Genomic DNA, 115343 nt, shown 5'->3' with positions numbered 1-115343 from the left:
GCCGACATCGACCGCATATCACGCGAGGTCCCGCAACTGTGTAAAGTAGCGCCCAATACTCAGAAGTACCACATTGAAGATGTCCATCGCGCGGGCGGCATTATGGGCATTCTCGGCGAGCTGGATCGCGCTGGCGTTCTCGATACCTCGGTGCCCACGGTGCACAGCGACACCATGAAAGAAGCACTCGATACCTGGGACATCATGCGCGAGCCCAGCCCTGAAGTGGTCGAGTTCTTTAAGGCCGGTCCCGGCGGCGTTCCAACGCAGGTGGCCTTTAGTCAGGCGGCGCGCTGGCCCAGCCTTGATGGCGATCGTGAAACCGGCTGTATTCGCCATATCGACCACGCCTTTTCCACCGAAGGCGGACTCGCGGTGCTCTACGGCAACATCGCCGAAGATGGCTGCGTCGTAAAGACCGCGGGTGTGGACGATTCAATACTCGTGTTTGAAGGGCCGGCCCATGTCGTCGAGAGCCAGGAATCGGCCGTAAAGAATATTCTTGAGGGCAAGGTAAAGGCCGGCGACGTGGTCATCATTCGCTATGAAGGACCGCGAGGCGGCCCGGGTATGCAAGAGATGCTCTACCCCACTAGCTACCTTAAATCTAAGGGCCTGGGGAAGGCCTGCGCCCTGTTAACCGACGGCCGCTTCTCCGGCGGCACCTCAGGATTATCCATCGGCCACGCCTCTCCCGAAGCCGCCGCTGGCGGTGCTATTGCCCTGGTAGAGACCGGCGATATCATCCGCATCGACATCCCCAATCGCTCCATCAATGTGCAATTGAGCAACAAAGAACTGCAAGAGCGGCGCGAGAAAATGCAGGCCAGAGAAAACCCATGGAAACCCGTCGAAGTCCGGCCGCGCCGGGTCAGCGCGTCGCTTAAGGCTTACGCCAAGCTCGCCACCAGTGCAGACAAAGGCGCAGTCAGAGACTTAAGCCAGCTGGATTAAACCGCCAAGTGGCCAAGCTCATACGACTTGGCCGCGCTCCATAAGCAAGCACTCACAAAAAAACCGGCATTTGCCGGTTTTTTTGTGAGTTTCGAAAAAGGTCAGATTAGCCGTCTTTCAGGGCGTCCTGCCGCTTCTTCTCATTCTCGGTGTAGCTGATCCACTGCGAGGCAAATTTCTGGCTGCGTTTGTCCCGCGAGGCTTTCTTAAAGGCGTCTATCGCCTCATCGAAATTGCCACGCGCCAGCTCTGCCTGACCGATGGTCAGGTGCACTGAATCCGGACGGCTCAAGCCGCCTTTTTGCAGCGCATTGCTGGCAGCGGTGACCGCTGCATCATATTCGTCACGAGCGAACAACAAGCGCGCGAGGTTAAAGTAGAGATCACCGTCTTCAGACTTGGCAGCAGCGCGCTTCATCTCAACCAAGGCCTTGTCGGTCTCTTGCGCCAAACGCCACGAGTTGGCCAACAATTCAAGGTTCTGAGCCGTGGGCTTGACGATTTTGTCCTCGTTCACACCTTTATCCAAAACCTTGGCCGCCTTGTAAGGCGCCTCGTTTTCGATAAAGTGACCTGCCAAACTCTTGAGCTCGTTTTCCTTCTTCAGACCACCCATAACGTACATGGAGTCCAGAGTACGGTAGTAGTCCTCCAGGCGGCCCAGCTCGTAGTAAAGACTCGCCATCTGACCCCAGTAGTTCATTTTGGGGTAGTGACGTACGAGCGCCTGAACCACACTGAGCGTCGAGTTGTAATCTTCTTTAAAGAAGTAGAGCGCGCGCAAGAAACCCAGCCAATCCTCTTTAGGGATTTTGCCTTCCGCTTCATTCAAGCGAATGGCTTCGAGCATATTGGCCAGCGCTTTCTCGTTATCGTCGGCACCGTAATACACCTGAGCAATCTGAGAATACTGGTTAGATGAAATCAGCGTCGTCATCTTCGCCCAGCGCTCCAGAAACTGAACCGCTTTCTTCTCTTGCTCTTCTTGCGCATAAAGCTGCGCCAGAATATAGGTGTACTGGGCTTCCATACCCACAGGCAAATTGGGACTTTGCTTCAGAATATTCTCAAACGTTTCAATCGTTTTGGGAATGTTTTCTTCTTCAAAGTAAATCTGCCCGTACAGTTGGTAGAGCATGACCTTCTCGTAAGGGTTCAGCTCTTCCATGTCTTTGGAAAGCTCGTCCGCCAGTTGCTTAGCGCGCTGGGGGTTGGGCTTGGCACCTTCAGCCAGGGCCTCTTCGGTAGGCTCAAGTGTTTCAGAGACTTCCTGAAAATCCTTGATAAAGCTCTGTGACAGGCCTGGCAAGCGGCGCGGATCCGGTTTTTGCGCTGCCGGCTGCAGAGGCTTAGCACTGGACGGCTTAACGTCCAGCGCCAGAACATCCAGAGACAGCATAGGCACTACCGCAAACAAGGCAACAGTGACGGCTTTATGCAAGGTGGCTGAAACGGTCGATGTTAACTTCTTCATGCTCATCACCTTTTATTGCGCCAGTTCAAATACAAAGCGGTTGCGAACGCCCGGCACTTCAATGGGCGTGCCATCAACGACACGGGGCTTGTACTTAAACTTCTCAGCCGCACGTATGGCTGCACTGTTAAACATGGTGGTCGGATCACCGTCTTTGGTAATAGCCTCAATCACTTCAACATCTTTGGTCGAACCATTGATGGTTACTGTGAACTCAACCGTTACAAAGCCCTCGATACCACGCTGAGCGGCACGACGCGGATACTGCGGGGCGACCTTAACGATAGGCAGATATTCGCCGTCGCCGCCGATACCCGAGGTGCTGATCTGAATATCACTACCCAGGCTTGGCGCCTGCATGTTCAGACCTTCGGGGTTGACATCCGGCGCTTCAAAATCCGGCTCCGGAATATCCGGCGGTGGCACATCCGGGGTTTCAGGTTTATCCGGCTTGGCTGTCTCGTAGCGGGTCTCGATCTCCATTTCTGGCATGTGAATATCGTCAATACGGACGATTTCTTCCTGCTGATCGGCTTCCAGGTCGGAGTTAATCAACGTCTGCATCAGCAACAGAAGACCGAAGGTGGTAGCCACCGCCAACACGACAGCAATTAGTACTCTTGCAAGTTTCATAGCGGCCTAATTCTTAACTGTTGAAACAGCAACGTTACTCACACTCAATTGACGAGCGGTATCGGCCACTTCAGCTAACAGTTTTACGTTAGCTTCCGCATCCGCCTGAATAACAACAGTGCCGTTTGGATTTTCAGCAAGCAGACGCTCTATCTGCGCCCGCACCCCACGGGGATCCACCTGATTCTTGTCGATCCAGATTTCATCGTTATCGGTGATTGCAATCAAAATACTGGCGTTTTTCTTTTCGTCAGCAGTGGTTGCTTCCGGCCGAGTCACTTCTACCCCGGTCTCTTTAATGAACGTGGCAGTCACAATGAAGAAGATCAACATGATGAATACCACATCGAGCATGGGAGTCAGGTCGATTGCCCCGGTCTGATCGTCTTCAGATTCGTTTCTACTGCTCATGGCAATTCTCTTATTACTGGTTGGTACGTCGTGCCAGCCTTAGTGATCCATCGTCAAGTGGTCGGCAAACAACTGATTCTCGCGACTGGCCGTACGGGTCAGATACGTATTCGCAAATACACCAGACAGTGCCGCAACCATGCCCGCCATTGTCGGGATTGTCGCTTTGGAGACACCGCCAGCCATTTGCTTGGCATCACCACCGCCTGTCATCGCCAGCACGTTAAACACTTCAATCATACCGGTAACGGTACCCAGCAGGCCGAGCAGCGGACACAAGCTCACCATAGTGGCGATCATGTCCATATTGGTGTTGACCTTCTGCTCAACCCGGGAAATCAGTGCGTGACGAACTTGGTGTGCATTCCAGGACTTGCGCTCAGCGCGCGACTCCCAGGCGTCCAAGGCCTCTTGTACATCGCCTTTCAGACCGCCTTTGAAATACCACACCCGCTCGAAAATCAGGGTCCACATGACAAAGGTTAGGACGGCAATCCATACAAGTACGGTACCGCCCTGATCCAAAAAGGCTTTAATGGCTGCGATTGCTTCCATTAATGCCAGCATGCTCTATCTCCTACTTACGCTCGGCGTTCTCGGCAATAATGCCCGCCGCCTGTTCTTCGAGGATGTGGATAACGCGCTTGGCACGACCATTAACAATGGTGTGCAGCAACACGGTTGGGATAGCCACAACCAGACCCAGTACGGTGGTAATCAAGGCTGAGGAGATACCGCTCGCCATATTTTTCGGGTCACCCGCACCAAAGATGGTAATCGCCTGGAAGGTCAGAATCATACCGACCACGGTACCCAACAGACCCATCAGCGGCGCGACAGCGGCAATAATCTTCAGGATCGCCAAGCCACTTTCAATGGCGGGACGCTCTTTCAGCACGGCCTCTTCAAGCTTGAGCTCCAGAGTTTCACCATCGACGTTCGGGTTGTCTTCAGCCACTTTCAGCACGCGACCCAGAGGGTTGTTGGTGTTGGCCTTTTCAGACTTCAGCTGGCTGTTCACCTTGGCGTTGACCATAGTCAGGTAAATGATGCGCCACAGGCCAATGATCAGACCGATGATACCAACCACAGTAATGGCGTAACCTACACCACCACCTTGGTGCCAGCGCTCTTCCCAGGTGGGGCTGTCGATCAGCGCGCTCAGCAGAGTGCCGCCAGTAGGGCCAGTGGGGTCAAGACCGATACCCACAAGACCACCAGAGGCGCCTTGCAGCTCTTCTGCAGAGCTCAGGAAGGCGTCGGGCTGACGAGTCAGCTCTTCCATCTTGTAGCCATCGGGGATGTAGTTCAGGTACTTGCCGTCGGAAACCAGGTTATAGGAACCGATACGAACCACTTCCTGGTCCACTTTGTCGCCGTTGGGCTTGATCACGGTACCGTTGAACTTCACCACTTTACCGCTCTCAACCATCTGGCGCTGCTGCTCGTACCACAGGCGCTCGATTTCTTCGATAGAAGGCAGACGGGTGTTGCTGTTCATCTTGTCGATCAAACCGGTCAGGAACTCACCGCGATTCGGGTACTGAGCAGAGATCAAGGAAGTGCTCAGGGTGGCGCGCAGGTCGCCAGCGGTAGAGGTCAGGTGACCGAAAAGTTCACGCAGAGAACCGAGACGCTCGTTGAACTGCTTGCGCTTGGCTTCAACTTCCAGTTCCTGGTCAGCGTGAGTCTGCTCCAGACGCTCAGAGCGGCGCTCTTCAGAGGCCAGAGTGTCCTGAGCCTGCTTCAGCAGAGAAGACTGATTGTTTTTTTCACGCATGAATTGCTGCTCGCGCTTTTTGTGCTCGGCAGTTTCTTGGATGCGTGACTCTTTAACCATGTTCAGCAGCTCGTCAAGGCTGGCGGCCTTGTCGTCTTGCGCCATGGCAATATTGGTGGTCATCAGGCCGGCAGCCACTGCTACCAGGCAGCTTTTAGCAAACTTCATTTTCATTGCGCTGCCTCCGGTGCTTGGACAGGTACGAACATAATGTCTTTAGAGGCCTGGTTGCGCGCGATGCGCAGGCCTTTGAGGATATGGTTGCGATAGGAATCGTCGAGCTCGACCCATGCCGCCTGCTCCGGATCCCAGGCACCCGACTGCTCAGTGTCAGTCGTTTGATACATCAGAGAAACACGACCAATGCGCAGAATGTTCACTTCACGATCCTGACCGCCGATGTTCAGAGTGTCGCGATAGGCTTCGATAAAGCGGCCGTACTCACTCTCGATTTTGTAGGCTTCAAGAACCTGACGGAACTTCTCCGCTACAGAGATATCGGCACGCTCCTGGTTGTTACGCAGCATAGCGATACGGTCCAGACGCTCTTCCAGCTTGAAAGGCTTGTCCAGCTCCACAAACTGCTCCAGCGCATCCAGCATACGCAGTACCAGCGGCTGAATGCGACGCTCGATAACCGTTACGTTTTCAATGGATTCGTCGAGATCTTTGATCACCGCCAGCTGGTTGGCAATTTGCTTTTCCAGTTGGCTGTTGTACAGACGCATGTCTTCAATTTGCTTATTGACCTGCTTGAACTGGGCCAGAAGGTCTTCAGTTTCCTGAGCCAGACGATCAATCCGCTGCTGAGAATCCTGAGCCAAGGTAGTTTTGGCCTGGCTTACCTGGAGAATCTGGTCCAGGGTTTGATCTGCCATGGCAGCGCTTCCCATGAGCGCGCCGGCAGAAAGCACAGTGGTCAGAGCCACGGCTTTCATTCGCTGCTTTTTCATATTTCCCCCAACTCGGGTGCTTCAATCAGGTTTGTGCGACAGACAGCTGCCACAGACGCATATCCACTGAGCCTCTTTCGAGGCAGCTAAGAACGCAGCATTGTAATAAGAGGGTTCCTCCACATTCAATGCTTTATCCAAAAGCCATTGTGCCTGTGTATTTCGGTATCATGAAGGTAACACTTTGCCGCACCATCACAGTTAGCCGGTAACACAAGATCAAATATTAACCCACACAAGGTAGCTAAATCCGCCAATCTTATACAAAATCATTATTAAGATTTGGCGTCAGTAACACGCTCCAGTATCAAAAACCGGTGAGACAGTGGAGCCTCCGCATCACCTTGCTGCCGGGATATTTCCCGCCATTCGCTTTCGGGCAGCTCGGGAAAAAAGGCATCAGCCCCCTCTACTGCCACATCAATTTCAGTTTTATAGATTTTGTCCGCCAGCCCCAGGGCGGCGCGATAGATCTGCTCACCGCCGGCAATCATCACCTCGTCCGGCCGCTGCTCACGGGCGATGTCAATGGCCTGCTCCAGGCTCGACGCCTGGATAACGCCCTCGGGCGCCTGCCAGTCACCGCTCCGGCTCACCACAAGATTGAGCCTGCCCGGCAGGGGGCGGCCAATCGACTCATAGGTTTTGCGGCCCATGATAATGGGCTTACCCAGCGTGGTGCACTTAAAGTATTGTAAATCGGCAGGCAAGTGCCAGGGCATCGCATTGCCCTTACCAATGGCGTTGTCGTAGCCGCAACCGACTATCAACGCCACTTTCACGTCAGCGGGTTGCGTCATGGATAATGTCATACCGAAATAGGCGCGGTAATGCGCGGGTGTGGGTCATAGCCGTCAAACGTAAAGTCTTCGAGCTGGTAATCGAAGATGGACTCTGGCCGCCGGGCAATGCACAACTGCGGCAGAGGGCGGGGCTCGCGCGCCAACTGCGCATAGACGATGTCGTCCGTCAGATGATCATGATAGAGGTGGCAATCGCCAAAGGTATGGACGAAATCACCAACGTCGAGATCACACTGCTGGGCGATCATGTGTGTCAGCAGAGCGTAACTGGCGATATTGAACGGCACCCCCAGAAACAAATCGGCGCTGCGCTGGTAGAGCTGGCAGGAAAGCTTGCCATCGACCACATAAAACTGAAAGAGGGTATGACAAGCCGCCAGTGCCATACGCCCAGCAGCGACATTTTTCTGCGGGCTTACAGATTCGTCGGGTAAATCGGCCGGATTCCAGGCGCTGACAATCAGACGACGTGAGTTTGGCTTGGTCTTGATCTGCTCTATGACCTGGGATATTTGATCGATCGTTGATCCATCGGGACAAGCCCAGCTGCGCCACTGTTTCCCGTATACCGGCCCTAGCTCACCGTCCTCGGTCGCCCACTCGTTCCAGATCCGACAACCGCGTTCCTGTAACCACTGCACATCTGTGCGCCCCTGTAAGAACCACAGCAGCTCGACGATAACGCTCTTGAGGTGTACGGTTTTGGTGGTAACCAGAGGAAAGCCCGCCTGCAAATCAAAACGCAGCTGACGACCGAATACCGAGCGGGTGCCCGTACCCGTGCGATCACCCCGATCACTGCCGTTTTCCAACACATCGCGCATCAGGTCGAGATACTGTCTCATTATTTTTTCGGCTCCGCGATTGGCGCTGGCTTGGCCAGAGAGCGCGTGGCGTAGGCATAGGCCAAGAGCCCCACACCCAGTGCAAGCATGGGTAAACTCAACAGCTGGCCGCGCGTGACCCAACCGAACAGATCAAACTGAATATGCTGGTCCGGCTCACGTGCGAACTCGGCAAGAATGCGAAAACAAGCGTAACCAATTAAAAACACACCGCTCACAGCGCCCACCGGCCGGGGCTTGCGGGAAAACAAAAAGAGAATGACAAAAAGGGCCACACCCTCAAGAGCAAACTGGTACAACTGCGATGGATGGCGGGGCAGCAGCTCGGGGTCCTTGGGAAACACCATCGCCCAGGGCAGGTCCGTCGGCCGACCCCAGAGCTCCTGACCAATAAAATTGCCCAGTCGGCCAAACGCCAGCCCCAGTGGAACCATGGGCGCAACAAAGTCGGTGAGGGTCAAATAGGGTAAACGTATGCGATGCGCGTAAAACAGCATGGCCAGCAGCACACCGACCAACCCCCCATGGAAAGACATGCCGCCCTCCCAAAGGCGAAAGAGCCAGAGCGGGTCGCGCATCCAGGTATCAAAATTGTAAAAAACCACGTAGCCAAAACGGCCACCGAGCACCACACCGAAAGCGCCATAGGTAATCAGGTTTTCCACCTGAGCACGGCTGACCGGAGATCCCGGCTGCTTCGCCCGGTGCATCGCCACCAGCCAGGCTGAGGCGAAGGCAAAAAGATACGTAATACCGTACCAGTGAATATCCAGCGGACCAATGGACAGGGCGACAGGGTCTATGTTCGGGTGGGTAATCATAACGAGTGGGGCGCCAGATCAAAAAGTGCGGGCAATCATAACATCGGCATCTTACCGGCGAAACCGCAAGCGGGCTTACAGGTTCGGCTGGCATTGATCCCGACACGGCCAAGGGCCGCCACAAACACCGGCAATCACAAAGAGCTAATCGCCCTCCTCCAGGGGCCGCACTACCCGGGTGACGCCCGCCTCACGCAGGGTCTGATCGATCCGAGAGCGCACCTCGCCAGCATCAGACAGGCGCATCACATCGTCTAGCAAGGCTTCGGCCTGTTCGAGATTGACCGCTCGGATCACCGACTTAACCTTGGGCAGGTTGGTGGCGTTCATAGACAGCACATCATAGCCCATGGCCATCAAAATCACTGCGGCGCCCGGATCACCGGCAAGCTCGCCACAGATGCCAACGCTGACGCCCTGGGTGTGACCGTCCAGCACCACCTGCTGCAAGGCGCGCAGCACCGCCGGGTGGAAAGCTTGGTAGAGATCCGCCACCCGGGCATTGTTGCGGTCCACCGCCAGCAGATACTGGGTCAGGTCATTACTGCCCACCGACAGGAAATCGACCCGAGCTGCCAGTTCGCGCGCCTGATAGACGGCCGCAGGCACCTCGATCATAACGCCAATCGGCGGCAACTTGACCGCGAACCCCTCTTCCAGCAATTCGTGGTAGGCGCGGTAGATCAGGGCCTTGGCCTCTTCGAGCTCATGCACCGCACTGATCATGGGCAGGAGAATTCGCAGGTTATCCAGCCCGCTGCTGGCTTTCATCATGGCCCGGATTTGCGCCAGGAAGATCTCCGGATGGTCCAGGGTCACGCGAATGCCCCGCCAACCAAGAAAAGGGTTGTCCTCGTGAATCGGGAAGTAAGGCAAGGCCTTGTCCCCACCGATATCCAATGTCCGCATGGTCACGGTGTGGGGTGCAAACGCCTCGAGCTGCTCGCGGTAAATGGTGCGCTGCTCCTCCTCTGAGGGAAAGCGGTCGCGCAATAAAAAAGGCACCTCGGTGCGATACAAGCCGACACCTTCAGCGCCGCGCTCGAGCGAGCGCACTACATCGGTCATCAGCCCGGTATTAACCCAGAGCGGCAAGCGGTACTTATCAAGCGTTTCACAGGGCAGATCTTTAAGCGCCTCAAGCCCCTTGACCAGCTCTTCCTCTTCTTGCGCTATGGCCCGATAGTGCTTGAGCATTTGGGGGCCAGGGTCACTGTAAACCGCCCCCTTGTAACCATCGACGATCACTGGGCGGCCGTCCATGCGCGTGTAGGGCAAATCCACCGCACCCATCACCGTCGGAATTCCCATGGCACGAGCCAAAATGGCAACGTGGGAGTTACCCGAGCCCTGCACTGACACCAGACCCACCAGCTTGTCTTCGGGCACTTCACCCAGCATCGAGGCCGTCAAGTCATCGCCGATAAGAATGGTCTGGTCCGGGTAGATCTTACAGTGCTGGTTGGACTCCTGCAGATAGGCGAGAACCCGCCGGCCGAGGTCGCGCACATCGGTGGCCCGCTCGCGCAGATAGGCATCACTCATGCTGGCAAAAGTATTCTCATGCTCGAGAATAACCTCGCTCCAGGCGTAGGGCGCACAGGTGCCCTCTTTGATCTTGGCGATAACTTCACCGCCCAGCGAGGCATCGTCGAGCATCGCGAGGTAGGCATCAAAGAGCGCCCGCTCTTCGCGATTGAGCCGCTCTTCCAGCTGCTCACCCAGACCCTTGATATCCTGACGCACCGCCATCAGGCAGCGCTGAAAAAATGCGATCTCGGCCTCAATGTCATCGCAGCGCTGGTAGGGTACAGATTTAAGATCGGCCAAGGGCGCCACCACCACCGCCTCACCGATCGCAATGCCCGCAGCGCCGGAAACACCGGCAAACTTGGCCTGGGCTGCGGCCTTACCCACCGCCACCATGGTGCCGGTGGCCTCGGCGTGCGCGATGACGCCGGCCAATTGAGCCGACATGGTGACCAGGAAGGCCTCGTCACCTTCATCAAAGCGGCGCCGCTCGATTTGCTGAACCACCAGCACACCGAGGACCTGTCGGTGGTGGATAATGGGTACCCCGAGAAAGGAGCTGAAGCGCTCTTCGCCCGTTTCGGGAAAGTACTGGTAGCTGGGGTGGGACTCGGCGTCCTCGAGGTTGACCGGTTCCTCGCGCGCCACTACCCGTCCGACAAGACCCTCGTTGCGCGCCAGACGAACCTGCCCGACGGCCTCAGTCTTGAGACCGTCGGTTGCCATGAGCACATAATCACCCGCCGGGTCGCGCAGATACACTGAGCACACCTGAGTGTGCATGGCCTGTTTGACGCGCGTGACGATAATGCCCAGCGCCTTATGCAGGTCGCGAGCGGCATTAACTTCCTGAACGATACTGCGCAGCGAGTTAAGCATAGAGGCCATTTGAAATCGTCATTCCCCAAGGGCGGCCAGGCCGCCGTGTCTGTGATTCAGCATCGTACACCCAGCGCTTGTCAACTGCTTCCGGTACGCTCCAGCCGGCTGTGAATCGGAGCCAGCTCCTTCAGGGCCCGGCGATAGACGTCCCGCTTAAAAGCCACCACCTTACCCAGTGGATACCAATAGCTGACCCAGCGCCAATCATCAAATTCTGCCCGGCCACCGTTGTCGAGCGTGACGCTGGCATCCTCACCGCGCAGGCGCAGCAAAAACCACTTTTGCTTCTGGCCAATACACAAAGGCTGAGTGTTTTGCCGGATCAGCCGGTGCGGCAAACGGTAGCGCAGCCAGCCGCGAGTGCAGGCCAGAATATCCACATCCTGCTCGATCAGGCCAACCTCTTCACCGAGCTCGCGATAGAGCGCCTGTTCGGGGCTTTCATGCGGGTTAATCCCCCCCTGAGGAAACTGCCAGGCATCCTGTCCACCTACGCGCCGCGCCCAGAGCAGCTGCCCCCGGTCATTGCTGAGAATTATCCCTACATTCGGGCGAAACCCGTCGGCATCAATCACATCATTTACCCGTTACTCGTTCTGTAAAGCTCCCCATTCGCCGGGGGAGAGTGAAACTCCCCGCATTGTTCCACAAATACCGTCAACTCAGCAATTAAGCGCGGAGCCCGGCTTTGAAATAAACGGCCCGTCTCACACAGTGCGGGCTCGGCGACTGGCGATGCGGCCTTGCGGGCGCTATGCTACGCCATTTTGAGCGGAGACTGAGCGTGGCACTGGCGATTTTTGACCTGGACAACACCCTGATTGCCGGAGACAGCGATCACCGCTGGGGCGAATTTTTAATCGAGCAAAAGCTGGTGGATGAAGCGCAGTACCGCCGACAAAACGACGCCTTTTATCAGGACTACCAGCGCGCCGAACTCGACATCGACGCCTACCTCCGCTTTGTCCTCGCGCCACTGGCGCAGCGCTCAGTCGAAGACTGGGCGCGCATCCATCAGGACTTTATGGCCACCGCCATTGAACCCATGCTCCTGCCAGCAGCCCAGCAGCTGCTGGCCGAGCACCGACAGCGGGGCGATTACCTACTGATTATTACCGCCACCAACGGTTTTATCACCCGCCCCATTGCCCAGAAGCTTGGGGTGGACGACATACTGGCGACCGACCCAGAACAGGTGGATGGGCGTTACACCGGCAACTATCTCGGCACGCCCTGCTTTGCCGCGGGCAAAATCACACACCTGAACCAATGGCTCAAAAACCAGCCGCACAGCCTTGCAGGCAGCTACTTTTACAGCGACTCTATCAACGACTTACCTCTGCTGGAAACCGTCAGCCACCCGGTGGCCGTCAACCCTGACGCGCAACTCGCCGCCATTGCCCGCGAACGCAACTGGCCCACCCTTGATTTGAGGCAAGCCCAGTGATCAGACCGCTGGCTCTTATCTTACTGTTTGCACTGAGCGCGGCCTGCGAACGCTCACCCGCGCCTGGACATGAGTCCGCACAAAGCGCGCCAGCGAGTGAGCCAACGGTGCCAGCGCTTTCGCCGGAGCAAGCCAGCCAATTCTCGCTGACGCTCTGGCAGCGAGCCGGCGACAGCCTGGTTGAGTTCACCCAAGCCTGCAACATTGCCCACGCTTCCAACCTAGCGTTTCTCGAAGCCCCCACAGATACACACCTGCAGGCAGCGCAAGAGCGCTGGCAATCACTGCACGAGCAGTGGCTAGGCACTGCACCGGTCACGGCTCTCGCCGATACCAGCCCGGACTTATTTGCCGAGCTTAGCGACACCCTGGCCGCCATCGACGCTTATCCCATAGCCGCAGGTTACCTGGATGCGGTGCAAGGCTATCCGTTCAGCGGCATCGTGAACGACATTACCCTGGACATAAACCGCACCAATCTGCGAGAGCAGCATGGCCTGACCTCATCCTACGAAGCGTCACTGGGGCTGCATGTACTGGAGTTTTTGCTCTTTGGCGAGCAGGGCGAGCGGCAGGCCGGCGACTACACAAAAGCCACCTCAGGCACCGACTCACTCGATGCCCATGATCGACCGGAGAACCGACGCCGGGAGCTGCTCAGGCTGGTGTCTCGACTGCTCTGTGACGATGCAAGCGAGCTCGCGCAGCGCTGGCAATCCCCCGGCAGCGAAAGCGCGAGGATCTATAACAGACTGCCGCCAGACAGCCGGCTGCAGCTGTGGCGCCGGGCACTGGTGCACGCGTTCGCCAGCACTGAGGTTTCGGCCTCACACTGCGAGTTCGCCAGCAACTGCCCGACAAACCCATTGCTGGCCGAGGGAGTGAGGCGTTTTATTCAAGGCTCAAACAATGGCGCGGCGATACCGCTGATCGGCGACATCAACCGGCTCAGCGAGCAGTTGCATACACTTGCGCAACTCCCGCTAACAGAGCCTACAGACGCGGAGCAAACCGAACAGGCGCTACTGGAGGCCATCATCGACACACTCAGCGCGGATCCGCAAACACCCGGGCAAACACCGCTTTCAGATAGTTCGTCTCGACAATCGCCGGATGAACCGGGTGATCCGGCCCCTGACCCAGCCGCTGAATAATCCGGGCATAGCGACCCGCCTTCCAGGCACTGGCGCGCACAATGTCCACCAGGGTGTCCTCAGCCAGGTGCATGGAACAGGAGGCGGACACCAACAGGCCGCCGTCCGATAATAATTGCAACCCGAGCTCATTGATGTGGCGATAGGCCGCCTCTCCGGCCTTTTGATCCTTACGCCGCTTGATAAACGCCGGAGGGTCTAGCACCACCACATCGAAGCTGGCGCCCTCGGCGATCAACGCCTTTAGCACCTCAATCGCCTTGCCGCAGCGCGCCTGCACTCTCTCAGATACGCCATTGAGCGCAGCGTTTTGCAACACTTGCGCTACCGCCTTTTGCGAAGCATCGACACACAGCACCTGCGACGCACCGGCGGTGGCAGCCTCAACACCCCACCCACCGATGTAGGAAAACACATCCAGTACACGCGCCCCCGCCGACCAGCGACGCAACTGCTCGCGCCCGACACGGTGATCAAAGAACCAGCCGGTTTTCTGCCCGTCGTGCACCGGCACACGAAAGCGAGTCTGATTTTCCACCAGCTCTACCAATTCCGGCACCTCGCCGTAAGCCACTTGCGTGTAGCGCTCCAACCCCTCCAGCTCGCGCGCACTGTGATCGTTGGCCAGCAAAATCCCCTTAGGGCTGAGCAATTCCACCAGCACCGGCACCAGCAGATCGCGCAGCGCCTCCATGCCGGCCGTAGCGATTTGCACCACGAGATAGTCAGCGAATCGATCGACCACCAGGCCGGGCAATAAGTCGCTGTCGCCAAACACCAGCCGGTAGTAGGGATCGGGGAAGGCCTTGTCTCGCAACTGCAATGCGCGCCGCAAACGCTCGCGCAACAGTTCTTCATCCATGGGCTGGTCGGTGCGGCTGACAAGCCGGGCGCAAATCAGATTGGCCGGGTTCACCATAGCCACACCGATCAATTGCTCCTTGGCGGTGACCACGCGCACCTGGGTACCCGGCTCCAGCGATTTTAGCGGCGAGCGTTTGGTATCCACTTCATTGCTGTAAATCCACAGATGGCCGCGCTTTAAACGCCGATCCATCTGGCTGTTGAGGTAAAGGGTTGGCAAGCTCATGGTGGTCTCCGCAATGTGGCTGGCTGCGGAGTATAGCCGATGCTCACTGGGGCAGGTTATTCAGCGGCAGTGTATTGCGCTCGGCAAACGCTCGCAGGTCCGCTTCTGAAGCGCCCTCACGGCACTCCCCCCGCAGCCACTGCACGTAGTTACTCAGACGAAAATCCAGCTCGAGATAGCCCTCGCGGCAAAAACCGGTTGCCGCCACGACATAAGCCGTGCGCTCTTGCAGGCGCCGGTAATCACGCTTACCGGGCGCCCGTGAGGGACGCGCCTGCGGATTCACGTTACGATCCATCGTCGGAGAAAGACCGACGCGATACACAAACTGTTTGCTAGTATTGGGCAGGATTCGGATGGTGAGCTGCTCTGGGGCATTGCCGTAGGAGGGCGTACTGGAACAACCGGCGAGCAGGGCCGCCCCCAGGAGCACTGGCAAACTGTTTGTTATCAATACCCGTGCTGTTTTAACCAGCTTCATTGCGCGCCCCCGGACTTCTGTCTGAGCTAGTCTAGCGGCGCACCCCGATTAAGGCAAAACCACTTGCCGGACATTGGATGGGGGCGACTCGCCACTCTCATTGATAGCTATGACCCGATAGTAGTATGGCTGCCCGGGCACCAGTTCAGCGTCATCGGCAAAAATAGCCTGCTCTAGCGGTCGGTACGCCTGCAGACCATCGGACACCTTATCACCGGCCACCTGCCAGGGGCCGGACGCCGAAGTAGCCCGCTCAATCCGGTAAAAGCGCCCCACGGGCGAACCCATAAAATTGATGCGTTCTCGCGGATCGACGATCGCACGCAAGATCGGCGCCTCTGGCACGGGCAGAGGCGGGACAGACTCGAGTCCGGCCATTTGCGCCTGCGCCCGGCGCACCAAATTCACAACCGCCATTTCCTCGTTGGACTCCCCCTCGGGAAAGCCCGGCAAGCGGTAACTGTAGTGGCCGGTGTATTCTTTATGCCAGTAGAACCCTCCGTTGTGTCGATGCCCACGAAAGCCCCAAATAAAGGCACCTGCCGCCCGAGCGCCCTTGTGCTCGGTGTGCACCGCTGCTTGCATGATGCGGTCCAGCCCTTCGGCGTCGCGCAGGCCAAACTCACCGATCAAATACACTTTTTTTCCGTCTATGGCCTTAAGATCAGCCAACACCTGCTCAGGGTTATTGTTGCCGTTCGTGGTATAAAAGTGATTGGAAATAATATCCACATTGGGGTCGGCGAGCGAGAAGGCATTGACCGTCAGGTAGGTGCCATCAATCACCAGGTGGTTCTGATCCAGCGACTTGATCAGGGCGGCGGTTTTCTTTACGAACGGCTCGGTAGAGTCTTTGAGCTCATTGCCCGTCTCCCAGGCCAGTATGGCTTTTTCATCTTTGTACCGGCGGCCGGTGAGCGTGTTGGTGCGGTTAATCACCTGGCGAATAATATCTTGGTAGGCGGCATAGGTACGGCTGCCGGTAGCGTAAAAATCATCCGCCGTTTCATTGTAAAACGCCGCCAACTGCTCGCGCCCGCCCCACCACTTCCAGTGATCCACAAACGGCAAAATCAAGCGCAGGCCATGTTTTTCAGCCAGTGAAATCATGCGGTCGTAATGCACCATGGCCGCCTCATTGAGTCTAGGCATGCCACCGGGGGCGGTCGGACCGAGAACGTGCGTCTCGCGAGCGCAAGCCCGATCGTAGGGGGTTTCAATCGACAACACATAGACGCGCATCGCCTTGTGCCCAGTTCTCACCAGCGCCTTGATCCAGTTTTCCTGCTCATCAGCCGTGGGCCAGCGAAAGTACTGCCCCCACCCCCTTGGGTCCGCCTCGCACACGCCGCGGGCGTCATCTTCAATGCGATGCAACTCGGGGGCGTGAATACCGGCAAAGCGGAAAGGTTGATCGCCGTCCATCAGGCGGTGCTCATCGCGGGTGATAAACGTATCAAAAGCCTGCGCCATGGCGCTGCTCATCCATAGGATAGCGGCGACAATTAACCGAGAGCGGCTCATGGGGTCTCCTGGAGTGTCTTTCTTATGTTGGCGCAAGCTTAGCATCTTGACGGCAAGATGTAACCCGTTACAATCTGCCGTATGCTCCTTCCACTTGCAACTCAACACCCCCTTAGGACTAGTCGGCCATGCTGACGCGGTTGCGTCCCGCCCGCTTGGACTCGTAGAGCGCCTGGTCAACCCGGTCCACCAGCTGCCCGAGACCTTCACCGGAGCGGTAGAGCGCCACGCCCGAGCTCACCGTGAGCAGCTGGGTATCGCGACCGAAGCGAAAGACATGGGACTCGAAAGCGCTGCGAATGGTCTCGGCAATGCGTTCGGCCCGGGCGAGATCACAGTCTTCGAGCAGCAAGAGAAACTCCTCACCGCCCCAACGGCAAAGAGTATCTGTCTCGCGCACATGAGCGATCACCAGCTCAGCAAAGGTACGAATCACCTCATCGCCACACTGATGACCGTAGGTGTCATTGACGCTCTTGAAGCGATCCAGATCCATGCTGATCAGCGCCAGCGGCTGACCCTTACGCTGGGCGGTTTTTACGGCCCGCGAGAAGATCAAATCAAACACCTGCCGGCTGGCCGCCCCAGTGAGCTTGTCCTTGGTGGCCATTTGCTCCAGCCGCCGCTGGTAGCCACGCAAGGTGAAATAGGCGATCGACAACACCAGCAGTGTAATGGCCAGCGACAGCAACAGGTTAAACCACAGCGCCCGCTCAATTTGCTGCTGGGCGGGGTCGTCCGTTTGCTCAACAATCAAATACCAATCAAACTCGGGCACCAGGCGACTGTTGATGTAGACCTTGTGCCCATCACCTCGATGATATGAGACTGTGGCACTGGGGCTGGTGAGCAAACGCGTATAGAGTCCATTCATCCCAGGCTTGTCGCCCAGCCAGTCTGCCCCACTGTAACCTGCGCCGTGCAGAGCGACCCGCCCCTCACGGTCGACAAAGTAAATGGTGCGGCCGTAGCGACGCTGATAGCTTTCGATGAGCTGCATCACCGAGTCCACCGACAGTCCGACCCCGGTCACGCCGATAAACTGCCCCTGATCATCCAGAACGCGATAATTGACAAAAATACTCAGGCGGGAGCGATCGACCGTGTCCTGATCGACGTTGATTTCATAATCACCGTTGAGCGCCTTGGCCCGGAAGTACCAGTCATCTTTCGGGTCCTGCGCCGAGACCTGCTTAATGATACCGCTGGTGTGGTAGTAATTGAGGGTCCGATCCGAAATGAAAAACGCCGTGATGGTGTCGTACTTATCCTGAATGCGCGCCAGGTAGTCGGTGATTTTTTCCAGCTCCTGCTCGCCGTCTTCTACCCAACCTGTCACAAAGGTATCGTGCGCCATCAGGGAGGAGATCAACAGAGGTTGGAGCAGGTCGCGCTGGATTTCCGAGTAAATATTGTCGCTGGTCAGTGGCAGAGCCTGCTCTTCGAGCTGGGTGGTCACCGAATCCCTGGCCACCAAATAGCTCACAAGGCTGGTGGCGACAAAACCCACCAGCAAGAGAAGGCTCAGAGATAGGACGAAGACGGACTTTCGTTGCAGCATGAAACAATAGCTCGATTGTGGCGCACAAAACGTCCTAGTTTAGCATAGCCCCATGCCGCAAAAGACCTTATTTCACCCAAACCTGCTTGGCGTTGACAAACTCTTTAATGCCGTGGGGGCCCAATTCGCGACCATAGCCGGAGCGCTTGACACCCCCACTGGGCAGACGCGGATCGGTTTTGACAATGCCGTTAATGGCCACCTGCCCGGCCTCAATGGTACCGGCCCATTGCTCTGCACTGTCGGTATCCGCTGTCCAGATAGCGGCGCCTAAGCCATAGGGCGTCTGATTTGCCAGCTTCAGGGCTTCATCGATATCGGCCACCGGCGTAACCGCCATCACCGGCCCAAACGTCTCTTCACGGAAGGCCGTCATCTGCTCCCCCACATCCACCAGTAAGGTGGCGGGATAAAAGAAACCCTCACCGGCGGGCAGTTCACCGCCGAGCAGACAGCGCGCGCCAGCGGCAATGGTTTCGCTGACCTGGCGGTGTAAGTTTTCGCGCAGATCATCGCGGGCGATGGGGCCGACATCCGTCTCGGGCAAGTTTGGGTCACCCAGCTGCAGCCGCGCGAGACGCTCTTTCAGCATGGCCACAAACTCGCCGTAAATGGGCTTTTCCACCAGTATCCGCTTGGCGGCAATGCAAGATTGCCCCGCGTTGATAATACGCGATAGCACAGCGATATCGGCAGCTTTTTCAAGATCGGCATCGGCGAGCACGATGCAAGGATCAGAACCGCCAAGTTCTAGGACACTGGGCTTAATCTCACTGCCGGCCACCGCTGCCACTTTGGCACCGGCAACGGCCGAGCCGGTAAAGGAAACGGCAGCAATACGTGGGTCGCGAATGGCGCCTTCCACTTGGGGCGTGGCCACGGGCAGGTTCACCATTATGTGCTCCGGCGCTCCCGCGGCGGCAAAGGCGTCGGCAATTGCCTGGGCGCTGGCCGGGACATTGGGGTCGTGCTTCATAACGCAGGTATTGCCCGCCATCAAAGCCGGTGCCAAATAGCGAAAGGCCAACCATAGCGGGGCATTCCACGGCAGTATGCCCAGTAAGGTGCCCAGTGGCTGGTAGCGCACATAACTGTGCCCGGCATCGGAGGCCAAGGTCTCAGACTGTAAAAACGTCTCGGCATTGTCGGCATAAAATTCGGCGCACAGCGCGGCTTTTTCGACTTCGGGCCCACCCTCTTTAATCGGCTTGCCCATTTCATCGGCCATCAACTTGGCAATCGCTGTTTTCTGCTCGCGCAACTTACCGGCCACGGCTTTCAGGACAGCGGCCCGTTCGGCAAAGGTGCGATCGCGCCAGCTCGCAAAGGCGCTGTGACACTCACCGATACGGTCGACCATCTGTGTGTCGTTGAGCGCGGGATAATCGGCAATTTTTTGGCCCGTGAAAGGGTTGGTCGCTTGCAGCATAACGTCTCCTAGGAGTTCTTGCGTGACTCATCGCCAGTGTCTTTGGACTCATCGTCCACTTTCGGCTCGGCTTTTTTCTGGCGATTTTTGTGCGTACTGATTTGCGTGATAGCGGCGCCCTGATCGGACTTGACGGTGAAGTCCCGATCCAGTGTGAAAAAGGACTCGCAGCCTTCAGAGGTGATGTAAATGGTGTCGGATATTCCGCAGGTTTTGTCGCCGTCCACACCCCACATCCAGGGGATGATGTGAAAAGTCATACCTTCTTTCAGGACGGCCGACTCGCCCTGTTTCAAGCTCACGATATAACCTTCATCCCAGCTGGGTGGAAAGGCGATACCAATGGAGTAACCCGAACGGGTAATGAGCCGGGCCCCGACGTCGTTGTCGGAAATAATATTGCGTACAAGATTGTCCGCATCCGAAACGGTCATTCCAGGTTGCACGTACTCGTGCACGGCCTGCAGCGCGTGCTTCATTTTTTCCTGTGCTTTGTACATTGACTCCGACAACTCACCGAGCATCACCGTGCGCATCATTGCGGTGTGGTAGCGGCGATAGCAGCCGCCCACCTCGAGAAACACATGCTCACCCGGCTGGACGACGCGTCCCTCCCAAGTGGCATGGCCGATCATGGAACGAGGACCGGAAGTCACATAAGGCATAACGGCCGGCGGCTCACCCCCAGCGCGAAACATGCCGGCACTGATCGCGGCGCCAATGTCGTTTTCGCTGGCGCCGGCCTCGCAAGCGGCAATCCCCGCCTGCATACCGGCCTCGGTGGCGGCCGCGGCGCGGCGCATGAGCTCGATCTCCACCGGCGATTTGCACACCCTTCCCTCTTCAACAATACCAAAGCAATCGAGCAGCTTGCCGTCGGTCAAAGTCGTGTGGATACAATCCTGCTGGTAGGCGGGAAAGAAATAGCTGTTGCGCTCGTAGCCGATGCGCTTATCGGCCAGCCCGAATGAACGCAGGGCGTCCACCAACATTTGAATCGCATCGCCTGTGTCCGGGTAGGGACGCGTTCGCTCAACCCAGGTTCGGGCGATGATGTTGGACTCCTCCATGGCGCGGGTGATCATAAAGGGTTCGTCATCGAGCGGAACGACCAGAGCCTGAAAGAAGGAGTAACCAGTGGTCTGGTAGTCCGTCAAGTACATAATGTTTTCCGGGTCGGTAATGACCACGGCATCGAGGTGACGCTGTTCAATGCGCGTACGAAGCTCTGCCAGGCGGCGCTCGTATTCCTCAAACGGAAAGGTCATATCATCGCGCTGTCTCATGCCGCAGCCTCCATGACGTTTTGCACGTGGGCAATCAGAGTATCCAGCCCCTGCTTCAAATCATCGTCGGGAATAGTTAACGGCGGAATCAATTTGACCACTTTACCGCCGGTCCCGCAGGCCGACACTAAGAGGCCGTCGTTAAAGCAACCGCTGACGATTTGTTTGGCGCGCGCACCGTCGCCCACATCAATGCCATAAACCATACCGCGCCCGCGCACCTGAACGCCCGCGTAAGTTTCTTCCAGATGGGCAATGGTATCGTGCATAAGCTTTCCCTTGGTTTTAACTTCACCCATGAGCTCATCGTCTTCGAAATAACCGATTGCTTCCGCACCGGCGACAAAGCTCAGTCCTTGGCCGCGGAAGGTGCCCGTGTGCTCGCCCGGGTTCCAGTGTTTATCAATGTCGGGTTTGACCAGATTCATGGCCATGGGCGTGCCCCAGCCACCAATCCCTTTCGCCAGGCAGACAATGTCGGGATCTAGGTCCATACCATCGAAACTAAAGTAAGAGCCAGTGCGCCCGCAGCCCACCTGAATATCATCAATAATTAACAGCGAGCCCACGTCTTTGGCCAGTGCGGCCAGGCTCTGCAACCAGGCTTCACTTGCTACGTTCACGCCGCCTTCAGCCTGAATGGTCTCGACCAAAAATGCGGCGGGCGGCAAAATGCCACTGGAGCTGTCGCTGTAGAGCGCGCGCATTTGCTCAATCGTTCCCTGACCACAGCCGAGCTCGCATCCCGCACAGGTTTTCTCACAGCCAAACGGATAGTGAGATACATGCTCAAGCGGCACACCGGCGGCGCCGCGAAACGCCTGGTTTGCCGTGCAGGCCAAAGCCCCAAGTGTCATGCCGTGAAAGCCGTGGGTAAAAGCGACGATCTCGCGGCGCCCAGTAGCACGACGAGCGATTTTTAACGCGGCCTCTACCGAGTTGGTACCGGTAGGCCCCATAAACTGCATTTTGTGCGGCATGCCGCGGGGCTCAAGGATGACCTTGGTGAATTTTTCCATAAAACGGCGCTTGGCCGTGCTATGCATATCCAAACTGTGCGTGACACCGTCCGCTTCAATGTAGTCAATCACCGCTCGCTTCATGCGCTCGTTGTTGTGGCCGAAATTCAACACACCGGCGCCAGCGAAAAAATCAATATACTCACGCCCCTGATCGTCCACCTGCCTGGCATTACTCGCGGTATCGAACACCACAGGGTAAACACGGCAGTAACCGCGGATTTCTGACTCACGCTGTTCAAATATGCTCATAACTTTCTCCTAGATTACACTAGCGGCAGGGTGTCCACTAAGGTAGAGGCGCCTGAACCAACTGGCTATAAAGTCGGGTGACAGGCTCCAGTAAACGGTCGTTAAAGTCGTAATAGGGGCTATGACAGGGGTGGCGATGCGCTTCTCCATCGTCCGCCCCGATAAGGGCAAAGGCGCCGGGAATTTCGCGCAGGTAATAGCTAAAATCTTCCGACGCCATAATCGGCACAGCGGTGGAATGGTCCAGTGAATCGCTTCCATACAATTCGCCCCACGCCTCGCGCACCGATTGTGCCGCAGATGGGTGATTGATGGTCGGGTGATAACGCGGGGTGATGGTGACGCTTGCCTCGACGCCGTAAGCGGCGGCAACCTGTTGCGCGATGTCTTCAATGAGCGCGTTGACCCGTTCACGCGCGCTCTGATCAGACACGCGGATGCTGCCACCAATCACGGCCTTTTCCGGAATCACCGTCGGCGCGCTGGGCGCGTCGATGGAGGTTACGCTCACCACCGTGGCCTGCTGTGGAGCCAGACGGCGGCTGACAATTTGTTGCAGGGCCTGCACCAGCGCACTGGCCGCAAGTACAGGGTCGCGGCACAGTTCAGGCTGACTGGCGTGGCCGCCCACGCCGGTCAGAGCAACCTCGAAGGTGCCATTGCCGCACATGACGATGCCATCGGGACACACCAGCTTGCCAAACTCGATAGCCGGCCAGTTATGCCAACCATAAATGCGTTCGACGCCCTCGAGGGCGCCATCGTTGATCATCTCGCGGGCACCGTGTCCGCCCTCTTCGGCCGGCTGAAAAATCAAGGTGACGGGTCCCTTTAGATGAGCCTCATTACGCTTCAGCCAGGCAGCGGTGGTCAGCAAGGTCGCTGTATGGCCATCGTGGCCACAGGCGTGCATACAGCCTGCGCGATTTGATTGCCAGGTCAGCTCGGTGCGCTCATGAATCGGCAGTGCATCAATATCCCCGCGCAGCGCAGTGTGCCAGCCCTGCGCGTCCGCTCGCAGTGTCGCCACAGTGCCAGTTGCAGCGCAGGCGCGCCAGGGTATATCCAAGCGCGTCAGCCGATCACGTATGCGCGCCGCCGTATCCGTCTCCTGCCAGCCAAGCTCGGGCTCGCTGTGAAGTTGACGCCGAAGCTGCTGCGCCTCATTCATCAGCTGTTGCCAGTATTGCGTCATAAATCTCCCGTGGTTAACCGGTGATGAATCGCTAACACTTTGTCATACTAGACACTACGCAAGGGTTGTTCCAATGGATGAAAAGCGCGTTATTTAGCAAAAAAGCCACTAATACAGGGCACGAAGCAAGGCAGAATGGAAAATGCGCCCCGAAAGGGCGCAAGGAATTGTAAATTTCACACGTTATTGGCCGCGATGAGCCGGGGGGGCGAGCAATAAGGATTGACAATAGCGCTTGCGAGTCAAACCACTGCGGCGAAGATTAAGGCGTCGCAACGAGAGCGCTACTCACCGGGCCAATCAGGAGGGCCAGCGAACGACCGGCAGCGTCTCGAACCCGGGGCGTGCAAACAGGTAGCCCTGAAAACGCTCAACACCACAACCCAGAAGAAACGCCAACTCCTCCGTGGTCTCCACCCCTTCGGCCAAAGGCGTGATACCCAGGTCGAGACACATGGCGACTGTGTGCCGAACGATCGTTGCTTTTACCGGATTGCGGTCTATCTGGCTAATCAGCTGCCGATCCAGCTTGAGTAAGTCCGGCTGGAAGCTCGACAACAGGTTTAACCCAGCGTAACCCGCGCCAAAATCGTCCAACGCCGTCTTAAACCCGGAGCGCTGGTAGTACTCGACTATCGTATGCAGATGTTCACTGTCGCGAACTCGCTCGACCTCGGTAATTTCGAAGACAATGCGCTCAATCGGAAAATCATACTGGCGGGCGGCCTCAAGGGTTGTTCGAATACACAGCTCGGGGCGGTAGACCGCGTTGGGCAAGAAGTTAATGCTCAAGTAGCCCTCAAGACCCAGACGAGCCGCGAGCTCGATGGCCTTGACGCGGCAGGTTTGGTCAAAACGGTACAAGTTGCTGTCGTTTACTTGCGCCATAACCGCAGCGGCGCCCTCCCCGGCCAGGCCGCGGCATAGCGCCTCGTAGCCAATCACCTCCCGACGCGCCACATCCACAATCGGCTGGAACGCCATGGAGAAGTCAAACCCGAGGGCATCACCATGGACACAGGCCCGGCAGGCCAGGGGCTGATAATCGGATGGACTGGGCGCTTGCATCATGCCAGGGACTCCTTAAGTTGAAATTTCCGCCACAGATGCGATCATAGCTGACTTAGGCGCAAATCCCAAAATGACCGCCTTTAACGTATGATAGCGCCCAAACCGTGCCGCTGCTGGCACAGGTGTGGCTGGAGTTTCACGCGACTATGTCCATTCATCCCCGCCCCAAAACCCACCTTTGGGTCTGGTTCCTGTGGCTGGCACTGTTCTACGCCACCTGGTTTTGGCTCATTCAGGCCGAAGGGGCCTGGGAGGCCGCCAAAGACCACTGGCCAATAGCCCTCGCCATGGCCGCCGGCAGCTACGCCGCTGGCTCCACCCCAATGGGCGGCGGCACCGTGGGGTTCCCTGTACTGGTGTTGTTCTTTGACTTGCCGGCAAGCCTTGGCCGCGATTTCAGCTTCGCCGTGCAATCCATTGGCATGGTAAGCGCCAGCATTTTTATTTTTGCCCGGCGTCAGCCTCTGGCCTGGTCACTGCTCAAAGGGGCAACGGTCGGGGCCTTACTTGGTACACCGCTGGGCATTTTCTTCCTCGCCCCACTGTTTACAGATTTGTGGATCAAAGTCGCCTTCGCAGTGATTTGGGGCAGTTTTGGCCTTTTACACCTGTACCGTATTGGCGAGATTGCCGGGCATACCGGCATGACCGACTTTGATGAACACTGGGATCACAAAGTCGGTTTTGCCCTGGGCCTGGGCGCGAGCGCCCTCGCCGTGTCGGTGACGGGCGTAGGCATCGACATGGTCATTTACGCCGCCTTGGTGCTGCTGTGCCGTGCCGACCTGAAAATCGCGATCCCCACCTCGGTGGTCATCATGGCCTTTAACTCGGTTTACGGGGTCGGCCTAAAGAGCCTGAGCAACAGTTGGCAGCCTGGCGTCTACGAAAATTGGCTAGCCGCAGCACCCGTGGTCGCCCTGGGCGCACCTCTGGGCGTGTTTATCGTCGAGCTGATAGGCCGCAAACCTACACTGCTGGTGGTTGCTACCCTCTGCGTTGGCCAGTTTGTCTGGACCTGCTTTGCCGAGAAAGAGTCGCTCGGGCTCTGGGGCATTGTCGCCGCCATGGTTGCAGTGATTGTGTGCCTAGGGGGGTTTGAAAAGCTACGCTCCTGGGGCAATGTCCTGGTTGCCGAGGCTCAAGCAAAAGCGGACTCCGGACGGGATCTCCGCCCGGAGCAGGGAGATTAAAAGCGGCTGGTACTGACAACCACTTTGTCGCCGCTGTCAGGATCTACAGCCAACAGCTGCTGGTAATAGTCCTCACCGCCCACAGTGTAGAGTACGCCGCTGGTGGGGTGGTACACCATGTCCTTGGACTGCTCCCCTTGGGGATCAACGTCTTCCACTAAGATGGCACGCTCTCCGGACGCAATGTCGACCTCCGTGACATTGTCAGCCGCAGTTGTTAGAACAAATGCGCGTAAACTAGAGTCGTCCACTATCAAGCTTTCGGAGGACTCTAAGGGCACTGGACCGAAGGATATATCTTCCCCCTCAGAAATAAGATTTGAGAAAGCGGGAGATTGGGTTAGGTCGAGCCCAAGCATATCGACCGCTCCGGTCGAGCTCTGCATTACCAACAGTTGCTGACTGCTCTCGCTCCAAGCGACCTGTACTGGGGCATTTAGGGCCTCAAGCGATGTATTGATATCAGCTAACACCTGGGTCTCCCCGGATACAGGATTGACCTTTAAAACTTGAGCACCATATTCATCAGCCACATAGAGAGTTTCACTATTGCGCAGAAAGAGACCTTGAGGAGCAAGAAGCTCAAACCCCTCAGGCCCCGAAAGCTCTAGTTGTGCCCGCACACCTGAGGTCGCATTGACAGTGTGCAAACTACCGATCGCCTGTAAATAGCTTTCTCCGGTCTCTGAATCTTCAACTTCCTCCTCGCGCCAAGCGCTTAGATAAAATTGATTGGAATTGGGGTCGTAAACCATATCTGTGTAGTTTGAAGCAGACTGACCCTGCTCCGGGTCGGAGAAATTTGTAATGTTCGATGTTCTGTGACCAGTGGTCAAATCAATCGCCAAGAGCTTGCGGTCACTCTCCTGAGTGCCTTCAGCCAAGACCCACGCCTGATCTCCGGCAGGAGACAACACCATGGCGGTAGATTGAATCCAAAGCTCTCCTGACCCGGTACGCAGATTCTCACCGAGGCGAAGCTCGGACTCGGCGTAGCCGACACGCCCCTGATTGTCGTAGGCCGCGATCTCTACTGTGGCACTGGCTACGCCTTCTGGCAGAAGCACGCCTGAGGCCCGCCAGTGGCCATCCTCTGTAATGGTAGCCGTCACAGGTGCCACTCCCGCGTCGACAACTACACGGTCAAGCTCGGCGCTTTCGGCAAGATTAACACTCCCGAAAACGTCGATATCTGAGCCATTAAATACACCCTTCACTGGCGGGAAATCCAATGACACAATGGGAGCATCTGAACTGGCCACTACAATCGTAATGGCATCAGAAGCCGATGCGCCTTCACCGTCTTCAACTCTAAGTGAAAAGCGCAAACGCTCTTGCTGTTCAAGTGCCGGCAAAGTAAAACTCGCCGTATTACTGGTGGCGTTGCTCAGCTCGACGGCCATACCATCCACTTGCTGCCACTGATAGCTGACGATCTCGCCATCCGGGTCATAAGCCGTCGCACTTAATGTCACTGTGCTCTGGTCAGCGACGGTGCGGAAATTGCCCACTTCCACCACCGGCGGCTGGTTCACTCGAGACACAGTGACCATAACGGTATCCGAACTCGCAGCGCCATCATCGTCCATAGCAGTCAGTCGAAATTGCATAGCCGCGGTGGCATCAACACCGGTATTAGGCGCTTGAAAAGAATAAACCCCCTCATCGATATCCACGGGATTAAGCGGCGTTCTAGGGCCGGATACCTGCTCCCAAATGAGGGATACCACTTCACCGTCGTCGTCCTGCGCTTGAGCGGTGAGGGTCACGGCCTCTCCGGCGGCGACCGACATATCAACTCCGGCATCCACCAGAGGCGCTGTATTTCCACCGCCGGCACTGCTGGAAGATTCCGAGCTGCTTTGCGATGATTCAGAAGAAACACTCGATTGCGAACTCGATGTCACCACCGAGGATGAACTCCCGCCGCTGTCAGAACCTCCGCCACACGCCCCCAACAAAGCGGCTGCCATGAGCGCACTGACCAAACGTGTCTTGCGGGAAATGCCATCCGTAAAATTATTCATATGCCTTCACCATAATTTGCCGACTGTTGCGCAGGCTAGAGCAGGTTTCATACCAAAAGAAAAACTCTTTTGAAATCAATCAACTAAACGTAAAGTCGAGTAGCGTGAAGCATGTAAAAATCCATTCCTAGTAAAGTCTTTGCAAATATGACAACGGCAACGTCAAGAAAAAGTCCGCAGGATTTATCAAGCAGTGAAAAGATACAGTGACGATCAGACAGCGCTTTGCGCGAAGAGAAGGGAGAGTAAAATGAGAAAGCCGGTAACCCTCGAGCAATACCGCGAGCGCGTTGTTCGCGTGTTGGATTATCTCTGGCACCACCTCGGTGAGGATCTCGATGCTGAGAAACTGGCCGAGATCGCCCACTTTTCTCCCTTTCACTTCCAGAGAATTTATCGGGAGCTGATGCGCGAGAGCCTGCACCAGAGCCTCAAACGTCTGCGCCTGCACCAAGCGGCCTGTCTGCTCAGCCGGAGTTCACACCCAGTGGCAACCATTGCCCAGGAAGTCGGTTACGCGAGTGCGCAAGCGCTGACCCGCGCCTTTACCACCACCTATGGCGAGCCACCCAGCCGATTTAGACAGCGTCGACTGCCAGCGGGAGACTGGACTTCGACAACCCCCACTCAATTCAAGGACTACCCTATGAACTACAACGTTGAAATCAGCCAAGTCACTCCGGTATCGCTTGCCGGTTTACCGCATCAAGGCGATTATTTGGATATTGGTCAAACCTTTGAAAAGCTATTCGCCCTGGCCTCAAGCCACAGCCTGCTTGGACCGGACACACGTAGCATTGGTATCTACTACGATGACCCAGGCTCTGAAGACAAAAGCCAATTGCGGGCTCTGGCCGGCATCAGCACCACCGGAGACGACCTGCCCACCGGTTTCACCTGCGCCGCGGTAGGCGGTGGGGAATGCGCAGTGCTAACTTTTACTGGTCCCTACTCCGATCTTGAGCAGGTTTATGAATGGCTCTATGGCTCCTGGCTGCCCCATTCCGGTCGGGAGGCCCGCAATGAACCCCCCTTTGAAGAGTATCTGAACGATCCGCGCGACACGCCACCCCCGCAGCTGGTGACTAAAATTTATCTGCCCCTGCAGTAGCCTCTAGAGTGCCCGGCTGAACTCTGGCTCAGCCGGGCTAAATCGGCTACTCTCAGGCCTCACCCACTTCAGAGGAACGATAATGAAAAGACCACTCTGGGCAGCGGCCGCTTTGCTGTTTTGCTCAAGCGCCGCCTCTTCAGCAACGATCACCTGGCCTAACGGTCAGAAGGCCGCCGTCAGTCTCTCCTACGACGACGCGCTCAACAGCCAACTGGACAATGCCATACCGGCTCTGGAACAACACAACCTGAGAGGCTCTTTCTATCTGACGCTCGCCTCCGACGTCGTTAGCGCACGCCTGGGCGAATGGCGCACCGCAGCGGCCAATGGCCATGAACTTGGCAACCACACGCTCTATCACCCCTGTAGCAAATCACAGCCGGGCACTGACTGGGTGCTCCCCTTTAATGATATGGACAAACGCACCCGGGCCCAAATGCGCGCAGAAGTCATGCTGGCCAACGGTTATTTGCTGGCCATCGACGGCCAGCAAGAGCGTACTTTCACACCGCCTTGCGGACATACCGAAACCAGTGACGGAAATTATCTCCCGGACGTACGCGATTTGTTTATTTCCATTAAAGGTGCAGAGACAAGCCTGCCAAAGGGATTTTCTTCCCTGGCACTGCCAGACGGGCAAAGCGGCAAAGAGTTGATTGACTTTGTAAAACGTGAGGCAAAAGATGGAGGGCTAATTCAAATTATTTTTCACGGAATCGGTGGCGATCATCTCGCGGTTTCCAGTGAAGCCCACGCCGAGCTGCTCACGTTTCTCGATGCCAACCGCGATATTTACTGGACAGACACCTACAGGACCATCATGCGCCACGTCAATGCGCAGCAGCCCGCAGACAAATAAAAAAAGCCCAGACATTGGTCTGGGCTTTTCCTTCGTAACCGGCAACTGTGCAAGCTTAAGCGCGCTCGGCGGCCTCAGCGTTGCTGGCATCACCGTTCTTCCAACGCACCATCTTGTGACCTTTCAGCGCATAGAACAAGATAAACAAGTAAGCTGGCACCGCCACCAGGAACGCCAGCTGGCCATCTCCGGTATCGGCAAAGTGACCGTAAATAGGCGGCAGTACCGCACCACCGGCAATACCCATGATCAACAGAGCCGCACCTTTTGAGGTATAGCGCCCCAGGCCGTTCAGCGCTAGCGGCCAGATCGTCGGCCAGCACATAGCATTAGCCAGCCCCATCAAGGCTACGCAATAAACCGCCGGCGGAATATCGGCAAAAGTCGCCGTCTGACCCGGAGCCACATTCAGTTCAAGCGGCATCACAATCACCAGCAGCGAGAAAATAATCCCCAGCACCGCCGACAACATCAAAGCGGCCTGCTGGCTGATAAATCTCGGAATTGTCAGCATACCGGTAATGTAGCCAATCACCATGAATACCATGGTCAGCGACGTCAGGGATGAGTTAATAGAGTTCGGCAAGCCAGCTTGCTTACCCAAAAGTCCGATCGCATCGCCCGCAATCACCTCGACGCCCACGTAGAAAAACAAGGCCAGGGCACCGAAAACCAACGACGGAAACTGGAAAACACCGCTCATACTGATGCTGTCGTTTTCCTGCCCCTCGAGTACTTCGTCTTCAATATCGGGGATGGGCGCAAAGAACATTGCGAGCCCCAGGACTACCAGACTAATAGCCATGCCAATGTAGGGGCCGACCAACTGCTGAGACAACTCATCAAGCTTGGCATCGCGTGCCGACTCACTCAAAACGGCAAGTTCTGCCTCTGATACACCATCAATGCCGGAAAGTACTAAGATGGAAAACACAATAGGCGCGACAATGCCCGCGCCCTTATTGAGCGTACCCATGACGCTGATGCGCACCGCTGCAGATTCTGCTGGCCCCAACTTCACGACATAAGGGTTGGAGGCCGTCTGTAAAATGGTCAAGCCCGAGCCTATAACAAATTGAGCCAGCAGGAAAATCGAAAACTCGCGCGCATAGGCCGCTGGAATCACAATCAGAGCACCTACGGCCGCAATAAACAGACCGAGGGACATACCATTTTTATAGCCGGTACGCTCGATGATCGTCGCCATAGGTAGCGCCATCACCACATAGGCGATATAGAAAGCCGAGGCCACCAACATAGCCTGAAACGCGGAAAGGTCGCACAGGGTCTGCAAGAAGGGCACAAGCGCCCCGTTCAGCCAAGTGATAAACCCGAAAATAAAGAACAGGCCAGCCACGATGGCCATAGGCACAGCCACACTTCCGCTAAACTGCGATGATTTTTGCTCAGTCATATCGATTTACCCAATTCCAGCCATACCCGCTAATGCAGGCATTTCAGCGTCGTTATTCTTTGAGGTTATAGATGCCCTTGCACTCTGAAGTCTTCGCCTTCGTACAGCAAGTATACCCGTATCGGCGACAGTACCCCGCAAAGACAACGTTGTCAAACATTAATAGCACCGATACCTTGCGCCCGAGAGTCTAGTCGAAGAGCGGGTTGGGTTGGCCTCCTGCCGCTCAAATATCACACAAATGTGGCATATTGCGCCATTCGCTTATATGATAGATAAAAAAGCGATAACAAACTGGCCTATAGTGAGGAATATGCCAAATACGCCCTCTTACACCAGCTGGCTTCAACTGCTGCGCCACCTTTTGCCAGACACGCAAAAGGCGGTTTTGTTTCAGCTCGAGCAAGGCCATCTCAAGATCCTCGCAAGCTGGCCCGAGGGCCAAGTACCAGAGCGGGAGTTAGTGCAGGCGGGGCAAAAGGCCAAGGCGAGTGGCAGATTGAGCCTCAGTCAACACGGCCGGGATGTCGCCCTAGCGCACCCGTTGTTCAGCGGCGAGCGGTTGTGGGGCGTGACAGTGATCACCGCCACTGTACAGAACCGCGCGCGTTTGACGCGCAGCCTCGCAAAGATCAAGTGGGCGGAAAAGTGGCTGCCTCTTTGCACCGTCGAGCAAACTCCGGCCACGGAGCCATTACTGTATGAGCTTCTGCGAGCGCGCGACCTGGATGAGGCCGCCAACCTGCTCGTCAACCGACTCTGCCACCAGCTCGGCGCCGATCGGGTAGCTCTGGCCAGTTACGGGGCAAAGAAAACCCGTATCTTGGCGATATCCAACACCGCCGAGATCAATCGTCACACCGATGATTACCGCAGGCTAACTCGCGCCATGGAAGAGAGCTGCCTGAATCGCGCTAACAGCAATATTAGCGCCCCCGATATAGACAAACCAGAGCTGGACGCTCACCGCCAGCTACTACGCGAAACCGGATATAAGCGGGTGGAGTCGCTGCTGCTGCGCAGCGGCGAGCACACTCAGGGCGTCATCACTCTGATGTTCCAAGACAGACACACGGAGGGAGAAAGTGCGCAGCGCCAACTCGAATCGCTGCTGCCCGCCCTCGCTCAGTGGCTGGCCCTGCGCACCGGTGGCGGGAACGCCGGATGGGTAAAGCAGGCTTTAAGGCAGAACCGCCGCGGTCTGCTCTGGGCTGCCGGAGGCGCCTTGCTGACGCTGGCCCTGATCCTGAGCTTGCCCTTTGAGTACCGCATTGCCGGCCAAGCCGAGCTTGAGGGCAGCCGCAAGGTCAGCATCACCGCCGCCCTGGACGGCTATCTGGAGTCCATAAGTGCTCGCCCCGGAGATACGGTGCAAGAGGGCCAGATTCTGGCGCGCCTAAAACAGAACGACCTGCAACTCGAGCGCCGCCAACAGGTAAGTGAACTGCAGCAGTATCGACAGGAATACAACAACGCCCTGGCCAACGGTGAACGCGCCGAAGCCGCAATCAAATCCACCCAAATCGAGCAGGCACAGGCCCGCCTGGCCCTGCTCGATGAAACTCTGGAGCGCACAGAGCTGAGCTCTCCCATTTCCGGCCTGCTCGTGTCAGACGACATCAGCCAATCCCTTGGCCGGCCGGTCAATCGCGGCGACATTTTGTTTGAAGTTGCGAGCACAGATGGCTTTCGGGTGGTGATTTACGTCGACGAGCGTGACATCGCAAAAGTCGCACTCGAGCAAGAGGGGTCTGTTGCGCTGGTCAGCCTCCCGGAGCAGCGCTTTGGATTCACCGTGGAGCGCATTACTCCGGTCAGCAGCGTCAGAGCCGGACGCAATTATTTTCGCGTTGAAGCTCAGCTCAGAGCGCCCAGCGACCTGTTAAGACCCGGCATGACAGGAACCGCAAAAATCAGAGCGGGTAAACGCTCGCTCGCCTGGATTTGGCTTCATGACATCATCGATTGGCTTCGGCTCGCGCTCTGGTGGTAAGCCGTGTGGGATAAACTCCGTTCACTGCGCCCATCGCTGGTCCGTCATATCGAGATCCAGCCGCGCCTTTACCAAGGGCAACAAGCCTATGTCTTGCACGACAAAGCCAAAGCGCGATTCCATAAGCTCGACCCCGCCGCCTATGAAATGCTCGAGGCCATGGACGGGCACAAAACTCTCGCGCAACTGCTCGCCGTTGCCCGTCACCGGCTCGAGGCTCAAGGCCACCAGCCGCTGCCCGAACAAGCCGATGCCCTGGCTCTGCTGCAATATCTCTATGTGGCGGATTTGTTGATTTGCGACCTACCTGCCGACGTCAATGCACTGTTCCAACGGCGCACTGACTCGCGCAAACGCCGCTGGCTTCAACGTCTCGCCAACCCCATTACCTGGCGCATATCCTTCGGCAGCCCGGACCCATGGCTGAGCAGGCTTCAATGGCTGGCCCGAATTCTCGCGAGCCGGACCATGGGCTTGCTCTGGCTGGGGATTGTCGGCTGGGCACTGATACAGGCGTTTGTGCACTGGGAAGAGCTCAGCAGCACCAGCCTTGAAGTGCTGCTGAGCCCAAGCAACCTGTTGCTACTCTGGCTGACCTACCCCGCGTTAAAAATCGTGCACGAACTGGGGCACGGCCTGTTCACAAAAGTGTGGGGCGGTGAGATCTACGACTGCGGTGTGGTATTTATTCTTGGCGTTCCCCTACCCTACATGGACGCTACCGCCGCTTCTGGTTTTGCACAGAAGCACCGCCGCCTTATGGTGGGTGCGGCTGGCATGGCGGTTGAGCTGTTCCTCGCCGCCGTAGCGCTGCTTTTGTGGCTGGCGGTTGAGCCCGGACTGATCCAGAAACTGCTCTATAACGTCGTGCTCCTGGGCAGTATTTCCACGCTTTTGTTCAACGGCAATCCGCTGCTCAAGTTCGATGGTTACCACTTACTCTGCGACGCTCTCGAAACGCCCAATCTAGCCGCCCGGGCAAAGTCGCAGCTGGCGTATCTGTTGAACCGCTACGGCTTAGGTCTGGCAAGCACCAGGGCGGTGGCTCACAACCGCAGAGGAGCCCTGGCGCTGACGCTCTACGGTCTTTTGGCGCTCGGCTACCGCTGGCTTATTTTCGCCGTTATTTTCTATCTTATTGCCGGCTATTCATTGGCGCTCGCGCTCGTTCTGGCAGTGTGGATGCTGTTCTTTCAACTGCTGCTGCCGGCGAGTAAAAGTCTGCGCCAAAGCTTCTCGCAGCTCAAAGGCCAGCGAAGCCGCGCGATCAGCTTTCTGATCGCGGCGCCTGCGATGTTGCTTGTTGTGCTGTTTGTGCTGCCGCTGCCTCTGGCCACAGAGGCGAATGGCGTTGTCTGGCTGCCGGAGGATAGCCGGGCCTTGGCAACAGCGCCGGGATTTGTTGAGACCTTAGAGGCCACTCACGGCCAAACCGCAGCAGTCGGACAGCCGCTCGCCGTTTTGCGCAATGAAGAGTTAAAGCATGAGCGGCAAATAGCGGCGCTCGATCTTGAGAAATTCAAGCTCCAGTATCAGCAAAGCTGGGCCCAAAATCGCTCAGAAGCGGGCATTGTGTCTGAGCAAATCCGCGCGCTGCAAAGCGAGCTCGAGCACTTAGATCGCCAGCTCACCTCTTTGACCCTTACCAGCCCGAGTGCTGGCAGAGTGTATTTTGCCGACCACCATGAGCTTGTCGGTCAGTACCTGCGCGAGGGCGACATCCTGGCGTATGTGGTACCGGCTAAAGCGCGAAAGATTCGGGTTGCACTGACTCAACAGCAAATTGGTTTGGTGCGTGAAGCCACCCGCGACATCGAAATCAAATTGGCAGGCGTATTGTCGCAGACGTACCACGGCCGAATATCGAGCGAGGTTCCCGGGGGCACATTCACTCTGCCCAGCGCCGTACTGGGCAGTCTTGGCGGCGGCAACCTTGCCGTTAGCCTGAAAGACGAGTCGGGCACCACCACAGAACAAATGGTGTTCCTTGTGGACGTGATCCTCGATGAGCCTCTCACTGATCAACACTACGGTCAGAGGGCCTATTTGCAGTTCCATCACGCACCCGAACCTCTGGCCTTTCGCTGGTGGCGGGCCCTGCGTCAACTGTTCATCAGCCAGCTGGACCACTAATGCCAAAAAACACTCCGCAGGACCTATGCTAAGATCAAGGAAATAAATAAATGAAAAACAGGCAGCCATGAGAACAGTTTCTATTTTTCGATGCTTACCGCTGTGCCTCGCACTGACCGCACTGCCCGCCCTGAGCGAGCCACTCAACCTCAACTGTCGCATTGAGCCCTTTGTCGAGGTGGACATCAGCAGCGCTGTAGAAGGGGTGTTGAGCGATGTGCTGGTGGAGAAAAATTCTCAGGTAAACGCCGGCGATGTAATTGCCCGGCTCGAGTCCGGCTTGGAGGCCGCGACCGTGCAACTACGCAAGCTCCAGGCCGAGCTCACCAGTGACATTACCGCACAACAGCTGGCGCTGGAGTTTGCCGAGCGCAGCCTCGACCGGGTCACCGATCTGCAGAAAAAGAACGCCGCCTCGGCCGCCGAACTCGACAAAGTGACCACCGAATACGCCCTGGCCCGGCAGCGCCTTGAGCAGGCAAAAGATCGCCAGCGCCAAGCGCAACTGGAGCACGAGCGCGCCGAGCAGAACCTGGCCCGCTATACGATCACCAGTTCCACGGCCGGCGTTGTTGTGGAACGATTCAAAGAGCCCGGTGAGCACATCGACAGCGAGCCTGTGGTCAGGGTGGCGCAGCTGGACCCCCTGCGGGTTAAAGCCTATGCCCCTGCCTCGCTCTACGGGAAGATTGTCCCGGGGACGCGCGCCGCGCTCACCCCGGAGCTGGCCCAGCGCAGCCAGAGTGTAGCGCTGGAGGTCGATAGGGTTGACCGTACCATCGACGGGCCCAGTAACACCTTTGGTATTGAGCTGATCTTCCCCAACCCGGAGCAGTCAGTGCCCAGCGGCTTGCGCTGCACCCTGAAGTTTTCGGGTATTGAAGCGCCCTAAGGTTATAAGTAGCGATTTTTTGCGATAAATTGTTCTGTCAGCACATCACCCGGCAGCGCCGTTTGGCGCTAGAATCTACACTGGAAGTAGGATGTCAACACACTAAATGCAGTGACAGGGAAAGGCCATTCAACCGGGGACACCCCATTCAGGAGCCACCCATGCCACTAAAGGCGCCAGGTCACAGGAGGCGACCGTTAATCGAGCCTCTTGAACCGCGCTTGCTGTTCTCTGCAACAGCGGATGGCCTATTGCTGGACGACACCTACTCAGAAGACTGGTTGCTGCTCGACAGCGCCCACCAGACGGACTTGCTGCAGGTTTACCACAGCGCCGACCCAGACAATGATGATGCCGCCCGCCAGTCAAGGCTCGAGACGCGACAGTTAATCATCATCGACACCCGGGTTGACGATTACCAACAACTGGCCGACTCACTGGCACAAGACGCCAGTCATAACCAGACAGATATTGTCTTTATCGACGGCGACTCCAGCGGCATTGAGCAGATCAGTACCCTACTTGAGACCTACCGCAATCTGGATAGTCTGCATATTCTCACTCACAGCAACGCGGGCAGCCTGCAGCTGGGTAACACTCAGCTCAATGACGCCACCATTGAGACCTACAGCCAACCGCTCGCCGAATGGCGTAACAGCTTAAGCGAAAGCGCCGACATACTCCTTTACGGATGCCACCTCGCCGCCAACCCACAGGGCCACAGCCTACTGACCAGGATAGGCGATCTAACAGGTGCCGACGTCGCCGCCAGCACTGATGCGACCGGCCACAGCGAGCTGGGCGGTGACTGGGAGCTGGAATTTCACACCGGGCAAGTCGAGTCAAACAGCCTGGGCAGCAGCCTCGCCCTGAGTCACTGGAAAAGCCTGCTGATTGATACCAATCATGTGTTCGTCGACAGCGGCAATCAGTTTCTGAATGTTTCGGCCAGCAATAACGTCGGCCAGGTGTACGTCTACGACAGCCCCGGCAGTACCTACGCCGTCAACGAAGTCTCGCTGCAACTGGCCCGTTATCAAAGTGCAGAGCCGCAGACAGTGACCGTACAAATCAGTGACGCCTGGGATGGCGCCGCTCTCGCCAGCGCCAGTATCGAGTCGGCACAGATCAGCGACACAGGATTTGAATGGCACACCTTCAGTTTTGCCGAGATCAACCTCAACGATGGTCAGGCCTACTACATTCGTGTCAGCACCGATGCCAACGACGGTGAAATCCTGGTGGGTTCGCACAACAGCAACCGCTACAACGGTGCAGCCTATATCGATGGCGGTGCCATTAATACCGATGGCTGGGACTTGGCGTTCAAAGTCAGCGAAGACGACGGTGTGAACCTTGGCCCCGTGCTGAATAACCCCACCACCGACCAGACCATTGCCGAGGATGCGCCTTTCAGCTACACCCTGCCGGCCAACATGTTTTCCGACCCGGACAACAATGACACTCTGCGCTACCGCGCTCAGCTCGCCGGCGGCGGCTCACTCGACTGGCTGGTCTTCAACGATCAGACCCTGACATTCAGTGGCACACCGCGCGCCGACGATATCGGCACCATGAATGTCGAAGTCATCGCCATCGACAATCACGGTGCGAGCAGCACCGACACCTTTACCCTGACCATCGTCAACACCAACGACGATCCTTTTGTGCGCTTCCCACTGCGAGATCAAATTGCAACGGAAAACAACGCCACCAGCTTTACCATTCCCGCCGACTATTTCGGCGACGAAGACGCCGGCGATGTACTCAGTTATTCCGCCGCCCTGGTTGGCGGCGGCGCACTGCCAAGCTGGCTGAACTTCGACAGCACAACCCGAACCTTTAGCGGCACTCCGGGCAATGGCGATATAGGCGCTGTTGATATTGAGGTTTTCGCCGACGACGGCAATGGCGGTACACCGGCCAGTGACAGCTTCACCCTGACCGTTGCAGGACAGCCGGCGGACGACGATGAAATTTTTGAAAGCTCGGGCGCAGCCGCCGACAGCACCGGCATTGCCGCCGGGCAGGACGCCTATCAAAGCTTTGCCGAAAACGATGGCAGCGGCACCTATGTGGTCGACAACATATCCGTACTGCTGCGCGCCAACCCCGGCGCCATCGATACATCGACACAAACTGTCACGCTCGAGTTGTTAAGCGGTTACGGCGGCAGTGTGCTCGCCTCCAACACCTTATCCTCCGATGTGCTGACCGATACGCTGTCTTGGCAATCGTTCGACATGGGCAACACGGAGCTGAATGTCGGCCAAGAGTATTTTATTCGCGTGGCCGCCAGCGGCAGCAATGCCGACCCACTGGTCTTTGTCGGCATACACAACACCGATGTCTACGCAGGCTATCAATACTACAATCACAACGGCATCGGCGATCCAGGGCGCGACCTCGCCTTTCAAGTCGCCGGCACCAACACTACGCCCCTCATCAGCAACGCCATCCCAGACCAAAGCGGCGCCGAGGACGTGTTCTTTGATTTTACCTTCGCCGCCAACACCTTTACCGATGCCGATGGCGATTCCCTGGCTTATTCGGCGTTACTGTCGGGCGGTGACCCTCTGCCCCCTTGGTTGACCTTCGATGCGGCCAACCGACGTTTTTATGGCACACCGGGTGAGAGCGATTCCATTACCTGGACCATTGATGTTTTTGCCAATGATGGCCATGGTGGCATCGCCAAAGAATCCTTCGAACTCGTCATCGCCAATACCAACGATGATCCGATTGTCGAGTATCCAATACCCGACCAAACCACAAACGACAATGAGCCCTACAGCTACACATTCCCCCCCAATACCTTTGGCGACTCCGATCTGGACCTTCTGAGTTACAGCGCCCAGCTCGCTGGCGGCGCGGCACTGCCCGACTGGCTCAGCTTTGACGCGGCCTCGCGTACTTTCAGCGGCACCCCCACCGGAGCCGATGCGGGAACACTGGTGATCGAGGTCATCGCCAGTGACGGTAACGGCGGCAGCCCCGCAGTCGATACTTTCCTGCTGGAAGTCATCGATACCAATGATGACCCTCAGCTCGTGCAGCCGATTGCCGACCAAGTCGCGACGGAAGACACGCCCTACAGCTTTCAGTTTTCCACCGCCACCTTTCGCGACGACGATGCTGACTCACTGGCCTACACTGCTCAGCTCGTTGGCGGCGGCGCACTGCCGAGCTGGCTCAACTTTAATAGCGCCACCCGCACCTTTAGCGGCACCCCAACCAATGACGACGTTGGCAGTATCACCATAGAGCTCATTGCCAGCGACGGTAAAGGCGGCGCGGCAGCCATGGATAGCTTCGTCCTCACGGTCATCAACACCAACGACGCCCCAGTCGCCGTCGAGACCATCGCCGATCAACAGGCCACCGAAGACACTCCCTTTAGTTTTCAGTTTGCCAACACGGTTTTCAGTGACGACGATGGCGATGCCCTCAGCTACACAGCGCGTCTGAGCGGCGGCGCGGCGCTGCCGGCCTGGCTCAGCTTCGACAGCGCCACCCGCACCTTCAGCGGCACGCCCGCCAATGCCGATACCGGCACCCTCAGCATTGAAGTGGTCGCCAGCGATGGCAATGGCGGCAGCGCCACCAGCAATGTGTTTTCCTTAGAGGTCGTCAACATAAATGATGACCCACAAGTGGCCAACCCCATTGCCAACCAGACAGCGACAGAAGATACCGCTTTTAACTTTCAGTTTGCCGCCAACACGTTTGCCGATGACGACGGCGATGCCCTGAGCTACAGCGCGCAGCTCGCTGGCGGCGGCGCACTGCCAGCCTGGTTGAGTTTTGATGTCACAACGCGCAGCTTTACCGGCACACCGGGCAATGCCGATGTGGGCACGCTTAGCATTGAGCTGTTCGCAGACGACGGCAACGGCGGCATACCAGCGGTGCAAGTCTTCGACATTGTGGTACTCAACACCAACGACAGCCCGCAGCTTGTCAACCCGCTCGCCGATCAGCTCGCCACCGAGGGTGAGCTCTTTTCCTTTCAGGTACCGGTCAACACGTTTGCCGACGGCGACGGCGACCTTCTGAGCTACTCCGCCACACTCACCAGCGGCACAGCGCTGCCGAGCTGGCTCAATTTTGATACCGCCACCAGAACGTTCAGCGGCACGCCGGGTAACAACGACACACAGCCGCTGGACATTCGCGTACTGGCAGACGATGGCAATGGCGGCGCACCGGCCAGTGCCGATTTCACTGTCGCGGTGGCGGCGGTTAATGACGCGCCGCGCCTGAACCTGCCGCTGAGCGATCAAGCCGGCAGCGAAAACCTGCCGCTGCAATTTCGATTGCCGGCCAATACCTTTATCGACCCCGATGGCGACCCGCTGCAATTGTCCGCCCGTCTGCTCGGCGGCAGTGCTTTGCCCGACTGGCTGAGCTTCGATGCCGGCACCGGCGAGTTTGTTAGCCAGTCGCCGCAAGCTGGTCGCTTTATCCTTGAAATCCGAGCAGAAGACCCGGACGGCGCCAGCGCCAGCGACACTTTTGAACTGGTCATCGCCGAGGCGGAGGCCGAACTGCGCTTAAACCAGCCCGTTCCCGACCAGCGAACGGACTCGGGTGTTTCCTATCGCTATACCCTGGCTGCGGATACCTTTAGTTTTCCGCAGGGCAGCACACCCCAATACACACTGCAAACCCAAGGCGGAGCCCTACCCGCATGGCTTAACTTTGATCCACAAACCCTTACCCTTTCAGGCGTTGCCACAGACGCTGACATAGGCACACTGAGCCTGACACTCACCGCCACGCTGGGCGACGAAAGTGTCAGCGACACCTTTGTGCTCACAGTACTGGACAGTAACCAACCACCAGAGCTGGTGAATCCTCTTGCCGACCAGATGGCTCAGGTGAGCGAGCCCTTTTCTCTCACGCTGCCGGACGATGTGTTTGCCGATGCCGACGGCGATCCGCTGACACTGGTGATGCTCCGGGCCGATGGCTCGGCGCTCCCGCCCTGGTTGAACTTTGATGTCGTCAACGGCCTGTTGAGCGGTACACCGGGCCCTGGTGACAGCGGCGAATTGGCGCTGACACTGCGCGCCAGCGATGGCAGCAGCTCACCGCCAGCCGAGGATTTCTTTACCCTAACCATACGCCCAGCCCCGCCGGCCTCCGTAGTGCTCGACGACATTAATGTGCTTGAAGATGCGGAGAACACCACCGTGGCGCTCTGGTCCGAGCTTGCCGATGCGCTGGGTACAGACGCTGTGAGCGTGTCCGTCGCGGGTAACAGCAATAGCGAGCTGTTTTCCAGCGTCACTCTCAACCCGCAAAACGGTACGCTGGTACTCGATTACGCCGCCAACGCCAATGGCCAGAGCCTGATCACCTTGCAGGCGAGCACGGCTGAGGGCGCCCAACTTGAGGCCAGGTTGCGCGTGTTTGTCGCCGCCGTAAATGACCCGCCCGTGGTCACCGACATGAGCCTCAATGACGTTGTGATGGACGCACAATCGGGGACGATTCCCGCCGGTTTTTGGGGCGGTTTTTTCGATGTCGAACAGGGCTACGAGCTCAACTACGCGGTCACCGCCAACAGTAACCCGCAGGTCGCGCAAGTGGTGGGGCTGGACAGTGCAACCGGTTCACTGCTGATCAATGCCAGTGGCTCCGCCGGCGGCGTCACGGTAATCACGCTGCGGGCTACCGATGATCAGGGCGCCTGGGTCGAGCGCTCCTTGATTATCCAGGTGCAGGAGACTGGCGATGAGACAAACCCACCCACCGATAACCCTCTCACGCCGGGCGGCGGTGGTTCGGGCCCGGAGGATCCGTCCACACCCGACGTGGACATCGAGGTGATGCCTCCGCCGCCCATCGACACTGGCAGCCGGCCGGAGCCGGAAACCGCCGTGCCGGAAAACGAGCTGATTCTCGATCCGGCCAGTTTATTGCCACCGAACCTCCCCGCCGAGCTGCCCGAGGCGGATTCAATGTTCGAGTACCAAGAGCCGGACGACGACCCCGAATCCTCGCAAAGCAATACTGACGCTGAGCCCGATGAGTTGCAGGCTGCACAACTGCAGACACAATCGCCACTGATCGGTTTGATGGATGAGATGAACCTGCACCTTGCTCCCAGTGATATCGCCGAGTTCAACCAGTCTCTGGACGAAAGCCGCCAGCAAATGGAGCAAGCCTATACCGAGCAAAAACAGCGCGAGCAAATGATGGCCGCGGTTTCCCTGTCACTGGGCACCGGGTTACTGCTCTGGGCGCTCAGAGCCAGCAGCCTGTTACTGGCTCTGATGTCCATGTTGCCGCTGTGGCGCGGACTGGACCCTCTCCCCATACTGGAAGACGTCAACCGGAAAAAACGCGAGCTGGAAAAGCAGCGCAAGGACAAACGCCGGGAGGACAAAAGCCGCAGCGAAGTAGGCTATCTGTTCGACAATGCGGGTAAACACACCGCGGAGAAACACTCGTGATGCTAAAGATAACGCCAGCCGTGCGTCTCAGCCTGGGGCTGTTATTGCTCACCGTGTCCATACTCTTGATCGCGCAAGTGCTCGGCTTGACCCCTGACCTGCGCAAAAGTCAGCTTGAGGCGCGCCAGAACCTCGCAGAGACCCTCGCCTTTCAGACGCTTCTCGCCTACTCGCGCAAAGACGAGGTTCTGGTCAAGCAGCTGCTGGAAAACGCCGTCGAGCGCAACGACAATATTCTCTCGGCAGCGGTGCGCTCCACCGGCGGAGAGCTCGCCGTCTATACGCCGCGCCACGGCGAGCTGTGGCCCGCCGCCACCGACGAACACTCCACTGAACGCTACGCGCGCATTCCCCTGTTTATGGCCGGACAACAACTCGGTCACTTGGAACTGGCCTTCGAGCCACTGAACCGACAGGACACCAGCTACTTCGGCCTGCCTCGCCAACTCCTTTTAGCGGTTTTTATTCTGATTGTCGGTTTTATCAGCTACCGCTTGCTGATCGGCCGCACTCTGCGCTACCTCGACCCGAGCTCGGTGGTTCCCGAACGGGTGCGCAATGCGCTCAATGTTTTGGCCGAGGGCGTACTCATTCTCGACAAGCGCGAACAGGTGGTGCTGGCCAACAAAGTTATCGCCGAATACCTGCAGATGAGTGAAAAGTCACTGCTCGGTCGTAAAGCCAGCAGCCTCGGATGGCAAACGCACGAAAACAGCGAACTGCCTTGGCTGCGCACCCTGAACGCCGGCGATCGCGTTACCGGCGCGCGCCTGCTGCTTGGCAACGACAAAAAGCACCCGTTAGTGTTTCGCGTCAACTCCGTACCCATTACCGATGCCAAAGGCAAAGCGCAGGGCATTATTGCCAGCTTTAGCGACGTCTCCGAACTGGAAGAAAAAACCCGCAAGCTCGAGCACCTCGCCTCCCACGATCCGTTGACCGGTTGCCTGAACCGACGCGCTCTGCGCCAGGCCCTCAATCAAGCGTTTATCGATGCGCAAAACCACAGAGGTGAATTGTGCTGCATCATGCTCGACATTGATCACTTCAAGCGCATCAATGACACTCACGGCCACAGCGTCGGCGATGAAGTGATCAAGACCGTGGCGCAAACCGTCAAACACATTGTGCGCGAAGGCGACTCGGTCGCCCGTTTTGGCGGTGAAGAGTTCTGCATTATTCTGCCCGGCAGTAACCTAGAGCAGGCCAGCCAGATTGCCGAGCGCTGCCGCACAGAGATACAGGCGCGCGACTGCGACGGCGTGCAAGTGACCTCAAGTTTCGGTATCAGCTCAGTGCGCTCCGGTATTCACACCCCCAACGAACTGATACAACGTGCGGACGAGGCCCTTTACCAATCCAAAGAAAACGGTCGCAATCGCGTGACCCTCTGGCAAGCTCAGCAGTAAGCATAGAAAACCTTCACACCAGCAGCCTAGGCGAATCAAAAGACCAAAAAGCCCGATCCGAAGACCGAGCCTTTTAATTTGTATGGTGCCCAGAGGCGGAAAGCGCGGCAGGAGGCCGCGATTCACAGCTTTGCTGCCCGAAGGGCGAGGGCCAGGGACAAGGTGAATGCTGAAAGCAGAGAAGGCAGCCTGGGCTGAGGCCCGAGTGAAGAATCCAACTCGCTCAACCGCGAGTTGGCCCCTTCGGGTTTCGCTACGCTCATTGCTGAATGCGGCGCATTCGGTCAAACCACCATAAAAAGCTGGTTCGATTTCGCCCGCACCGAGCCAGTAAAAACAAAAAAGGCCCGATCCGAAGACCGAGCCTTTTAATTTGTATGGTGCCCAGAGGCGGAAAGTGCGGCAGGAGGCCGCGATTCACAGCTATGCTGCCCGAAGGGCGAGGGCCAGGGATGGCCCGAGTGAATCGAACCACCATAAAGAGCTGGTTCGATTTCGTCCGCACCAAGCCAGTAAAAACAAAAAAGGCCCGATCCGAAGACCGAGCCTTTTAATTTGTATGGTGCCCAGAGGCGGAATCGAACCACCGACACGAGGATTTTCAATCCACTGCTCTACCGACTGAGCTATCTGGGCCTTGTTATACGGGGAGTCCCCGGTCACAAGAGGCGCGTATTAAACCGTTTGCGACTTTTGGAGTCAAGGGCCTGGGGCAAAATTATTTACTCTGGGGCGGAGGGACATAGCCCTCGGCGGCATCGTAGTCCTCACCGGAAAGAAATTTGGTCATTTGTTCACCAAGGTAAACGCGGGTACCGGTCTCCATCAGGTTTAACTGCTTCTCGTTGATCAGCATGGTCTGGTGCGCCAGCCATTCCTGCCAGGCCTTGGCGCTGACATTTTGATAGATGTCCTGTCCCTTGGCGCCGGGGTACGGGGGCTGATCCAGCCCGGGCAGTTCCTGCTTGTACTTGCGGCAAAATACCGTGCGACTCATAGCGACTCCTGCAATGCTTTAGTGGGCTAAGGACGGCCGTTAGCCCCCAGAGGCCCAAGTTCAGCCAGCTTGTCCAACAACTTTTTAACCGGTGCTGCCAGGCCCACAGACTCGGGTTGGTGCACGTTATACCAAAGTGTTTGCTGCGCTTCCATCACTGTGTCGGGTGAGCGCCCGAGCTGAATCAGCACCGGCGTAATATCCAGATGATAGTGGCTAAAGGTGTGGCGGTAACTATCCCAAGTCTCCAGCTGCGCGGGCTCACCGTAACGCTCGCGGCAGTGGCTGGCAAGGTCATCGTCCAGCGGCAGCTCGGGAAAACTCCAAAGCCCGCCCCAAATGCCCGTGGCCGGGCGCTGTTCCAGCAACAGCTCGCCCGCGGGCGAGCGCAGCATGAGCAAATAGGTAGTCTTGACCGGCTTGTCCTTTTTTGGCTTTTTGCCGGGATAGCGCCCCTGGGTGCCCGTGGCTCGGGCAACACAGCCATCACCTACCGGGCATAACTCGCAGGCCGGGCGGCTTCGGGTACAGAGCATGGACCCAAGATCCATCATGGCCTGGGTGTAATCGTGGCAGCGGCGCTTGGGCGTGTTCTCACGCGCCTTGGTCCAGAGAGCCTGTAGGGTGGCGCTCTGCCCCGGCCAGCCGTCGATGGCATGGTAACGGGCAAGCACCCGTTTGACGTTGCCGTCGAGTATGGCGGCGTGTTTTCGGTAGGCAATACTGACGATGGCCCCGGCCGTGGACTCGCCGATGCCCGGCAGTGCAGCCAGCGCCTCTACGGTGTCGGGGAAAGTGCCGCCGTACTCAGCCACCACCTGCTGGGCGCACTTGTGCAGATTGCGGGCGCGAGCGTAATAGCCCAGGCCGGTCCACAGGTGCAGCACGTCATCCAGCGGCGCCGCGGCCAGGGCCTCCACCGTGGCAAAGTGCCAGGTAAAGCGCTCAAAGTAGGGGATAACGGTGGTCACCTGAGTCTGCTGCAGCATGATCTCCGACAACCAAACCCGGTAGGGGGTTATGTTTTTCTGCCAGGGCAGGTGTTTGCGTCCGTGCTGGTCAAACCACTCCAGCACGGACGCGGCAAACGCATCGCTCATTCTTTGTCTTTTTTCAGAAACCGGTTCAGCAGACCTTCTACAGCCTTGCTGGTGTCGTCTTGTCCCGTGCTTTCGCCGTCTTTGTTCTCACCGTTTTTGTTGTCGCCACCGAGTTTGCGCACCAGCTCCTTTTGCACCCGATACTTGGCGTAGTCGGCGGTGAGCGACTCTAACGCCTTGCTGTCCAGGCCGCAATCTTTCAGCGGCTGCAGGTTTTCCAGCGATCCCTTACAGCGCAAAAGCGACAAGCTGCGGTTGAGCCAGTAGTTGCTCTTGACGGTGCAGCCCTGCTCGCTGGTGGCCTTCTCCAGCAATGTCAGTGGCAGGCGAAAATCGTAGGTTTGCCCGGCGAGATCCAGGTTACCCTGAGTGGCCAGCAGCAATTGCTCTACGCCCGCCGAGAAATTATCCACCGTCACCTTCTGGTCGCGAATATTAACGCGGCCCTCCAGCGCGCGCAGGGGCGTGAACTCGGGCCACTCGCGCTCCTCTGAGGTTTTGCCGTCTTCGCTCTGCGCCTCGTCCCGCACCAGCGATACCATTTTGCAAAAGTACTTTTCCACATTGATCGGCGCGAAGGTCACCTCAGCGCCACTAAAGCGCGCTTCGGCCACCAGTTTTTCAAACAGCTCGGATGCCAGCACACCGCTGGTTGTGCCCGTCGCGTCAAGGTTGAGCGCACCGGTGAGTTGGACCTTTTCATTCATTTCCAGATCCGCCAGCAGCGGCTGCAAGCGCACCCCGGCCATATCCGCGTTAAACGCCGCCTTGGCTTTATTGCCCCTGGCATCAAAGGTCGCATCCGCTTGCAAGTGCCCCTGATAGGTATCCAGGCTGGCCTCGCTCAGCTGCACCAGGCCATCTTTGGCGCTCAACCGCAGCCTGAGGTTTTCAAAGGTAAGCTTGTTGACGATGGCCTTGGCCAAGTCCAGGCTCACTTGGGCGTTGAGCGCGCGAATCGGCTCCAGGGGTATAGGCGCTTCGGGCGGTGTCTCGGCAGCGGGCGCCTTGCCTTTGGGCGCGCTGGAAGAGGAGCCGGCCTCAGCGTCCGGCGCGGGCGGCGGCAGATAGTGGTCAACATTGATGCTATTGCCAGCCAGAGTCACCAGCAGTGCCTGTTTACTGATATCGGTCACGGCCAGCTCGCCGGAAAAGGTGGTGTCGTCCAGCGTCATTTCCAGCGGCGCCAATGTCAGCGCATTCTTACTGCCGACGACATCGGTACTAAACGACAGGCGCGTCAGCGCGTCTTCCCGGGCCGTTTCCGGCACGGCCTGCCCGAGGCTCGCCAAAAGAGCCTTGAGGTTCACCGGCTCCACCGCCAACTGGCCGGTATACCGGAGCTGCTCCTGTAAGCCTTCTACCGTCAGAGCGAACTCCGTTGCCACTCTGGCCTGACTGGCGCCGTCACCAAGGGTCAGCGCCAATTGTCCACCGGCAAGCACAAAACGGTTGATGGCGGCGTCCACCTGCATTTGCGCCTCCAGATGCACTTCGGCCACAAGGGGCTTGGCAAAGGCAGCGGGGTCGTTCACCTCGGCGCTGGCATCCAGGCTCAGATCAAAGGGTCGATCTTCCAGGTTAAAGCCATTCAGCACCAGCGAAGCCAGCCGGGCCTTGGTGTGGGAGCCTTTCGCTTCATCCTTAAAGCTCACCTCGGTATCGGCAATGCTGATGCGCTCTACCGCCAGCTTCAGTGCCTGGCCGGATTCACCCTCCGGCTTTGGTTCGTCGGAACTAGACGCTTCTTCGCCAGAAGGTAGGGCGGTAGCGCGGTCCGCCCCAGCGGCCTTCGCCCGGGCCAGATCCTCGGGGGAGGCTTCAGCGTTAGCGCGAGTCAGATTTTCCCAGTTGCCACGACCCTGGGCGTCACTGACCAGATCCACCCGCGCGCCTTCCACCAGCAAGTGCTCGACCACCAGCTCGCCGTCAAACAGGGGGCGAGTGGCAACCAGCAAGCTGGCACTGGCCAGGCTCGCCAGAGGCTCATTGGGTGTCTGCGCGCTGGCTAGCGCAATATCATTGATCTCGATACCCACACTCGGCCAGAACTGCCAGGACAGGTCGCCGCGAATCTCCAGGTGCACACCCTGCTCGCTCGCGAGCGCCTCGATACGGGGTTTGAACACATTGGGGTCCAGCCAGAGGAAGACCACTGCAACGGCCAGCACAACCAGCAACACCAAACCCAGCAGAACTTTTAACACCAGTTTCACTGAAAAGACTCCGTGTCAGAACAATTGGTAAGGAGCATAGCACCTTTCGACCGCGTATTTACCGCAAATTTCCTCAAGATTGCGGGGTAGTTATCCCCCCGCCGCTCGCGCTAAAATAGCGCCCTTTGCACGACTCACCAGCCAGATACGGGACAACCCATGGGACACAGAACCGCCCTCTACCAGAGCCACATCGACGCCGGCGGCAAGATGGTGGACTTTGGCGGCTGGGACATGCCGATCAATTACGGCTCGCAAATTGAAGAACACCATCAGGTGCGCCGCCACGCCGGCCTCTTTGACGTCTCGCACATGACCGTGGTGGACGTCACTGGCGCCGATGCACGCCAGTATCTGCGCCGGCTGCTGGCCAACGACGTCGCCAGGCTGGATGACAAGCCCGGCAAGGCCCTCTACAGCGCCATGCTCAACGAGGCCGGCGGCGTTATCGACGACCTGATCGTCTATCATCTGCAGGGCTGGTACCGCGTGATCGTCAACTGCGCCACTCGCGACAAAGACCTCGCCTGGATGAGCCAGCAGGCCAGTGGCCTTGATGTACACATCAACGAGCGCACCGAACTGAGTATGATGGCCGTGCAGGGCCCCAAGGCCCTTGAGATCGTCAAACAATGTGTCAGCGCCGGGCGCGCGGAGCTGATCGACCAGCTCAGTGTATTCACAGGCAAAGATGAGGGCGGCTGGTTCTTTGCACGAACCGGCTACACTGGCGAGGATGGCCTGGAAATCCTGCTGCCCGAGGCCGATGCACCCAGCGTTTGGCAAGCGCTGATCGACGCCGGGGTCGTCCCCTGCGGACTGGGCGCGCGCGACACGCTGCGCCTTGAGGCCGGCATGAACCTCTACGGCCACGAAATGGACGACGCCACCTCCCCGCTGGCCGCCAACATGGGCTGGACCATCGCCTGGGAACCCACCGAGCGGGACTTTATCGGCCGCGGTGCTCTGGAAGCGCAGCGCCGCGAGGGCGCCAGCGACACTCTGGTAGGCCTGGTGCTGACGGGCCGCGGCGTCTTGCGGGCTGGCCAGAGCGTCAGAGTGCCCGGTAGCGAGCGCACCGGCGTAATCACCAGTGGTACCTTTTCGCCCACTCTGGGCTACTCTATTGCCATGGCCCGCGTGCCGGCCGGCGCCAGCGGCGAGGCCAGCGTGGATGTGCGCGGTAAAGCTCTGGCCGTTAGCATCGTCAAACCCAATTTTGTCCGCCACGGACAAGCTCTCGTTTAACAGTCACAGGACACCACCATGAGCGACATTCGCAACGAACTGAAATACCTGCCGAGCCACGAGTGGGCTCGTGTAGAAGAGGACGGCACCGTCACCATCGGCATTACCGACCACGCCCAGGAGAGTCTGGGTGATGTGGTCTACGTAGAAACCCCCGAGCTCGGCGCCACGGTGAACGCTGGAGAGGAAGCCGGTGTAGTGGAATCCGTAAAAGCGGCCTCGGACATTTACTCGCCCATCTCTGGCGAAGTCATCGCCGTTAACGAATCGCTGGAAGACGCCCCCGAACAGGTCAACGAGTCGCCCTACGACGACGGCTGGTTCTACAAGGTCAAGCCCAGCGATCTTTCCGAGCTGGAAGACGCACTGGACGCCGCCGGCTACCAGGCCGCCATAGAAGCAGACGAGTAAGCGCGTGAAAAACGCACTGCGACACCTCTGCCGCCCATTGCTCGCCCCCCTGGAGGCGGGCAATGAGCCCTACCACTACAAGCCCCTGAGCCGCAAAGTTCTGCTGTTTTTCGGCGCTGTATTTACCTTTCTCGGTCTGCTCGCCGCCTGGCTCATCCCCGCCGACGCCGACCCCGGTTACTACTTTCCCGTTGTGGTATTCACCCTTGCAGGTCTCTATGGGCTGATTGTCGGAGCCTTGGGGGAAGATCGCGCTGTGGCGAAGATCTGGGGGAATAAGTAGGAAGGCAACATTCAATCGTGCTCAAGCTGTTAACCTTCTTACTTTTATCAAGGCAAAAGTGCGTTCCTATCGAATAGATTGAATTCCGAATAGATTGAATTCTTTTAGCTGAGGTTTAACTGCACCTGTCAAGACTGAAACCCTGACTTACTTTAAGAAGCGAACAAAGCGGGAGTGGCCCATGGAGAACATCGTAAAAGATATCTTTAACCGCTACCCCGTCCATGTGCTCCCGCTAATGCTATCCCTAAGAGCTCTGATTTTAGAGAGTGCAGAGATCCTACAGCTGGAGCCAGTAGAGGAGAGCATTAAATGGGGCGAGCCGAGCTACAGCGTTAAAACGGGCAGCCCTATACGCATGGATTGGAAGGCGGCGACGCCGGAGCACTATTACCTGTTCTTTCACTGCCAGAGCAAACTGGTAGACTGCTTTCGCGAGCTTTACGCAGATCAACTGACCTTTCAGAAAAACCGGGCCATCGTGCTTGCCCTAGCCGAACCCCTGCCGCGCGGCCCGCTGCAACACTGCATTGAGCTGGCGCTGACCTACCACCGGGTTAAACACCTGCCGCTGCTAGGCGCACAAAAGCGAATTTTCTGAAGTATAAGACCGGCCCCGGACTGCGAGAAATAAAAAATGTATACCATTGATAGTGCAAGACGAGAGGCTCGATGACCACTAAACGGCTGCGCCGAATGTTCGCAATGATCCTTATTACCTGCGCGGGGCTAGCGGCGTGCCTCGGCGCGGCGCTCTATTTATTGACACCGGTGATCACCACGCCATCGTTTACGGTTCACAATGACACGCCCCACCCCGCTGCCGTGACCGCAACTTGGCGCGACCGGCAAAAAAGCCTCGGCACTTTGCCGCCTTCCGCCTCAGTCACCTTTACCGTCAACGACGAAGCCGCCATGCAGTTTGAAGCCACCCTCGCCGATGGCACACGCATTGACAGTGAGACACCCGTTTACTTTACCGCTGGCACCCGAGTTGAGGCGAGAATTACCCCCGAGCGGATTGAGCTCACCGCCGAGTTGATCGGTTATTAGCGTTTAAAGCGCTTTACGTTTTTTCAGTGAGGGCCACGCCTTACAGGTACCGACAAGATAGCAAAGGCTATACACCAGGCAAATGCTAGAGGAGACCACCATAAACGTCATGGTGTGCCCAAGCTCCTGAAAGTAGGGCGAGTCAAAATAGAGCACGGCGGGAATGCCAAAAAGAGCGCGGGCGAGAAAAACCGCGGTAATCACCACCAACGCCGCGCGCAGGAATGGCAGCCGCGGCATCGCACCCGCACCGGATAATCCATAACACCCCCAGCTGGCCAGTATCAGCGCGATGGTGCCAGTGACCATTGCCGGGTAGGCGCTGCCGCTTTCGGCCATTTGCGCCATCTGTTCGCCCGCGCCAAAAAAGCGGTACCAATCGGCGCCACCAACAATAATGGCCAGATGCATGAGTGCGGCGCCCAGCGCCAGAAGCCCACCGACCAAGAGCCAAAGATTCCTGTCTTGCATAGTTTTCTTTCCTGTTTCCTTGGCAGAGAGAACGGCGTGCCTACCTGCCCTCATCTCGCCCTAAAAAAGCCGGGTTAACCGTGTTGTATTTGCGCCTTAACGGCTTGCTGCACAAGCTCGGCAGCCTTACTCGCACCGAAACGCTGATCAAGCAAATGATAACTGCTCACGCCATAGCCGAGCGATACCACCAGCTGCGCCATATCCAGCGGCTTGATGTGCAGCGCCAGCGTTTTGGCCTGTACGGCACTCACGATCCAACGGTGCAATGCCTCCACCAACGCCTGTTCGCTGGCGCGCAGTATGGCCGCGATTTGTTGGTCGCGGCAAGCCTCGGCGAAGATTTCAGTAGCGAGAATATTCTCTGGCTCTTTGCAGGCGTCTTTTGCCAACTGCCCGGCAAAGCGCACCAGCGCCTTTGCCGGGTCTTTTGCGCTGGCCAGTTTTTCCAGCGCCCGATCCACGTGCTTTTGCTCACTGGCGACGAGAGCGCTAATGATATCGCTTTTTCCGGGAAAATACCGGTAGACCGCACCGGGGCTCAGACCGGCCTCTGTGCAGATGGCCTTCATGCCCGTGCTGTGAAAGCCAGTGCGAACAAAGCAGCGATAGGCCGCGGCCAGAATTTGCTCGCGCCGCCGGGCCGCAAGTTTGTCGTCGGGTGTTCGCATAACCTACCATTATGTGAATGATCGTTCTTTTTATCTTGACACATTTGACAGAGTGCGACAAGAATAAAAGAACGATCATTCGCTTTATGGAGAAAGCCCCATGCCCCCCCAACCGCAACGCCGAGGTCGACAGTGTGCGCACCTGTGCTTTGATCGGCATATGTCTGGTCAATGTGCCCTTTATCGCCTATCCCATGGAGGCGATAGTGAGCCCTGCCTCAGTGGAGAGCCAATGGGTAACGTTTTTTCTCGCCGGCTTTTTGCATATGAAGTTTTTTCTACTGTTTTCTTTTCTGTTTGGCTGGGGGATGGGGATTTCCTCTCTCGCGCACGACAAAGCCAGGGCGCCCAGATACTTTTCCCGCCTCGCAGTGCTGGCGCTGCTGGGAGTTGCGCACGGCCTGCTCGTTTTTACCGGCGACATTCTGCTGCTTTACGCCGCCCTAGGCGTACTGCTCTGGCCGCTGCGCCGCGCCAGCAGTGTTACTCTGCTTAGCGTGTCCACTGGTTTGCTGTGCCTGGCGGTCATAACGCTCTTCGCCTTCGCACTGCTGGCCTCAAGTCCGGACGCTATGCCAGTAGACTACTTGACCGATGCCCGGCTCGGCGGCAGTTTTGCACAAACCCTCGCCTACCGACTGGCGTACTGGCCCGGCACCTTGGCGGGGCTGGTACTCTTGCAAGGGCCAATGGCACTGGCGGCGTTTAGCGCAGGCCTCGCCGCCGCTAAAACACGTTTCTTTGAGCCAGGCAGCGAGGCGTTTGCCGCTCTTGGCCGGCACCTACCCAGGCTTGCCTGCCTGGCCGTTGCGACTAACCTTCTCTACGGCTTGACCACCAGCGGCTTATGGTACGGGGAGCTAGCGGAATTGCTGGGGTTTTTATCCATGGCGTTTGGGGCGCCGGCGCTCACCGCTGTATACCTATGGATCATTGTTCATGTGGTGAGGCGTTGGCCCATGCCGTTGTGGCTGGTTCGCGCGGGGCGCAACAGTCTATCGAGCTACGTGTTACAGGGTGTGATAGCGGGGTGGGTATTTGGCGGTTACGGCCTGGGACTGTTTGATCAACTCAGCCATGGGCAAACGCTGGCGGCTTCCTGCCTGGTCGCGCTGGCAAGCTTACTGGCCGTTAGCCTATGGGCACAACGGTTTGGCCGCGGACCACTGGAGCCGGCTTTGCGTATCGTCAAATAAGTTCGCGCCTGCACAAATAAAAACGGGGGCGATCATCGCCCCCGTTGTTAACAACCGTATTCGGTGTTACTCAAAGCTTTGGTCAATCTGGTAAACGGCGGTGGTACCGCTGACCTCGTTACCCACGACCAGCAGAGCCTCGTCGGTGGGCGAGTCTTCGGCAGAGATAAACACCAGCCCTTCTGGCCCCAGGTCACCAATGGTATCGAGAATGCTCTCGGCATCTTCCGTGGCCCAGTCTTCACGTGCGTTGAAGTAGTCCATAAACACTGGCGCTTCGGGGTCGGTGATATCGTAAATCATGATGCCGCCCATACGCTCAAGGCCGACGAACGCAAAGGTCTTCTCTCCGATCTGGCCAATGGTCACACCCTCGGGCTCTGGGCCTTTGGCGTCACTGCGGCTGTCCATGGAGTCGCCTTCGTCGTGGGCGCTATTAAAGTAGTCTTTGCACGGAATATCGCGCGCGCTACCCAGCATGCACTCATCACTGGCCAAGTGCTGCTCGATGGCATCGCCCGAGTCCCAAATCAAAGAGCCACTCTCATCCCAGATTGAGAATGAACGGGCACCATAGCTGTAGAGGTTGTCGTACATCAGGCGGTCACCGGAGGCGGACTCGCTACCGGCGGCGTCAAACATTACCGGCGTGCCGTCGGCGTTTTGGCGATAGCCCATGGTCCAGGTAATGTTCAAGCGGCCAAGCACTTCGTCGTCGCGACAGTCGCCAGCATCTCCGGCACTGGCGCCGCAGTAGGCAAAGGTCTCTGGGTTGAGCAGTCCGCCAGCGGCCAGTTCACGCAGTTGCGGCGGCAGGTCGTCATTGGCACGACGGTCAAAACCATCTGAGTGCACCAGATGCTTGACGCGGAACTCTTCAACAAAGCCCTGGCTGGCATCACCGGCCCAATAAGCATCGTTGTCTTCACCCCAGGCGCGGGCGTCGCCTTCGTTGGCTGTTACCAGGTAAGTCATACCGTCAACGTCGTAGGCGGCCATGGCATCGGGCAGGTAGAGACCGCGAACACCGGCAAAGTTGGCGATGTTGATTTCGCCGTCTTCATCGCTGGTATCCAGCCCATTGCCGGAGCCGAAGTTGTTGGCCTCAACGCTGTGATCCTTGAAGCCCAGGGGCACAATTTCCTCAACCGTAGCCGAGGCGATATCGATGCGGGCAAAAGCGTTGTTTTCCTGCAGTATCGCCCAGGCAGTGGCACTGTCGGCCGATACGGCGATGTACTCGGGCTCAAGATCCTGAGCGACACTGGCGCCCGGGCCGTAAATGCGCACACCATTGGCTTTAAGCGTCGCAGCATCGCCGTTAAATGCGGTGAAATCGGCAATGGTCGCCACCGGGTTAGCCATGTCGGCCAGGTTAATCACGGCAATGGAGCCTTCCGGGTCAACGCTGTAGTCGTCGCTCGGCTCGCCCTCGTTGGCCGCCAGCACATAGGCGCCATCCGGGGTAAAGGTCAGCATATCGGGCTGGGCGCCCACGCCGACACTGGAAATCATGCTCAGGTCATCGGCGTTGTAAAAGGCCACTGCACCATTGTCGGTTTTGAGGTCTGCCTCAATGGCCAGGGCAACCACACCGTCGTGCACGGCCACCGAGTTCACTTCACCGCCGGCGAGCACGTTGCCACCATCAATGGTGTCAATCAGCGAGGGGTTGGCCGGATCGGCGAGATCGAGTACATCCACCATGCCCTTTTCCGCGTTGACAATAAACACTCGCTGGCTGGCGGCATCGTAAGCCGGAATTTCTGCCGCCGACTCGTCAAACTGGCCGGTGCTGTAGCGACCCACGAAACTCAGGGCGATGGAGGAAGGGGTTTCCACCACCGGGGTTTCACCACCATTGTCGCCGTCGTTATTGTCGTTTTCGTCATCATCGCTGCCACAACCAACCAGCGCCAGAGCACTGCAAGCGGCCAGGATATAGGGAAAGCTCTTTCTCATAGGTCTGCTCCTGTAGGTCTTGTAATCGGGGCATGAGCCTAGCGAGCAATTGTTACAGGTTTGTGTTGCCGCGTGATGCCGACACAATCGCTGCAATATGGTGCATTCATTGCGCAAATTTCGCTCTTTGCACAATTATTGTCGCACCCGGGTGCAAAAGATTGAAAAGCCCGGCGCCTTTCGGTACCTTGCGCGTTTTATCTCCAACCGGCCGCGACCTCCCTCCGGGCGGCCCGCACGAGGCACATTCAGATGGCACAGTACGTTTACACCATGAACCGCGTGGGCAAGGTCGTTCCGCCCAAGCGCGAGATCCTCAAGGACATTTCCCTGTCCTTTTTTCCGGGTGCCAAGATCGGCGTACTCGGCCTGAACGGCTCGGGCAAATCCACCCTCTTGCGCATCATGGCCGGCGTTGACACCGAGTACAACGGCGAAGCGCGCCCCATGCCCGATATCAAGATCGGCTATCTGCCCCAAGAGCCCGAACTGGACCCGAACAAGGACGTGCGTGGCAACGTCGAAGACGGTGTGCGTGAAGCCGTGGATGCCCTGGCCGCGCTGGAGCAGGTCTACGCCGATTACGCCGAGCCGGACGCTGACTTTGACGAGCTGGCGAAAAAGCAGGCGCGCTGCGAAGACATCATTCAGGCCTGGGATGCCCACAACCTCAATAACACCCTGGAGGTCGCCGCCGACGCCCTGCGTCTGCCGCCCTGGGATGCGGATGTGACCAAACTCTCCGGTGGTGAGCGCCGCCGCGTTGCCCTGTGCCGCCTGCTGCTGTCGCGCCCCGATATGTTGCTGCTGGACGAACCCACCAACCACCTGGACGCCGAAAGTGTTCACTGGCTTGAGCAATTTCTGCAAAGCTTTAACGGTACCGTTGTCGCCATTACCCACGACCGCTACTTCCTGGACAACGCCGCCGGCTGGATTCTGGAGCTGGACCGTGGCCACGGTATTCCCTATGAGGGCAACTACTCCACCTGGCTCGAGCAAAAAGAAGCCCGCCTTGCCCAGGAAGAGCGCACAGAAGCGGCGCGCCAGAAAGCCCTGAAAGCCGAGCTGGACTGGGTACGCCAGAATCCCAAAGGCCGCCAAGCCAAGAGCAAGGCGCGCCTGGCGCGCTTTGACGAGCTGCAGAGCCAGGAATTCCAGACCCGCAACGAGACCAATGAAATCTACATTCCGCCTGGCGAGCGCTTGGGCGACAAAGTGATTGAGCTGGAAAACGTCTCCAAAGGCTACGGTGACCGCCTGCTGATCGACAACCTCACCATGAGCATTCCCAAGGGCGCCGTGGTCGGTATCGTCGGCGGCAACGGGGCAGGTAAATCCACCCTCTTTCGTATGATTGCCGGCACCGAACAGCCCGACAGCGGTACAGTGACGCTCGGCGAGACCGTACAGGTCGCCTACGTGGAACAGAGCCGCGAGAACCTGGACGACAAGAAAACCGTCTGGGAGGCCATTTCCGAAGGCCAGGACATTCTTCGCATAGGCTCCTACGAAGTCAGCTCGCGCTCCTACGTGGGCCGCTTTAACTTCAAAGGCTCGGATCAGCAAAAACGCGTCGGCGAACTCTCCGGTGGTGAACGCGGCCGTCTGCACCTGGCCAACACCCTCAAGCAAGGCGCCAACGTGCTGCTGCTGGACGAACCGTCCAACGATCTGGACGTAGAAACCCTGCGCGCCCTGGAAGACGCCATTCTCGCCTTCCCGGGCTGCGTGCTGGTGATCTCGCACGACCGCTGGTTCCTCGACCGGATTGCCACCCACATCCTCGCCTACGAGGGCGAATCGGAAGTGGTGTTTTTTGAAGGCAACTACACTGAGTACCATGAAGACTTTATCAAGCGCAAAGGTCAGGACGCTCAACCCAAGCGGGTGAAATACAAGCCGCTAAAAAACACCTGATAACGAAAAAGCGCGCCACACGGTGCGCTTTTTTTTCGGGCCGGTAGACACCTTAATGACAGAACCACTAAAAGCCCATGCACTCGCCTACTTTGGCCGGCTCGCCCCCTTAAGCGACCAAGCACTGGAGCGGGTCTGGTCTCATTTTTCAGGCCGGCGCTTTGCCTCGGGCGAGACCATTTTTTCCCAAGGCGAAAAGCCGCTCAGTGTGCACTTTGTTTTGCAGGGCGTCGGCCGCTACTTCTACCTCGACACCGATGGCAAGGAGCGCAACAAATCTCTGGTGGGGCCGGGCGGTGCTTTTGCCAGCATGTCTTCTCACATATTCGGTGAACCCAGCCTCTACGGCGCCGAGGCCATTACCCCGTGCGAGACGCTCACCATTGATTACGACCGCTTGGTCGGGCTCTCGGAGTGTTACCTCGAGTGGAACCGCATCGTGCGCCGCCTGCTTGAGCACCTGGCCGTGAAAAAAGAGCGCCGCGAAGCCAGCCTGCTGCTCGACAACGCCACCCAGCGCTACCAGCGTTTTGTGCAAGATTACGGTGAGATCGCCGAGCAGATTCCCCTCAAACATATCGCCATGTACATCGGCGTGACCGACGTGTCTCTCTCACGCATCCGCCGTGAGCTTAAAATGTCCCAGGGAAATTCATCTAAGGCGCCTTAACATAGGTTAAGGTAGGCGCTAGATCATTGCCCTAGGCTGCGAAGACATTGTCCAATGCTCTGGGGCCCCCTATGAAAAAGCTGCTTCCTCCACACCTGTTTGTTCTGTTTGCGCTGACCATGGCCGGCCTTTGCTGGGCGCTTGGCTCACCCCATACCCTCGCCAAGCCTTACACACTCGCCGCTGTGGTGTTACTGATCGGCGGACTCGGCCTGGCGTTTTGGGCCAAGCGCCTGTTTAAACAGCACCAAACCACGGCGTTTACCTTCGATGCGCCCGGCACACTGGTTACCGAGGGACCGTTTCGCCTAAGCCGCAACCCAATGTACCTGGGGCTGGCTCTGGCACTTTTCGGCGTTGCGATATTACTGGGGCTGGCGCCTAGCTCCATGGCGCTGGCGCTGTTGTTTGTTATTATTCTGGACCGCTGGTATATCTCTTACGAAGAGCGCGCCATGCACGCGCGCTTCGGCGAAAGCTACACACTTTACTGCGCTCAGGTCAGACGATGGCTCTAACGGATTCAATAGATCAATGGGACGGCAAGTCAGCCAAGGATATCACCGCTGTTTACAACCGCTATTACCGAGAGCCTGACTTTGCCCCACACTGCATAAAGTTACTCGCAGAGCCGCACCGGCAAAAAGCCGCTAGCTGGCTGCTGAAACATCACCTGGAAACCGGCCACTCGCTCAGCACCGCGCAACTGAATCAGGTGTGCAAGGCACTGGACGCGCTGCACGATTGGGAATCCCAGCTGCATCTGCTGCAATTGCTGGCCGGTCAGCGCTTTAGCGCCCCTCAGCGCCAGGCACTGGAGCCCTTTGTACGTCAATGCCTGACCGCCACCCATAAATTTGTCCGCGCCTGGGCCTACAACCTTCTGCACGAGCTGGCGCAGCAATTCCCGGACTTGGCAAAAGACGCCCGGGATATAATTGCCGCCACCGAGCGCGATGAGGCGCCATCGGTCAAGGCGCGCCTGCGCCAGCTGCAACGGTAACTCGCCCCGGGAAAAGGGGCTATGATACAAGGCAAACCGGCACAACTCAGGGACACCATGATTCAGGTAACGACTGGACGCCTTATCCTCACCGTATCGCTAGCAGCAGTGGCCTGCAGCGCCTTGGGCGAAACACCCAAGCCCGTCTGCCAACGCGCCCTTGAGCGCCCCTGTGTTGCTCTGGTGCTCGGTGGTGGTGGCGCCCGGGGCGGCGCTCACATTGGTGTTATCCGCGCACTGGAGGAGCGGCAGATTCCCGTGGATGTTGTGGTAGGCACCAGCATCGGTTCGTTTGTCGGCGCCCTCTACGCCAGCGGCAAAAGCGCCGCTGACATCGAGCAGCTGTTCGCCGAGGCCGACTGGGACATAGGCTATCAGGACGACCTGCCACGCAGCCAAACGCCCAACCGCCGCAAGCGGCAAATGGACGACTTTCCCATCCAGCTAAACCTTGGCTTTGACGGCACCAGCGTCAAGCTCCCGCAGGGCTTTCTCCAGGGCCAGGGCATGAAAAACCTGATTGATCAGTTGCTCGGCACCCACGTGCTCTTTGACAGCTTTGACGATTTGCCCATCGCCTTTCGCGCCGTAGCGGCGGACATCGAAACCGGCGAGCAGGTGGTTCTGGACAAGGGCGACCTGAGTACCGCCTTGCAAATCTCCATGTCGCTGCCGGGCATAGTCCGCCCGATTGAACGCGATGGCCGGCTGCTGGTGGACGGCGGCATTGCCAACAACCTGCCCGTCAGTGTCGCGCGCGAACTGGGAGCCAACATTATCATTGCCGTGGACATAGGCTCGCCGGCCATGACCCGCGACCAGCTCAGCTCGGGCGTCAGCATCCTGCGTCAACTCACCAGCTTTCTTACCGAGAAAAACGTCACTCAGCAAAAAGCACTGCTCTCAGAGCAGGACATCTACCTCAAGCCCGAGCTCGGCGAGATCGATATGCTCAGCTTTGACAAAACCCTGGAAGCCGCCGAGAGCGGCTATCGCTTGGCAACGGGAGTGCTTTCCACTCACTCGCAGGCTCAGGCACTGGCAGGCAAGGCGCAGCCTTTTGCGGCCGAGTCTTTTATCGCCAGCGACAGCGAATTGCATCTGGATCGTATACGTCTGATCAACCACTCGCGCCTGAGTGACGATTACATTCTCAAGCGCATGAACCTGCGTGAAGGCGCCGTCTACACACCCAACGATATCCACCGGGGCATGCAAAAGCTTTACGGCCAGGGAACCATTGCGCGGGTGCGGACTTCTCTGTCCCGCGAAAACGACATCAACACACTCAATACCTTAGTGGATGAAAAAGAGTGGGGGCCGGGCTATCTGGATTTCAAATTATCGTTTGAAGATAACTTGCGCTCACAAAGCCGCTACCAGTTGGGCGCCTCTTACCGACGCACAAACCTGTCACCTTACGGCGCTGAGTGGTACACAACGGCCGAATTCGGCACCGAGAAAAAGTTCAACACCGAACTCTATTGGCCCATTGCCACCACCGACCTGTTTTGGGAGGGCGGGCTGCGCTACAACCGCAATGTATTTTCCTACACCGAAGAGGGAGAATCTTTGGGAGAAGTCATTGAAAACGAGTACGGTTTTATTGGCGGACTCGGTTGGAACCTGCGCGACAAACTCGACACTCTGCTGGGTTACTTTTATACCGAGGGTGATATTCGCCTGCCGGTGATTTTATCCGAAGTCGTTGGACAAAGAGACGTCGACTACCTGCAGCATGGCGCGCTGCTGCGGATCGATTTCGATAGCCTCGACGACCCAAGCTTCCCCACCCGTGGCTGGAAATTCAACACCACGGCCACCCGATCGCAATTCGACCTGCTGACCGTCAAGGACATGTCCACCCAAGTCGAACTCAACCTGATCGGCGCCCATTCCATCGGCAGGCACTCGCTGCGCGGCCAAATGGAATACAACAGCACGTTTAACGACGATCCTTTTTCACTGGTGGGCTCTTTTGAGCTGGGTGGCTTTCTGCACTTATCCGGTAATGGCAGCGGGTTTATCTCCGGCCAGCACACCCGCTTTTTCAGCCTGGTCTATACCTACGAGCTGGCTGAGAACAATTACCGGGTGCTGAACCTGCCGCTTTATCTTGGCACTTCCCTTGAGGCCGGCAACGCCTGGAACGACCGCGACGCCATCGACTACTCGGAATTGATTCACTCTGCCAGCCTCTTCCTCGGTTGGGATAGCCCTATAGGCCCCGCCTACCTCGCCTGGGGCAAATCCGACACGGGCAATCACAGTGCCTATATTTTTATGGGCGTGACGTTCTAAGCACTGAGCGCCTCACTAAGCCCTGAGCATATGGCCGTCTGAGCACCAGGCCCGAACAGTTGCAAAGGGCGGCCTAGAAAAGTAATCTGCAAAGAGAACAGGGAGCGTCTATGAAAAATAATATCTGTTTATCGTGTATTGTTGTTGCCTCACTCACGATTTCAATAAAATGCCTCGCGCAATCCGCTGACTGGCAACAGGGCTTCTTGCACAGCGTCAGCAACGACTTTATGAACTACTACGCCCTGACACCTCACTGGGTCGACGGCGCCGCTTTGCGGAAACAGGGGGACCCCAACCAGCCCGCCGGTGAGATCAAAGAGACTAACGCTTACCGGGGCATGATCACCTTAGGCGTTGCCTCAACACACCACTATGACCTTGGCAATTTACCCAATGTTGCGCTCACTCTCTATCAGGGCTCCAACTATTTCAGCCTCAGCATTGACGACGCTCTTGTCTTATCCAGTCTCAATGCCCACCCCGACCATCACTTAAGCCTTGGCGGCAAGCTGTATAACGCTCGGTTTGTCAGTTTTAGCATGAATAAGGATCAGTGGACGCTGACCATGGTGTTCGCAGAAAAAGGAACGCAAGCGGTAAAACCGGCTCGGCTGGTAGAGATAACCCGCCCCTTCGACACGCCGGGGGAGCCCATCAGTTACCAAAGCCTCAAAGAGGCCTTAGGGACGAGTGGATAAGGGCTTGTTGGCAAGAACCCAGTCGTCCACCCGGGCGTTAATAACGCCCGACTCCCGGTAAGCACGCGCGACAATCCCCTCAGCTTTCAACACAGCAAGCCCTTTTTCGAGCGCCTGGAAAGCGCTGGCACCCGCTGGGTGTTGGCGACTCACGACCCAACCGCGACTGCCCTCCAGAGCCACCTTAAAGCCCGGCAGGGGCTTGAGTACCACATCCAACACCGCCTGCGACAAGTCGGCCTGCCGCGAGAAAGGAATCAGCATAAAATCCACCCGCTGACGGTGTACCATGCGCACCATATTTTCCCAGTTGACCTCGGAATACAGTGCCGCCAGGCCAAGTTGCTCAAGCGCTTGCCAGTCGGGCACAAATTGGCGACTCGACACCGCGGTGAGGGAGCGGATCTGGGCGGCGTCGGTCACCTCCGTGAGTTTAGGGTTCTCAGGGTGCATGTAGAGACCAGCGGTATACTCGCCCTTCTCCATGGTCGCGCTGGAAACGTATAGGTCCGGGTGCTCCGGCGAGACATCCTCGCGCCACAAGGTATTGCTGAGTAAGGTCGCCTCGCCATCGGCCAGGGTCACCAATACCCGGTCGTAACTGATGCTTACCCAAGGGTGCACACGCACCTCAAGCGGCGCATCGCTGCCGAGCCTCAATGCTTGGCGCAGCAGCACATAATCGACCAAGTCACGGCGGCTGTTGGGGCGGTCAAAATCCCTGACAGCGAAAAGATCGTCGCCGGCCAAAAAAGCCGGCATATCCGCCAGCACCGACGGTGGCACCAACAGGTCGACCACGGCCGCTTCGGACCGAGCAGGCACAGTGAACAGCAGCAACAGGAGCATAAAAAGCCCCCTGCGGCACCCCGAAAAACCCTTATGAAGGGATATCTGTCGGATCATAGTGTCTGCACTGTAGCCACTTGTGCTTTTATTGTAGACTGAGGCCCCATGAGTTTGTCCAGTCCGATCATTGAGTCACCGCATGTTATACATTAGCCAGAACGTTCAGTTGGCCGACTGGGAGATTGACCTGTCGTTTATCCGCGCCCAGGGTGCGGGTGGCCAGAACGTCAACAAGGTGGCCAGTGCCGTGCACTTGCGGTTTGACATCAACCGCTCGACGCTCCCGGCGTTTTACAAGGAGCGGCTACTGAAAATGAATGATCAGCGCATCAGCAAAGAGGGTGTGGTTGTGATCAAGGCTCAACAGTTTCGGACACAGGAAAAAAACCGTGACGATGCCCTAGAGCGGCTCAGGGAGCTTATCCTCAAGGCCGGTGTTCGCCAGAAAGTGCGCCGCCCCACCAAGCCCAGTAAAAGCGCACAGCGCAAGCGCCTGGATAAGAAAACGCAGCGCGGTCAAACCAAACAGCTGCGGGGAAAAATCGACCTGTGAAGCCACAACCGCGGATTTGGGTAGACGCGGATGCCTGCCCCGTCGCCATGAAAGAAATTCTCTACCGTGGCGCCAAGCGAACACACATCAGCGTGACATTTGTGGCCAACCAACCGCTGAGTATCCCACCCTCGCCCTATCTTCAGTTTGTACAGGTCGAGCGGGGATTTGACGTTGCCGACCACTGGATTTGCCAGCAGGCCTCCCCAGGAGACCTGGTCATTACCGGCGACATTCCCCTAGCCGCCGATGTAATTGCTAAAGGCGCCACCGCGCTCAACCCAAGGGGTGAGCTTTACACCAAAGAAAACATTCGGGCGCGCCTGAACATGCGTGACTTTATGGACACGCTGCGCGCCTCGGGCGTGGACACTGGTGGCGCACCCGCGCTGTCTCAGGCCGATCGGCAGCGCTTTGCCAACCGGCTGGACACCTGGCTGCAGCGCGCGGCCGGCTGAGCGGTGAAACGACGGTAGGCTGCCGATTAAGCCACTCCTCAGTGGTAGTGACGACAGGCTGTCACCACACGCCGGCTCATATCGTCGTTGTTGCACACTGAGGCGATATCGCCCAGGGTAATCACCCCAGCCAGATCCTTGTTTTTCTCGTTGTTCAACACCACCAGCCGTTGAACCTGTTGGTCGTGCATGTTTTGCAGCACATCATGAATGTTGTCATCGGCGTAGCAATAGAGCACCTTGCCGGTAGCAATGCTGCCGACCTTTTCATCCGCACTTTTGCCCTCGGCAGTAGCGCGCACGGCGATATCCCGGTCGGTAATAATACCCACCAGTTTTTCATTGTCGGCAACGGGGGTAAAACCACGCCCGGTTTCTTTCATGCGCATGGCCGCCTCGCGGATGCTGGCGTTAACGTCCAGATACTCGGGTTTCGCGGTCATAACATCTGAGACTTTCATAGCGTCCTCCTAAAATTGTGGAAGTTAAATCTGCTCACAACCTTGACCATGCCAGTGCTGTGCCAGTATGTGGACGCCTGAGGGGCGCTCAAGCCGCGAGACGGCTTGGTTTGTTAGCGACATTCGTTGTAATTTTTCTAGCCAGCGCAAATTTTGCAACGCCCGGTACGCTCTAGCAGCTGCTGTGACCGGGCACAGATTCTGCACTGCAAATGGTGAAGTTTCTGCCATACTTGGCTCAGAGATTTTTCAGGGCTTGTGTCAAACAACAGAAGGATGCTCCATGACTTCTCCCACATCGACTTCAGCCGGCGGCAGACCCGTCTATTTAGTGGACGGGGCGCGTACCCCCTTTATCAAGGCCCGAGGTAAGCCCGGCCCTTTTACCCCGGTGGATCTGGCCGTTCAGGCCGGCCGGGCGCTTCTGATGCGTCACCCACTACCCGATGACGCCTTTGACCAGGTCATTCTCGGCTGCGTCAACGTCGTGGCCAGTGAGATGAACCCGGCACGAATTGCGGCCCTCAGGCTGGGACTTTCGGAAACCATCCCCGCTTTTACCATGCAGATTAACTGCGGCTCGGGCATGCAGTCGGTGGATACTGCCTATCGGTACATACGCGAAGGCCGCCAGGACCTGATACTGGCCGGTGGCGCCGAAGCGCTCAGCCACGCGCCGCTGATGCTGACTCCGGCCGCCACCCGCTGGCTGGCGGAGCTCGGACTGGCGCGCTCTGTGGGCGAGAAACTCAAACACCTGGCCCGCTTTAAGCCCGGCTACTTAAAGCCTGTCATCAGCCTGGAGCAGGGGCTCACCGACCCGGTGGTGGAGCTCAACATGGGGCAAACGGCCGAAGTTGTAGCCAATCTCTTTGGTATCAGCCGCGAGCAAGCCGACGACTATGCGATATCCAGCCACCTGCGGCTGGCCAAGGCCCAGGAGGAGGGCTGGCTCGACGAGGAGGTGGTGCCGCTTTACGCCCCAGACGGCAAGGTGTACACCTTTGACGATGGCGTGCGCCCCGAGAGCACCGCGGACAAGCTGGCCAAGCTCAGGCCGGTGTTCGAGCGGCCCTTTGGCAAGGTTACCGCGGGCAACAGTTCACAAATTACCGACGGTGCCAGCTGGCTGATGCTCGCCTCCGAAGAGGCGGTCGAAAAGTACAATCTCACCCCCAAGGCTGTGATCAAGGACAGCGAATGGTCGGGCCTGGAACCGGAAATCATGGGGCTGGGGCCAGCGGTCAGTGCCGGCCGCCTGGCACTGCGCAACAAAATGAGCCTGAATGACATCGACCTGCTGGAGCTCAACGAGGCCTTTGCCGCCCAGGTGCTCGGCTGTCTGGCCGCCTGGAACGACCCCGATTTCTGCCGGGCCATTTTCCAGCGCGATCAAGTGCTCGGGGAGTTCGACCGCGACCGGCTCAATATCGACGGCGGCGCCATCAGCCTGGGCCACCCGGTCGGTACCAGCGGCAACCGTATCGTGCTGCACCTGATGAACGCCCTCAAGCGCGAACACAAAAAGCGCGGCATAGCCACACAATGCATCGGCGGCGGCCAGGCCGGCGCCATGTTGATTGAAGTTATTTAAGGGAGGCTGCTATGAACGGTATGATCTTGAAAAGTCTCAGCGGACGCGAAAAGGCTCTGGGACCCTTTGCCGACTTCAATGAGACGGCCACCTCTGCCTGGAAACACTGGAAGCTCAAATTTGACGAGCACAAAATTGCCTGGCTGCTACTCGACTGCGACGATGCCGACGTCAATGTTCTCTCTCAGGCGGTGCTTGAAGAGCTGGACGAAATCGTCATGACCTTACAGGCTGACAAACCAGAGGCGCTGGTGCTGCGCTCGGCCAAGAGCTCTAACTTTTGCGTGGGCGCCGACATCAAAGAGTTTGGCCAACTGTCCGATCTCGATGAGGCCAAAAACAAACTCAGCGCCGCCCACAACGTGGCCAACCGCTTCGAAGCGCTGCCCTTTCCCAAGATCGCCGTGGTCCATGGTCACTGTTTTGGTGGCGGACTTGAACTGGCACTGACGTGCGATTACCGCATCGGTATAACGGGGGTCAGCTTGGGTTTCCCGGAGATTCTACTGGGTCTGCACCCAGGCCTGGGCGGCACGGCACGCAGCATTGATCTGATCGACCCCATCGCCGCCATGACCTTGATGCTCACCGGCAAAACCGTGCGGGACAAACAGGCCAAAAGCATGGGGCTGATTGACACCCTGATCCCTGAGCGACATGTCGACGCCGCCATAGGCGCCGCCGTGGCCGGCAAGCTGCAGCGCAAAAAGAAATCGCTCAAGTCCAAGTTGCTCGCGAGCGCGCCTCTGCGCCGCTTTAGCGCCAAGAAGATGCGCCAGCAAGCGGCCAAGAAGGCGCCGCCCGAGCACTACCCGGCACCGGGCAAGCTGATCGATCTGTGGGAGAACGTCGGCGGCGACAAAGACAAAACGCTCGCGGCGGAAATCGATTCCTTTTCCGAACTTTTATTAACCGAGACCTCGCGCAACCTTGTACGCGTGTTCTTCCTGCAAGAAAATCTGAAAAAGCAGGCCAGCGCCCACCGGGACCTGCCCAAGGCGCAACACGTTCACGTCATTGGCGCCGGCGCCATGGGCGGCGACATTGCCGGCTGGTGCGCCCTCCAGGGGCTGACCGTCACGCTGTTTGATATGAAGCCCGAGATCATCGGCAAAGCGATCGCACGTGCCAGTGAGCTGTGCGACAAAAAGCGCCTGGGCGCCGCGGCCAAACGCTCGGTGCTCGACCGGTTGATTCCCGACCTGCATCATCAGGGGGTGCGCTCGGCGGATGTAATTATCGAGGCGGTGCCAGAGCGCATCGATATCAAGCGGCAGGTCTACGCCAGCGTTGAACCCTTGATGAAGGATGGTGCCATTCTCGCCACCAACACCTCCAGCATTCCGCTCGATGAGCTGCAAAAGGAACTCAAAGCCCCCGAGAAGTTGGTAGGTCTGCACTTTTTCAACCCGGTCGCCCAGATGCAACTGGTGGAAGTGGTGCGCCACAGCAAGCTCGCCGAGGACACTTACCACAAGGCACTGGCGTTTACCGGCCAGATCAAGCGCTTGCCCACACCGGTCGCCGGCACACCGGGCTTTTTAGTGAACCGCGCTCTCACACCCTATTTACTGGAAGCCATCGTTCTGCTCGATGAAGGTGTCAAAGCCGAAACCATTGACAAGGCCGCCGAGCAATTCGGCATGCCCATGGGCCCGGTAGAGCTGGCCGATATTGTCGGACTCGACATCTGCCTGGGCGTGGCCAATATGCTGCGCGACTCACTGGACAGCACCATGCCCGCCGCCCCCGACTGGCTGCGCAAAAAAGTCGATAAAGGCGAGCTCGGCAAGAAAACCGGTAGGGGGCTCTATGAGTGGAAAAAAGGCAAACCGCAAAAAGCCGACAACCCACCGGTCGGGCCAGACAACTTGACCGACCGGCTGATTCTGCCAATGCTCAACACCTGTATGAGCTGCTTGCGAGAAAGCGTCATCGATAACGATTCGCTACTCGACGGTGCCATGATCTTCGGTACCGGCTTTGCGCCGTTTCGCGGTGGCCCTCTGCACTACGCACAGTCTCGCGGCTACAACGACGTGCAGCAGGCGCTGCAGGCTCTGAAAGAGCAATACGGCGAGCGCTTTACCCCTGACCCGGGCTGGGAAAACGCTGAAAGATGAGCCCCCCACAGACGTTCAGCGATGTCGACGCCTTAGTCGATACGCTGATCACCACACTCGGGTCACATATTCGTCTGGCGCTCCCATTGGGTATTGGCAAAGCCAACCGGCTCGCCAATGCCCTTTATGAGCGCGCCAGCCACGACCCCTCTTTGCAGCTGGATATCTACACTGCACTGACCCTCGAGCCGCCCGCACCAGACAATGAGCTGGCAAAGCGCTTTCTCGAGCCCATCCAAGACACTTTCTTCGGCGGCTACCCCAGGCTCGAGTACGCGAAAGCCTTAAAAGAAAGGTGCCTGCCGGAGAACATCACCGTTACCGAATTTTTTCTCCAGCCCGGCAACTGGCTTGGCACTGAGCAAGTCCAACAGGCCTATTGCTCCATTAACTACACCCATGCGCTGGATTTTTTGCGCCGTGCCAAAATCAATCTGGTGGGCCAGTTGGTCACACCCGAGAATGATGAATATCCGGGGCATGTCAGTTTTTCCTGTAACCCGGATATCACGCCGGATCTGATCAAAGAGCGCCGGGCCGGTAACGCCAATTTTATTCTGGTGGGCGAGATCAACAGCCAGCTGCCGTTTATGCTCGGCGAAGCACTTTGTGAACAGCAGCATTTTGATTTCACCCTGGACAACAGCCAGACGCACTTTCCACTGTTCAAGCCTCCCCATCAGCCTGTCAGCCTGGCAGACCATGCGATAGCCCTGCACACCGCCTGCCTGGTAAAAGACGGCGGCACCTTGCAGATCGGTATCGGCTCGATCAGCGACGCGATTGCCAGCGCCCTGATTATGCGACACCGGCAAAACCGGGAGTTTATCGAACTGACCAACGCGCTCGGCGTCATCACCGATGCTGAGCGTCAGCCTTTTAGAGAGGGGTTATATGGGCTCAGTGAAATGCTGGTGGAGGGGTTTCTCGCCCTGCTGGAAGAGCAGATTCTCACACGTGAGTGTGACGGGGTGGCCTTGCACGCCGGCTTTTTTATGGGCAGCCCGAGCTTTTACCGGACACTGGAAAAGTTGACGCCGGAGCAGCACCGCAAAATTGCCATGATGCCGGTATCGTTTATCAACCAACTCTACGGTCAGGAGGCAAAAAAGCGCGCCGAACGGGCCAGCGCCCGCTTTATCAACAGCGCCATGATGGTGACCCTCACCGGGGCCGTTGTATCCGATGCCCTGGAAAACGGCCAGGTCATTAGCGGCGTGGGCGGCCAGTACAATTTTGTCGAGCAGGCGCACGCCTTAGGCGACAGCGCACGCTCGGTCATTACCCTAAGAGCCACCCGCACCCACAGAGGTAAGACCGATTCCAACATCCGTTGGAGCTACGGACACACCACCATTCCCAGACACCTGCGCGACATCGTGGTGACTGAGTACGGCGTGGCCGAGCTGCGCGGCAAGAGCGACGCCGAGGTGATCGCCGCCCTTTTGAATATTGCGGATTCGCGCTTTCAGGCCGAACTGCTCGAGCGGGCAAAGCGCGCCGGAAAGCTGCCCGCGAGCCACACCATTGCTCCAGAGCACTGCCGCAATACCCCCGAGCAGCTGGCCAAACGCCTACAGCCGGCGCTCGACAGCGGATTGCTCGAGCGCTTCCCACTTGGCTGTGACTTTACGCCCACCGAGCAGCGCCTGACCGTCGCTCTGGAGCACCTCAGCCAAAATGCCGGCTCGGTTAAGAGCCTCATTATGGCCCTGTACCGTGGCATCGCTACCCGTGATAGCGCCTACAGCGACGAGCTTAACCGCATGGCTTTGCAAGAGTTACAATCGCCGAGCCAGTGGCTCTACAAAACCCTGCTCAAAGGCGCGTTAACAGACACGGTTAGAGGAAAAGTGTCGCGCGATTAGTCGGTACGCGTTATGCGTGTGATCGAAGGCTTGTTCACCTTGTATCAATCCACCGAAAGGAGGGCAGAGTATGCAAGCCATTACTCGCAACGATCTGAAACGTATGAACGAGTCCGAGCACGACGATTTTGTTTTAATCAATGTATTGTCACCCGATGCGTTCAATCAGGCGCACATTCGCACATCCGTCAACGTGCCTGTAGACCAAGAGGGTTTTGAAGAAATGGTCAAAGCCATTGCCGCCAGCAGGGACAGGCACATTGTGGTCTACTGCGCGAGCTTTGACTGTGATGCCTCGCGCCAGGCCGCCGAGCAGCTGGACGCAGCGGGCTTCAAGCACGTTTACGACTATGAAGGCGGCACCAAGGACTGGATAGAAAAGCGCATGGCAGCCTAAACCACTAGCCACGATCAGGCGGCCGTAAAACGGCCGCCGCACTCGATCACACCAGCACGCGATTCCACGGGCCATACTGCCCTGTCACCTTCAGCTTCACCAGCGCCAAAGCCACCAAGGCCGAAGCGCAAACGGCGGCGTTTATCCAAACAAGCAGGCCTGAGCCGTATACCAGCGCAGAGATGACCAGCATCAGGGCCAGGGGAATCAGTAAAAAGCGCACCGGCCTCGCCACTTCCGCCAGGGCGCAGACACAGACAGTGATGACCAGTGAGCCCACCAGATGCTCCCAGTTGGCCATGGCCTCACCCGAGCCCAGGCTCAGGCGGGTAAACATCAGCCAGACACCAATTGCCATGGCCAATACCATGGACCAGGGCAGGCTCACACCTCCACCGACCATGTCTTTCAACACAACGCCGGGCGAGCGCTCGAAGTCATCGTCAACACGCTCGTTGGGGCCCTCGTCGGTATCGCCGGTAAAAAAGATTTTCAACACAGGCTTGCCCGCCTTGTGTCGGCGCTTGAGAAACTGCAGTGTCGCCAGAATTTCATCCAGCGAGTAGGGAATCTGAATCAACATGGCGGCGGCGCCAATCAGACACAAGGTGCACCAGGTGCCGATTACAATCGGTTGAATGATAATAAACGTAATCGAGACAATACCCAACGGGACAATCATAAAACCAAACAGCATCACCAGCCAGGGCATGGTGCGCCAGCGGCGGTTGGAGCCGAGAAGCCCCGTAAGAATTTCCAATGCGTAGGTCAGCGCCCCCAGCCCAGCATCGGGCACGGGCCAGGCTTCCGATACCGAGGAGGTGATGATTTCCTCGGTGCCATTTTTCGGATTGCTGCTACCGAGAAAAAACGGCTCCCACACCGAATCGATATGGCCGAGCTGATAAGCTGTCAGGTAGCGGGAAATAAAAAAACCGACAAAGGCGAGAAAAATAATGGGCGCTCGCTGAAACCAACTTGAAGGATTGACATCCCAGCCTTTGGGAATCGTTGGTCCTGTCATCTCCGCCACCGGAGACAGCCCCGGTGTTGGCCCTGGCAGCGCCGCAAAGCCAATCACCAATATGCCCATGATTGTCGAGTTGAGATAGCCCGCAGCGCTGTCGCTCCACAGGGCGAGGGGCGCCAGCAGCAACCACAGCCCCACTAAGGTACTGCCCCAGCGCACCCAGCGCCAACGCCAACTGAGCGCCAAAAAAGACAATACCACCAAGACTGCCCCGCTGGCGTAATCGCTCAATGCCAACCAGCTATCACCATAGCCCAGAGTGAAAGGCGAGCTCGCCAGCCAGGCTCCGAGCCCCATTGTCATAAACGGGGCCCACAAATTGCGCCTGTGCTCGCGGCGGACTTGCTCACTAAAGCCTTCGCGCACTGTGTTGGGGTTCTGCCGGCGCTCGCTCGCCGCCAGCATCCAGTCCGCAGGGGTAATGCCGTTTGCTCGATACCAGGCGACGGCATCGGCTTTCAAGTTATCGATCATGCCCTCAAGTTCATGATCGATTCTGTGCTGGGGCTCCCACCCCAACTGCTGATAGGCGAGACGGCAATCCAGCTCGTAGTGATCCGAGGCCATATCCACCATAAATGGGCGGATAAATGGCTTTTCACCTTTATCAAAGTCATCGGGAACCACAGGCTCTGACTTCGCCTCCAGCCAGGCCCCCATTTTTGCCACGGGCGCCGGCACCTCCATGGTTTCCCATTCGTCCCGGCCGTGCAGTAACTCGCCAATACGGTTCTGCAGTGCCTCGTAGCTCAAGGTGATGTCCTCTCCCGCGAGCACTAGATGCTGCTCGGGCAATTCGCGGCGCCGCTCTACCGTGCGCTTGAAGAGGTCCAGCATATCGTCCTTGTGGATAAACGCCTGGCCCGCGCCGGTATTTCCCGAGTAGAGATGACTTTTAAAGTCCTTCTCATAGATGCGCGCGATTTGATGAGACAAGGTGGGCACGCAGGTCTGTTCATCGTAGAGACCTGCGAGGCGCAACAAACTGTAAGGCATGGCGGCGGCTTCCCGAATCACCTCTTCCGTGCGCGCCTTGGATTCGGGGTAAGCCCAGCCTGGTGCAATCGCCGACTGCTCGCTGGTTTTATGCCCGGGCACCCCGGGCTCGTGGACCAGCATGGTACTGGAATAGATAAATCGCTCGACCTTGACCGACTCCAACGCTTTGAGCAAATGCCGTGTTCCCTCGACATTCACCGCCTCATACAGTGGTGAATGCTCTCCGGTAAAATCAAAGTAGGCCGCCAGGTGAATCACCGCGGCGTAGTGGTCGCCAAACTTTTCCCGGCATTTGTAGAGGGCCAGCTCAACCGATTCTTGCGAGGTCAAATCCAGAGTAAAACTGGCATCGGCCTTGTCGCTCGGCTTTTGATCCAGCCCAACCAGCGTGTAATCGTCGCGCAGCGCCTCGCACAGGGCGCTGCCGAGGTTACCGGCTCCACCGGTAATGAGTATCACAGGTTTATCGCGCGTCGCCATACCGTCCTTCCTTTGCCAAGAGCCTTAGAACATTGGCACTGAGCAAAAATCGAACCGGAAAATAAACCGCGAAAATTCAGTAAATCAGCGCATCCGGCGAGAAAGCTTCTGAAAATTTTACAAATCTTCCGCCAATACCGGTGCAATCTACAAGGCGAGGGTCAGGGCTCGTTACCGGCTCCCGCTTTCAAGGCTTTCTCGATATCGACGCCAAGAGTCAAAACGCCCAGGCGGCGTCCATCGGCTGAGTCGATGGGCACACTGACCTGCGTTTGAAAACGACGAGTGGAGTGATCGTAGACGACCTCATCAAAAAACCAGCTACCGGGTGAGAGAAAGTAAGCCTGCTGGTACTTTGCTTCATCGCCCTGCCAGTAGTCAGAGGTATAGGGCACAGCTGCCAGATTGAGCCCCTGGCGATCAATAGCGATCAATTCGGTTAACACTGGGTGCTCCGACTTCCAAAGCAGCATCAGGCCCGAGAGGCCATCGTCGAGCATGGCATTCAAGCGGTGAGTATACTTGCGCTGATAGGCCTCACGCCAAAGGGTGTCCAGGCGCTGGATTTCCTCGGCGGTCTTGGCCGGTTCGAGTTCGCGGATGGCAAGCCTTTCGAGCAACATTGAGTGCGACGACCAGTCGTCGATATAACTTTGCAGCAGCTGCTTGATCACCGTTTGCTCCTCAGAACTCAGGGCAAAGCTCTGGGGCACACAGGCATGAATGTAGCGATTGAACAGAGCGAGGAAGTCCGAATGCTCTTCGAGAAAGTGCTGGCCAAAATACACCCCTAAAGGGACATACTGAAAAAATCGGGAGCGATAGCGTACAGGCTCCACACCCAGCTCGTTGGCCGCTCTATCAAAATGCTCGCGATCGGCCAGCACGGCATCAATGCGTCCGGCAAACAGCAGCTTGATCAGCTGTGGTAAATCCTGCACTGCCAGATAGTGCTCCACATTGTTCATATCCAGCCACAGTTGCTGGTGGCTGCCAAGTATCGCCCCGGTGCGCATGGTGCGCGGATCTTCAGCCAAGGGAAAATCCGCGCGGGTAAACCAGTGCCACTTTTGCAAAATCAGCGGATCAGACAGCTGCGCGTAGCGCTCGAACTGCGGATCGGGCATAGCGGTGAAAAAGCCCGCCAACCGACCGTTGCTGACCTCTTGCTGAACACGGCGCCAGGGTTGGTAATGGAGCTCCAACTGATAGGGCAAATGAGAAAATATGCAGTCCACCTGCGAGACAACCCCTTGGGACTGGCGGGGCTTTCGGTCAGTGGAGTAAGCCGATACGGCATTGGTGCCGAGCGTGACTGTCGGAAGGTCGGATGCCGGGCTCGTATGCGCGGCGAGTATCAGTGAGAGGCGGGCCAGCAAGAGCCCAAACCTGTGCATTCCCTTTGGCACGATTCACCACATAACTGTCGAGGTGGATTATGCCCTAGAGTATAGCACCGCTGGCGCCTGCGGCTTTGGCGTACTAACTCAGGATGAAGCAACACGAGATGAATCTGAAGTGTCCATGTAGCGCCAATGCGCCCAACCCCTCACCGCCCGTGTCGATAAACTTCTGGGCTTGAGGCCATCCGTGTTGGTCTGAGAAAGCTGAGTCTGACGACTCAGTGGCGCTTGATTTGCGGCAGGAAATGCCACTCCTCCAGTCCTACGGGCAAGTCGCTGGGGAGGCTCAACAGATACAGTCCCATCTCCTTGACCCGGCCAGAGACATTGACCTGAACACTGCCATTGAGCAGGGCGCTCTTGAACGCACCAGGCTTGCAAATATCCACCAACACGGTGTTCTCACCGCGCTGGTCGGTAAAGCGCAGTGCCAGCTGCAGCGGGTGGCTGCAGCCTTTAGGCAACCTCAGCCAGACAGCCAAATCGAAGACCCCTGTCCAGTTGCCCGCCGGCTTCCAGTCGGCGTGGGAACTCACAAGAGAGGTGGGAATGTCAGTTACCCTCTTGTCGCGAATGCCACTGGCTGGCACAACATCAAGGGGGGCAACCGCTGCGCTGCTGCCTGCATGTTGAATCGCCTCGGAGGCGGCCTGCGGAGACTTGCGATTGAACATCATAGGTTGCTCCAGAAAAGTTGTTAACCCGTTGGTAAACACCTTAGCACCGGCCTAGCGGCGAAAAATGTGAACTTGCCGACACTGTCGTCCGCTCGCGCTGACAATTTATGGCAATGCTCGACAGATCTCATCAGGCTTGTGCGTGGTAGCGCTATCATAAGATAAATCAGGCAGTGGATTCAGCCGCGCTCAGGCTCAGCCGTTTACGCCGTGAGCAGATATGCTAAAATTCGCGCCCCTTGAAGCCGGCGCCCACCCGCACCGCCCAGTGCAGTGGCAACAATAGATCGGCACCACACTTTGAAACACTGGTAAACCGCATGTCTAAACCTATCTCTCGCGTCCTGGCGGTGCTTGGGGCCTGCTTGCTCGCCTTTTCGCCCCAGTCTTTCGCCGCCTCCGGCGCCATTGATCTCACCACCAGCGGCGTTGGCTATTTCGCGCTGGTCTTGTTCGCCATTGCCTACATCGTGGTGATGCTGGAAGAAAAGCTGCACCTGAGAAAATCCAAACCCGTGCTGGTTGCCGCCGGTATCATCTGGATGAGTATCGGCTGGGTCTATACCCAGGCCGGGCTGCCGCACGAAGCCGAGCACGCCTTTCGCCACACACTGCTTGAATTTGCCGAGCTGATGCTGTTTTTGCTGGTGGCCATGACCTACATCAACGCTCTGGAGGAGCGCCGGCTGTTTGATGTGTTGCGCGCCTGGATGGTCCGCAAGGGTTTCAACTACAAAACGCTGTTCTGGCTCACTGGCTTTCTCGCCTTCTTTATTTCGCCTGTGGCGGATAACCTGACCACGGCCCTGCTGATGTGCGCCGTGATTGTGAAAGTCGCCAGTGATGACACGCGCTTTATCAACCTGTGCTGCGTCAACGTAGTGGTCGCTGCCAACGCCGGTGGCGCCTTTAGCCCCTTTGGCGATATCACCACCCTGATGGTTTGGCAGGCGGGCATTGTCGAGTTCCAGGAGTTTTTCGCGCTCTTTATCCCGGCACTGGTCAACTACGGCATTCCGGCTCTGATCATGAGCTTTTTTGTCGAGAACCGTAAACCGGCCGCCGTGGAAGAAGACATTGAGCTCAAGCGCGGTGCCCTGCGCATTCTCAGTTTATTCCTGCTCACCATCCTCACCGCTGTGCTCTGCCACCTGCTGCTGCACCTGCCGCCGGTACTGGGCATGATGACCGGTTTGGGTTATCTGCAGTTTTTTGGCTACTTCCTGCGTCGTACCCTGCCGGGCTCACTGGCGCGCAAGCGCGCCTTGGCCGAACGTGCCGGTGATCAGCAGGCGCTGGAGCGTCTCGGCGGCGTGGTCCCCTTTGACGTGTTTAACCGCGTTGCCCGCGCCGAGTGGGACACCCTGTTGTTCTTCTACGGCGTTGTCATGTGCGTTGGGGGGCTCGGCTATATGGGGTATCTAGCCTACATGTCGGAAGTGCTGTTTACCGGCCTGGGCGCGACCAACACCAACATTATCCTCGGTATCGCCTCAGCAGTAATTGATAACATTCCGGTGATGTTCGCGGTGCTGACCATGGAGCCCGAAATGTCTCACGGGCACTGGCTGCTGATCACCCTCACCGCCGGTACCGGTGGCAGCCTGTTATCCATCGGCTCGGCTGCAGGCGTTGCCTTGATGGGCCAGGCGCGCGGCGCCTACACCTTTTTCGGCCACATTAAATGGATGCCCGTGATTGCCCTGGGCTACGCCGCCAGTGTGGCCGTACATCTGTGGCTGAACGCCGGCATGTTCCACCACTAATCAAGGCCCCATCACCGAAAAAAGCCGGGCGCTGATTCTTTCAGCGCCCGGCTTTTTGGTAAGAGAGCATCGAGTCAAACGACCCGGCGAACCCTAAAGAGGATTGAGCCAAGCCGCTCCGCGTACGCCACTGGAGTCTCCATGCACCGCCTGCAACACCGGCGTGTCACACTCACCGCCGAAGACATAGGCAGCAAGCCGTGCCGGCACTTCATGGTAAATCTCCTCAATGTTCGAGGCGCCGCCACCCAGCACTATAGCATCGGGGTCCATAACGTTGATCACTGCGGCCAGCGCCCGTGCCAACTGCTCCATATAGGCTTGCATAACCTCGGATGCGGCTCGCTCGCCCTGGCGCCAGCGCTCGACCACTTGATCGGCCGCCAGCTCCTGGCCCGTTGCCAGCTGATAGGTCAGGGCTATGCCTGTGCCAGACAGAAACGTCTCCTGACAGCCTGCACGGCCACAATAGCAGGGCCTAGCGTTAAGCTGGGCATCGCGGGTCCAGGGCAGCGGGTTGTGGCCCCACTCGCCGCCGACCCCATTGGGGCCGGCCAAAGGCGTCGCACGGTAGCAGACACCACCACCGCACCCTGTGCCCAGAATGGCCGCAAACACCAAATCATAGCCCGCACCGGCACCGTCGGTGGCCTCGGACACCGCGAGGCAGTTGGCGTCGTTGGTGACCTGTACCTCCCGCTGCAGCCGCCGGGACAAGTCCACTTGCAGGGGCTTGCCGTTCAACCAGGTAGAGTTGGCGTTTTTTACCAGCCCGGTCTTGCGTGATACGGTGCCGGGAATGCCCAAACCCACTGGCAGCGCCGAGACGCCGGCGGCGGCCTCGGCATCGGTCACCAGTGCCGCAATGTCACTCAGCGTTTGTGAATAGTCACCGCGATGGGTGGGGATGCGCTTGCGAAACCGCTCGCAACTCTCGCCGTCGAGCAGAATGATCTCGGTTTTGGTGCCGCCGAGGTCAATGCCAATTCGATACTGGTTCATGGTGTGACTCTTGGTTTTCATCGGCGGGAATTATAACAGGCTGCGGCTGCTGGGTTGTTCGACTACAATAAGGGAAAACAAGGGGTTGCACTATGTCAGAGCAAGAACGTCGTCGTTTTCAGCGCATTGAATTTGATGTGCGGGTCGAGCTGTCACAGCACGGCCTGCACTGGTTTGCCGACCTGAAAGACATTTCGCTCAAAGGTCTGCTTTTGGCCGGTTCCCTGCCGCATGACTTTGACAGCATGGCGCCCATATTGGTCAAAGTCATCCTCTCGGACCAAACTGTTATTGCCATGAATACCGCCGTCGCCCATCAATCCGAACAGGGCATAGGCCTGTCTTGCCTCTCTATTGACGTAGAGAGTATCCGTCATTTGCGCCGCCTAATCGAGCTCAACCTCGGCGACGCACAAGAGGCCGAGCGCGAACTGGCTGAGCTCATTCACGCATGACCGGCCCTCAAGCATCACCCTCAGAAAGACGCGACAATGACCGCCTGCCACTGCGTGCTTACGCGCAGGTTGACGGCCAGCCAAGCCTTGAAGCGCATGTGTTGGATATATCACTCACCGGCATTCGTATTGCGCTGCTGCAGGAGCACGGGATTAGCCCAGGCGAGCCGCTGGAGCTGGTTATCGAACCGGACATGCTGCCGCAAGCGCTTGCGCCCCTGTTACCTTTGACGCTCAAGGCCAAAGTGGTCCACCTGCGTCAACATATTTTGGGCTTAACCTGCGAGCCAATGGAAGCGGCGGACGCGCAGCGTTTAGAGACGCTCATCGCGCAACTTACGCGCACCGCCTGACCTGGGCGAACATCTAACCTAAACGAGCTCCTGAATTGTCCCGCCCCGCGTCGGCTTTAAGGGGCGGGAAAACCAGCCCCTTAAACTCTTAAGAGATCAATTTAAGATCAGTCGCCGTCTTGCTCTGAGACAGAAAGAATATACGTGGCGATATTGGTTCGGGTTTTTTCGTCCAGAAAATTATGCGCGGGCATCACATGCTCGCCCCACTTGCCACTGCTGCCGGCGGCAATCGTATTGGCAATATAAGCCGTGGGATCTTCCAGCGAGCTGTACTGATTTTTAATGTCCAAAAAGCTTGGCCCCACTGACGCTTCACGCTCTTTATGGCAAGCAATGCAGCTGGTGCTCTTGGTGGACTCTTTACCTTCTGCTATCGCCACCTGAACCTGGTGACCAAGCCCATCGCCAGCGGTTTCAAGGGCCGGCTCTTCCTCGACAGGATCGGGCAACACGGCATCGGCATCGTACTCGATAACACTCAATTTGGCTTCACTGCCGCCAGCGGCCCACCACTGGGTGCCGTACTCCAGCACCCATAGGCGACCGTCGGGCGTGATCTTCAAGTCGAGGGGGCCGGCAAAATCGACGCTGGGAGCGAGATCTTCAATTTTCAGCACATTGTCGTACTCGTCCAGAGTGACCACCTTTATCCAACTGCGCATAAAGTCGCCGATGATCAATTTGCCCTGATAGTACTCGGGGTAAGCAAGCTCACCCGAGTCTGGGTAAACGCCCGCGACCAAGGCATTGCGACCGCCCTGCCCCAATTCCGGGAAGCGCTCGGAACGGGCGTAGGGGTACCAGATAAGGGCTGGTTGCGCTGGCGGCAGCACTTTCAAGCCGGTATTGCGTGGTGAAAAATTTTCCACCGCCAGCGGGTTAAACAGCGGGCCGCTGGTGCCAGCCTGGTAGTCGTACATGCGATATGGGATGTTATTACCCACCAAAGCAGGCCAGCCAAAAAAACCGGGCTCGGTGACTTTATTGATCTCGTCGTAGCCGCGTGGGCCAAACTCGGCGGTATCGGCTTTGCCGTCAGGGCCTATGTCGCCGTAGTAGAGCGTATCGGTGCGATCATCGACGGCGATGGTGTAGGGGTTGCGTGTTCCCATCACGTAGATTTCCGGTCGCCCCTGCTCTGAAGATGCAAAGAGGTTACCTTCGGGAATGGTGTAGCCACCGCTTTTATCCGGACGAATTCGCAGGATCTTGCCCCGCAGGTCCTGACTGTTGGCGGAGCTGCGCAGCGCATCGTGAAACCTGCCCTCGGGGGTGTTGTTCATGGGGCCGGAGTCGTTTGACTCAAAAGGGTTGGAGTTATCGCCCAAAGCGACAAACATATTGCCGTGGCGGTCAAACTCAAGGTTGCCCCCGGTGTGACAGCAGGTGTTGTCATTGGGTATGTCCAGCAGCACTTGCTCGGAGTTCATATCCAGGACTTTGCCGTTTACCTTAAACTGCGACAGGCGCTGCAGCAAATCATGCTCGCCACTGTCGTCGGCTAGGTTGTACATAGCGTAGATCAGCTGGTTTTCGGAAAACGCCGGATCAAAGGCAACGGCCACCAGACCGAATTCGATTTTCTTGCTTGGCGCAAAGACGTCAAACTGCGCCATGACGCTCATGGTCTGGGTGGCGATATCCAGCCAGTAAAGCGTGCCCTCGCGCTGGCCGATCATCGCTGCGGAATAATCGCCGGTCACATCAAAGCTCACGGGCTCGTTGAGATCATCGACCAATGTTTTGCGGACAAATCGGCGGGGCTCGGGCTTGGCCTTCGAATAATCCAGCGGTTCGCGCCCGGCCAGCGCGTAATCGAGCCCGCCGCTCAGATGCTGCAAAAACAGCGGGTTGCTGTAGGCCTCTTTGGTGTGACCAAGACCGGTGTAAAACACCCGGCCGCCGTCAAACTCGTGATACCAGGCAATGGGATGATAGGCTCCGTGCTGCCCGCCCTGATAGCTGCGCTCATCCACGGTCAACAAATCGTGGCGCCGATCCGATAGAGAGTGAAAGTCGTACCACTCGTCGATCAGATCAAACTCCGCTGGCAGCTTTTGAGTGGCTGGATGCTTGGCATCCACGACTTTAATACGCGCGCGCTGCACATTCGATGGATCACTGGGGTGTGATTTAAAAACCGCCCCCACCAGACGCTGGTACCAATACCAATCCCCCTGGTGCTCGGTATCCGTCGCCGCGTGAATACCGACAAACCCGCCGCCGGCCTGGATGTAACGCTCGAACGCCAACTGCTGCTGGCTGTTGAGAATGTCGCCAGTGGTATTGACGAAGACCACAGCGGCCATACGCCGTAATTGCTCGTCAGTAAAAACACCAGCGTCTTCGCTGATTATCGGTTGCAGGCCGCGTTCTTCCACCAGAGCCGCCACGGCAGCGTTCCCCTCGGGGATGGAGTCGTGACGCCAGCCGGTCGTTTTCGAAAAGATCAAAACGGAAGTCAGCTGCTGTGGATTCTCGACCGATTGCGATGTTTCAGACTTCACAGCTTGCGGCGGACTTTGCTCCGAGCAGGCGGCAAGAGCGCTCAAGAGCACCAATAACACAAGCGTAAGGCTAGGACGGGCAATTATCTTCATGGGGCATATCACACTGGCTAGGGGAGTGCAGGCACTCCTTATCATGGTCACTTTATTATGTTCTCTGCACGCTGGCAGGGCCGCTCTCGGAGGCAACCTTCGTTCGGGTCACCTTTGTCATTCAAGAGCCACCATTGCAGTCTACCTCAGCGCTCAACTGGCGTCACAGGCGTTATCAATTATTGCGGCAGTCTTTACAGAAGCTGACATTTGCAACGAATACCCCGCCCCAAGGCAGTAGGTGCGGGGGCCGACCGCAGACATCAGGCGGGACGGGGCGCAAACATAATAATGGCCATGCCCACCAGCGCCACCGCCGAGCCCACCAGATCCCACAGGCCCGGTCGCACGCCATCAACCGACCACAGCCACAGTATCGCCATACAAATATAGACTCCGCCGTAGGCGGCATAAACGCGCCCCGAGGCAGTAGGGTGAAGGGAAAGCAACCAGACAAAAGCCGCAAGGCTCATGGCACCAGGCAACAACAGCCAAACCGACTTGCCCTCGCGCAACCAAAGGTAGGGTAAATAGCAGCCCAGAATTTCCGCCAGGGCCGTTACCAGGAACAGGGCCAGCGTTTTTAGCTCAGCCATTATCAATCCTTTTCAGTTAACTCTGATCTAGCTGCTGTCATACCACACAAACCAGCGCTAAGACGTTCAATTGATAAGGCATCGTCATCGCACCAGGAGACCAGCATTAGAGACGGCAGGGAAAGTTCGCGATATTGGCCATTGCCAGAACTTCATGGCTGCCATACATGAGTTTGTTCTCGTTTTTGTGCATCCAGTCGACCGTCAGCTCAGCCGCTTCGCTCAGTGATATCTCCTTTGGAATGCAAAACATACGACGCCCTTTTCTAGACAGCGGCGAGAGGGCATCCGCACCGCCAAACCCGGACAGATAGGCTAAGCATTTTGCCGCCTTTAGGCGCCCAACTTCATTGAGACTCGCACCCTTTTTTTGCTCCACAACGACCTGACAATTTTCTAACAATTCAAACCCATCGCCGGCGTTTACCTCGGAGGACATTATAATCGCGATAGCAATCGGCAAATACGCAAGCAAACTCCTGAATGTCAAGGTTAGTCCTCTTCTATCGCTGGGGGGCGGGCAGTCTTGACTTGCAGCCAATACCCCTCACTATTCAATCGCCGCCAGCGCCTCGCTCAGGCTTTTCACGGCGACGATTTCAATTCCCGGCATGGCCTTGGGTGCGTTGCCTGCCGGCACGATCGCCCGTTTAAAGCCGTGCTTGGCAGCTTCACGCAGACGCTCCTGGCCGCTGGGTACCGGCCGAATTTCTCCCGACAAGCCAATCTCGCCAAATACCATTAAATCTTGCGCCAAAGGCCTATCGCGAAAGCTTGACACAATGGCCAGCACCAAGGCTAGATCGGCGCTGGTTTCGGCCACCCGCACGCCGCCGACAACATTCACAAACACATCTTGATCACCCACCATAACGCCGCCATGACGGTGCAGCACTGCCAGCAACATGGACAAACGGTTTTGATCCAGGCCCACCGCAACACGCCGCGGATTGCCCAAGTGGCTGTCATCCACTAGAGCCTGAATTTCCACCAACAGCGGCCGCGTACCCTCCCACATCACCGTAACGACAGAGCCCGAGGCCACGTCCTCACCCCGCTGCAAAAAAATGGCTGATGGGTTGCTGACTTCTCTGAGCCCCTTTTCCGTCATGGCGAAGACGCCCAGCTCATTGACCGCACCAAAACGGTTTTTATTGCCTCGCAGGGTACGAAAACGCGAGTCATGCGAGCCTTCCAACAGCACCGAACAGTCGATCATATGTTCAAGTACCTTCGGGCCGGCGAGCGAGCCATCCTTAGTGACATGGCCGACCAAAATCACCACAGTGCCGGTTTGCTTGGCAAAGCGGGTCAGATAAGCCGCCGCCTCGCGTACCTGGGAGACAGACCCCGGCGCCGACTGCACCTCCGACAAATGCACCACCTGAATAGAGTCCACCACCATTACCTTGGGCTGAACCTTCTCAGCCGCCTGACCGATCAACTCAACACTGGTTTCGCTGAGCATTTGCAGCTTGTCGGTAGGCAGCCCCAGGCGGTGCGCCCGCATAGCCACCTGCTGTAGAGACTCCTCACCGGTCACGTAGAGGCAGGTCATGCGCTCGGCCAGCTTGCACAGGGTTTGCAAAAGCACCGTGCTTTTGCCGGCCCCGGGGTGGCCGCCAATCAGCACCACCGAACCGGGCACAAAGCCGCCCCCCAAAACCCGGTCAAACTCACCCACTCCTGATGTCAGGCGGGGCAAATCTTCCAGGCTGATATCGGCCAGGGTTTGCACGCTGGCACTGGTGGTACCGGCGTAGCCCGAAAACTGGGCGCTGCGCGCACCACCCTTGGGCGCCGGCCCCAGCTTCATCTCTACCACACTGTTCCAGCTGCCGCACTCACTGCACTGCCCTTGCCACTTGCTGAAGTCTGCGCCGCACTCATTGCAGACAAAAGCGGTTTGTTGTTTTGCCACATCGATTCCTGTTTGCGTGTTCAGCGGTCTCGCTGCATCGCCTTGCGATACTGCGAGGGTGTTTGCCCCACCTGCTTTTTGAAAATGGTATTAAACGTGGATTTACTACTGAAACCGGACTCGGCCAGCACGTCCATAATGGTCAAGTCACTTTTTTGCGGATTGCAGAGCAGCCGCTTGGCCTCCTCAATCCGGTAGCGATTGATAAATTCAAAAAAATTCATCTTAAAGTGATGATTGAGAATACGCGATAGCGTTCGCTCGGGCAAAGACAAGCGCCGCGCCAACAACTCCAACGAAATATCATCCGCCAAATAAGGCCTTTCCCTCTCCATGAACGTGCGCACCCGCTCCACTTGCTCGGCCGTAAAAGCGGCGGTTTCCGCACCGCCCACTGCCGTCAGACCCGCAAACAGGTGAGTGTAGCGAATACTGACAAACGCCAGCGAAGTGACAAAAATAAGCGCCAAGTAATGGCTGGCGATGCCCAACAGGTTGGACCAATCGTCGCCAATGCGATTACCTACCAGATGCACACTGAGCTTCCAGCCAGAGAGCAGCATAAAACCCCATACCACCCACAGCAGCCAGCCGCGCTCACTCACCTCCACGTTGGCGTATTGTTCCAGCAACTGCCGGCGATAGCGCGCGATCAACCAAACACTGGCAGCCCCATAACCAATCACGCTGAGGTGCCAGCCGGTAATAAAGTGCGTCATTAGCGGCGTCCATAAAAACGACTGGTCCCACATGGCCGTCACCTTGGCCTCGCTGGGCAAGGAATAATAGTGACGCACCAACAGCGCCCCCACCAGCAAAGCCGGCAGCAAATGCAGGCAGACATTCCAGCGCCAGCGATAATCGCGATAGAGCACACTGGCCACATAGCCGAACAGCAACGGCCCTTGCAACCAATAGCTAAAACTGCCGACAAACAAGGCATTGGCATCCCAGGACAAAAGCGCCCGGCGCAGAGGCTCAGACCAGATCAATAAGGTATCCACCGCCTGTACAGCGCTGACAACCAATATGGCCACCAGCAGATACACGCTTTTATCCCCAGGACGGCGGGTGCTGAACAGCAGGGCCGCCAACAACAAATACTGCCCCGCCGCCATCAGCAGCGCCAGATCGTGGACATTAAACAGCAAGCTATCGTGGTGTAGGCCGTTCACTGAACTCTCTCTTATTGTTGTGCTCGCGCTGCTCCCAGCCCAAGCCAGCTGGGGGCTGTCGCCGAAGTGCGAACTTGCGCTACACAAATCCGTACGGCCCGATTCACGCAAAATCGCCCATTCGGGCGCTCGATGCCACCGCCGGGACGACACTGAAGCTGGCCCGCATACACAGGATAAAACCAAAAGGGCCAAACGGGCGCGCCGCCCACTGCCCACATTCTAACAGGGCGGCGCGCCATGGCAGACTCAAACTCATAATAACGAGAGGTCACACCATGAAGCTTACATCCATTACCACCCTCTTCGGCGCCACCGTACTCGCGCTGGCCTCAGCCTCCGCCCAGTCTCAGACCGGCTATTTTAAAGACGATTTCACCTGGGGCTACAACAGCAGCATCTGGCAGGCCAGAAGCGGCAGCAATGGCACGCCCTTTGGTTGCACCTTTGCTCCCAGCATGATCAACCCCAGCTCCCACGGTATAACTCTGGGGGTCAGTCCGGGCCAGTGCGCGGAGCTGCGCACTCACTCGCTGCTCGGCTACGGGCGCATCCAAGGCAGCCTGAAAACCGGCAACGCCCCCGGCACCGTATCGTCCATTTTCACCTATACCTCCTGGTACGATGTACCGGGTCGCGCCTGGCAGGAAATCGACATTGAATTTCTGCCAAGCCTTGGCAATGTGGTGCACACCAACGTGATTTATCAGCCCGAGGGCGGCAACTACCAGAGTTGGGAGCAGGACATCGACCTCGGCCAGTATGGACTGAACATCACTCAGGACCTGGTGCACATTGGTTTCGACTGGTCCAGCTGGAAAATCGACTGGTACGTCTACGACGCCTGGGGCAACTATCAGGTGATTCGGACCCTCTACAAAGACAATGGGGACGGCTATGTAGCCGCCAACGAAATTCCCCAGTACGCCTGGCCGTCAGATCCCACCCGAGTCATGATCAACCATTGGCACGGCGACAATTCCAGCAGCGGCTTCTATTTCCCCGGTGAGTACTACTGGGAGAACACCTGGGCTTACTACGATTATCTGGAGTACACCCCTCAGTAACCACGGTTGGCGGGCGGCCTGTCTCAGGCGCCCGCTTCGTTTTTATCAGTCGGCAACAGGAAACACCATGCAAAAGCATACCCCATACCTTCAAGGCACAGCCCTGGCATGCACTCTGGCTCTTCTCAGCGCCTGCGGCGGCAGCGGAGGCGGCACTGCAGAACCACCTCCGGTACAAAGCTCAAGTTCTAGCTCGAGCTCCAGCTCAAGCTCAAGCTCTGAATCCAGTAGCAGCGTCTCAAGCAGCAGCCAATCTAGCCAGTCCTCCAGCAGTAGCTCGTCGGCCGCTGACGACTGCGCCTTCAACGACTCAGCCATTAACGTGAGCACCGGCACCACCACCATTGAAGCGGAAGCCTTCGACACGTGCAGCGACTCCGCAATGGATAATAGCCCAGGCAATTCGGGCACCGGTCGCGACACCGACGTCGACCTTCTGGCCGACAGCAGTTTTTCCGGCGGATTCGCGCTCTATGACACGGAGGCAGGCGAGTACACGCAATACCAAATTATGGTGGCACGCTCAGGGCTCTACCGGATTCACTACCAGGCCCGTGGCACAGGTGCCTGGACGCTTTCGAGCGAGGGCAAGGTACTGGCCGAGAACAGTGCTGGTGGCTCGAGCGACTGGCAAACACTCAGCAGCGCTCCTGTGTACCTGACTGACGGGCTGCAGACACTGCGCCTGAGCTTCACCGCCGCGGGCGCGGAACTGGACTATCTAGAGCTCAGCTACGATGAGCCGCTCACCCACGATCCGCACAGTGCTGTGGATAACATGGGTATTGGCATCAACCTCGGCAACACACTGGATGCCTACCCCAACGAAGGCGACTGGGCGCCAGCGGCGCAACAGGTGTACTTTAAGGCTTTCAAGGAGGCCGGCTTTGCCCATGTGCGCATTCCTGCCACCTGGGACGACCACACGGCAGAGACCCCGCCTTACGCCGTGGACGAGGCGCGCATGGACCGGACCGAACAAATCGTCGACTGGGCGCTGGCACAAGGTTACTTTGTGATGCTCAACGCGCACCACGAAATCTGGCTTAAGGAAGACTACCAAAGCCCGGCGACACGCGAGCGCTTCGACGCCATCTGGCAGCAGATTTCGGAGCGGTTTGCGAATAAGTCCGCAAGGCTGGTGCTCGAAATTCTCAACGAACCCGTGGGCATGAGCATGGAGCAGGTCAACGACCTCAACCCGCGCATTCTCGGTATTATTCGCGAGCACAACCCCGACCGACTAGTGGTCATCTCATCCAACGACTACACACCGGTCAGCGGTCTGGCCGGTATCGACCTGCCCGCAGACGAACAGCTGATTGGGAACTTTCACTCCTATGACCCATGGGCATTTGCCGGCCAATGCACGCGCCGCTGGGGCAGCGATGCCGATAAGGAAGAGCTACGCGCGATTTATCAAACGGCCAGCAACTGGGCCAGCACTCAGGGTCTGCCCGTGATGGTCAACGAGTTTGGCGCCGCTCACTACGATTACAACCAACCCGAAAACGTGTGCAACCCGGACGATCGCCTCGCCTACCTGCGCGAGCACGTCAACCTGGCCACCGAATTCGGTGTGGCGGCAAGCGTCTGGGACGACGCCGGCTCCTTTGGCATCTACAACCGGGCAGAAGACACCTGGGGGCCGGCAAAGGACATTCTTGTGGCACCCAACGCGCGATAGAAAACAGCGCGCCCGCTCGGGCGCGCTCTACTCCTAGAGCGGCGTTTTAATCAGCGACGATCTCTTCCACCGCAATCAACGCGGGACCACGCACGTAGAGACTCCCGCCCTCCGTCATCAGGAAGCCAACTTCCAGCTCCACGACTAACGCTTGCTCTGCTGTCGGTAATTCAAACTCGACCTCATAGCGGTGCCAATCCGCCGATACGTCCAGATCATCCACCGCCGCTTTTTCTGACAGCAGCAGTGACGAGCCAAGAATGGGAGGAGAGCCGGCCGGAATTCCCTTGGCCGTCACTACCAAGCCCGGCGCTTCCATGGCCTCGCCCCATTCGCTGGTAAATTCGGCACGCATGTCCGCCGAGAACCGCAGCGTTCTGCCGATGAACGGCTCGATAGATTCGCCTTTGAACAATTGCCGCACTTTTCCCCAGGGCTCCACACCGACCCGGGTAAACATCATCACGCCATCATCAACGATGACAGAATAAGAGCCATTGCTGGCGTGGGCCAGCAGGCTCCACTGATCGACATTCCCCTGCTCGCCTTGTAAAAACTCCGCGTTCAACAGGTAACCCGGATCCGGCGCCTCATACTCAGGCTCTACCGGGGTCTCTGGCTCCGGCTCGGGAACTGGTGTCGGGGTCGGAGTCGGTGCTGGCGCAGACGCATGATCGTCCGAGCCACACCCTGCCATGAGCAAGACAACACACACGCTACCCAATACACAATTTAGCCTCATCAAGTCTTTCTCCTGGGGCGGGGCCTCACCGACCGGTAAAACACACCCACTGTTCATCGAAAACCTCATCCAATGCGCCATTAGAGCGGAGGGGGCAATCCACCACTGGCACTTAAGTTGCGTGTCCCTGACAACCAGGAAGCAAATACAGAGGTCTGCACTATGGCAATGATACCGAAAACACTGGACGAAGTGCTGAGTTACACCCACGCTTTTCATGAGCGACTTGCATACCACCTGCTTCAGTGCCAGGGTCGGCAACCCAGCGAGCGCGAGCAGATGTTATTACTGCACCTAGCGCAACAGGAGAAAAAGCTGGCGAGCACCATCGCCAAGCTGCAGGGCGCCGCTCATCAGGGCGTGTTGGGCACTTGGTACTACGAGTACACCGACAGGCACCCCATTGCAGCCTTTCAGCCGGACAGCATCGATTTCAGCGACATGGACTGCGACGCCATCAGCGCGACCATCGCCGAGCTACACGACCAACTGGTTGACCTGTATCGGCACATGCACGACCGCTCGGAGAGCAACTCAGCGAAAGAGTTTACCGCCGAGCTGCTGGATATTCAGTGCAGCCAGGCCAAATTGGTGAGCTTTGACTCAGGCCGGGTGCAAGAAATTTAATGGTTTGTAAGCCCTACAACGTAACTCAGGGCTCTTCAGAGGCCTCTGTCGATACTTCGGTGAGGGCCGGGCCACGCGCATAGAGCTTGCCGCCCATCGTATGCAAAATAGCCACTTCCAGCTGTGTCCCCTGCACCAAGTCGGCCGCTGGCAAGGTAAAAGTCACCGAGTAACGCTGCCAGTCGTGCTCACCTGGCACTGCAGTCATCTGCGCCTTCTCGCTTAAAACAACCGAGCTGCCCATCATGGCCGGAGTGCCCTTGCGCACGCCTTTCACCAACACCGTCAATGCTGGTGGTTCCATTGGCTCGCCGTACTCATCTGTAAAGCTGCCTTTAAGCTCTGCGGAAAACGCCAATGTTTTCCCCAGCAGGGGCTTAATGTCAGCGCGTGAGAAGTTCTGGCGCAGCTTTCCCCAAGGCTCCACCCCGGTGCGCTCAATGACCACGCCTTGCTCTTCCAAAGAAAGCGCATATGAGGTATTGCTCGAGTGCTGCGACAATGCCCAATGAGGTAACTTGCCAGCGCCATCGGGCGTAAACTCCGCGTTCATCAAAAAGCCAGGGTCCGGCGGTGAGTAGGGCTCTACCACTCGCCCCGGCTTATCCTCTTGACTGCGCTCACAGCCGAGCAGAGCAAACAATAAAAAGCCCGACAGCCATAAAAATCTTTGTTGTGCAAACATGGTCATCTTTAATCCTTTGATCACAGGTCAGCGCCAGCCTTACCAAATAAAAACAACGACCTAAGCCGTTCTTAGCCAAGCAAATCTGCAAAGAGTACCATATCAGGGTAAAAAGCGCCTGTTAGAGCACTTATAAAAAACAGTCAGCACCCAGCTTGCTGGAGACTAACTGCAGGATAATATGTCGGCAGAATAAGGTTGAGTCTGTATGAGTTTTAATGCGCGCCGATTAACTCAAAGCTATAAAAGCGTTGGCCAGATAAAGACAATCATCCAAGGCTTTGTGCACCTATGCTTAGGCGCACCAGTAACCGCAGCTACGCACAGGTGGCAGATCGTTGAACAGTACAGTGCAGCCAGCGCCTCTTTATTTCAATCATAGCGCCTTAGAGCGCAAGCACGCCACAGTCCAGGCTTGGAGGAAGAGCAGACTCACCCCCACTATCAGGTCCATGGGGAAGGGCTCTTTGGCGGGGGACAAGATGATCCACGCAAACCGCGACTAGGTGCCCCTCAGCACTATAGCGTGCGTGCAAATTCAGCTTTTTCAACTCTGCAGTGCTGTCAGGCAGTCCGTTCATTAAGCGGCCGCACTGCGAAACAAACACCTCAAAATCCGGGTCACACTGAATCACCTTTTTCATCGTTTTCTCCTAAAAATAACTAAGTTTTAGAGGGACCAATACCATTACGCCACCCAAGCGCTAATGGCCATGCCAGCGACCATCATGTTTATGCAGTAGGTTCTGCAAGGCACCAGCGGTTGGCCGGAAGCTGGCGTCGGGCTCGCCCTTAAAACAACCGATTAGCCAGGGGTAGGCGTTCGTAATGTAGTAACCGTATTGGCCATTCAGCGTCATACCATTGCATTCATCGAGATCACCGAAACCTTCCTGGTATTCATAATCACCGATAAACTGGCCGTCGTAACTGCTGCTCGAAACATTACCGACGCCGCCAACTGGCGTGGTGTAACCTGCAGCATCTATACGCTCACCGCGTTTCAGTGCGTAACTGGAAGTGACCGCGCGAATAGCACCGGTATCCTCGATACACGGGCCATACACGGGAAATCCATCCGCAGCAAAGCCAACGACAGGCGATACGGTACCGTTGATTTCACAGTCAAGATCAAACAAAGCACGTGGGCTACCATGGTAGTGGTAAGTACCGTCAGGTTGCGGGTGCGCATTATGGCTGTCCGTTCCAAAATCATTCAGCGCAGACATAGGATCGTAGCGCCAAGGGTTGTCAATACTGTCTTGTCCGCACCCAATTTTTTCTTCGCCAAGGGGCTCGCCGCCGACGTCGTAGCAGGCAGCAGACAGTAAATCGGCGGTTACACCATTGAGAAAAACAATATTTTTCAGACCAATACTGAGGGAGGTGACGCTAGCCGCCGGCTCAGGCAATGCGGTAATGGTGTAACTGCCATTTTGTTCGGAGACAGCTGTGGCAAACTTTGCCCCCGCATCGTTAAAATTGTGATTGGGTATTTCATTGGCTGAAAAGGTACACCAAGAGCCATCTGAGGTCAGAATAAAGTCCCCTTCAAAATTAACGGCGCGCTGTATATCTTCCACATTGGAAAAATAGCTGCCGACGTAGTTGCGGCAGGAGCCTGCACGGCCAGTGAGCTCAATACCGGTAATATCGAGATTCTCATGGGCTGAAAAGATCGTTACTGAGGCAGCGGCGCTCTCGCTCTGACCGTCGCTCACAACTAAAGAGGCGGCAAAGGTGCCGGGAAGATCAGCAATAAAACTGGGCATCGAGGAGGTAGCATATACCAACACTGCTTCGCTGCCTTCGGGGACTTGGGTCAGCTGCCACTGATAGGAAAGGGCATCGCCGTCGGCATCGAAGCTGGCACTTGCGTCCAGTATCACCTCGGTGCCCGTCGCCACAAATTGCTCAGCTCCCGCATCAGCAACTGGCACTGAGCCTTCAGAGTCAGAGCTTGAAGAACTGCCGGAAACCGTTTCACTGCTGGCCACGCTTGAACTCGAAGCGCTGCTGGTATTGCCAAGCTCAATACCGGACGAACCAGAGGAGGCGGAGTTCATCGGGACACTGCCTACCACTTCTGCTAACGCACCTTTAACAGTGTCCGAGCCGCCCCCGCACGCGCTCATGAGCGCCAGAATTACTGCGGCCGCTATCAACGCGCTGCAGCGGCACGATACGGGCTGCACAAGCCTCTCTTCACGCTTGCGGTTAACTCGTGAAAAAAGACGAGTACTTGTCATTTCTAACTCCTGAGCCCTGTTATCATAAATTGCCTGCCTATGTTCCGGTGAATTCAAACCGGCTTGAGCAATTTACACACCACTCAGAATTTTTTTATAACAATCAAACCTCTACATTGTGCCACCGCTTCGAATCAACCGTTTTCACAAGCCATCACTCATAGCTTTGCTTATAAGCACTCCAACGGAAGCCTACTGCTTATTGGAGAACGTAATACGTCCACCGCCTTTCCCCGCATTTGGCCAAGAGCCCCTCTTTATGCAACTTTTTTAATAAGTAGGATGCTCTGGCATGATCGACGCCCAGCCATTGCTGCACAGAGGTATTGTCGACCCGTTGCTCTTGTCCGGCGAGTTTTAACACCCGCTCTTCATCGGTACCTGCACCAATAACGCTTGCCTCATCGCTGTCGGCCAATCCAGCGGATGACCGCATTTGATTCCGGTTAAGACCGTTAAAAGCCCCGTAGGCCACAACCTCTCCGGGGCTCGAGCCGCCTGCCTGCTCATCGTAGCCATCACCAGAAACTGTGAGAAAAGGCTCAATAAAATGCAGATGTTGGGGTTGGATCGCGGCTCCGCGGCTGGCAATCAGGGCATACTCCATCAGATTTCGAAGCTCTCGAACATTGCCGGGGTAATGATAGCGGCGCAACCTGGCCATAGACTCGGGACTGACCGCGGGGGTTTCCCGGCCCATTTGCCCCGCCAGCTGTTCGGCAAAGTAACCTACCAGCAAGGGAATATCCGCTGCTCGCTCACGCAGTGCTGGCAGAGTGAGCACGAACCCCGCCAGGCGGAAGTACAGGTCTTGCCTGAACGTTTTTAGCGCGACCTTCTCCTGCAAATTGACATTGGTTGCAGCGACGACACGCACATCCACCTTACGAGCTTTACGTCCACCAACGGGCATCACCAAACCATCTTCCAAGACTCTGAGCAGCTTGGCCTGCAGGGTCAATGGCATATCGCCTATTTCGTCGAGAAACAAGGTGCCACCGTCAGCGCTGGCAAAAAATCCCGGGCGGTCGCTGCTGGCTCCGGTAAAGGCGCCCTTAACGTGACCAAAAAATTCGGCGTCGGCAAGCTCTGCGGGCACAGCCGAGCAGTTCACAGCAACGAAAGGCTTGTCGCGTCTATCGCTGCCGAAATGGATCGCCCTGGATACCAACTCTTTACCAGTGCCACTTTCACCCAACACCAGCACATTGGTGCGCAGAGCCTGCTGGAGACTGCGCACATCATCCAATAGCTCACAGACTTTGCGGCTTTGCCCCACAAAGGCGTCAATTCCCCACTGCTTGGCCTCCCGAACCGACAGAGCTGATAACTTTTGATCCGCTTGTTGCAGTTTGTCTTCCACTTCAATACGCCGGTCAATCTGCTCTTGTAACTGACTATTGAGACTTGCCAGATCGCGGTTCTTTTCCTGTAACTCACGACTTTGACGGGTAATCGTAAGGTGGGTGTTGATCCGCACAAGCACTTCTTCACGCTGCAACGGCTTGGTGATGTAATCGACAGCGCCGGCCTGAAAACCTGTCACCTTACTTTCGGTATCGCCCAGCGCACTCATAAAAATAACCGGTACCGCTGCCGTGCCTGGGTGCTTCTTTAGTTCGCGGCAAACCTCAAACCCGTTTAAACCGGGCATCATCACGTCGAGTAACACCAACTCCGGAGGTCGGCTCCGGGCGATCTCGAGCGCCTGCTCGCCATCGGTCGCCACGGCTAACTCAAAGCCACTATTGGCCAGGTAATGCACGAGAATATCAAGGTTTTCGGGCTTGTCATCGACAACAAGTAAGCGAGTCGCAGTGCCAGTCATAGTATGGAGGGTCCCGTCGTTTAACCGTGTCGGCCTATAAGAGCATCAGACAGAAGTATAAGCGATTTATAAGCGCCTATAGGCAGGGCCGCCTAAATCTCTACGCACAAAGAACACAAGCAATTGATATCAATACGAATTTTTTACATGGCCAACATCTTGCTCTATGCGCATTAACGGCTTAATGCCATCCACTAACGATCCGCTGGGACAATTTATGCTAGCTTCATGCATCACTCAAGAATACACTCCGCGCGTTTTACTAGTGGATGACACGCCCGCCAACCTGGATGTACTGGTTGCCCATTTGTCTTCCGAAAACATCGAACTGATGGTGGCGACCTCAGGTCAGGAGGGGCTGCATCTGGCCCTTACAACTAAACCCGATTTGGTGCTTCTCGATGTAATGATGCCCGACATGGACGGCTACACTCTATGCGCTCTCATGCGCGAAGACCCGATGCTCACTGATATTCCGGTGGTGTTTTTGACCGCCAAGCACAGTGAGCAAGACATTGAACACGGCCTGGGATTGGGCGCGGTCGACTACATATCCAAGCCCTTTTCCATGCCCATACTCAAAGCCAGGGTACGTAATCATCTAGCGCTTAAACGCAAAGGAGATCAACTGGCAGAATTGGCCTGCACCGACGCGCTCACGCACATCGCCAACCGCCGTTTTTTCGATCAAATGCTGGATCAGGAGTGGCGACGTGCCGAGCGCAACAAGAGTGAGCTGGCAGTCGTTATGATCGATATTGACCACTTTAAAGAGTACAACGATTCGCTCGGCCATTGTGCCGGCGACCAGTGTCTGAAGAAAGTCGCCACCACCTTAAAAGCCGCTGTGCACCGCCCAGGCGATATTCTGGCCCGCGTGGGGGGAGAGGAGTTTGTTGTCCTGCTGCCAGAGACCAATTTGGCCAATGCGACCTTGATGGCCGAACAGATGCGCCTTCGCATCAATGCGCTCACCATGCTGCACCCAAGCTCGCCCAGTGGCGACCGGCTGACCATAAGCCTCGGAGCGGCCAGCCTTTACCCATCGCCAAAGCGTGTTCCCACTGATCTTATCGACCAGGCCGATCGCAACCTCTACGCCGCCAAGCGCTCTGGCCGCAATCGGGTTGTTGCGCAGTAAAACACCGACCTGAGTAATCGACATGGCGGGATGGACAACGGCTCTAGATAGCCCAGCAACCCGTAGGCAGACGTGCACGTCGTCACGAATGCCGTTATTCTTGCGCCTGAACCAAGCACACCGGACGTGCAACCCCAGATCAAGCTAAAGAATGAGTCCACATCATGAGAGTTTTCCAACGCCCCTCTGCCCTTGCCGCCATCATCCCTTTTGCAGTCAGTAGTTTGATAGCGCATTCGGTACTCGCCGCTGGCGACGCCATGGCCCCTCAGGGCAGCGCCGAGCAGGACGAACTGCAAGCCCTGCTATCCATGCTGGAGGAGGAGACCGATGTGGCCACCCAGACCAAGCTCAACTCCGACTATGTCCCGGGTATGGTCAGCGTTCTGCACGCGGAAGATCTGATCAACGCCGGGCACCTCACTGTGCGCGAGGCGCTTAACCAGGTTGCCGGCTTTCACTCAACACTTGGCAACACTGGAGACAGCAAAACCATCGTCCGTGGAATAGGCGCAACACTCAACGCCAGCAACCTAAAACTGATGATCAACGGTACGGCCTTCAACCGCCCGACCGACGGTTCAGCCGACTGGCTCCTTCGCCTGCCCCTGGAACAAATCGACCGCATTGAGGTTATTCGTGGCCCAGGATCACCACTGTACGGCGAATACGCTTTCTCCGGCGCAGTGAATGTGATTACCCGAAAGGACAACACTGTCGCCACTAGGGCCGGAAGTCACAACCAATACACGCTAGCGGGAAACTTTCATCAGCAGTTGGACAACGGCGTTTTACTGACGGCCAACACTGCCTACTGGCAAAACGATCAAAGCGGTATGCAAACCAACCCGGATAATTTCGCCAACAGCGGTAACGGCTTTTCACCCCAGCCGATTTATGATCATCAACAAGGTGCCACATTGTTTGCGGGTCTGAAAGCTGGCGGCTTGAGTGTTGACTGGTACTACGCCGACCTGGAGCGCGGCCCTTGGTATGGCCGCAACGCCGCAATGCCCTACGAGCTGGAGCCGCGGCAGGAGACAGTCCATAAACTGCAAGTGCAACAAGACTGGGGCTTAAGCAGCACACTGAATGCGCGCCTCAAGGCCAGCTACCAGATTTCTGAGCTCAACGAGGCAGCCTATCTCCCTATCCCCGCGGGCATCCGGGGGCCGGGCCCCGGCAACCAAGTCATTGCCAGCAATAATTATCGCCGTGACGGCTCCAAGGACTCAGAATTCACCGTGGAGGCCAGCACCCACTGGAAAGCGACTAGCGATCATGACTTGTACCTGGAGCTCGGCTACAGCAAGAGCGCCGTCGAGTCAGCGTTTCGGACTCAACAAAGTGATCAGGGCCCGGTGATAGAACGTCCGGAAAACGCGTTCATCGTTTTGCCGGGCGCAGAGCGTGAACATTTAAGCCTAACGTTGCAGGATCAGTGGCAGGCGACGGATAATCTGGCAGTCACCTTGGGCCTGCGCCTCGATGACTATGACGATTGGGGTGAGCACCTGTCGCCCCGGATTGCCGCTGTATGGCAAGCCTCAGACCGTCATATTTTGAAAACGCAGTATGCCGAGTCCTTCCGCCCGCCGACACTTGCTGAAAGCTACCCTGGCCCAAACTCCTACCCTGGGCAACTGCAGGCTGCCTCTTTAACCGAAGAGTTCCTAAAATCCACAGAGTTCGCCTACATTTACCGAAATGCTGGCCTAAAGCTGGGCGCCACCGCCTTTTATATTGAAGTGAAGGATTTGATTGAGTTTCACCTTCAGCCCGGGCGTGCACCTTTTTGGCGTAACCGTGGCGACATTACCGCCCAGGGACTTGAACTCGAGTGGCGGCAAAGTATTGGCAGAACTCTAGACTGGGACGCCAATGTCTCTTTCGTTGATGCAGAAGACTCCTTCGATCAAGACGACCGCCTTTTGGGCAGCATCCAGTGGCTGGTGAATGCAGGGCTGACCTGGCACGTGAACAACAGCATGGATCACACCCTTCAATACCGCTATGTGGGTGAGCAAGAGGGCTGGGAGTTACAGCTGCGCAACCCTCACGCTGAAACATTTTCTCCGTACAGCACACTGAACTACACGCTTACGCTAAAGCGCCTGCTGGGCGTGGCGGGGTTGAGCTTAAGGGCAAGTGCCGTCAACTTATTGGATAAGCAGTACAACAGTGTGCCAACACCTGCTCAATACCCGCAAGGTTTACCCCAGGGAGAAAGACAGCTCAGTGGTCAATTGGAGTATCTGTTTTAAAGCGGGCGCAAAGCGCAAACCATCCCGATGCCAAGAGGTAAGTGGCCGATGAGTCCGGGCAAGCACAAAACAAGGCTAGCGCGCTTTCTGCAGTGTCTGCTGTTGAGCCTTGTGCTGTCTTTTCCTAGCCACAGTCTTGTTGCTGACGCCTTCAGTGACAGGCGCGCGTACGTAGGCTTAAAGCTTTTCCGGACACTGCTGGCGGCCGACCTCGATGCTCCCGGGAAATCAGGCAACACCATCTACTTCGTTTACGCGACCGACCAAGCGCTTGCCGAGCAACATGCCAAACAGTACGCAGACAACGCCCCTAAAGCAGAAGACATCTCACTCGAAACGATCCCTCTTGAGCGACTAATTAGCCAAAAAACACAAGCTGGCGGAGTTTTCGTGTCACAGAAGCTCAATGGCCTAGAGCTGGATACACTGGTGAACTACGCTAAAAGACAGCACGTTATTACGTTTTCCCCTTACGAAGGCGACGTCGAGGCCGGAGTTCTTGGCGGCCTGGCGGTAGAGGCAACTATCAAACCTTATATTAATGTCAACACTCTCTCTTTAAGCGCCGTGAATATTAAAAGCTTTTACCTAAAGGTGGCAAAGCTCTATGAGTAGACTGGTCTGCGCCACCATCCATGCGCTAAAAACCGGGGGCTTCAAAACCCCGTGTGTGATTAGCCTCGTTTTTTTAGTGCTCATTGCAAGCTTTATAGTATTCCTAAACCGCTACTGGTCGGGAACGCTTCAGCCCAGACTCTACCACACCGCACAAACTCAAGCCGTTATTCTTGCCGAATCGCAGGCGTACTTATTACAGCAGGCGCTACACCAAACCCTCGAAAATAATGACAAGCGGTTTTTGCAAGACGCCACGCAAAAGATACTGCTAGTGGAAGATCCAGCAATAGGCCAAAATATTGTAGAAGGCCTGGCTCTGCAAGTTGATTATCAAACTGTTCAGGCCGATCAGGGGTCGCTCGATTTTACCGAGGGCAATACTCGATGCTCCAGTTGCTTCACCGCGTCGATTCCACTGTTCGCGCCTGCAGGCGATTTGCTTGGAATTGTCGATTTTACGCTGAGCGATGCTTACTTCCAGAGCCTGAGCACTGATATGAAGTCTAAGCTGATGGCGGAATCCAGCATCGCCATGGCACTTATGATCGCCGTTTGGCTCACCATGCTGGTTATGTTTTACCGGTTAAATACGGCCAAGCGCATTATTGAAGACTCGGATCGAGCCAAAACACGGTTTATGGCAAACGTCACTCACGAACTGCGCACACCTCTCAATGCCATCTTGGGTTATACCCAGCTCTACAAAGAAGACCCTTCGCTGATGCGCACTCACCGGCAAGGCATAGAAACCATAGACCAAAGCGCGGCTCATCTTTTGCTAATGATCAACGATATACTTGATTTCTCGCGCAGTGACCAAGACAGCCTAAGCCTCGCCCCTATCGAAACAGCTTTTGTACCCTTCTTACAGATCATAGGCGACATGTCTCAGGCTCAAGCAAAGCTTAAAGGCATTAAGTTCACAGGAGTGTTCGACAAAACACTGCCACCAGTGGTGCGTACTGATGAAAAAAGGTTGCGGCAAATCCTGCTGAATCTTATTAGCAACGCCATCAAGTTTACTCCCGAAGGAGAGGTCACATTTAAGGTCGCCTTGCTCGACTCCAGCCCTCATTATGCCGACATTCGGTTCAGCGTTGTGGATACAGGCATCGGCATAAACGCGGCTGATGTGTCACGCATTTTCCTGCCGTTTGTCCAAGTTGACAATGACATTACCCGCGCAGAGGGCTCTGGGCTTGGATTGACGATCAGCCAGCGTATACTCAAGCTGATGCAATCAAAACTTCAGGTTGCCAGCACGCCAAGCAAAGGCACGACAGTCTGGTTCGATTTACGCCTGGACGCACCGAAAGGTGTCGCTGAAAACCGCGTGGAGATTTTAGCAAGAACGCCGACACCCTCAGGCCACGCACAAGCCCCAAGCGCCGAAAAGCTCGAGCGGATGATAGACCAAGCCCTTAGACACAACATTCTCGGTCTCAAAGAGGCAATTGCTGAACTAGAAAATGAAGCCCGCTATGCTATGTTTGTAGAGGAAGTACGGGAATACCTTCGGAACTACCGCTTTAAGCCCTTGGTTGAATACCTTACTGAAAAGTTAAAAGCAGCTTCTACAGAAGGCAGGCAAACAGATTTCGGCTGACAACAGTTATCTCTTTAAACCAACGCCGCCAAATCTCTTAACAGCTCAATAGGTCAGATTCATCCGCTACGCGGTGTACTGGAGATAGATTCGTCTCTTGCGGTCGTCGAGTGTTTCAAAGCCGGATAATCTGACGCTAAAAACATTTGTCATGCCGCTCATTGTATTTCACTTCTTCTCTATCATCATGTCACCATCGAATATGACAACCCGTTACATATTTCCAATAGAGCAATACTTTCGTGACACAGGGCACAAACTTAAAACTGATAGCATAAAACGTCTCAATCGACTTAAGTTCAATTTGACAATAAGGCTCTGCGACCCTTAAATCTGCCCTGCTGTTCGCTAACCAGTCGCCAATAGCCTCTGATTCTAATAATGCAGTAGGGACTGAATGTTCGTGTTCACTTTTATTGTTCAGAACTCGCAAAATGCAGCGCGGCATGGGTTAGCGCCGACTAAAACCCATTACGACTCTTACAGGAGTTCGCCATGATAAATCTAACTCGAATACCTTTATTGCTCGCCACCTCTGCGCTTGTCTGTTCGGGCGCCGCCCACGCCATTACAGACGGTTCAGGCGAAGCCACGCTCAACTTATCCAACCAGTGGGGCTCGGGCTACTGCGCCGATGTCACGATTGCCAACAACGGCAGTGCCAACATTAACAGCTGGACGGTCGGGTTGGGCCTGAACGGCGCCAACGTCACCAACCTGTGGAACGGGACTCTCAGTGGCGAGAGTGTATCGCCCGCCGCTCACAATGCCAGCATTGCCCCCAATAGCAGTACAAGCTTTGGTTTTTGCGCCAATGGCAGCGCCACCCCTACGCTGGCCAGCCTGGATATTCAGGGCGGTGGCGATTCGGGTAGCTCAAGCAGTTCGAGCAGTTCCAGCAGCTCCAGCAGTTCGCCCTCCAGCGGCAGTAACAGCATTACCGTACGCATGAGCGGCACGGTGGGCGACGAAAGCGTCAGCCTTGAAGTGGGTGGACAAACCATCGAAACCTGGACTCTTAGCATTGGCATGCTGGACTACACCGTCAACACCGACGCCAGCGGTGAACTGCGCGTCGCTTTTACCAATGACGCGGGTGATCGCGATGTTCAGGTTGACTATGTGATCGTCAACAATGTCACTTATCAGGCTGAAGACCAACAGGACAACACCGGCGTCTGGGACGGTGAATGCGGCGCAGGCGACTACTCCGAGATGCTGCACTGCAGTGGCTCTATTGGTTTTGGCAACCCGTTCAATGGCGGCTCGTCGTCAAGCTCCAGCAGCAGCTCATCGGGCAACCCCGACTTCCCGGAGTTTTTTGTGGGCAACATCACCACCAATGGCAGTGTGAGATCGGACTTTACCCAGTACTGGGATCAGATCACCCCCGAAAACGAAGGCAAGTGGGGCTCGGTAGAAGGCACCCGCGACCAATACAACTGGGGACCTTTGGATGACATTTACGACTATGCGCGGGCCAACGGCATTCCGGTAAAAGCTCATGTGCTGGTGTGGGGCAGCCAACGCCCAGGCTGGATCGACGGGCTCAGCGCGGCTGAACAGCGCGCGGAAATCGAAGAGTGGATCATCGACTACTGCGACCGCTACCCGGACACGGCGATGATTGACGTGGTGAACGAAGCTCTGCCCTCGCACGCTCCGGCCAGCTATGCCGAGAGCGCCTTTGGCAGCGGCTGGATTACCGAATCTTTCCGCCTGGCGCGCGAACACTGCCCGAACGCGGTGCTGATCTACAACGACTACAACTTTATGACCTGGGATACCGATGCCATCATCGACATGATCCGCCCGGCCGTCAATTCCGGCTATGTCGATGCACTCGGGCTGCAGGCCCACGGCCTCTACAACCCCCAGCCCTGGAGCGCTCAGGAGATTGAAGACAAGCTAGACCAAATCGCTGCCCTTGGTCTGCCGCTGTACATTTCTGAGTACGACATTCAGGAATCCAACGACCAACTGCAGTTGGAGTACATGCAACGGCACTTCCCCATCTTCTATAACCACCCGGATGTGGTCGGCATTACTCTCTGGGGTTACGTGGTCGGTGCTACTTGGCGTGAAGGCACAGGGCTGATGACCAGCAATGGCCAACAGCGCCCCGCGATGCAGTGGCTGATGGACTATCTGAACCGATAATAAGCCTCGCGGAAAGGGACTTCCTAGCAAAGCCCTGCACTGGCAGGGCTTTTTTGTATGAGCAAGTCTCGTTTAGAATTTGTCAGCGATACCCAGAACACTGAGCATTCGAACAAGTGGTCTTTCTAACACGGTCTTCCCACACATCAGCGGGCCAGATTCCGAACGGGCGACACACCATCTTGAAAGGTGACATGCCGCCTCTGAAAACTTGTCCCATCAAGACACTCCGGCTTACGAATTCGATCCATTCGAAAATGCCGGAAGTCTCCTCGTAGAGGATCCCAAGCCACCAAATACCACAGCGGCGGTAAAATCAGCATTGCCTGTGGCTCAACAGTACGTTGAGAGACGACACCTTTGGCGTCACGATATTGAAACCGAAAATGTCGCCGCCCAAGAAACGCGGCTTCAAAAGTCGGCAGGAGATTGGAATCCATAGCCGCCATATCTGATATGTCCACCTGTGGCGCCAGCCGACCCACGTACAAACACGCCAGAAAGCGGCGCAGGTCGCGAATCTTATCCGCTGGTAGAGCTCTTTCGATTTTAGCCAGCCCAACATCTGCAAGCTTCAGGAAAGGTATGTTTCCGGTTGCACGCATAGTCTCCACACAGATAAGCAGTGCAAAGGTCTCCGCCACAGACAGCTTGGCTGACATTTGAACAGACTGCGGGTCGAGACTAACCCCACCACCCGGCCCAGGTTCAGAAAAAATAACAAACCCTTCACTTCGCAAGACGCTGATATCGCGCAAGACTGTACGCCTTGATGCGCCAACCGCTGCAGCCAAGTTGGCGACCGTTGTGCTACCACTGCGGCGCAGAATTCGCACTATAGCGTCTTGTCGTATGCGGACATTCACTGCTGCAACCTCTCATAATGGTGTCAATATTTGGCATCATTATAGAATATAAAACACCCGTCATAGAGATAAATCCTCTGCAAAGCAGTGGCACATTCTCATAACAGTCTGTGCCTTGCAATGCTCGAGCATAGAACTAAGTCAACCTCTTCAGGAAAAAATGCTATGAGCGAAATAATCAATTTCCCAAAACCCGAACTGATTCGGGTTAACGGCGTACAGCTGGAAGTGTTCGAGGCCGGTAAGGAAAATGCCGGCAACCCCATCGTACTTTGCCACGGCTGGCCGGAGCATGCGTATTCCTGGCGGTACCAACTTCCGGCTCTTGTGGCGGCTGGTTACCATGTCATCGTCCCGAACCAGAGAGGTTATGGCAACTCGTCTTGCCCCGATGAGATCACAGCGTATGACATAACCCGTCTAACCGGTGACTTAACTGCCCTGCTTGATCACTATGGGTATCAAAACGCCGTTTTTGTCGGTCACGATTGGGGCGCCAATGTTGTATGGGGTATGGCGCTGTTACACCCAGAGCGGGTCGAAAAAGTGATCAACCTGGCCTTGCCCCACCAGGCCAGAACAGAAAAGCCATGGATTGATTTTATGGAGGAGCTGTTCGGAGAAGATAATTACTTTGTACATTTCAACCGAAAACCAGGGGTTGCCGATGACATTTTAAACAAAAATTGCCGTCGTTTTCTGAGAAACCTCTTTCGCAAGAACTTACCTGAAATGCTTCCCGAGCCAGGCATGATCATGATTAACTTGGCAGAAGCGCAAGCACCGGCTGGAGCCCCCGTTATGAGCGATAGCGACTTGGAGATTTTTGTGTCAGCTTTCGAGAAAAGTGGATTCACAGGCAGCATTAATTGGTACAGGTGCCTCAATCGCAACTGGCACCTATTGGCTGACGTTGACCCCGTTATTCACCAGCCCTCGCTAATGATCTATGGCGAACGAGACTCGATTCCAAAATCCAACAGCCTCAGTCACTTCGTTCCCAATGTCGATGTCATCAGCCTCGATTGCGGGCACTGGATTCAGCAGGAAAAACCTAAAGAAACAAATAAAGCAATAGTAGAGTGGCTAACAAGTTAAATTCTTAACCTGAAAATAATCGCAGAACCTGGCATTGCGTATCGACGGAAAACCAGGTTCTACGTAGAAAATTTATTGCTTGCAAAGTGGGCCAGAGGCGTCACCTAAAAGCGTTTTTAAGCCAGATATAATGAAGTTCTGGACAAATCACTGCATTGCGCCTGCTGCCGTACATATTTCAAATATGACATTCAAAAATTCAAAGACCAGCTGCAGCTGGAGTAGATACCAGGGCAAGTCTTCAGCCCATCCCAACCTCGGTAGTCGTAACGCCCCTCTGAGGCTATATAATGGGAGTCACTTTGCGCTAAGGAAAAGGGCTGAGGTTCAGAAATGGCCTGCAGCCCACAGCGATGCAGCGTCCCACAGACTATCTGAACCGCTAGTAACGATAAGCGGAAACGGACTTCCCAGAAAAATCTTAGGGCGAATTTCTATAATCATGCTGATTCGTCGGGGACTCTTTCAGCTCCCTGAAAAGGGGCCAGGTTGACAAAACAAATACTAGCAAAAGAGAAATGAGAATTACCAGAGAGTAAATCATGGTCAGAAAGTCTCCAACGTCTTTTAGGTGCCTGACAAAAATATTGAAAGCCTGGAGACCGACACCAACAAAGAGGATAGTATTAATAAGGCTTTTCCTTTTATTTTCCTCCTTTCTTACAAAAAAAGTACCACAATGAGGGCAACCGAATGACCTTTCAGGATTCTTCCAGTCTTCGCACAATGCCGTTCTCGCACTGAACCTCTCTGAACATTTCGGGCATTTCATAAAAGCCTTCCTCCTAATACAAATTCAGTCCCCTCAACCCAATGACACTCTACCAAAACCAAGTCCGGAGTAGAATTTTCCGGAGAAACAAAAGTCAACACAGAAAATCCTTTCCGGTGTCAAAGAATCGTAGAGACACACTCTTCCATGCAATAGAGGACGACGCATCAAGCTTACCCAGCATCTTCATTTCTAACTTTAATCATAGCAATTGACGCCATTCATGGCCCTGAGATGATCACACTTTTGCAGTTATCGGACAAATAAAAATTTACGATTCCAGACATGACGATTTATGCTTAAGACATACCAACAAAGATAACTGTGACTCCGCTGACCTTTAACGATGCTGGTGACTCGCCACATCATTAAGAATGCCAATAAGCTCTTTGATTACCACGGGTTTAACCAAGTGATGGTCGAAGCCGGCACGTTTGGAACGCTCTCGATCTTCATTTTTACCGTAACCGGTGAGTGCGATCAGTGTTGCCTCATCTGCACCGGTAAGTTCGCGAATTCTTCTTGCCAACTCATAGCCATCCATATCGGGCAGACCAATGTCTAAAATCATCGCGTGCGGCATATTTTCTACCAATTTTTTCAGTGCTGTATCGCCCCGACTGTCAACACGCGGGCGATGCCCGTGCACCTCCAGCAACATGGCCAACGATTCTGCGGCATCGATATTGTCGTCCACAATCAAAATATCGAGCGACCTTGTATTCTTTTGGCTTTCGCAGTCAGAAGGCGTGTCTGACAGCCGCTCCTGCCATGAGCGTGGCAACCTCACTGTGAATAGACTGCCTTTATTCACCCCTCCACTTTTCCCTCTAACACTACCGTCGTGAAGCTCGACCAAGCTTCTAACCAGCGCCAAGCCGACACCTAATCCACCCTGGGCACGATCAGGCGAGCGCTCGGCCTGAGTAAAAAGATCGAATATATGCGGCAATAGCTTTTCATCAATACCGACGCCATTGTCCTGCACTGTAATTTCGATATACTGCGCATCAGCCTCAAGGCGCAGAAGAATGCTACCCTGCTCAGGTGTGTATCGGTTGGCATTATTAAGAATGTTCGCAATCACTTGCGTTAATCGAGTTCGATCACCCTCAACGATTGGCTGGCTTTCTCGCACTTCCACACTTAACCGTTGCCGCTTAAGCTCAATCATCGCGCTGACCTGCTCTACTGCATCGTCGATCACCGCCTTAAGGTTCACTGGCTGCCGCTGAAGTGTCACTAATCCACGGGTCACGCGTGAAACGTCGAGAAGGTCATCAATCAAGCCCGTCATATGACCAACTTGGCGGGAAATAATGTCAGCGGTTTTTATAACTATTGCAGGCTCTGCACTGGAATGCTTAAGCAGTTCTGCTGCAGAGCCTATAGGGGCTAGCGGGTTACGCAGCTCATGGGCAAGCATAGCCAGAAATTCGTCTTTCCGGCGGTTGGAAGCCTTAAGTTCCTCCTGAACTTTTTCAATTTCATGAATATCGGTGTTGGTGCCTAACCATTGCAAAATGGTACCGTTTTTATCACGCAGTGGTGTAGTGCGGGTAAAAAATGTTCGGTACTCGCCCGACGCAGAGCGTAGCGGAAAGCTCATTTCAAATGGCTCCCCGGAGTCAAGGCAGTGCCGGTAATACGCCAACACCGCAGGCAAGAGCTCAGGATCATGAAGACTTTGCCAACCCCAGCCTGTCATCTGCTCTGGGGTAGTACCCGTGTATTCGTACCAGCGATCATTAAACCAAAAAATTTGTCCGTCGGGTTCGGCCAGCCAGGCCAAATGCGGTAGCGTATTACACATCTGCCTTAGGTGCTTTTCACGTTCACGCAATGCCTGGGTAGCTGTCACCACCTCAGTCACATCACTGCCTTCAATAAAAATACCAGTGACTTGACCGCTCGCATCGCGTATCGGCTGGTAGATAAAATCTATATAGTATTCGTCAAGTTGGTCGCTTTGCGGGCGACGCAACTTTACCGGAACGGCTCGCCCGACATAGGGTTCGCCCGACTGGTACACCGAATCGAGCAACTCATACAGCCCCTGCCCTTTGATTTCAGGCAGCGCTTCGCGTATCGACTTTCCCAGTAATTCGCGATGCCCCACTAACTGGTGGTAAGCTTCGTTTGCCAACTCAAATACATGGTCTTTATCCCGCAATACCGCCATGATACCGGGAGCCTGCTGGAATAACTGTCGCAGATGTTCGTTTTCGGTCTTGCGTTCGCGAGCAGCCAAGACTTGCTGAGTGGTTTCAGTGCACGCGCAGTACATGCCCGCAACGCTACCGCGCTCATCATAAATAGAAGAATATGAAAAGGTGAACCACGCTGACTCTTGGTAACCTTTGCGTGTCATGGTCAAAGGCAAGTTCTCGTGAAACGAGGACTGACCCACCATCGCTTGATCGACAATGGGTACAATGTCTTGCCATATCTCCGACCAAACCTCTTGAAACGGACGCCCCAATGACGCTGGATGCTTGTTCGCCAGCATGTCCACATAAGCGTCGTTATACAACAGCGCCAATTGCGGCCCCCAGGCCAAAAACATGGGAAACTTGGAGTTCAGGATCAAACTGGCCACCGTGCGCAGCACTTGCGGCCAAGTGTCAGGGTGCCCGAGCGGCGATTGACTCCAGTCGTGAGTACGCATTAGAGAGGCAACCGCGCCATCGCCAAAATGAGTAGCTGCAGATAAGGGAGGTGAAGGCATGTTTTCTCACAGTTGGCGTAATTGAAACTTTCACACGTATTTAATTGGTAGGTTCGGCCTACGCGCCTGACTACCCCTGACTCAGCAACTTGATCTAATGACGGTCGATGCGGCCTACCCATCTACCATTAAACATGTAGGTCTAATCTACAGGGCAGTAACAAGCTTAACAATGCCACACCCCTGAGCCAAAGTACATGTGCCGCGAGTTTAAGGAGGCGCCATAAGCCAGCCACGGGACCACCGGCTTCTCTCAACAATACCCCGTTGGCCACGGCGCTTTTGCTGAACTCAGCGCGAGCGTCTCTTTTGATTCCGCGATTGAGCAGCCGCCTGTGCGACAAAAATAAGGTAAACCCTTTTTTTACCAAGAACCGCTATCGCTGAACGTTAGAATCCCGCCGGCTTGACGCGAATTGACTTTTGCTTTTTTAATCTGCGGGTGTTTTGTCAATGTCAGTGGGTGCAGGGGCACGGAGTGGATAGACTCAGAGGTCGACATCCTACACGCGAAGCACAGGGGCGGGAAGAGTCCCCCCGCACAAGAGCAAACGCGGCAGACGCCGCGTTTTTTCAGTGTAAATTCGCTCATATGCCTGAACAGAATCCCTCTGTAGGTCCAGTAAAACCGCCCTGTTCAACATAATATTGAACAACTTATACTACATAAGCTTGAACAAATTCCGCACTTTCGTAAATTTCACTCTCAACATCCCCTCAAATATTGGTCGCTAGTTAACAGTTGGCGGAGGGAAACATAGATTTTACCTTGCCAACATCTTCGAATAGGTTATTTTGACTTCATACTATACCGAAGGCGCTCTGGCTAATAGCCCGCGATTTTCTCGATTGAAGAAGCCAGGATCCGCTGAATGGTAAATGGGTAGATCTTAGCCAAATTCAGGCCGCGGACGTCGACGAAAAGTCCATTCCTGAGCTCCCACCCCTACCAGAATTTTCTTAGAAATGCAAGCGCCATTATTGCTGAGCAGGATACATCGGTGGTTAGTTCACTGCGCCTAGCTTTTACCTTGAGGAAATAGAGTCACAAATGAAGTTGCAAACCGCTCAATTTATGCTGACTACAACCGACTAGGACTGGGAACGCGTGGATTTCTGAATGAAGGGCCGGCGAAAATCAGTAACAACGGCTAATATTGACAACCGTCGTAGCCGGCGGACCGGCGATTGTTACTGCATAGACAATATAGAGATCGAAGAACACTCTGATTTTCTCAAACGGAATTTCTGGACCAATACCCGCTACCCAGTATTGCAAACCGATATTGGGAAAAAATACTCGGCCCCGACCACAATCGCTTCACCGTTTTCTGAAGAGGTAATCACCCGCGCCTGTATAAACCAAGCGCGTGATTGTAAAGCTGAGAGCAAGCTCCTATTCGATCTGTGCTGGAGCCTTTTGCGGTTAACAATTCGATAGCTCAGAGGCCTAATTGCGATAGCGGCTCGTCCTATGCCAAGCTTATTTTAACGAAAATCAGCTCCTTAATACAAGGTGAAATAGATGCACTAAGGCTCGATTACGATCAAGTTAGCGTGACCAGTTTGTGACCTCACGATATAGTGAGCGTCTAAGGCAGGTTTTGGATAACTCTCCCACTCCTCGATTGCCTTCTAATGCCTAGTTTAAAAATAGCGCTGCAAAGATACCTGCAAATAGCTATCGTGCTGAAGTGAGTATAGAATCAAATCCTCTTGCGGCGCCTCTATCACGCGCAGACGCAGCTTACCCACAGTGTTACTGCCGAAACGGCGCTCCGCCTCTACGTTAAACAGAACCGCATCGCTTTCGATATCAATAAGTAAGCCTGTTAGCACGCTACTGTCTTGCACGTCGTTTAGGGCAAGTCGTAGTGCGATGAACACATCGTTGTCGGCGATGCTTGGCGGTTCAGTGTCGTGTCGGTTGTCGTACTGGTATTCCAATAAGTAGCCCAGGTCGGCGGCGCTGTCGAATAGGCCGAAGTGGGTGTATTCAAAGCCGGCTACCGCCGCGATATAGTTATCTAAGCTGCTCGAGCGCCATACGGCCTCCAACTTCCACAACCATGCGTTGCGAGTGTACTGTGCATCAATGCCCACCTGGTCAACTTGCTGATAATGGGGCACTAGCACCGAGCCGTCTGCGTTGGGTAATAAAAGTGGATCGCGTAGCGTGCCCTTGAAGGCGCTGAGCCCCAGGTCCAGATCTCCGAAGTAGTGGCTGTAACGAAGTGCCCAGTCGAGGTGTCTGTCTTCGGCTGCATGTTCATACTGCGCGTAGTCGGAATCAATTACGGCGCCTGCACGCAGGCGGCCTTCCGTTCCGGCGAAATTGCGTTCGCGGAACATCGGCAACGCAAACACACTGAGCAAGCCCCAGTCCTCTTGCCACGATAGTTTTAGCATCAGCTGGCCAAGCTTTTGTTCGCCATCAATATCGGCAACCGCGTCTGTCTGGTTTACTATGTCTACAAGATGCGTGGATTCGGCCACGCCCCAGAACACTTTATCCACGCCAATCAGCAGATCCAGAGCACCCGAACCGTACTCCATGGCCCAATACGCCTGCTTGAGATCAACCAGGTTGCGCTCCTCGTCAATTGCATCGTGGCGCAGGTAAGGGACCAGCGCCGCGCGCTGATCACCGCTTTCGCTGAGCCAATACAACTCGCCGGAAAGAGCGATCGCGCTATGCACGCTTTTATCGCTCTGCCCCGGCCATTTCGGTGTGTCCGAGAAGGCACGTAGTTCCAGTTCCGCGTCGGCGTGCCAGTCCCATTCACCACCCAGCGTCGGCGCGCTGAGCAACACAAGTAAAGTATAGACCGCCCCTCTTAATGTATTCACCGCAGTCGCTGTAGTTTGCTTTTTACAAAATCACGATCGTCCAGGCCTTGGTTAAACACATAGTTTCCGTAACGCAAGGTAGTTTGCTTATTTGTCTGCTTATTCTCCATATGCAGGGTATGAGGGCGCCATGCGCCATTACTATACTGGCGATAGTCTTCAAGGCTCAGTACCTTCAGCAGGTCACCACGGCGGTCGTAGAATTCAACCTTTCGGATCTGAAAGTCGGTTTGATCCACCCAGGATATTTGCTTAGTGTAGCCCGAGCTGTCGTAGCGGGGTCGGCGCTCCAATACGTCGCACTGCAGCGAGCCACAGGATTCGGTCCGCAAAAAGCGATATTCGAATTTATTCAGTTCTATTGCAGTGAAATCCTCGAATGCGAATTCAGAACCGACAAAGGGCCCGCTCTTGTTTGCCGAAGATATGCGCTTCACGCGCTTTAATGCCGGCAAGAACAGCCACTGGTCGTCGGGCTCAAGTATTTTTGCGTGCGACAGCAATGCAGTGCCTTCTATGTCTTTGGGGGTGCTAAATACCACAACGCTTTTATCCCCGACCTCTTCATTTTCTTTTTCTAAAGTGGCTATTCGAAGGCGCCGGCTGGACTCCTCCCCAGCCGCGTTGCGTAATACCATACTCAGCTCTACTTCGCTGTCAGAAAAGCCCAGGTCACTGCGGTCGCTGCGTGCGGCTATTTCAAATCCTTTGTCGTCGCTTTGCGCGAGAGTCAAGGCGGAAAGACCAAGAACCGAAATAAAAATAAGGCATTTAAGCATATGTCTCTCCTTGATTTAGTTAGTTTCGGTGTCGCCCGAAATGAGGGAAACTCGGTCCAGACTCGACTTTTTTTCCGTTTTCAGCAGCAACAGTGCGGGCAGCAACAAAAAATCCAGAATCAGCGCGAAATTTATTGACAGCAGAGTCATTAGGCCAAGGTCTGCATTGAGCTTGAACGCGGAGCTGTACAAGACTAAGAAGCCGAGCGACAGAATAACGGTGTTGACAATAATGGCGTGCCCCACACTCTGAAACGCGTAACGGATTGCGTCCTCCCTACTAAGGCCGCGTTCCCGTCGGCCACGCAGGTACTTGGCAAGGAAGTGCACTGTGTCGTCAACTACTATACCCAGAGAAATCGACGCGACAGTTGCCACGGAGAAGCCAACTTCACCCACGAGCAATGCCCAGGCACCGAAAGCCGCCAGAATAGGTAGGGAATTGGGGATCAGGCTGAGCAAGCCTAAACCGAAACTTCGAAGGCTCAACATCATGATGATCGCAATAGCGCCAATTCCTAAAGCCGTACCGATAATCATGTTGTCAAAATTACGCTGCGCAATGTAGGTAAACATTACCGACGCACTGGTTGGCTCAGCGCGCATGTATTTCGGCCAGTGCTGCGTCTGCCAGTTCTGTGTGGCAACGAAGAAAGCTTTGGCCTCATCGGTGCCACTCCGGTCCAGAGTGGCAGTGATTCGGCTGGCGGACTTATCAATGTTTATGCGGTCGTTCAGGTCCAAACCGTAAGGCAATGACAGTTCATATAGCAGCAAGTACTGAGCAGACAATTCACGGTCGTTCGGAATGCGGTAATAGTCGGACTGATCCCTATGCATGTTGCGGTTAAGGCGCTTCATGATATCCGAAATCGAATATACGTGTGACACGATTTTTTGCCCCCGCAGGAAATCGGCAAAATCCTCCAGGTTGTGAAGGTATTCCGGCTCACTGATGCCTCCGGGCCCCATCGCAGGTACCGAAAATTCAATCGGGTATAGGCCGAAGTACTGTTGGGCGCTGTCTGAATCGCGACGGAATTCTATACTCTCGTCAAAATATTTGACCCATTGGTCATTAAAATTCAACTGTGGGATAAAGCTGACTAACATCGCTGTGCCCAACGAGATTGCGACCAAAAGCGGTTTGCGGCGCGCAATTACGAAATTGGCGAAGGATTCCATCCAGCGTTGCGAACGCAACGCGTCGCTGTTTTCCGCTGCCGAGTAGCGTAGCATGCTAAATAGTGCGGGGATGAGCACCAGCGAGTAAAACCACGCACTTCCGATCCCAACTGCGGTCATGTTGCCGAGGTGCCAGTAAGGCGGCGAGTCGGAGAAGTTCAACATTAAAAAACCGACTATAGTGGTCAGCGAGGTAATCGTGACAGGGAGAAAGTTAACGCGCACGGCTTCAACCAGTGCATCGATTTTATTCATACCTTCACGCATTAATCCGCGGTATGAGATCAGGATGTGAATTGAGTCTGCAATCGCCAGTGTCAGGACAATTATCGGCGCCGACATTGAAATAGGCGTCAGTTTGATACCGATGAACCCGGCATAGCCCATGGCAACTACGGTGGACAATGTGATCACACTGAAGACTACCAAGCTTCCCACCAAGGACCGCAATACCATCCATACAGCCAGAAAGATGAGCCCAAACATTATCGGAATTAGCGTTTGGCCATCCAGCATGCCGGTTTCGGCGAAGGCGTTGTTCAACATGGACACGCCTGTGATGTGAAAGTCCATCCCTGGGTAGTTTTTGGCCAAGGCATCGCGAATTTCGCGTGCAACTGACACCGATTCTGGCACCTCCATATGGCCTACTTCTGGGTATTGCAAAACCACATTGACTGCGGTTGCTAAGCCGTCCGGGCTTAATAGCTGATTGCGCAGAAGGGGCTCATCCATAGCAATTTGTTCACGCGACCGCAGGTAGGCTACCGGACGCTCGGCGGGCTTGCTTATTAAGTCTTCGACGACAAGGTCGTCGCCCCTGGCGTAGCTGTATTGGAAGTTGGTAATAGAATCCACCCGTATCGCGTAGGGTATTTTCCATGCGCGTTCGGTCAGCTCCTCCACCGCGAGCAGGGTTTGGGGATCGAACACTCGGCCCTGTTTGGTGACGATCACAAAGAGAAAATTGTCGTTCTTGGCATAGGTATTTTGCAGGTTTTCGAATGCTTGAAGTTCCGGATTGGCGCTGGAAAAGAAAACGCGGTAGTTCGTTGAAAATTCGAGCTGGCTTGCTCCACTACCAACCACAATCGCCAAGGCCAGCGAGAAGCAAATGGCTGCCCAGCGATGGCGAATAATCCAGCGCGCCAACTTCGACGCTCCGAATTCGACTGTTTGAAAGTAAGTCCCCATGCATATATTCCTTATATATACATGACCTTTCGGTCATTTAATTTGTTAAATAAATGCTGTATCGACGGCCAAATAGTTACTGCTTGCCAAATGTATGACAAGTCATAAAATAGGATCGATAAAACTATTTATTGATAGCCTTCCGCTCAAGGGGTTCGGATCAAGTGAAAAATTCTTGTCGATACATCCAGAGTGTAGAGAGTTTCGACGATAAACTAACAATCTATTAAACACGCCTTCCCTTCTATCGATCTGCTGAAATAGTGACGTATCACCATTTATATACTCCGCACCGGGAATGTTCGGCCCACCATTTTCAGATTCAAGAGAACGAAAATATACAAGCCTTCTAGACTCATCGAGGTACTCGAATCCAGTTTTACGATGCCGATAGAAAGCCGTACCGCCAAAGTTACCGTGGAACAAGTAATGAACAGCAGCTAAACCTCTACTCTCAAAGCTATCAACATGGGGAATTCGCTGAAGTAGCCCAAGGCGCTCGGGTGGCGTAGTGACCAATGAGTAATGGCACATCGAAAGCTTAAATGTACAGCTATTCAATCCAAAGTGCTCTGTAATTTCTGGCTGAATCTCAACAAATGCCTTTTGCATATAGATGTGTGGCGCAAAGGCTCTGACTCCAGGAAAAACATGTCCTTGCTCGGAAAACTCCATACGCACTGCAACATCAACCAAAGAATTAGCCTGCTTTATAAAATTATCTACTACTAAAATTGGCGAACGCTCACTCCCGATAGTGATCTTTTCGATAGACATTTCTGGATGTAAATCTAACCGGGACAGGAAATTTGTCATCATATTCTTCTGACTCAAAAAGGCGCCTCAAATACATTATCGATGTCACGCATAAACTCTAACTCTGGAAAAATAAACAAAGCGGGATCAGAAAAGTACTTCAATACTATATTAATTTCATGAATTCAAAACAGGCTTAGCCAGCTGTACAATACTTTTGAATAAACTCGTCATGTGTCGACATCGTTGCCATACTGCTATCAACGCCTGTCGCGATATCGTCCAACATTTTTTTAAGCGAATCTTCAGACATAAGCTCTACGATAGGATGATATAACTCAGGAATAATACCCTGGCCCAACATTACCTGTGTCCATGAATCAAGCCTAAATAACTCACCCTCAACCTGAATGGATCGACCGGATTCTTTAAAAAGGTCTATTCGGTGTTGCAAATCAGGTGGTACGCACATATTCCTGCAGTAGTTCCAAAAAGGACTGTCATCGCGCTCAGTCACCTTATAATGCAGGATAATAAAATCCCTAATTCTCTCATACTCGCACTTTGTCTGAGAGTTGTATTCCTCGACATAAGACTGTTTTATTTCGTCACTCGGAAACAACTGCAGCAAACGAGTTACTGCAGTCATGATCATGTGGATACTAGTAGACTCGAGTGGCTCCAAAAAGCCAGAAGAAAGACCTATCGCAATACAATTTTTGTTCCATGTCTTCTTCCTTCTTCCCGTTTTAAACTTAACTAATCTTGGCTCTGTTAGAAGCATTCCATCTACGTTCGAAAGTAAGATATCTTTCGCTTCATCACAGGACATATACTGACTAGAAAAAACCACTCCATTCCCTACCCGGTACTGCAGAGGAATTTGCCAGCGCCAACCTGCTTGCTGAGCAACTGATCTCGTATAAGGTGGCACCGCCCCTTTACGCTGCGTCTGGACTACAATAGCGGTGTCGCATGGTAACCAATGGCCCCAGTCTTCAAAACCGGTTTCCAAAGCCTTCTCAATTAGCAACCCCCTCATACCTGTACAATCTATAAACAAATCCCCGGGTAGTTGCTCGCCAGTCTCCATGGTCAAAGACGAAATGTATCCAAAAACGGGCTCCTGGTTTACTTGAGCTATCTTCCCCTCAACCCACTTTACACCTCGCGCTTCAGATAGCTTTTTGAGAAAACTTGCGTACCGACCAGCATCAATATGAAATGCATAATTTAGGTTGCTACGCTTCCCTAAAGAAAAACGTCCATTCAAGGCAGCTTTAAATTCAAGGCAGTAACTACCAAAATCGCGGGCCACTCCCAACTTTTTACCCCTAAGCCAAAAGTGGATGAAGTCAGTAATTAACGTATGCTTTCCCGTGAAA

At 56.2% G+C, this 115343-nt stretch carries 92 protein-coding genes and 1 tRNA gene (2 of these 93 running past the window's edge); 41 read left to right on the top strand and 52 right to left on the bottom strand.

Annotation, left to right across the window (positions count from 1 at the left end; genetic code table 11):
• On the top strand, positions 1-954 hold the 3' portion of the coding sequence (gene ilvD, locus QWI16_RS02415; RefSeq protein ID WP_302711131.1) for a dihydroxy-acid dehydratase. 888 nt of this gene lie to the left of the window's left edge; only the last 954 of its 1842 coding nucleotides appear in the window; its start codon lies off the left edge, out of view; it ends in the stop codon at positions 952-954.
• A gap of 106 nt (positions 955-1060) precedes the next feature.
• On the opposite strand, the gene QWI16_RS02410 is transcribed toward ilvD, so the two are convergent.
• From QWI16_RS02410 to QWI16_RS02360, 11 genes are all read right to left on the bottom strand, one after another.
• Positions 1061-2428, bottom strand: coding sequence for a tetratricopeptide repeat protein (locus QWI16_RS02410; RefSeq protein WP_302711130.1), 1368 nt, complete (start codon positions 2426-2428; stop codon positions 1061-1063).
• Positions 2429-2440: 12 nt separating this feature from the next.
• On the bottom strand, positions 2441-3061 hold the full coding sequence (locus QWI16_RS02405) for an energy transducer TonB (protein ID WP_302711129.1): 621 nt from the start codon (positions 3059-3061) through the stop codon (positions 2441-2443).
• A 6-nt stretch (positions 3062-3067) separates the two neighbouring features.
• Complete coding sequence (locus QWI16_RS02400) at positions 3068-3472, bottom strand: ExbD/TolR family protein (RefSeq protein ID WP_302711128.1); 405 nt, start codon at positions 3470-3472, stop codon at positions 3068-3070.
• 39 nt (positions 3473-3511) lie between these two features.
• On the bottom strand, positions 3512-4039 hold the full coding sequence (locus QWI16_RS02395) for a MotA/TolQ/ExbB proton channel family protein (protein ID WP_302711127.1): 528 nt from the start codon (positions 4037-4039) through the stop codon (positions 3512-3514).
• A gap of 10 nt (positions 4040-4049) precedes the next feature.
• Positions 4050-5426, bottom strand: a complete 1377-nt coding sequence (locus QWI16_RS02390) for a MotA/TolQ/ExbB proton channel family protein (RefSeq protein ID WP_302711126.1) — start codon at positions 5424-5426, stop codon at positions 4050-4052.
• On the bottom strand, positions 5423-6205 hold the full coding sequence (locus QWI16_RS02385) for a DUF3450 domain-containing protein (protein WP_302711125.1): 783 nt from the start codon (positions 6203-6205) through the stop codon (positions 5423-5425). The genes QWI16_RS02390 and QWI16_RS02385 overlap by 4 nt, the downstream gene beginning before the upstream one ends.
• Before the next feature lie 275 nt (positions 6206-6480).
• Entirely contained in the window at positions 6481-7005 is a 525-nt protein-coding gene (locus tag QWI16_RS02380) for a dihydrofolate reductase (protein WP_302711124.1), read from the bottom strand.
• A gap of 8 nt (positions 7006-7013) precedes the next feature.
• On the bottom strand, positions 7014-7853 hold the full coding sequence (locus tag QWI16_RS02375) for a thymidylate synthase (protein WP_302711123.1): 840 nt from the start codon (positions 7851-7853) through the stop codon (positions 7014-7016).
• Complete coding sequence (gene lgt, locus QWI16_RS02370; protein ID WP_302711122.1) at positions 7853-8674, bottom strand: prolipoprotein diacylglyceryl transferase; 822 nt, start codon at positions 8672-8674, stop codon at positions 7853-7855. The genes QWI16_RS02375 and lgt overlap by 1 nt, the downstream gene beginning before the upstream one ends.
• Before the next feature lie 144 nt (positions 8675-8818).
• Entirely contained in the window at positions 8819-11083 is a 2265-nt protein-coding gene (gene ptsP / locus QWI16_RS02365) for a phosphoenolpyruvate--protein phosphotransferase (RefSeq protein WP_302711325.1), read from the bottom strand.
• 80 nt (positions 11084-11163) lie between these two features.
• Complete coding sequence (locus QWI16_RS02360; protein ID WP_302711121.1) at positions 11164-11661, bottom strand: RNA pyrophosphohydrolase; 498 nt, start codon at positions 11659-11661, stop codon at positions 11164-11166.
• 209 nt (positions 11662-11870) lie between these two features.
• Between QWI16_RS02360 and QWI16_RS02355 the strand changes: the two genes are divergently transcribed.
• Together QWI16_RS02355 and QWI16_RS02350 are read left to right on the top strand one after the other, a co-directional pair.
• Positions 11871-12533 carry a histidinol-phosphatase gene (locus tag QWI16_RS02355; protein WP_302711120.1) on the top strand — a complete coding sequence of 221 codons (663 nt, stop codon included), beginning with the start codon at positions 11871-11873 and terminating at the stop codon, positions 12531-12533.
• 107 nt (positions 12534-12640) lie between these two features.
• Positions 12641-13687, top strand: a complete 1047-nt coding sequence (locus QWI16_RS02350; protein WP_302711119.1) for an imelysin family protein — start codon at positions 12641-12643, stop codon at positions 13685-13687.
• Here QWI16_RS02350 and QWI16_RS02345 read toward each other — a convergent pair.
• From QWI16_RS02345 to QWI16_RS02305, 9 genes are all read right to left on the bottom strand, one after another.
• The gene (locus QWI16_RS02345; protein ID WP_302711118.1) at positions 13581-14777 is read right to left on the bottom strand and encodes a class I SAM-dependent rRNA methyltransferase; all 1197 of its coding nucleotides are present in this window, start codon (positions 14775-14777) and stop codon (positions 13581-13583) included. The genes QWI16_RS02350 and QWI16_RS02345 overlap by 107 nt on opposite strands.
• Positions 14778-14820: 43 nt before the next feature.
• Positions 14821-15258, bottom strand: coding sequence for a hypothetical protein (locus tag QWI16_RS02340; protein WP_302711117.1), 438 nt, complete (start codon positions 15256-15258; stop codon positions 14821-14823).
• A gap of 48 nt (positions 15259-15306) precedes the next feature.
• Positions 15307-16782 carry a cellulase family glycosylhydrolase gene (locus QWI16_RS02335; protein WP_302711116.1) on the bottom strand — a complete coding sequence of 492 codons (1476 nt, stop codon included), beginning with the start codon at positions 16780-16782 and terminating at the stop codon, positions 15307-15309.
• Positions 16783-16900: 118 nt separating this feature from the next.
• Positions 16901-18343, bottom strand: a complete 1443-nt coding sequence (locus QWI16_RS02330) for a sensor domain-containing diguanylate cyclase (protein ID WP_302711115.1) — start codon at positions 18341-18343, stop codon at positions 16901-16903.
• Positions 18344-18410: 67 nt separating this feature from the next.
• Positions 18411-19772, bottom strand: coding sequence for an NAD-dependent succinate-semialdehyde dehydrogenase (locus QWI16_RS02325; protein WP_302711114.1), 1362 nt, complete (start codon positions 19770-19772; stop codon positions 18411-18413).
• Positions 19773-19780: 8 nt separating this feature from the next.
• Positions 19781-21058 (bottom strand): ectoine hydrolase, encoded by a 1278-nt coding sequence (gene doeA / locus QWI16_RS02320; RefSeq protein WP_302711113.1) that lies wholly within the window; start codon positions 21056-21058, stop codon positions 19781-19783.
• Positions 21055-22329, bottom strand: a complete 1275-nt coding sequence (locus QWI16_RS02315; protein WP_302711112.1) for an aspartate aminotransferase family protein — start codon at positions 22327-22329, stop codon at positions 21055-21057. The genes doeA and QWI16_RS02315 overlap by 4 nt, the downstream gene beginning before the upstream one ends.
• Positions 22330-22366: 37 nt before the next feature.
• Positions 22367-23524 carry a N(2)-acetyl-L-2,4-diaminobutanoate deacetylase DoeB2 gene (gene doeB2, locus QWI16_RS02310; RefSeq protein ID WP_302711111.1) on the bottom strand — a complete coding sequence of 386 codons (1158 nt, stop codon included), beginning with the start codon at positions 23522-23524 and terminating at the stop codon, positions 22367-22369.
• A gap of 300 nt (positions 23525-23824) precedes the next feature.
• Complete coding sequence (locus QWI16_RS02305; RefSeq protein ID WP_302711110.1) at positions 23825-24595, bottom strand: EAL domain-containing protein; 771 nt, start codon at positions 24593-24595, stop codon at positions 23825-23827.
• A 146-nt stretch (positions 24596-24741) separates the two neighbouring features.
• Here QWI16_RS02305 and QWI16_RS02300 point away from each other — a divergent pair, with 146 nt between their 5' ends.
• Positions 24742-25788 carry a sulfite exporter TauE/SafE family protein gene (locus QWI16_RS02300; protein ID WP_302711109.1) on the top strand — a complete coding sequence of 349 codons (1047 nt, stop codon included), beginning with the start codon at positions 24742-24744 and terminating at the stop codon, positions 25786-25788.
• Here QWI16_RS02300 and QWI16_RS02295 read toward each other — a convergent pair.
• Positions 25785-27815 carry a PKD domain-containing protein gene (locus tag QWI16_RS02295; protein WP_302711108.1) on the bottom strand — a complete coding sequence of 677 codons (2031 nt, stop codon included), beginning with the start codon at positions 27813-27815 and terminating at the stop codon, positions 25785-25787. The genes QWI16_RS02300 and QWI16_RS02295 overlap by 4 nt on opposite strands.
• A 250-nt stretch (positions 27816-28065) precedes the next feature.
• Between QWI16_RS02295 and QWI16_RS02290 the strand changes: the two genes are divergently transcribed.
• Together QWI16_RS02290 and QWI16_RS02285 are read left to right on the top strand one after the other, a co-directional pair.
• Entirely contained in the window at positions 28066-28926 is an 861-nt protein-coding gene (locus tag QWI16_RS02290) for an AraC family transcriptional regulator (protein WP_302711107.1), read from the top strand.
• An 82-nt stretch (positions 28927-29008) separates the two neighbouring features.
• On the top strand, positions 29009-29788 hold the full coding sequence (locus tag QWI16_RS02285) for a polysaccharide deacetylase family protein (protein ID WP_302711106.1): 780 nt from the start codon (positions 29009-29011) through the stop codon (positions 29786-29788).
• A 55-nt stretch (positions 29789-29843) separates the two neighbouring features.
• Here the strand turns inward: QWI16_RS02285 and QWI16_RS02280 are convergent, their stop codons facing one another.
• Positions 29844-31202, bottom strand: coding sequence for a sugar MFS transporter (locus tag QWI16_RS02280; protein ID WP_302711105.1), 1359 nt, complete (start codon positions 31200-31202; stop codon positions 29844-29846).
• A 313-nt stretch (positions 31203-31515) separates the two neighbouring features.
• Here QWI16_RS02280 and QWI16_RS02275 point away from each other — a divergent pair, with 313 nt between their 5' ends.
• From QWI16_RS02275 to QWI16_RS02255, 5 genes are all read left to right on the top strand, one after another.
• Positions 31516-33195, top strand: coding sequence for an efflux RND transporter periplasmic adaptor subunit (locus tag QWI16_RS02275; RefSeq protein ID WP_302711104.1), 1680 nt, complete (start codon positions 31516-31518; stop codon positions 33193-33195).
• A 3-nt stretch (positions 33196-33198) separates the two neighbouring features.
• Complete coding sequence (locus QWI16_RS02270; RefSeq protein WP_302711103.1) at positions 33199-35328, top strand: HlyD family secretion protein; 2130 nt, start codon at positions 33199-33201, stop codon at positions 35326-35328.
• A gap of 67 nt (positions 35329-35395) precedes the next feature.
• Positions 35396-36220: an efflux RND transporter periplasmic adaptor subunit gene (locus QWI16_RS02265; RefSeq protein WP_302711102.1), complete on the top strand. Its 825-nt coding sequence runs from the start codon at positions 35396-35398 to the stop codon at positions 36218-36220.
• Between the two features lie 161 nt (positions 36221-36381).
• A complete protein-coding gene (locus tag QWI16_RS02260; RefSeq protein WP_302711101.1) occupies positions 36382-42681 on the top strand; it encodes a putative Ig domain-containing protein in 6300 nt (2099 codons plus the stop codon).
• The gene (locus QWI16_RS02255) at positions 42681-44090 is read left to right on the top strand and encodes a sensor domain-containing diguanylate cyclase (protein ID WP_302711324.1); all 1410 of its coding nucleotides are present in this window, start codon (positions 42681-42683) and stop codon (positions 44088-44090) included. The genes QWI16_RS02260 and QWI16_RS02255 overlap by 1 nt, the downstream gene beginning before the upstream one ends.
• Before the next feature lie 560 nt (positions 44091-44650).
• Here QWI16_RS02255 and QWI16_RS02250 read toward each other — a convergent pair.
• The 4 genes from QWI16_RS02250 to QWI16_RS02235 all read right to left on the bottom strand — a co-directional run bounded on the left by QWI16_RS02250 (position 44651) and on the right by QWI16_RS02235 (position 48403).
• Positions 44651-44726, bottom strand: a tRNA-Phe gene (locus QWI16_RS02250).
• 82 nt (positions 44727-44808) lie between these two features.
• Positions 44809-45087: an oxidative damage protection protein gene (locus QWI16_RS02245; RefSeq protein ID WP_302711099.1), complete on the bottom strand. Its 279-nt coding sequence runs from the start codon at positions 45085-45087 to the stop codon at positions 44809-44811.
• Positions 45088-45113: 26 nt separating this feature from the next.
• On the bottom strand, positions 45114-46187 hold the full coding sequence (mutY, locus tag QWI16_RS02240; protein WP_302711098.1) for an A/G-specific adenine glycosylase: 1074 nt from the start codon (positions 46185-46187) through the stop codon (positions 45114-45116).
• Entirely contained in the window at positions 46184-48403 is a 2220-nt protein-coding gene (locus tag QWI16_RS02235) for an AsmA family protein (RefSeq protein ID WP_302711097.1), read from the bottom strand. Before QWI16_RS02235 ends, mutY begins: the two co-directional genes overlap by 4 nt.
• 159 nt (positions 48404-48562) lie before the next feature.
• On the opposite strand from QWI16_RS02235, the gene gcvT reads away from it, so the two are divergent.
• From gcvT to QWI16_RS02210, 5 genes are all read left to right on the top strand, one after another.
• Positions 48563-49651 (top strand): glycine cleavage system aminomethyltransferase GcvT, encoded by a 1089-nt coding sequence (gene gcvT / locus QWI16_RS02230; RefSeq protein ID WP_302711096.1) that lies wholly within the window; start codon positions 48563-48565, stop codon positions 49649-49651.
• Between the two features lie 18 nt (positions 49652-49669).
• Positions 49670-50062 (top strand): glycine cleavage system protein GcvH, encoded by a 393-nt coding sequence (gene gcvH / locus QWI16_RS02225; RefSeq protein WP_302711095.1) that lies wholly within the window; start codon positions 49670-49672, stop codon positions 50060-50062.
• 4 nt (positions 50063-50066) lie between these two features.
• The gene (locus QWI16_RS02220; protein WP_302711094.1) at positions 50067-50345 is read left to right on the top strand and encodes a hypothetical protein; all 279 of its coding nucleotides are present in this window, start codon (positions 50067-50069) and stop codon (positions 50343-50345) included.
• A gap of 181 nt (positions 50346-50526) precedes the next feature.
• Positions 50527-50946 (top strand): DUF1801 domain-containing protein, encoded by a 420-nt coding sequence (locus QWI16_RS02215; RefSeq protein WP_302711093.1) that lies wholly within the window; start codon positions 50527-50529, stop codon positions 50944-50946.
• Between the two features lie 71 nt (positions 50947-51017).
• Positions 51018-51398 carry a hypothetical protein gene (locus QWI16_RS02210; protein WP_302711092.1) on the top strand — a complete coding sequence of 127 codons (381 nt, stop codon included), beginning with the start codon at positions 51018-51020 and terminating at the stop codon, positions 51396-51398.
• 3 nt (positions 51399-51401) lie between these two features.
• Here QWI16_RS02210 and QWI16_RS02205 read toward each other — a convergent pair whose 3' ends face one another.
• Both QWI16_RS02205 and QWI16_RS02200 read right to left on the bottom strand, forming a co-directional pair.
• Positions 51402-51869 (bottom strand): hypothetical protein, encoded by a 468-nt coding sequence (locus QWI16_RS02205; protein WP_302711091.1) that lies wholly within the window; start codon positions 51867-51869, stop codon positions 51402-51404.
• A 74-nt stretch (positions 51870-51943) separates the two neighbouring features.
• The gene (locus QWI16_RS02200; RefSeq protein ID WP_302711090.1) at positions 51944-52540 is read right to left on the bottom strand and encodes a TetR/AcrR family transcriptional regulator; all 597 of its coding nucleotides are present in this window, start codon (positions 52538-52540) and stop codon (positions 51944-51946) included.
• Positions 52541-52626: 86 nt separating this feature from the next.
• Here QWI16_RS02200 and QWI16_RS02195 point away from each other — a divergent pair, with 86 nt between their 5' ends.
• Complete coding sequence (locus QWI16_RS02195) at positions 52627-53736, top strand: DUF418 domain-containing protein (RefSeq protein WP_302711089.1); 1110 nt, start codon at positions 52627-52629, stop codon at positions 53734-53736.
• Positions 53737-53802: 66 nt separating this feature from the next.
• Here the strand turns inward: QWI16_RS02195 and QWI16_RS02190 are convergent, their stop codons facing one another.
• On the bottom strand, positions 53803-55698 hold the full coding sequence (locus QWI16_RS02190; protein ID WP_302711088.1) for a choice-of-anchor I family protein: 1896 nt from the start codon (positions 55696-55698) through the stop codon (positions 53803-53805).
• A 252-nt stretch (positions 55699-55950) separates the two neighbouring features.
• On the opposite strand from QWI16_RS02190, the gene ettA reads away from it, so the two are divergent.
• The 6 genes from ettA (at position 55951) to QWI16_RS02160 (ending at position 62293) form a co-directional block, all read left to right on the top strand.
• Positions 55951-57618 (top strand): energy-dependent translational throttle protein EttA, encoded by a 1668-nt coding sequence (gene ettA / locus QWI16_RS02185; RefSeq protein ID WP_302711087.1) that lies wholly within the window; start codon positions 55951-55953, stop codon positions 57616-57618.
• 55 nt (positions 57619-57673) lie between these two features.
• On the top strand, positions 57674-58288 hold the full coding sequence (locus tag QWI16_RS02180) for a Crp/Fnr family transcriptional regulator (protein ID WP_302711086.1): 615 nt from the start codon (positions 57674-57676) through the stop codon (positions 58286-58288).
• A gap of 71 nt (positions 58289-58359) precedes the next feature.
• A complete protein-coding gene (locus QWI16_RS02175) occupies positions 58360-58806 on the top strand; it encodes a methyltransferase family protein (protein WP_302711085.1) in 447 nt (148 codons plus the stop codon).
• Positions 58797-59291, top strand: a complete 495-nt coding sequence (locus QWI16_RS02170; RefSeq protein WP_302711084.1) for a hypothetical protein — start codon at positions 58797-58799, stop codon at positions 59289-59291. The genes QWI16_RS02175 and QWI16_RS02170 overlap by 10 nt, the downstream gene beginning before the upstream one ends.
• 21 nt (positions 59292-59312) lie before the next feature.
• Positions 59313-61592, top strand: coding sequence for a patatin-like phospholipase family protein (locus QWI16_RS02165; RefSeq protein WP_302711083.1), 2280 nt, complete (start codon positions 59313-59315; stop codon positions 61590-61592).
• A gap of 110 nt (positions 61593-61702) precedes the next feature.
• Positions 61703-62293, top strand: a complete 591-nt coding sequence (locus QWI16_RS02160; RefSeq protein WP_302711082.1) for a hypothetical protein — start codon at positions 61703-61705, stop codon at positions 62291-62293.
• On the opposite strand, the gene QWI16_RS02155 is transcribed toward QWI16_RS02160, so the two are convergent.
• The gene (locus QWI16_RS02155) at positions 62276-63142 is read right to left on the bottom strand and encodes a hypothetical protein (protein ID WP_302711081.1); all 867 of its coding nucleotides are present in this window, start codon (positions 63140-63142) and stop codon (positions 62276-62278) included. The genes QWI16_RS02160 and QWI16_RS02155 overlap by 18 nt on opposite strands.
• 139 nt (positions 63143-63281) lie before the next feature.
• Here QWI16_RS02155 and arfB point away from each other — a divergent pair, with 139 nt between their 5' ends.
• Together arfB and QWI16_RS02145 are read left to right on the top strand one after the other, a co-directional pair.
• On the top strand, positions 63282-63695 hold the full coding sequence (gene arfB, locus QWI16_RS02150; RefSeq protein ID WP_302711080.1) for an alternative ribosome rescue aminoacyl-tRNA hydrolase ArfB: 414 nt from the start codon (positions 63282-63284) through the stop codon (positions 63693-63695).
• Entirely contained in the window at positions 63692-64153 is a 462-nt protein-coding gene (locus QWI16_RS02145; protein WP_302711079.1) for a YaiI/YqxD family protein, read from the top strand. Before arfB ends, QWI16_RS02145 begins: the two co-directional genes overlap by 4 nt.
• 38 nt (positions 64154-64191) lie before the next feature.
• Here QWI16_RS02145 and QWI16_RS02140 read toward each other — a convergent pair whose 3' ends face one another.
• Positions 64192-64614 (bottom strand): CBS domain-containing protein, encoded by a 423-nt coding sequence (locus QWI16_RS02140; RefSeq protein WP_302711078.1) that lies wholly within the window; start codon positions 64612-64614, stop codon positions 64192-64194.
• Between the two features lie 283 nt (positions 64615-64897).
• Here QWI16_RS02140 and QWI16_RS02135 point away from each other — a divergent pair, with 283 nt between their 5' ends.
• The 4 genes from QWI16_RS02135 (at position 64898) to QWI16_RS02120 (ending at position 70596) form a co-directional block, all read left to right on the top strand.
• On the top strand, positions 64898-66208 hold the full coding sequence (locus QWI16_RS02135) for an acetyl-CoA C-acetyltransferase (RefSeq protein ID WP_302711077.1): 1311 nt from the start codon (positions 64898-64900) through the stop codon (positions 66206-66208).
• Between the two features lie 11 nt (positions 66209-66219).
• The gene (locus QWI16_RS02130) at positions 66220-68331 is read left to right on the top strand and encodes a 3-hydroxyacyl-CoA dehydrogenase NAD-binding domain-containing protein (protein ID WP_302711076.1); all 2112 of its coding nucleotides are present in this window, start codon (positions 66220-66222) and stop codon (positions 68329-68331) included.
• Entirely contained in the window at positions 68328-70199 is a 1872-nt protein-coding gene (locus QWI16_RS02125; protein WP_302711075.1) for an acetyl-CoA hydrolase/transferase C-terminal domain-containing protein, read from the top strand. The genes QWI16_RS02130 and QWI16_RS02125 overlap by 4 nt, the downstream gene beginning before the upstream one ends.
• Before the next feature lie 70 nt (positions 70200-70269).
• Complete coding sequence (locus tag QWI16_RS02120; RefSeq protein ID WP_302711074.1) at positions 70270-70596, top strand: rhodanese-like domain-containing protein; 327 nt, start codon at positions 70270-70272, stop codon at positions 70594-70596.
• A gap of 46 nt (positions 70597-70642) precedes the next feature.
• On the opposite strand, the gene QWI16_RS02115 is transcribed toward QWI16_RS02120, so the two are convergent.
• The 3 genes from QWI16_RS02115 to QWI16_RS02105 all read right to left on the bottom strand — a co-directional run bounded on the left by QWI16_RS02115 (position 70643) and on the right by QWI16_RS02105 (position 75185).
• Positions 70643-73105, bottom strand: coding sequence for a vitamin K epoxide reductase family protein (locus QWI16_RS02115; protein ID WP_302711073.1), 2463 nt, complete (start codon positions 73103-73105; stop codon positions 70643-70645).
• Positions 73106-73266: 161 nt separating this feature from the next.
• On the bottom strand, positions 73267-74502 hold the full coding sequence (locus QWI16_RS02110; RefSeq protein WP_302711072.1) for a transporter substrate-binding domain-containing protein: 1236 nt from the start codon (positions 74500-74502) through the stop codon (positions 73267-73269).
• Positions 74503-74726: 224 nt separating this feature from the next.
• Entirely contained in the window at positions 74727-75185 is a 459-nt protein-coding gene (locus tag QWI16_RS02105) for a hypothetical protein (RefSeq protein WP_302711071.1), read from the bottom strand.
• Between the two features lie 320 nt (positions 75186-75505).
• Here QWI16_RS02105 and nhaD point away from each other — a divergent pair, with 320 nt between their 5' ends.
• A complete protein-coding gene (gene nhaD, locus QWI16_RS02100; protein WP_302711070.1) occupies positions 75506-76951 on the top strand; it encodes a sodium:proton antiporter NhaD in 1446 nt (481 codons plus the stop codon).
• A gap of 93 nt (positions 76952-77044) precedes the next feature.
• Here nhaD and QWI16_RS02095 read toward each other — a convergent pair whose 3' ends face one another.
• Positions 77045-77953, bottom strand: a complete 909-nt coding sequence (locus tag QWI16_RS02095) for an ROK family protein (RefSeq protein WP_302711069.1) — start codon at positions 77951-77953, stop codon at positions 77045-77047.
• A gap of 92 nt (positions 77954-78045) precedes the next feature.
• On the opposite strand from QWI16_RS02095, the gene QWI16_RS02090 reads away from it, so the two are divergent.
• Both QWI16_RS02090 and QWI16_RS02085 read left to right on the top strand, forming a co-directional pair.
• Positions 78046-78408 carry a PilZ domain-containing protein gene (locus QWI16_RS02090; RefSeq protein ID WP_302711068.1) on the top strand — a complete coding sequence of 121 codons (363 nt, stop codon included), beginning with the start codon at positions 78046-78048 and terminating at the stop codon, positions 78406-78408.
• Positions 78405-78761, top strand: coding sequence for a PilZ domain-containing protein (locus tag QWI16_RS02085; RefSeq protein WP_302711067.1), 357 nt, complete (start codon positions 78405-78407; stop codon positions 78759-78761). Before QWI16_RS02090 ends, QWI16_RS02085 begins: the two co-directional genes overlap by 4 nt.
• 107 nt (positions 78762-78868) lie before the next feature.
• Here QWI16_RS02085 and QWI16_RS02080 read toward each other — a convergent pair whose 3' ends face one another.
• From QWI16_RS02080 to QWI16_RS02060, 5 genes are all read right to left on the bottom strand, one after another.
• Positions 78869-81364 carry a ThuA domain-containing protein gene (locus QWI16_RS02080; protein WP_302711066.1) on the bottom strand — a complete coding sequence of 832 codons (2496 nt, stop codon included), beginning with the start codon at positions 81362-81364 and terminating at the stop codon, positions 78869-78871.
• Positions 81365-81627: 263 nt separating this feature from the next.
• Complete coding sequence (locus QWI16_RS02075; RefSeq protein ID WP_302711065.1) at positions 81628-81960, bottom strand: YnfA family protein; 333 nt, start codon at positions 81958-81960, stop codon at positions 81628-81630.
• A gap of 106 nt (positions 81961-82066) precedes the next feature.
• A complete protein-coding gene (locus QWI16_RS02070; protein ID WP_302711064.1) occupies positions 82067-82450 on the bottom strand; it encodes a Rap1a/Tai family immunity protein in 384 nt (127 codons plus the stop codon).
• Positions 82451-82510: 60 nt separating this feature from the next.
• Positions 82511-83881, bottom strand: coding sequence for a DNA repair protein RadA (gene radA / locus QWI16_RS02065; RefSeq protein WP_302711063.1), 1371 nt, complete (start codon positions 83879-83881; stop codon positions 82511-82513).
• 20 nt (positions 83882-83901) lie between these two features.
• On the bottom strand, positions 83902-85056 hold the full coding sequence (locus QWI16_RS02060) for a helix-turn-helix domain-containing protein (RefSeq protein WP_302711062.1): 1155 nt from the start codon (positions 85054-85056) through the stop codon (positions 83902-83904).
• Positions 85057-85334: 278 nt separating this feature from the next.
• Here QWI16_RS02060 and QWI16_RS02055 point away from each other — a divergent pair, with 278 nt between their 5' ends.
• On the top strand, positions 85335-86123 hold the full coding sequence (locus tag QWI16_RS02055) for a family 16 glycosylhydrolase (RefSeq protein ID WP_302711061.1): 789 nt from the start codon (positions 85335-85337) through the stop codon (positions 86121-86123).
• A gap of 90 nt (positions 86124-86213) precedes the next feature.
• Here QWI16_RS02055 and QWI16_RS02050 read toward each other — a convergent pair whose 3' ends face one another.
• Positions 86214-86489, bottom strand: a complete 276-nt coding sequence (locus tag QWI16_RS02050) for a hypothetical protein (protein WP_302711060.1) — start codon at positions 86487-86489, stop codon at positions 86214-86216.
• 16 nt (positions 86490-86505) lie between these two features.
• On the opposite strand from QWI16_RS02050, the gene QWI16_RS02045 reads away from it, so the two are divergent.
• Positions 86506-87810, top strand: coding sequence for a cellulase family glycosylhydrolase (locus QWI16_RS02045; RefSeq protein ID WP_302711059.1), 1305 nt, complete (start codon positions 86506-86508; stop codon positions 87808-87810).
• Positions 87811-87856: 46 nt separating this feature from the next.
• On the opposite strand, the gene QWI16_RS02040 is transcribed toward QWI16_RS02045, so the two are convergent.
• Entirely contained in the window at positions 87857-88552 is a 696-nt protein-coding gene (locus tag QWI16_RS02040) for a hypothetical protein (RefSeq protein WP_302711058.1), read from the bottom strand.
• Positions 88553-88714: 162 nt separating this feature from the next.
• Here QWI16_RS02040 and QWI16_RS02035 point away from each other — a divergent pair, with 162 nt between their 5' ends.
• On the top strand, positions 88715-89179 hold the full coding sequence (locus tag QWI16_RS02035) for a hypothetical protein (RefSeq protein ID WP_302711057.1): 465 nt from the start codon (positions 88715-88717) through the stop codon (positions 89177-89179).
• 25 nt (positions 89180-89204) lie between these two features.
• Here QWI16_RS02035 and QWI16_RS02030 read toward each other — a convergent pair whose 3' ends face one another.
• The 3 genes from QWI16_RS02030 to QWI16_RS02020 form a co-directional block, all read right to left on the bottom strand.
• Positions 89205-89870, bottom strand: a complete 666-nt coding sequence (locus QWI16_RS02030; RefSeq protein WP_302711056.1) for a hypothetical protein — start codon at positions 89868-89870, stop codon at positions 89205-89207.
• A 698-nt stretch (positions 89871-90568) separates the two neighbouring features.
• A complete protein-coding gene (locus tag QWI16_RS02025) occupies positions 90569-92170 on the bottom strand; it encodes a YHYH protein (RefSeq protein ID WP_302711055.1) in 1602 nt (533 codons plus the stop codon).
• A gap of 142 nt (positions 92171-92312) precedes the next feature.
• Positions 92313-93941 (bottom strand): sigma-54-dependent transcriptional regulator, encoded by a 1629-nt coding sequence (locus QWI16_RS02020; protein WP_302711054.1) that lies wholly within the window; start codon positions 93939-93941, stop codon positions 92313-92315.
• A 217-nt stretch (positions 93942-94158) separates the two neighbouring features.
• Here QWI16_RS02020 and QWI16_RS02015 point away from each other — a divergent pair, with 217 nt between their 5' ends.
• The 5 genes from QWI16_RS02015 (at position 94159) to QWI16_RS01995 (ending at position 101730) form a co-directional block, all read left to right on the top strand.
• Positions 94159-95082: a diguanylate cyclase gene (locus QWI16_RS02015; protein WP_302711053.1), complete on the top strand. Its 924-nt coding sequence runs from the start codon at positions 94159-94161 to the stop codon at positions 95080-95082.
• Positions 95083-95246: 164 nt separating this feature from the next.
• Positions 95247-97346 carry a TonB-dependent receptor plug domain-containing protein gene (locus QWI16_RS02010; RefSeq protein ID WP_302711052.1) on the top strand — a complete coding sequence of 700 codons (2100 nt, stop codon included), beginning with the start codon at positions 95247-95249 and terminating at the stop codon, positions 97344-97346.
• A gap of 48 nt (positions 97347-97394) precedes the next feature.
• A complete protein-coding gene (locus QWI16_RS02005) occupies positions 97395-97961 on the top strand; it encodes a hypothetical protein (protein WP_302711051.1) in 567 nt (188 codons plus the stop codon).
• Positions 97954-99570: a sensor histidine kinase gene (locus tag QWI16_RS02000; protein ID WP_302711050.1), complete on the top strand. Its 1617-nt coding sequence runs from the start codon at positions 97954-97956 to the stop codon at positions 99568-99570. The genes QWI16_RS02005 and QWI16_RS02000 overlap by 8 nt, the downstream gene beginning before the upstream one ends.
• Positions 99571-100065: 495 nt before the next feature.
• The gene (locus QWI16_RS01995; RefSeq protein WP_302711049.1) at positions 100066-101730 is read left to right on the top strand and encodes an endo-1,4-beta-xylanase; all 1665 of its coding nucleotides are present in this window, start codon (positions 100066-100068) and stop codon (positions 101728-101730) included.
• Positions 101731-101876: 146 nt separating this feature from the next.
• On the opposite strand, the gene QWI16_RS01990 is transcribed toward QWI16_RS01995, so the two are convergent.
• A complete protein-coding gene (locus QWI16_RS01990) occupies positions 101877-102596 on the bottom strand; it encodes a helix-turn-helix transcriptional regulator (protein WP_302711048.1) in 720 nt (239 codons plus the stop codon).
• A gap of 165 nt (positions 102597-102761) precedes the next feature.
• Here QWI16_RS01990 and QWI16_RS01985 point away from each other — a divergent pair, with 165 nt between their 5' ends.
• Positions 102762-103694, top strand: coding sequence for an alpha/beta fold hydrolase (locus QWI16_RS01985; protein ID WP_302711047.1), 933 nt, complete (start codon positions 102762-102764; stop codon positions 103692-103694).
• Between the two features lie 1112 nt (positions 103695-104806).
• Here QWI16_RS01985 and QWI16_RS01980 read toward each other — a convergent pair.
• The 6 genes from QWI16_RS01980 to QWI16_RS01955 all read right to left on the bottom strand — a co-directional run.
• Positions 104807-107194 carry a hybrid sensor histidine kinase/response regulator gene (locus tag QWI16_RS01980; protein ID WP_302711046.1) on the bottom strand — a complete coding sequence of 796 codons (2388 nt, stop codon included), beginning with the start codon at positions 107192-107194 and terminating at the stop codon, positions 104807-104809.
• 1647 nt (positions 107195-108841) lie between these two features.
• Entirely contained in the window at positions 108842-110044 is a 1203-nt protein-coding gene (locus tag QWI16_RS01975) for a hypothetical protein (RefSeq protein WP_302711045.1), read from the bottom strand.
• Positions 110041-110823 carry an outer membrane lipoprotein-sorting protein gene (locus QWI16_RS01970; RefSeq protein WP_302711044.1) on the bottom strand — a complete coding sequence of 261 codons (783 nt, stop codon included), beginning with the start codon at positions 110821-110823 and terminating at the stop codon, positions 110041-110043. The genes QWI16_RS01975 and QWI16_RS01970 overlap by 4 nt, the downstream gene beginning before the upstream one ends.
• A gap of 15 nt (positions 110824-110838) precedes the next feature.
• Positions 110839-113202 carry an efflux RND transporter permease subunit gene (locus QWI16_RS01965; protein WP_302711043.1) on the bottom strand — a complete coding sequence of 788 codons (2364 nt, stop codon included), beginning with the start codon at positions 113200-113202 and terminating at the stop codon, positions 110839-110841.
• 102 nt (positions 113203-113304) lie between these two features.
• Complete coding sequence (locus tag QWI16_RS01960; protein WP_302711042.1) at positions 113305-114036, bottom strand: DUF6445 family protein; 732 nt, start codon at positions 114034-114036, stop codon at positions 113305-113307.
• Positions 114037-114154: 118 nt separating this feature from the next.
• Positions 114155-115343, bottom strand: the 3' portion of a protein-coding gene (locus QWI16_RS01955) for a tryptophan halogenase family protein (protein ID WP_302711041.1). 293 nt of this gene lie beyond the right edge of the window; 1189 of the gene's 1482 nt are visible here — the last part of the coding sequence; its start codon lies off the right edge, out of view; it ends in the stop codon at positions 114155-114157.

Origin of the sequence: Gilvimarinus algae (assembly GCF_030518215.1) — a bacterium.
Lineage (GTDB): Bacteria > Pseudomonadota > Gammaproteobacteria > Pseudomonadales > Cellvibrionaceae > Gilvimarinus > Gilvimarinus algae.
Note: the sequence above shows the minus strand (reverse complement) of the source record. Positions and strands in the feature narration are given on the sequence as shown.

What these genes read in the sequence shown, in the direction of transcription:
- QWI16_RS02410 (WP_302711130.1), bottom strand. Translation starts at nt 2,428, where the DNA reads ATGAAGAAGTTAACATCGACCGTTTCAGCCACCTTGCATAAAGCCGTC.
- QWI16_RS02405 (WP_302711129.1), bottom strand. Translation starts at nt 3,061, where the DNA reads ATGAAACTTGCAAGAGTACTAATTGCTGTCGTGTTGGCGGTGGCTACC.
- QWI16_RS02400 (WP_302711128.1), bottom strand. Translation starts at nt 3,472, where the DNA reads ATGAGCAGTAGAAACGAATCTGAAGACGATCAGACCGGGGCAATCGAC.
- QWI16_RS02395 (WP_302711127.1), bottom strand. Translation starts at nt 4,039, where the DNA reads ATGCTGGCATTAATGGAAGCAATCGCAGCCATTAAAGCCTTTTTGGAT.
- QWI16_RS02390 (WP_302711126.1), bottom strand. Translation starts at nt 5,426, where the DNA reads ATGAAAATGAAGTTTGCTAAAAGCTGCCTGGTAGCAGTGGCTGCCGGC.
- QWI16_RS02385 (WP_302711125.1), bottom strand. Translation starts at nt 6,205, where the DNA reads ATGAAAAAGCAGCGAATGAAAGCCGTGGCTCTGACCACTGTGCTTTCT.
- QWI16_RS02380 (WP_302711124.1), bottom strand. Translation starts at nt 7,005, where the DNA reads ATGACGCAACCCGCTGACGTGAAAGTGGCGTTGATAGTCGGTTGCGGC.
- QWI16_RS02375 (WP_302711123.1), bottom strand. Translation starts at nt 7,853, where the DNA reads ATGAGACAGTATCTCGACCTGATGCGCGATGTGTTGGAAAACGGCAGT.
- lgt (WP_302711122.1), bottom strand. Translation starts at nt 8,674, where the DNA reads ATGATTACCCACCCGAACATAGACCCTGTCGCCCTGTCCATTGGTCCG.
- ptsP (WP_302711325.1), bottom strand. Translation starts at nt 11,083, where the DNA reads ATGCTTAACTCGCTGCGCAGTATCGTTCAGGAAGTTAATGCCGCTCGC.
- QWI16_RS02345 (WP_302711118.1), bottom strand. Translation starts at nt 14,777, where the DNA reads ATGAGCTTGCCAACCCTTTACCTCAACAGCCAGATGGATCGGCGTTTA.
- QWI16_RS02340 (WP_302711117.1), bottom strand. Translation starts at nt 15,258, where the DNA reads ATGAAGCTGGTTAAAACAGCACGGGTATTGATAACAAACAGTTTGCCA.
- QWI16_RS02335 (WP_302711116.1), bottom strand. Translation starts at nt 16,782, where the DNA reads ATGAGCCGCTCTCGGTTAATTGTCGCCGCTATCCTATGGATGAGCAGC.
- QWI16_RS02330 (WP_302711115.1), bottom strand. Translation starts at nt 18,343, where the DNA reads ATGCTGCAACGAAAGTCCGTCTTCGTCCTATCTCTGAGCCTTCTCTTG.
- QWI16_RS02325 (WP_302711114.1), bottom strand. Translation starts at nt 19,772, where the DNA reads ATGCTGCAAGCGACCAACCCTTTCACGGGCCAAAAAATTGCCGATTAT.
- doeA (WP_302711113.1), bottom strand. Translation starts at nt 21,058, where the DNA reads ATGAGACAGCGCGATGATATGACCTTTCCGTTTGAGGAATACGAGCGC.
- QWI16_RS02315 (WP_302711112.1), bottom strand. Translation starts at nt 22,329, where the DNA reads ATGAGCATATTTGAACAGCGTGAGTCAGAAATCCGCGGTTACTGCCGT.
- doeB2 (WP_302711111.1), bottom strand. Translation starts at nt 23,524, where the DNA reads ATGACGCAATACTGGCAACAGCTGATGAATGAGGCGCAGCAGCTTCGG.
- QWI16_RS02305 (WP_302711110.1), bottom strand. Translation starts at nt 24,595, where the DNA reads ATGATGCAAGCGCCCAGTCCATCCGATTATCAGCCCCTGGCCTGCCGG.
- QWI16_RS02300 (WP_302711109.1), top strand. Translation starts at nt 24,742, where the DNA reads ATGTCCATTCATCCCCGCCCCAAAACCCACCTTTGGGTCTGGTTCCTG.
- QWI16_RS02295 (WP_302711108.1), bottom strand. Translation starts at nt 27,815, where the DNA reads ATGAATAATTTTACGGATGGCATTTCCCGCAAGACACGTTTGGTCAGT.
- QWI16_RS02290 (WP_302711107.1), top strand. Translation starts at nt 28,066, where the DNA reads ATGAGAAAGCCGGTAACCCTCGAGCAATACCGCGAGCGCGTTGTTCGC.
- QWI16_RS02285 (WP_302711106.1), top strand. Translation starts at nt 29,009, where the DNA reads ATGAAAAGACCACTCTGGGCAGCGGCCGCTTTGCTGTTTTGCTCAAGC.
- QWI16_RS02280 (WP_302711105.1), bottom strand. Translation starts at nt 31,202, where the DNA reads ATGACTGAGCAAAAATCATCGCAGTTTAGCGGAAGTGTGGCTGTGCCT.
- QWI16_RS02275 (WP_302711104.1), top strand. Translation starts at nt 31,516, where the DNA reads ATGCCAAATACGCCCTCTTACACCAGCTGGCTTCAACTGCTGCGCCAC.
- QWI16_RS02265 (WP_302711102.1), top strand. Translation starts at nt 35,396, where the DNA reads ATGAGAACAGTTTCTATTTTTCGATGCTTACCGCTGTGCCTCGCACTG.
- QWI16_RS02260 (WP_302711101.1), top strand. Translation starts at nt 36,382, where the DNA reads ATGCCACTAAAGGCGCCAGGTCACAGGAGGCGACCGTTAATCGAGCCT.
- QWI16_RS02255 (WP_302711324.1), top strand. Translation starts at nt 42,681, where the DNA reads ATGCTAAAGATAACGCCAGCCGTGCGTCTCAGCCTGGGGCTGTTATTG.
- QWI16_RS02245 (WP_302711099.1), bottom strand. Translation starts at nt 45,087, where the DNA reads ATGAGTCGCACGGTATTTTGCCGCAAGTACAAGCAGGAACTGCCCGGG.
- mutY (WP_302711098.1), bottom strand. Translation starts at nt 46,187, where the DNA reads ATGAGCGATGCGTTTGCCGCGTCCGTGCTGGAGTGGTTTGACCAGCAC.
- gcvT (WP_302711096.1), top strand. Translation starts at nt 48,563, where the DNA reads ATGGGACACAGAACCGCCCTCTACCAGAGCCACATCGACGCCGGCGGC.
- gcvH (WP_302711095.1), top strand. Translation starts at nt 49,670, where the DNA reads ATGAGCGACATTCGCAACGAACTGAAATACCTGCCGAGCCACGAGTGG.
- QWI16_RS02215 (WP_302711093.1), top strand. Translation starts at nt 50,527, where the DNA reads ATGGAGAACATCGTAAAAGATATCTTTAACCGCTACCCCGTCCATGTG.
- QWI16_RS02210 (WP_302711092.1), top strand. Translation starts at nt 51,018, where the DNA reads ATGACCACTAAACGGCTGCGCCGAATGTTCGCAATGATCCTTATTACC.
- QWI16_RS02205 (WP_302711091.1), bottom strand. Translation starts at nt 51,869, where the DNA reads ATGCAAGACAGGAATCTTTGGCTCTTGGTCGGTGGGCTTCTGGCGCTG.
- QWI16_RS02200 (WP_302711090.1), bottom strand. Translation starts at nt 52,540, where the DNA reads ATGCGAACACCCGACGACAAACTTGCGGCCCGGCGGCGCGAGCAAATT.
- QWI16_RS02195 (WP_302711089.1), top strand. Translation starts at nt 52,627, where the DNA reads ATGGAGAAAGCCCCATGCCCCCCCAACCGCAACGCCGAGGTCGACAGT.
- QWI16_RS02190 (WP_302711088.1), bottom strand. Translation starts at nt 55,698, where the DNA reads ATGAGAAAGAGCTTTCCCTATATCCTGGCCGCTTGCAGTGCTCTGGCG.
- ettA (WP_302711087.1), top strand. Translation starts at nt 55,951, where the DNA reads ATGGCACAGTACGTTTACACCATGAACCGCGTGGGCAAGGTCGTTCCG.
- QWI16_RS02180 (WP_302711086.1), top strand. Translation starts at nt 57,674, where the DNA reads ATGACAGAACCACTAAAAGCCCATGCACTCGCCTACTTTGGCCGGCTC.
- QWI16_RS02175 (WP_302711085.1), top strand. Translation starts at nt 58,360, where the DNA reads ATGAAAAAGCTGCTTCCTCCACACCTGTTTGTTCTGTTTGCGCTGACC.
- QWI16_RS02170 (WP_302711084.1), top strand. Translation starts at nt 58,797, where the DNA reads ATGGCTCTAACGGATTCAATAGATCAATGGGACGGCAAGTCAGCCAAG.
- QWI16_RS02165 (WP_302711083.1), top strand. Translation starts at nt 59,313, where the DNA reads ATGATACAAGGCAAACCGGCACAACTCAGGGACACCATGATTCAGGTA.
- QWI16_RS02160 (WP_302711082.1), top strand. Translation starts at nt 61,703, where the DNA reads ATGAAAAATAATATCTGTTTATCGTGTATTGTTGTTGCCTCACTCACG.
- QWI16_RS02155 (WP_302711081.1), bottom strand. Translation starts at nt 63,142, where the DNA reads ATGCTCCTGTTGCTGCTGTTCACTGTGCCTGCTCGGTCCGAAGCGGCC.
- arfB (WP_302711080.1), top strand. Translation starts at nt 63,282, where the DNA reads ATGTTATACATTAGCCAGAACGTTCAGTTGGCCGACTGGGAGATTGAC.
- QWI16_RS02140 (WP_302711078.1), bottom strand. Translation starts at nt 64,614, where the DNA reads ATGAAAGTCTCAGATGTTATGACCGCGAAACCCGAGTATCTGGACGTT.
- QWI16_RS02135 (WP_302711077.1), top strand. Translation starts at nt 64,898, where the DNA reads ATGACTTCTCCCACATCGACTTCAGCCGGCGGCAGACCCGTCTATTTA.
- QWI16_RS02130 (WP_302711076.1), top strand. Translation starts at nt 66,220, where the DNA reads ATGAACGGTATGATCTTGAAAAGTCTCAGCGGACGCGAAAAGGCTCTG.
- QWI16_RS02125 (WP_302711075.1), top strand. Translation starts at nt 68,328, where the DNA reads ATGAGCCCCCCACAGACGTTCAGCGATGTCGACGCCTTAGTCGATACG.
- QWI16_RS02120 (WP_302711074.1), top strand. Translation starts at nt 70,270, where the DNA reads ATGCAAGCCATTACTCGCAACGATCTGAAACGTATGAACGAGTCCGAG.
- QWI16_RS02115 (WP_302711073.1), bottom strand. Translation starts at nt 73,105, where the DNA reads ATGGCGACGCGCGATAAACCTGTGATACTCATTACCGGTGGAGCCGGT.
- QWI16_RS02110 (WP_302711072.1), bottom strand. Translation starts at nt 74,502, where the DNA reads ATGCACAGGTTTGGGCTCTTGCTGGCCCGCCTCTCACTGATACTCGCC.
- QWI16_RS02105 (WP_302711071.1), bottom strand. Translation starts at nt 75,185, where the DNA reads ATGATGTTCAATCGCAAGTCTCCGCAGGCCGCCTCCGAGGCGATTCAA.
- nhaD (WP_302711070.1), top strand. Translation starts at nt 75,506, where the DNA reads ATGTCTAAACCTATCTCTCGCGTCCTGGCGGTGCTTGGGGCCTGCTTG.
- QWI16_RS02095 (WP_302711069.1), bottom strand. Translation starts at nt 77,953, where the DNA reads ATGAACCAGTATCGAATTGGCATTGACCTCGGCGGCACCAAAACCGAG.
- QWI16_RS02090 (WP_302711068.1), top strand. Translation starts at nt 78,046, where the DNA reads ATGTCAGAGCAAGAACGTCGTCGTTTTCAGCGCATTGAATTTGATGTG.
- QWI16_RS02085 (WP_302711067.1), top strand. Translation starts at nt 78,405, where the DNA reads ATGACCGGCCCTCAAGCATCACCCTCAGAAAGACGCGACAATGACCGC.
- QWI16_RS02080 (WP_302711066.1), bottom strand. Translation starts at nt 81,364, where the DNA reads ATGAAGATAATTGCCCGTCCTAGCCTTACGCTTGTGTTATTGGTGCTC.
- QWI16_RS02075 (WP_302711065.1), bottom strand. Translation starts at nt 81,960, where the DNA reads ATGGCTGAGCTAAAAACGCTGGCCCTGTTCCTGGTAACGGCCCTGGCG.
- QWI16_RS02055 (WP_302711061.1), top strand. Translation starts at nt 85,335, where the DNA reads ATGAAGCTTACATCCATTACCACCCTCTTCGGCGCCACCGTACTCGCG.
- QWI16_RS02045 (WP_302711059.1), top strand. Translation starts at nt 86,506, where the DNA reads ATGGATAATAGCCCAGGCAATTCGGGCACCGGTCGCGACACCGACGTC.
- QWI16_RS02040 (WP_302711058.1), bottom strand. Translation starts at nt 88,552, where the DNA reads ATGAGGCTAAATTGTGTATTGGGTAGCGTGTGTGTTGTCTTGCTCATG.
- QWI16_RS02035 (WP_302711057.1), top strand. Translation starts at nt 88,715, where the DNA reads ATGGCAATGATACCGAAAACACTGGACGAAGTGCTGAGTTACACCCAC.
- QWI16_RS02030 (WP_302711056.1), bottom strand. Translation starts at nt 89,870, where the DNA reads ATGACCATGTTTGCACAACAAAGATTTTTATGGCTGTCGGGCTTTTTA.
- QWI16_RS02020 (WP_302711054.1), bottom strand. Translation starts at nt 93,941, where the DNA reads ATGACTGGCACTGCGACTCGCTTACTTGTTGTCGATGACAAGCCCGAA.
- QWI16_RS02015 (WP_302711053.1), top strand. Translation starts at nt 94,159, where the DNA reads ATGCTAGCTTCATGCATCACTCAAGAATACACTCCGCGCGTTTTACTA.
- QWI16_RS02010 (WP_302711052.1), top strand. Translation starts at nt 95,247, where the DNA reads ATGAGAGTTTTCCAACGCCCCTCTGCCCTTGCCGCCATCATCCCTTTT.
- QWI16_RS02005 (WP_302711051.1), top strand. Translation starts at nt 97,395, where the DNA reads ATGAGTCCGGGCAAGCACAAAACAAGGCTAGCGCGCTTTCTGCAGTGT.
- QWI16_RS02000 (WP_302711050.1), top strand. Translation starts at nt 97,954, where the DNA reads ATGAGTAGACTGGTCTGCGCCACCATCCATGCGCTAAAAACCGGGGGC.
- QWI16_RS01995 (WP_302711049.1), top strand. Translation starts at nt 100,066, where the DNA reads ATGATAAATCTAACTCGAATACCTTTATTGCTCGCCACCTCTGCGCTT.
- QWI16_RS01985 (WP_302711047.1), top strand. Translation starts at nt 102,762, where the DNA reads ATGAGCGAAATAATCAATTTCCCAAAACCCGAACTGATTCGGGTTAAC.
- QWI16_RS01980 (WP_302711046.1), bottom strand. Translation starts at nt 107,194, where the DNA reads ATGCCTTCACCTCCCTTATCTGCAGCTACTCATTTTGGCGATGGCGCG.
- QWI16_RS01970 (WP_302711044.1), bottom strand. Translation starts at nt 110,823, where the DNA reads ATGCTTAAATGCCTTATTTTTATTTCGGTTCTTGGTCTTTCCGCCTTG.
- QWI16_RS01965 (WP_302711043.1), bottom strand. Translation starts at nt 113,202, where the DNA reads ATGGGGACTTACTTTCAAACAGTCGAATTCGGAGCGTCGAAGTTGGCG.